Raw genomic sequence first — 111,566 nt, forward strand, 5'->3', positions numbered from 1 at the left:
TTAATTGGAAAGCCCTGACTTAACGGTCAGGGCTTTTTCCATTGGATCGCATTCTGCCAGACAGACCCGCTGATTGATCCTGCCGGAAATCACGTAGTCAGCCACCCAGAGGCACAAAGCCCGCGCGATCCTCTCATCACTCCAGCACTCTCTGCCAGCAGACACTGCGAAGATCATCGATCTCAGCTGCGCCACGTCTGCTCTGCTGTCCACTCACTGAGAAAGTCGATAAAGGCACGCACACGCTGGCTTACGCCGGTATCACTGTAGTAGACCGCATTGAACGGCATCTCGACCGGCAGACGCTGATCGGCGAGTACTTCCACCAGTTCTCCCGCTGCGAGCTCACGATCGATCATATAGTCCGACAGACAGGCGAGACCATTGCCGGTCAGGCAGAGCTGCTTGATCGTCTCTCCACTGTTTGAAGAGACAGCCCAGTTTATATCGTAGAGTTCGCCATCCGCGCGGCTGACCGGCCAGCGATTAAGGCGCGGTGAGTCATCGAAGGCCAGACAGTGATGATTGTCCAGATCCGCGACCTGTTGTGGTGTCCCATGCTCACGCAGGTAGGCGGGCGAAGCCACGATCCTGCGAAAACTGTTAAACAGCAGCCGGGCCCGCAGGGTAGAGTCGGTCAGATTACCCGCGCGGATCGCGACATCCACTTTTCGCTCGATCAGATTGATAAAACTCTCTGAGGAGATCAGCGAAAGGGTGACCCCGGGATAGCGTAGCCGGAAGGGTTTAATCATCGGCATCAGCAGATGAAGAATGACCGGTGTCGCGGCATCCACCCGCAGCAATCCTTTTGGCTCCTGCAGACTTTCGATTAAGTCGTTCTCTGCCGTCGCCATCTCCTGCAAAAAACGCTGAACGTGCCGGAAGTAGCGCTCGCCCTCCTGCGTCAGCGCCAGCTGGCGTGTCGTGCGGGTCAGCAGGGCGATACCCAGCTTGTTTTCCAGCTTTTTGATGGTCCTGCTGACGGCTGAGTTGGCCATCTGCAGTTGCTCCGCAGCACGGCTGAAACTCCCGCTTTCGACTACGCTGACAAACACCTGTAGTTCGTCAGAAGATGCCTTCATCCTTCCTCCCTGTAGTGACGTGGCCTGCACGTCCGTTTATGACCGACAATAAGATCGTAACCAGTATAGGCGTCCGTAGCACTTGCCCCCGATCTGCCCGATTTGCTTAGCAAACCTCACGAGACGGTTTTATGCTGGAAAAGGGTGATGAATTCTGACATTCACCTGCATCCATTGAAACCCCGGTCTAAAATCCCTATAACAGACAGGTGTTAACTGTAATCTGAATCCTCAGCCAGGCGGGAAAGTGCGCAAAAAAACTTATGCAATGCGATATGTAGCAGGACAACCAGTGGAACAGATCTTTCCACCTGGCGCGATGCTTCATCTCGGTCAGGCACTGCCTCCCGGCGCGCCATTGCCTGCGCATCCCACTCTCAAGGTTCTGGTATGGAATATTTTCAAGCAGCAGCGTGCAGACTGGATGTCGGTTCTGGAAGGGTTTGGTAAGGACGCTCACCTGGTGTTACTGCAGGAAGCACAGACCACACCTGAACTGGTGCAGTTTGCGACCACCAATTATCTGGCTGCCGATCAGGTACCCGCCTTTGTGCTGCCTCAGCATCCCTCTGGGGTGATGACGCTGGCCTCAGCCCATCCGGTCTACTGCTGTCCGTTACGCGAGCGTGAGCCGCTGCTGAGGCTCGCTAAGTCGGCCCTGGTCACAGCCTACCCTCTGCCAGCCGGTGAAATGCTGATGGTGGTTAACATCCACGCGGTCAACTTCAGTCTGGGCGTTGACGTCTACAGCAAACAGCTGGGGCCGATCGGCGAACAGATTATGCATCATCAGGGGCCAGTGATTATGGCCGGGGATTTCAACGCCTGGAGCCGTCAGCGCATCAACGCCCTCTACCGTTTTGCCCAGCGAATGAAGCTGGAAGAGGTGATGTTTACGGCTGACCATCGGCGTAAAGCCTTTGGCCGCCCGCTGGACTTCGTCTTCTATCGCGATCTCAGCGTCAGTGAGGCTTCTGTACTGGTGACGCGCGCATCCGACCATAATCCCTTACTGGTGGAGTTCAGTTCAGGACGCTAGCGCGGCACTGGCCGTCTGTCTGCCAGAGAAGGGAGGGGGGCTGGCGGAGGGATAAAAACAAAAAAGGCTGACATTTGTCAGCCTTTTCAACGTATCAGGTATCGGGTGTTGCGTTATTATTCACAAACAGCGTTAAGTTATCGCCGGGTTGAATATCTTTCGCACTGTCGAGCACACTGTTCCAGCGCATCACGTCTTTGATATTGACGCCGTGATGACGGGCAATACTGTCAAGAGAATCACCCTTACGAACACGGTAGGTGATGCTGTTGCCGTTATCAGCCAGTCGGGTGCCGTTCGAACCGATGGTCAGCGTCTGACCCGGTCGGATATCAGCACCGCGCAGGTTGTTATCCTGCTTCAGTGTCGAGACACTCACGCCCAGTTTTGAGGCGATGCCCGAAAGCGTATCACCCCGTCGCACCTTGTAACCGCCGCCTGCACTGGCCTTCGCCAGCTGGGTCGGCTGTACCGCTGCGATATCACCGGATGCCAGTGAGTTGCGCAGTTTCGCGACATTCGACTTCGGCACCATAATATAGTGCGGGCCGTTTGGCGCGGTGGCACCGCCTTTGTAGCCGGTATTGAAGCTCTTGAGTTTCGTGAGCGACATACCTGCCATTTCGGCAGCCTGCGTCAACTGTATCTGCTGACCCACTTCCACGCGTGCCAGCGCACGGCTTTCGTTAGGTGTCGGCAGTTTGATACCGTAACGCTTGTTGTTTTTCAGCAGTTCACTCAGCGCTAACATTTTGGGTACATACACAGTCGTTTCGCGTGGCAGCGACAGATGCCAGAAGTCAGTCGGCTTACCGCGCGCCTTATTCTGCTTAATCGCTTTGAGTACCCGTCCCTCACCACTGTTGTACGCTGCGATGGTTAATAACCAGTCACCGTCAAACATGGTGTTGAGACGCTGCATCATATCCAGCGCAACTTTTGTGGATGCCACCACATCACGTCGCCCATCGTAATACTGATTCTGTTTGAGACCATAGTTCCGACCCGTTGCAGCAACGATTTGCCAGATGCCAGCGGCATTGGCAGATGAGGTTGCCCGAGGGTCAAAAGCGCTCTCCACTATGGGTAGCAGTACCAGTTCCATCGGCATTTTACGTTTCTGTATCTGCTCGACTATCCAGTACATGTACGGCTCTGCCCGTAATGTTACATCGTGGAGATAGCTCTTATTTTTTAAAAATTTACTTTTTTGTTCGCGGATTGCCGGGTTTTCCGGAATCCCCATCTTCAACTCGTCACTAATGAAACTCCAGAGATCTGCGTCTGCTGCGAGGCCAGTTCCATCTTCCTGCCATCGCGGCGACAAAAACTTGTCTCCGTACTTTCCATTTTCACCTTGACCAGCTGAAGACAGACTCTGTGCATGCTGTTCGGGGATATTGGCATCGTTCCTGGACGCCTGACATCCCACCAGCAAGACTGAGGCGAGTAAGATCGCTTTAGCCTTCATGTGTGTGTCAATAGTTCGCTTAAAAGACGAGCAACTATACGTGACGGCTTTTCACAACACAACCCGAAAAATCAAAAAGCGTCTTTCTTCTCGCGTAGAACAGCAAATGTCTTCCATACGGGTTCATCAGTAACGTTAACGTTTAATGCCCTTAGTAAATCAACATCTTGCGTGCGGAGAAATAAATTTATTGACCGTTCGTGCGCCAGTTTTGTTGGCAGAGTGATGCCATTTTCAGCGCGTAAGTCCTTAATTTTCTGATATTCGGCCATTATCTGCGGGTCATGGGGCAGAATAGCCGCAGCAAACTTCAGGTTAGATAAAGTATATTCATGCGCGCAGCAGACTAATGTCTCACCGGGAAGCTGATTAAGCTTTTGAAATGAATCATACATCTGCTCTGCAGTACCTTCAAAAAGGCGCCCACAGCCGCCGGAAAAGAGCGTGTCGCCACAGAAAAGATAAGGTGCACTGTAATATGAGATATGTCCTAAAGTGTGTCCGGGAGTATGGATGACGTCGAACGTCAGGCCCATGACGTTAACTTTATCGCCTTCGCTGACCACCCTCGTCGTGCCTTTCTCTGCCGTCTCCGGGGGACCGTAGACCTCCAGCTGGGGGAAATGCTCACGCAGCGTTTTGACACCACCCGTATGGTCGTTGTGGTGGTGAGTCAGCAGGATCGCCACCGGCTGCCAGCCATTGGAGGCCAGTTTTTCTAACACCGGCTGCGCTTCGCCAGGGTCTGTAATCAGGCACTTACCTTCATCATCAGTCAGTGTCCAGATGTAGTTGTCCTGCAACGCAGGAATACTGTTAAGATTCATCATCACCTCTCGCAGGTCGCAGGAAAAGGAAGAGCGTAAAGCATGAAGCCCGCTAAATCACGCCAGGTTCTGAACGCACCGCTGTCGTGGCGCGATATGCCGTGGGGAGATTATTTCCGCGATGCGCTGACGCAGCAGCTTCAGCCTTACCTCGGAAAGCTCTATGGCTTTCATATGCTTAAGCTTGGCAACCTCAGCGCAGAAATCAATACGGAAAATTGCGCTATTTCACATCAGGTCAATGCAGGCCGTGAAGGTGAACTGCTTCAGGTGCTCGCCGACCCGATGCAGCTGCCGTTCGAATCGAAGTCGATCGACGCCTGCCTGATGGCTCATACCCTGGCCTGGAGCCAGGACCCGCACCGGGTATTACGCGAAGTTGACCGGGTGCTGATTGACGATGGCTGGATGATCATCAGCGGGTTTAATCCCTTCAGCCTGCTTGGCGTAAGTAAAATGGTGCCGGGATTAACGCGCAAAGCGCCCTGGAGCGGGCGAATGTTCAGCCAGATGCGGTTACTCGACTGGCTGGGACTGCTGAACTATGAGGTAGTTTACCGCACCCGGTTTCAGGTACTGCCCTGGCATCGGCAGGGTGGGAAAGTGATCAGCACCCACTTACCGGCGCTGGGCTGTCTGAACATTGTGGTGGCACGTAAACGTACTTTCCCGCTGCTGCCGACCCGGACAAAGAAGAGCCTCAGCACCAGCAAAATCCGTCAGACGGTCAACGCCACCCGCCAGTTCCGGCAGGCGGACGATCAGGATTCGGTTTTATAGCCGATATCCTCAAAGGCGGGATGCTCCGCCGCGCTGCGGGCCAGGACGTCGCAGCGCTCATTCTCCGGATGACCGGCGTGGCCTTTGACCCACTCCCACTGAATCTTGTGCGTACTGAGCGCGGCGTCGAGACGCTGCCAGAGATCGACATTCTTCACCGGTTTTTTGTCGGCCGTTTTCCAGCCGCGCTTTTTCCAGTTATGGATCCAGCTGGTGATCCCCTGACGCACATACTGACTGTCGGTACTGAGTACCACGTCGCACGGCTGGGTGAGCGCCTCCAGCGAGACGATGGCCGCCATCAGCTCCATCCGGTTATTAGTCGTGAGACGATAGCCCGCACTGAAGGTTTTTTCATGCTGGCCGTAGCGTAAAATCGCCCCATAACCGCCGGGGCCGGGATTACCCAGGCAGGATCCATCGGTGAATATTTCTACCTGTTTGCGCATCTCTGGTAGACTTCCTTCTGACAAAAACGCCAAGTCTGACATAAAACGGGTCTTATGAGCACTGCAAATAACCGCCAGATCGTTCTCGATACTGAAACCACCGGCATGAACATGATCGGGGCACATTATGAGGGGCACCGCATCATCGAAATTGGTGCGGTGGAGGTGATCAACCGTCGCCTGACCGGTAACAATTTCCATATGTACCTCAAGCCCGATCGGCTGGTGGATCCTGAAGCCTTTGGCGTTCACGGCATTGCAGATGAGTTCCTGGCCGACAAGCCCGCCTTCAGCGAGATTGCGGATGAGTTCCTGGACTATATCCGGGGGGCGGAATTGGTGATCCACAACGCCCCGTTTGATATCGGCTTTATGGACTATGAGTTTGCAAAGCTGAACCGCGGCATTGAGAAAACCGAAGACTTTTGTAAGATCACTGACAGCCTGGCCCTGGCGCGTCGCATGTTCCCCGGCAAGCGTAACAGCCTCGATGCACTCTGCTCACGCTACGAGATAGATAACAGCAAACGTACCCTGCACGGCGCACTGCTCGATGCCGAGATTCTGGCGGAAGTCTTCCTGACCATGACCGGCGGGCAGACATCGCTCTCCTTCCTGTCAGAAAGTGAAAGCGCCCGTCAGGCGCAGGGTGAAAGCATCCAGCGCATCGTGCGTCCCGCCTCTGCACTGCGGGTCGTGACGGCCAGCGAGGAAGAGGTGGTTGCCCATGAGTCCCGTCTGGATCTGGTGATGAAAAAGGGCGGCAGCTGCCTGTGGCGTGGCTGAACCCTGTGATTTTGCGGATAAAAACAGCGACAAGTTGAAAAAAACAGCAAACGATTTATTCGCCAGGAAAAAGCGTTGACGCCGTACCAGCCTCCGATTACTATGCGCCTCGTTCTCGACGGGGAACAAAGCGCGGAGCGGTAGTTCAGTTGGTTAGAATACCTGCCTGTCACGCAGGGGGTCGCGGGTTCGAGCCCCGTCCGTTCCGCCAATCTTTTAAAAAAGCCGATTCAGAAATGAATCGGCTTTTTGCTGTCTGCTATTCCACGGCGGCCTGTTTCTTCGGCGTTATGCCTTCATGATGCCAGCGCGCGTCATCTCCCGCCTCGCGCTCTTCACGGGCGATAAAGCGATAACAGCCTGCCGCCAGTCCGGCACCGATAAACCAGCTGAAGTTTGCTACCTCATGCAGGGAAGGAATAAAGCTGATCACCAGGCAGATCGCCACCGACGGCAGCAGCGCGGCGATCGCTTTGGGATTGAAGCCCCCGCGATACCAGTAGCGGCCTGACGGCGTATCGTTAAACAGATCGTCGACCGAGATACGTCCACGTTTAATCAGATAGAAATCGGTCAGCAAAATCCCGAACAGCGGCCCGATAAAGGATCCCAGCACGTCGAGGGTGTAGTGGATCAGCTCAGGTGACTGGAAGAGGTTCCACGGCGTCAGCAGCACCGAGCCTACTGCGGCGATCATGCCGCCGGTGCGGAAGCTGATTTTCTGTGGTGAACAGTTGGAGAAGTCAAACGCGGGCGAGACAAAGTTCGCCACGATATTGATGCCGATGGTGGCGGTAATCATGGTCAGTAAGCCAATCGCCACGGCCAGATCGTTGCCAACCATGCTGACCGTCTCGATGGGATCGGTAATCATCCTGCCAAACAGTGACTGCGTACCGGAGACGATGACGACCGTGACGACCGAGAAGAGCAGGAAGTTAAACGGCAGGCCCCAGCGATTGCCGCGCCGGATCTCTGACATGTTTTTGCCGTAGCGGGAGAAGTCACCGAAGTTCAGCAGCGGCCCGGAGAAGTAGGAGACGACCAGCGCCGTCGCCGTGATCATCTGCCACGTCTGTTCGCCTGGTGAAAGCGATTTGCTGGCGAGGGTAAAGGAGATCCCATCAAAACCGGTCTGGTATACAATCCAGCCCGCCAGCGCCACCATCACCACATAGACCGCCGGTCCGGCCACGTCGATAAACCGTTTAATGGCGTTCATGCCGTGCCAGAACACCATCGCCTGCAGTAACCACATCACCCCGAAACAGCACCAGCCCAGCAGCGACAGTCCCAGCCAGTGCGGCTCCGTCATTGCGTTCAGCGACGGCGCGAACTTCAGCAGCACCAGCATCAGCGCATTCGCCGCCAGATAGGTCTGGATGCCATACCAGGCAAACGCAATCAATCCACGGATCACCGCCGGGATGTTGGCGCCAAACACGCCAAATGCCTGACGACAGATCACCGCATAGGGCACGCCCGCCATCTGGCTCGGTTTCGCCACCAGATTGGCACAGATCTGCACAATGCAGATCCCGGCCAGCAGGCAGAGCAGCACCTGCCAGCTGGCGAGCCCCAGCGTAAAGAAGCTGGCGGCCACCACATAGCCGCCCATGCTGTGCACGTCCGACATCCAGAAGGAGAAAATGTTGTACCACGACCAGTTCTGATCGCGCGTGGGGGCCAGGTCCTCGTTACAGAGCCGTGGGCTGTAACGGGCACTGGTTTCAGAGGCCGTGCTGGCCACCGTGGAATGTTCTGGCATAAAACCTGCTCCTCTACCCGAGAGTGAAATGAATAATCTGGTAAAGGGGTATTGCAGGATTCAGGCCAGATTGCTTTTCCTGTATACAATATTTTCTTTTCGCGTATACGATAGGCGACAGACAGAAGGCGACCGGAGCAGGTGATGACCAATAAAACAGGCCAGCATGACGCGGCCAGACTACAGGATAAAGATGAAAGGATTTACCAGGCGCTGATGAACGCCATTGTTGAGCACCAGCTGCCGCCGGGCAGCAAGCTGCCTGAAGAGGCCCTTTCCGGCGTCTTTGGCGTCAGCCGCACCGGTATCCGCAAAGTGCTGCAACGCCTCGCGGCGGTGCAGATGGTGACTCTGACGCCCAAACGTGGTGCGCAGGTTTCCACGCCGGGTGTCGATGAGGCGCGGGAGATCTTCACCACCCGCAGCTTAATCGAGTGCGGCAATCTGCCCGCCGTGCTGGCGCATCTTCAGCCACCGCATCTGGTGGCGCTGGAGCAGCTCATCGCGCAGGAGAATCAGGCGCACGCCAGTCATGATGGCCCGGCCGCCATCCGGCTTTCGGCGGCGTTTCATATTCAATTGCAGGCGATCTCCGGCAATCAGGTGCTGACCGGCATGGTCACCAGCCTGACGCAGCGTTCATCGCTGGTGATTGCCGCGTATGGCGCGCCCTGGCAGCGGGGCTGTCGCTGCGACGACCACGCCACGCTGCTGCAACGGCTGCGTGCGCGTGCGCTCGAGCCGCTGACAGAGGCGCTGCAGCACCATTTTGACCACATCGTTTCCAGCCTGCATTTTGAGCGCAGCGGCGAAACCCTTCCCAATTTTTCCCGGCTGTTTGCCGCAGACTTCGGAGCGGCCTCATGAGCATCATTCAGGTCATCAACCCCAACACCAGCCTGGCGATGACCGAAACCATCGGTCAGGCCGCACGGGCCGTCGCCGCGCCGGGTACGGAGATTCTGGCCGTTTCACCCTCGCAGGGCGTCCCCTCCATCGAAGGACATTTCGACGAGGCGATCGCCGCCATCGGCGTGCTGGAGCAGGTTAAGCTGGGCAGGGCGCAGGGCGTCAGTGGCCACGTCATCGCCTGCTTCGGCGATCCGGGATTGCTGGCGGCACGCGAGCTGGCCAGCGGCCCGGTGATTGGCATTGCGGAAGCGGCGATGCACACCGCCACGCTGCTGGCGACCCGGTTCTCTGTCGTCACCACGCTGCCGCGCACCCTGATCATTGCGCGCCATCTGCTGCAGCAGTATGGCTTTACCCATCACTGTGCTGCACTGCATGCGATCGATTTGCCGGTGCTGGCGCTGGAGGATGGCAGCGGTCTGGCTCAGGAGAAAGTGCGGCAGCGTTGTATACAGGCGAAACGTGAAGATGGCAGCGGCGCGATCGTGCTGGGCTGCGGCGGCATGGCGACGCTGGCGGCTTCGCTGACCCGGGAACTTGATATGCCGGTGATCGATGGCGTCAGTGCGGCGGTGAAAATGGTGGAGTCACTGGTGGCGCTGGGCTTTGGCACCAGCAAACAGGGCGATCTGGCCTGGCCTTTGCAGAAACCTCTCTCAGGTGCCTTTGAGCATCTAAACTAACGGAACGTTCAGACTTAAGACAGGAAGCGAGTGATGACTGACGCTGCAGAGAAGAAAGAGTACAGTTTTAACAAAAACTATCCGCGCGATTTAATCGGTTATGGTGCTCATCCACCGCACGCCGCCTGGCCAGGCAACGCCCGCGTGGCGGTGCAGTTTGTCCTGAACTACGAAGAGGGCGCTGAAAACAGCGTGTTGCACGGCGACGCCGGTTCAGAGCAGTTCCTCTCCGACATCATCGGCGCCGCCAGCTATAGCGATCGGCACATGTCGATGGAGTCGCTGTATGAGTATGGATCCCGCGCCGGATTCTGGCGCATCCACAACGAGTTTCAGACGCGTGGCCTGCCGCTGACGGTGTTTGGCGTCGCGATGGCGCTGGCGCGTCATCCGGAGATCGTAGAGGCGATTAAGCAGGCCGATTACGATGTGGTCAGCCACGGCTGGCGCTGGATCCACTATCAGGGCATGGATGCAAAAACCGAACGTCAGCATATGCAGCAGGCGGTCGATGTGCTGGTGGATCTCTTTGGCAAAGCGCCCACCGGCTGGTACACCGGTCGCGACAGCCCGAATACCCGTCGTCTGGTGGTGGAGCAGGGGGGCTTCAGCTATGACAGCGACTACTACGGCGACGATCTGCCTTTCTGGACGCAGGTAACCTGTCAGGATGGCACGGTGAAACCACACCTGATCATCCCCTACACCCTGGAGTGCAACGACATGCGCTTTGCCACGCCGCAGGGCTTCAACACGGCCGACCAGTTCTTCACCTATCTGCGTGACAGTTTCGATGTGCTCTATGAAGAGGGCAAAACCGCGCCGAAGATGATGTCGATAGGCATGCACTGCCGCCTGCTGGGGCGACCGGGCAAATTCCGCGCGCTGCAGAAGTTTCTCGATCACATCCAGCAGCACGACGATGTCTGGATTTGTACCCGCCAGCAGATCGCCGACCACTGGATCGCGACACACCCGGCGCCCTGACGCGGCGATGACGCCTGGCCCTTTTCGGGGTCAGGCGTCAGAAGGCTCAACTCATCAGGCTGACCTGCGCCGCCACGATGCACCAGCCGTGCGGCATCCGCACCCAGGTCTGCTGCTGGCGGCCCGTTTTCTCGCTGCCGTCGCGGGTAAATTCGGTGCTGCAGACCGCATAATCCTCGCCAAAGGTGGTGATGACGGTATTTCGCAGCGTCCGGTTCAGCCCGGCTGAGGGGCGCGCGGCGCGGAACGCGCGGATCTCATCAATGCCATACAGGTTTTCACCCGCCCCCAGTCGCACGGTGCGCGCGTCATGCCAGAACAGCGCATCCAGTTCAGCGACATCATTACTGACCAGCGCCTGCTCGTAGCGATAAAACTGCGCCGTCACCTCGTTCACCACCTGCGGTAAATTAATCTCTCTGTTCATCAGGCTCCAGCCATCGTGATTTGCGGCAGGGTGATACCGCGTTGTTCCAGTGTCCAGGCAGCACGTAACACCGCCTCTTCATCAAAAGGCCGGCCGATAAGCTGTAAGCCAATCGGCAGGCCACTCCGGGTCGCCAGCGGCACGGTACAGACCGGCAGACCCAGGAAGGAGATCGGCTGCGTCAGCATGCCCATACTCGCTTTAGCCGGCAGCGACTCGCCCTGGATCGACAGCGTCTGCTGACCGATCGCGATCGCGCTGCAGGGCGTCGCCGGGGCGATCAGCACATCGAAATGGTTGAACAGCGGTAACACCTGCTGCCGGAAATGGCGACGGAAACGCTGCGCCTGCACATACCAGGCTCCCGGCATCATCGCACCGGCCAGCAGACGCTCGCGTGAGTTCGGTTCAAACTGCTCAGGCACCTGGCGCAGGGCGGGCAGATAGTGATTGCCGCCCTCTGCGGCGGTCATGATAAACGCCGCCGAGCGTGCCAGTTCCGCCTCCGGCATCAGCACCTCTTCATGCGCATCCAGCGCGGCCGCACCCGCCGCGACGGCGACGCGGGCATCCTCATCGCACCAGCGGGCAAAAAAGCCGCCGAGCACGCCGCAGCGTAAGCCTTCGCTGCCCTGAGCCAGCGAAGGCAGCGTGGCGGCCTGCGGATGATTCGCCTGAAACGCATCAGCGGGATCGGCACCCTGCAACTGGTCATAGACCAGCGCGAGGTCATCCACCCGGCGGGCCAGAGGGCCGATATGGTCCAGGCTGGCGACAAACGGATGGCTGCCGCTGCGCGAGAGGCGGCCAAAGGTGGGCTTAAGGCCAAAAATGCCGCACAGCGACGCGGGCACCCGAATCGAGCCGTTGGTGTCGGTGCCCAGCGAAAAATGCACCAGCCCGGCGGCCACGGCGGCCGCGGAGCCACCGGACGAGCCGCCCGCCACGCGGCTGAGATCGCGGGGATTGCGCGTCGCACCATAGTGGCTGTTCTCGGTGGTAAAGCCGTAGGCGTAGGCATCCATGTTCAGCATGCCCGACAGCAGTGCGCCCGCGTGCCGCAGCTTATCGACAGCAAAGGCATCGGTCTGCGCGGCCGGACGATCGCGGAACAGGCTGGCCCCGGCCAGCGTGCTGTGCCCCGCCACGTCAAACAGGTTTTTCACGGCATAGGGGATGCCCGCCAGCGGCGGCAGGGGCTCACCACGCTGCCGCTGTGCATCCACGGCGCGGGCTTCCTGCAGCATGCGCGGCCCGGTCACCGCCGTCCAGGCGTTCAGCGCCGGATTGTGCTGCTCAATCGCCTGCAGCGTGTGCTGCGCCACCTCATGCGCAGTGATCTCACCCTGCTGGATCGCCCGCTGCAGGGTCTGAATCGAAACGTCACTTAAGTTCATGCCTGATAGACTCCTGCCACGTCCAGCCGGTCATCCAGCGGAAACGCCATCAGCGGCGCCGCCATCTCTGCAATGCGCGAAAGCTGGATCAGCAGCTCGGCGCGCCGGGCCTCATCCAGTTCCAGCTGCAGGATCTGCTCCATATGGCCGATATAGCTGGCCCAGTCGTGTTGATTCATGATTCACTCCTGTTAAAAACCGGCGGCGCTGCCGTTGCTGCGCGGATCGCTGGCGCCTTCGAACATGCCGTTGCTGTGGCGCACGATGGCTCCCGCATGGCCCACGGATTCGCTGAAGTCCGGCAGCAGTTCCACCTCGTGCCCCCACTGACGCAGCCGCGAAACCGTTTCGGCATCAAAGCGGCCTTCCAGTTTCAGCGAGTCGGATGACTGTCCCCAGGTGCGGCCCAGCAGCCAGCGCGGCGCACTTACCGCCTGCTGAAGCGGCAGCCCCTGAATCACATGGCGGGTAAAGATCGCCGCCTGGGTCTGCGGCTGCCCGTCGCCGCCCATCGCGCCGTAGACCAGCGTACGGCCATCTTTCAGGCGTGCCGCGGCGGGGTTGAGGGTATGAAATGGCTGCTTACCGGGCGCCAGCGCCAGCAGATGATCCGGATCGAGGCTGAACGCGGCGCCACGGTTCTGCCAGGTGATCCCGGTGCCGGGCAGCACGACACCGCTGCCAAATTCGTGATAGATGCTCTGAATAAACGACACCGCCAGACCGCTGCTGTCCATGACGCCCATCCAGACGGTGTCGCCCGGGCCGCGTCCACGGCCCCAGTCGGCGGCTTCGCCATCCGCAATCTGGCTGGCCAGCGTGGCAAGGTGGTCGCTGTCCAGCAGCGCCTGTAAATCTTCTTTGACGTGACGCGGATCGGTGATGTGCTGATCGCGCAGTGCAAAGGCTTTTTTGGTGGCCTCCACGATGCGGTGCACCGTCTGCGCGTCATCCGCGCCGGCCATCTCCAGACGATCGGTGATGCCGAGGATCGCCAGCGACACCATGCCCTGAGTGGGCGGGGTGATATTCCAGATGTCGCCTTCGCTGTGACTGAGATGCAGCGGCGTTGTGCGGCGGGCACGATGCTGCTGAAGGTCCGCCAGCGTAACGGGCATACCCAGCGTAGCCATCTCATCGGCCATATGGTGCGCCAGCGCGCCGCGATAGAAGCTGTCGAGCCCCTGTTCGCTCAGCAGACTCAGCGTCTGCGCCAGGGCGGGCTGGGTGAAACGACTGCCTGGCTGCGGTACGTTGCCGTCGGGCATAAAAGTGGCGCTGAAGCCGGGCTGATGCTGTAACTCATGGCGAAACGTGGTGGTCGCGGCGGTCTGCGACGCCGTGACCGGAATACCGTCGGCGGCGTAGCGGATGGCATCCCGCAGCAGGCGCGCCAGCGGCAGCATCGGGCTGCCCATCTCTTCAGAGATCGCCAGCGCCTCCTGCCAGCCACTGACCGTACCGGCCACGGTCAGCGCCGCCTTCGGCCCGCGATGGGGGATCGTCGGGTGATCCGCGTAGAAATCGCAGTGGGCCAGCGCACCGGCTGCGCCACTGGCGTCGATAGCCACCGGCTCCCCGTTGGGCGGCAGAATCAGCCAGAAGCCGTCGCCGCCCAGTCCATTCATATGCGGATAGACCACGGCGATGGTCGCCGCCGCTGCCACCATCGCCTCAATGGCGTTGCCGCCATCACGCAGCACCGCCAGCGCACTCTCACTCGCCAGATGGTGCGGGGTCACCGCCATCCCCTGCGGGGCCATATTGCTCTGAATCATCGTTCACTCGTTCTTCGGGTAACAGAATCTCTGATGAAGCAAGAGCTGTTCCAGTTTTCATACCGGACAGAGATTGCGGCGGTTAACCTGGCGTAAATTGTGCTAGCTTCTGCTGAAACAAAAGTTACAGGACGGGTTATGAAACAGCTTGATGAACGACTCAGAAGTCACTATCCCCAGCTTTCGCCGCAGGAGCAGCGTATTGCCGACTTCGTTTTTGACCACTTCGACGATCTGATCAGCTACAACAGCGCCGAGCTGGCGCGGCTCAGCGGCGTGTCGAAAGCCACGGTCAGTCGGCTGTTTAAGCGTCTGGGCTATGAAAAATATAAGGATATGCGTGATGAGCTGCGCATCCTGCGTCAGAGCGGCATGCCGCTGACCGATAACCGCGATGCCGTGCAGGGCAACACGCTGCTGGCGCGCCACTACAAGCAGGAGATGGCCAACCTGACGCAGTGGGTCAACAGCCTGGATGCCCGGCAGTTCAGTGAGGTGGTCGGGCAGATGGCGCAGGCGAAGCGCGTCTTTATCATCGGCATGCGCAACGCCTATCCGGTGGCGCTGCACCTGCGTCAGCAGCTGGTGCAGGCGCGTTCCCAGGTGCATATCCTGCCGCAGCCGGGCCAGACGCTGGCTGAGGAGCTGGTGGATATCTCCCCGGAGGATATGGTGGTGGTGATGGCCTTCCGGCGGCGTCCCCGCATCATCCGGCCACTGATGCAGCAGCTGCAGGCCGCCGCGGTGCCGGTGCTGGTGCTGTGTGAGCCGCAGGCGCAGACGGTGATGGCGCTGGCGCGCTGGCAGCTCTGTACGCCGCTGGACAGCGTCTCGGCCTTCGACAGCTACAGCGGCGCCATGAGCCTGGTGAATCTGCTGGCGAATGCGCTGCTGCATGAAACCCTGGCTCAGGGACGCCAGCGCATTCATCAGATCGCGGATCTTTATCAGCAGTTTGACGAGCTGGAGCACCGTTAACAGGCACCATTCTGGTGCTTTGCCCCATTTCAGTACATCCCCGCTACGGCGTAACTGCCCCGGTTACGCCCGCTTTTCACCCCGAACCGCCGCGTTTATCCTTTTTTTTCCTGCCAGCCGGGTTGGCACATTAGTTGCAGATTCCAGTTCAAAGAATCTTTTGTTTCACGTTAATCTCACCGGGGTGCATAATGAAAAAAGTTCTGATGGCGGTTGCCGCAGCGGCGTTACTGATGGCGCAGACGGGAAGCGCGCTGGCCGATCAACTGCAGGATATTCAGAAGCGCGGCGTCATCCGCGTTGCCGTGCCGCAGGATTTCCCGCCGTTTGGTTCGGTGGGTACCGATCTGCAGCCGCAGGGGTATGACATCGATATGGCGAAATACCTGGCAAAGCAGATGAAACTTAAGTTGCAGCTGGTGCCGGTCAGCAGTGCCAACCGCGTGCCTTACCTGCAGACCGACAAGGTCGATCTGGTGATCTCCAGCATGGGTAAAAACGCCGAGCGGGAAAAAGTGATCGATTTTACCCGCGCCTATGCGCCGTTCTTCCTGGGCGTGTTCGGGCCGAAAGGCGACGAAATCAAGGCGGCAGCGGCCCTGAGCGGCAAGTCGATCGGCGTCACGCGCGGAGCGGTCGAGGATATGGTGCTGAGCGACGTGGCGCCGAAAGATGCGCAGGTGAAACGTTACGAAGATAACAACACTACGCTGTCCGCGTATCTCTCCGGTCAGGTGCAGTATGTGGCTACCGGCAACCTCGTGGTCGCCGCGATCGCGCGTCAGAATCCGGCCAAAGCGCCCGTCGCGCAGTTTATGCTGAAAGATTCGCCTTGCTATATCGGCCTGAAGAAAGATCAGCCTGCGCTGAAAGCGAAAGTAAACGAACTGATTGAGCAGGGCATTAAAGATGGCACCCTGAATAAACTCTCTGAAGAGTGGCTGAAAGCGCCGCTGCCCGCGAACCTCGGCGCCTGAGGAGCGATTCATGACCGGGCAACTTAACTTTCCCGCCCTGTGGCCATACTGGCCGGAGCTGCTCTCCGGCCTCTGGGTCACCATTCAGCTGACGGTGCTGGCGACGACCGGCGGCGTGGCGATTGGGATTGCGGGCGCGGCGCTGCGCAGCGGCAAACCGGGCTGGATGAGCCGCCTCTGGGGCATCTATGTCGAGCTGATCCGCAACACGCCGTTTGTCGTGCAGCTGTTCTTTATCGTGTTTGGTCTGCCGGCGCTGGGGCTGAAGCTTACGGCAGGTGAGGCGGCGCTGCTGGCGATGCTGATCAACCTCGGGGCTTACAGCACAGAGATTATCCGTGCCGGGATTCAGGTGACGCCGAAAGGACAGTGGGAAGCGGGGCGGGTGCTGGGTTTAACCCGCAGCCAGACCTTCCTGCGGGTGGTGCTGCCCCCGGCGCTGCAGCGCATTTATCCGGCGCTGGTGAGCCAGTGCATCATCGTCATGCTGGGCTCGTCGGTGGTGTCGCAGGTCTCCTATGAGGAGCTGACCTTTGCCGCCAACCTGATCCAGTCGCGCACCTTCTTAAGTTTTGAGGTCTATCTGGTGACCACGCTGATCTACCTGGCGTTGTCGATTGCGATGCGCCATCTGCTGCTGGCGATTGGCCGTAAATGGTTTGGAGTGCAGCCCTCATGATGACGACCTTTACCGACTGGGACATTCTGCGCAACCTGCTGCTGGCGGCGCGCTGGACCCTGTTACTGTCGCTGGTGGCCTTTGCCGGCGGCACGCTGGTGACGCTGCCGCTGCTGTTTATGCGCCTGCTGCAGCGCCGGTGGCTGACGCGCATCATTCGCGGCTACACCGCGCTGTTTCAGGGCACGCCGCTGCTGATGCAGCTCTTCCTGGCCTTTTTCGGTGTCGGCCTGTTCGGCATCGATGTCGCGCCCTGGACCGCGGCGTCGCTTGCGCTGACCTTCTACACCAGCGCGTTTCTGATCGATATCTGGTACGGCAGTATCCGCGCCCTGCCGAAGGGGCAGTGGGAAGCGTCGCGCTGCCTCGGGCTGACCTTTGGTCAGACGCTGTGGCGGGTGATTGCTCCGCAGGCGATCCGCATTGGCATCGCGCCCACGGTGGGGTTTGCCGTTCAGGTGATCAAGGGCACCGCGCTGGCGTCGATTATCGGTTTTATCGAGCTGACCAAAGCGGGCACCATTCTGAACAACGTGACCTATCAGCCGTTTAAAGTCTTCGGGCTGGTGGCGCTGGGCTACTTCCTGATGTGTTATCCGCTGTCCCGTTACAGCCAGTATCTGGAGAAAAAATTCAATGCCGCTCATCACCATTAATCAGGTGCAAAAATATTACGGCGACAACCATGTGTTGAAAGGCGTGGATCTGGATATCGACATGGGCGAGGTGATCTCAATCATCGGTCGCAGCGGGTCGGGTAAAAGCACGCTGCTGCGCTGCATGAACGGGCTGGAGGGCTACCAGGAGGGCAGCATCAAGCTCGGCGGGATGACCATTACCGATCGCGACTCGCAGGCGCGTGAAATCAGCCGCTCGGTCGGGATGGTATTTCAGAACTTCAACCTGTTTCCGCACATGACGGCGCTGGAAAACGTGATGCTGGCCCCGCGCCGGGTGCTGAAAAAGAGTGATGCCGAATGCCGGGCGCTGGCAACGCAGATGCTGGAAAAAGTCGGGCTGGGCGAGCGGCTTAACTACTATCCGGGCAGTCTCTCCGGTGGTCAGCAGCAGCGGGTGGCGATCGCCCGTGCGCTGGCGATGACGCCAAAAGTTTTACTCTGTGATGAGATCACCTCCGCGCTCGATCCCGAACTGGTAGGCGAAGTCCTTAAGGTGCTGGAGCAGCTGGCGGCAGAGGGGATGACGCTGATCCTCGTCACGCATGAAATGAACTTCGCCCGCGACGTGGGCGATCGTGTGGTCTTTATGCATCAGGGGCGCGTCTGGGAACAGGGCGACAGCAAAACAGTGTTCGCTCAGCCGCAGTCGCCGGAGCTGAAGCAGTTTATCTCTTCGGTGCGTCTCTGAGCCTCTCTAAAGGAAACGATGATGGATATTACCCAATTCCCGCAACTGAATCCGCCACAGCGTCTGCTGATGGGGCCAGGCCCGATCAATGCCGATCCTCGCGTTCTGCGCGCCATGTCGAGTCAGCTGCTGGGTCAGTACGATCCCGCCATGACCCACTACATGAACGAGGTGATGGCGCTTTATCGCGGCGTGTTCCGCACCGAAAACCGCTGGACGCTGCTGATCGATGGCACGTCACGCGCCGGTATTGAGGCGATCCTGCTCTCCGCTATCCGGCCGGGTGACAGAGTGCTGGTGCCGGTGTTTGGCCGCTTCGGTCATCTGCTGTGTGAAATCGCCCGCCGCTGTCGCGCCGAGGTTCACACTATCGAAGTGCCGTGGGGCGAGGTCTTTACGCCCGATCAGGTGGAAGAGGCGATTAAAAAAGTGCGGCCGCGTCTGCTGCTCACGGTACAGGGCGACACCTCGACCACCATGCTGCAGCCGCTGGAGCAGCTGGGAGCGATCTGCAAACGGTATGGCGTGCTGTTCTACACCGATGCCACCGCGTCGCTGGCGGGCAACCCGCTGGAAACGGACGCCTGGGGGCTGGATGCGGTGTCGGCAGGGATGCAGAAGTGTCTGGGCGGCCCCTCGGGCACCTCGCCGATCACCCTGAGCGCAGAGATGGAAGCGGTGATCCGCAAGCGCAAATGCGTGGAGCAGGGGATCCGCACGGAGGCGCACCAGGATGGCGACGAGGAGATGATCTACTCCAACTATTTCGATCTCGGCATGATCATGGATTACTGGGGGCCGGAGCGGCTTAACCATCACACGGAAGCGACCAGCGCCCTGTTTGGCGCGCGCGAGTGTGCCCGTCTGATCCTGCAGGAAGGGTTGGACAACGGCATTGCCCGTCACAAGCTGCATGGCGACGCAATGCTGAAAGGCATTCAGGGAATGGGGCTGGAAACCTTTGGCGACCTGAAACATAAAATGAATAACGTGCTGGGCGTGATGATCCCCTCCGGCGTGAATGGCGACCAGGTGCGCAAGCTGATGCTGGAGGATTTCGGCATTGAGATCGGCACTTCGTTTGGCCCGCTGCATGGCAGGGTCTGGCGCATCGGCACCATGGGCTACAACGCACGTAAAGATTGCGTGATGCAGACCCTGTCGGCGCTGGAGACGGTGCTGACCCACGTCGGCTATCGCACGCCACAGGGCGCTGGGGCCCAGGCCGCGTGGGATCACTACGGGAGTCACGCATGATGATGAGCGCCAGCGAAGCCCGGTCCGCTGCAGAGCGCGTGATGGCGCGCTGCGATGCGCTGGCGGCGATCAGCGAAACGGCAGAGGGGCTGACCCGCGTCTACCTCTCACCCGAGCATCTGCGCGCCAACGCCTGCGTCGGTGAGTGGATGCAGGCGGCAGGCATGCGGGTGTGGCAGGATGAGGTCGGCAATATCTGTGGGCGCTACGAAGCGGCTGACGCGGGCGCGCCTGCTCTGCTGCTGGGTTCGCATCTCGACACCGTGCGCAACGCGGGACGTTACGACGGGATGCTGGGCGTGCTCAGCGCCATCGAAACCGTACAGTGGCTGCACGAACATCAGTGCCGCCTGCCGCTGGCGATTGAGGTGGTCGGCTTTGGTGACGAAGAGGGCACCCGTTTCGGCATCACGCTGCTTGGCAGCCGTGGCATTACCGGCAGCTGGCCACAGAGCTGGATCACCCATCCTGACGGCAACGGCATCACGGTGGCGCAGGCGATGGCCGATGTCGGTCTCGACAGCAGTCAGATCGCCGCCGCCGCGCGTCGGGTTGAGGATATCGTCGGCTATCTTGAGCTGCATATCGAGCAGGGTCCCTGCCTGGAGCAGGCGGATCTGGCGCTGGGCGTCGTCACGGCGATCAACGGTGCGCGCCGCCTTAACTGCCGCTTTACCGGGGAGGCGGGACATGCGGGGACGGTGCCCATGACCCACCGCAAAGATGCGCTGGCTGCCGCCGCAGAGTGGATGGTCTTTATTGAGCAGACCACCCGGGAGCAGGATCCGCAGCTGGTGGCGACCGTCGGCACCCTGAACTGTGCGCCGGGCGCGGTGAACGTCATCCCTGGTGAGGTGTCGCTGTCGCTGGATGTGCGCGGCCCGCAGGATCATCCGCTGGAGACGCTGCTCTCCAGCCTGTTAACTCAGGCGGAGGCGATTGCGCTGCGGCGCGGGCTTCGTTTTGCGTCGAACGAATATTACCGCATCGGCGCCACTGCCTGCGACTCCGCGCTGCAACAGGCGCTGAGTCACGCGGTGGAAACGGTGCAGGGGCGCACGCTTTCGCTGCCGAGCGGGGCCGGACACGACGCCATCGCTATCGCCGAACGCTGGCCGGTCGGCATGCTCTTTGTGCGTAACCATCGCGGCATCAGTCACCATCCGGCGGAGTCGGTGGCGGTGGACGATGTGGCACCTGCACTGCAGGCTTATCTGCAGGCGGTCTCGCTGATTGCCGGGCGGAGCTGAAGATGGAATTAGCCACATTTAACCGGCTCGCCGCCGACGAGGCCCGGGCCGCCATCCGGCACTGCGTGGCGATCCCCCACTGGCAGCAGGCGCTGGTGGCCGCCCGGCCTTTTGCCAGCACAGAGGCGCTGCTGGCGGTGGCCGATGCGCTGGCCCGGCAGTGGCAGCAGCCTGAGTTACAGGCCGCGCTCACGGCCCATCCCCGCATCGGCGAGCGCGCGGAGGGCGCGGATAAAGAGGCGGCCCTGTCGCGTGGCGAGCAGTCCGCGATGCAGCAGGCCGGTCACGCCCTGCAGCAGGCGATGCAGCAGGGCAATCAGCGGTACGAAGCGCGTTTTGGCCGGGTGTTTCTGATCCGCGCCAGGGGGCGCAGTGGCGAAGAGATGCTGGCCGCGTTACAGCGCCGGTTGCAGAACAGCGAGGCTGATGAACAGCAGGAGACGCTGGATCAGCTGCGTGAAATTACCCTGTTACGCCTTAAGGAGACAATCCGATGAGTACCATCACCACCCACATTCTGGACACGGCGCTGGGCAAACCCGCCTGTGGCGTCGCGATTTCCCTGGAGCAGAACAGCCCCGAAGGGTGGTTTCCGGTGGCGGAGGGGACGACCGACAGCGACGGGCGGCTGAAAGATCTGACGCCCGAACCGCTGTCACCGGGTCACTACCGGTTAACTGCAGAGATCGGCGACTATTTCGCCGTCGCCGGTCGGGATGCGCTCTACGTCAGCGCGCAGATCGATTTCGTGATTGCCGAGGCGGGCAGCCATTTCCACCTGCCGTTTCTGATCTCGCCCTGGTCCTGGTCGACCTATCGCGGCAGCTGAGGCGCTGACTGCCGCGCCAGGGTTCTACAGTGAAAAACGATCCGCATCCTGCCAGGCCGGGAAGCGCTCGCGGTAGGCGTTGAGCGTCTCCAGCGACAGTTCGGCATCCAGCCGGGCGCGCTGATGCGGCTCGGCCGCGCTGAGGATCTCGCCCTGCGGGGAGATAATCTGGCTGTCGCCGCTGTAGTGATGCTGATTGCCGTCGCTGCCGACGCGGTTGCAGCCTGCCACGTAGGCCTGATTTTCAATCGCCCGCGCTAACAGCAGCGCCTGCCAGTGCCGCGCACGCGGCGCAGGCCAGTTGGCGACGTAGAGCGCCAGGTCGTAATCGTTGCGGTTGCGTGAGAAGACCGGGAAGCGCAGGTCATAACAGATCTGTGGCAGGATCCGCCAGCCGCGCCACGCAAACACCTGACGCTGCTCGCCGGGCAGATAGTGGTGATGCTCATCCGCCATCCGGAACAGGTGGCGCTTATCATACGGATGCACCGTGCCGTCGGGCGCGACCAGCAGGAAACGGTTTACCGCGCCGTTTTCGGTCTGGATCGCCGCGCTGCCGCCAATCAGGGCATCAGTGCGCCGGGCATGCTGATGCAGCCATTCAATCACCTGCGCCTCGGGCAGCGAGCTTTTCGCGGCCTCCATCGCAAAGCCGGTGGTAAACATCTCCGGCAGGATAATCAGATCGCGGCCGGTGAGACCGGCCAGCTGCGCGTCGAAATGGCGCAGATTGGCTTCGCCATCCATCCAGCTCAGTGTCTCCTGCAACAGCGTAATTTTTAAAGCTGACATAGGCGCTCCGCGGCGGCATCCAGGGTCGCCGGCTGTTTAGCAAAACAGAGGCGAATCAGTTTATGAGGAAAAGGGGCGGCGCAGAACACCGAGAGTGGGATCGCGGCGACACCCACTTCGCGGGTCAGCCACTGGCAAAAGCTGACATCATCCAGGTCAGAAATGGCACTGTAATCCACCAGCAGGAAGTAGGTGCCCTGGCAGGGCAAAACCTTAAAACGGCTGGCGGCCAGCGCCGTTGCCAGCCTGTCGCGGCGGTCGCGATAAAACGCCGGCAGCGCATAATAATGTTCCGGATGCTCACGCAGCATATCCGCCATCGCCAGCTGCGCCGGGGTATTCACTGAGAAGGTCAGGTACTGATGCACCTTGCGCAGCTCGGCGCTGATCGCCGCAGGCGCAATGCAGTAACCCACTTTCCAGCCGGTCATATGGAAAGTTTTGCCAAACGAGGAGACCGCTATGGCCCGCTGACGCAGCTCAGGATGGGCCAGCACGCTGGCGTGGCCCGCCTCATCGAAGCAGATATGCTCATAGACTTCGTCGCTCAGCACATAGATCGGCCGGGCGGCAATCGCCTCCCACAACGCGGCGAAATCCTGCTGCTGCCAGACGGTGGCAGACGGATTGTGTGGCGTGTTCAGGATCACCAATCGGGTTTTGTCACTCAGCAGGGCAGCAAAGGCTGCCCGGTCGACGCGGAAAGCGGGCGGCTGCAGCGCAATGCGTTTCATAATGCCGCCCGCCAGCGCGACCGCAGGCGCATAGCTGTCGTAGCTGGGATCGAAGCAGATCACCTCATCGCCCGGCCGCACCAGCGCGGTAATCGCCGCATAGAGCGCCTCGGTGGCGCCCGCCGTCACAGTCACCTCCGTCTCAGCATCTGGCCGGTAGTCATAAAGCCGCGCGGTTTTCTCAGCAATCGCCTCACGCAACGGCAGCACACCGGTCATCGGCGCATACTGGTTTGCCCCCTGGCTGACATGAAACGCCAGCCGCTGCTGCAGATAGTCGGGACCGCTGAAATCAGGAAAGCCCTGCGAGAGGTTGATGGCGTTGTGCTGCTGAGCCAGCGCACTCATCTGGCTGAAAATCGTGGTGCCGAGTAAAGGAAGCTTACTCTCGGGGATCAGGTTGTGCTGCGTCATGGTGTCAGGCCTTAAGCGCGAAGATTGATGCGGTGTCACCCGGGGTTTGTGCCACTATAAACAGGATGATAGTATTTGGCAATCAAGACGCTTAGACGGCTAAATGCGTCATGCTCCGCATTTCAGCGGCGCGGGCGGCAGGGGCTTACCCGGTCACTGGCGTGTATCAGCTACCGGGGAACAGGATTCTATGATTTCCTGCGCTTGCTGACTGTTTAATCGTTTTGAGTTGTTCTGTTTTGATAGCCTTTACCGCTGTTTACGCCACCCGATATCACATTTCACCGCAAGGAACCGTTATGTCGCAGACTCTTCCGTTAGATCAGCTGGTCGCTGCCTGTCACTGGATTGGGGCGAAAGGCTGGGCGCCAGCCACCGGCGGGAATATGTCCGTGCGTCGCGATGCGCATGTCTGCCTGCTGAGCGAATCGGGCAAAGACAAAGGTATGCTGACGCGGGATGATTTCATTGAGGTTGATATCGCCTCCAGCCAGTCACTGTCGGGCCGTAAGCCGTCGGCAGAAACCGGGCTGCACACGATGATCTATCGCCTCTTTCCCGAGGCGGGCGCGGTGTTGCATACCCATACGGTTAATTCGACCGTGCTGTCGCGGGTGGAGCAGGGGGCGGCGCTGCTGCTGCACGGCTATGAGATGCAAAAATCGCTAAGCGGACAGCAGACGCATCTGGATACCGTGGCGATCCCGCTGTTCGACAACAGCCAGGATATCGCGGCGCTGGCGTCGGAAATAGAAGATTACGCCGCCCGTTTTCCGCTGCGCTATGGCTTTCTGCTGCGCGGCCACGGCTTAACCTGCTGGGGCCGGGACGTCAGCGAAGCACGCCGCCATCTGGAAGGTCTGGAATTTTTATTTGAATGCGAACGTCAACGTCGCCTGCTGGAGAGAGCATGATTCACGCGATTGTCACCGATATCGAAGGCACCACCAGCGATATCCGCTTTGTACATAACATCCTGTTCCCCTTTGCGCGCCAGCATCTGCCCGCGTTTGTGCGCGACCATGCCGATCGACCTGAGGTTGCCGCGGCGCTGCAGTCGGTGCGCGATGAAGCTGGTCAGCCCGAGGCCGATCTGGCGGCGGTGACGGCGATCCTGCTGGATTTCATGGATCAGGATCGTAAATCCACCGGCCTGAAAGCCCTGCAGGGCATGATCTGGCGCGACGGCTATCTCAACGGCAGTTTTACCGGCCATCTCTATCCCGACGTCGTGCCTGCGCTGCGCCACTGGAAGGCGCAGGGTATTGAACTCTATGTATATTCCTCCGGTTCGGTGGCGGCGCAGAAATTGTTATTTGGCTACAGCGACGAAGGTGATATTACTGACCTGTTGAGCGGTTATTTTGACACCCACGTCGGGGCCAAACGTGAGGTCACCGCCTATCGGGCGATTGCTGCTGAGATCGGCCAGCCAGCGGAGCAGCTGCTGTTTCTCTCCGATATTCATCAGGAGCTGGATGCGGCTGCGGAGGCGGGCTGGCAGACGCGGCAACTGCTGCGTGGCGAGGCGGATCCTGAGAGCCGCCATCGGCAGGTCACCGATTTTTCCCAGATTAACCCGGAGTCGATTTAGGATGAGTGCACTGACTATTTTTACCGATCGTGACGCCGCGCAGCCGGTGTGGCATAGCACTGACGCAGAGGCGATCCGCGATCGCCTGAACACCAAAGGCGTCCGTTTTGAACGCTGGGAAGCGGATCGCAACCTGGGTGACAATCCGGACGCCGAAACCGTTATCCGGGCGTATCAGCACGCTATCGATCGGCTGGTAGCGGAGAAGGGCTATCAGAGCTGGGATGTCATCAGCATGCGCGCCGACAATCCGCAGAAAACGGTGTTGCGCGAGAAGTTTCTTAACGAGCATACGCACGGCGAAGATGAGGTGCGCTTCTTTGTCGAAGGGGCCGGACTCTTCTGTCTGCATCTGGATGGCGAGATCCTGCAGATCCTCTGTGAAAAGAACGATCTGATCTCGGTGCCAGCGGGCACGCCCCACTGGTTTGACATGGGCTCGTCACCGCACTTTACCGCGATCCGTATCTTCGATAATCAGGAAGGCTGGGTGGCGAACTTCACCGGCGATAAGATAGCGGATGCCTATCCGCGTCTGGCGTAACCGGTCACTCTGCGCGTGAGGCGTCGGGCCGCGCAGCCCGCGCCTCACAGCGCATTATCGTGGCTGAAAGTGGCCATCCCGCACCTGATCGGGCGTCACCACGCCGGTGTCCAGTATCCAGCCGCTGATCAGGGCGGCAGGCGTGACATCAAACGCCGGGTTGAAAACCTTCGCCGCCTCCGGCGCCCACTGAACGCTGCCAAAGCTGCCCGCAACGCCCGTGACTTCGCTGGCGGCCCGCTGCTCGATCGGAATGGAGGCGCCATCAGGACAGTGGCGATCCAGCGTGGTATGCGGAGCCGCGACGTAGAACGGGATCTGATGATAGTGGGCCAGCACCGCCAGGCTATAGGTGCCAATTTTGTTCGCCACATCGCCGTTGGCGGCAATGCGGTCCGCGCCGACCCAGACCGCATCCACCTCGCCGCGCGCCATCAGGCTGGCGGCCATGGCGTCGGTAATCAGGGTGTAGGGCACCCCCAGTTCACCCAGCTCCCAGGCGGTCAGACGCCCTCCCTGAAGCAGGGGACGGGTCTCATCCACCCAGACATTTATTACCCGACCCTGCTGATGCGCCCGTGCGATAACACCCAGCGCAGTACCGACACCCGCCGTCGCCAGTCCGCCGGTATTGCAGTGAGTCAGAAGCTGGCTGCCGGGTTTCACCAGCGTGCAGCCCGCCTCTGCGATGGCGTCACACAACTGCTTATCTTCCTGCACCAGCCGCCAGGCCTCCTCCGCCAGCGCGGAGGCAAAGTCCGGCTGCGCCAGTGCCACTTTCATTCGATCCAGATTATTCATCAGATTGACCGCGGTAGGACGGGCGGCGCGCAGGGTCTCCAGCGCCTGCGCCAGTGCAGCGCGTGTCTCGCCCTGACCGGCCAGCAGCGCCAGCAGCAGCGAGGCGGAAAGCCCAATCAGCGGCGCACCGCGCACCCGCAACGCATGAATATGCTCAATCAACTGCGGCACGCTGTGTGCTGGCAGCCAGTTTTTCTTCTGCGGCAGCGCCTGCTGGTCGAGGATCCAGAGCTGATTGTCACGAACCTGTAAACTGGTAGTTTTAAGTGTCTGCATTGTGGGTGAAATCCATGTTGCGTTAATGACAGGTATTGTGCCAACATGCTGAACGGATGTATAGACGTCTGAACGGCTTATTATCCCTGGTCATCCCCCTTCGATTGATGAGGAAAAGGCAATGTCGCAATACCATACCTTTACTGCTGCTGATGCTGTGGACTATGCCCGGCAATTTGGCGGTGTGGACAATCCTGCTGCACTGAGCCGGGCAGAAGAGATTGGTGATGGCAACCTCAACCTGGTGTTTAAGATCTATGACGACCAGGGTACCAGCCGGGTGGTGGTCAAGCAGGCGCTGCCTTACGTGCGCTGCGTGGGTGAGTCGTGGCCGCTGACGCTGGACAGGGCGCGGCTGGAAGCGCAGACGCTGGTCGAGCATTACAAATATTGTCCGCAGCACACGGTGCAGATAACCCATTACGATGCGAATCTGGCGGTGATGGTGATGGAGGATCTCTCCAGCCATCGCATCTGGCGCGGCGAGCTGGTGAAGGGGGTTTACTACCCGGAAGCGGCCCGGCAGTTAGGCGTCTATCTGGCAGAAACCCTGTTTCACACCTCCGATTTCATCCTGCATCCGCACCAGAAAAAAGCGGAAGTGGCGCGGTTCATCAATCCGGAAATGTGTGAAATCACCGAAGATCTCTTTTTTAACGATCCCTACACCGGTCATGAGCGCAACAGCTATCCCGCCGCGCTGGAGCCACTCGTCGCCAGCCTGCGCGACGACGCTGCGCTGCGCATTGCGGTGGGCGGCCTGAAACATCGCTTCTTTGCCCATGCCGAAGCACTGCTGCACGGGGATATCCACAGCGGCTCGATCTTTGTGGCGGACGGCAGCCTCAAGGCGATTGATGCGGAATTTGGCTATTTTGGCCCTATCGGTTTTGACGTCGGTACCGCTATCGGGAACCTGCTGATTAACTACTGCGGCCTGCCAGGGCTGCTGGCGCCGCGCGAGGCGGCCGATGCACGCGAACAGCGCCTCAGCGATATACATACGCTCTGGACGACCTTTGCCGCACGCTTCATGGCGCTGGCAGAAGAGAAAACCCGCGATCAGGCGCTGGCCTGGCCGGGCTACGCGGCCGCGTTTCTGCGCAAAGTCTGGGCAGACACCATTGGTTACTGCGGAACCGAACTGATTCGCCGCACGGTGGGGATGTCCCACGTCGCCGATATGAAGCTGATTGCCGATCCGGCGATGCGCACCGACTGCATCCGCAATGCGATTAACCTGGGCCGCACGCTGATTCTGGCGGCGGATCATGTAGAAGATGCGGATGCGCTGATTGCCCGCATCCGTCAGGCGGGATAAAAAAAGGCCGACGGGAAGTCGGCCTCTGAAAACAGTTCTGGCTCCGGGCGCACAGGGTCACTACCCGGAGCCGGCATCACATCGGCTCCCGATTCTAGGCCGCCTCACTCGCCCGTGACGCAGGCTGAGGCGCTTTCTCAGGCACCGCCACCGCCAGTGCGTCCGGCTCAAACTCATCGACGTTAATCGACCGCAGACGGCTCACTTCGGCACGCTGCAGGATCTCAGCCTCTTTCGCATCGATCCAGCCCTGCTCCAGCCCGCGCTTCGCCAGCGCATCCAGCCGGGTAAAGGAGAGAGGCTGTTTCGTCTGTTTGCACAGCCGGTCATGAATCACCTCGGCCGCCATGACATCCTGCAGCGCCTGTTCCAGCTGACCGGCAGGGTTATGTTCGCTCGGCGTCAGGTACATGCCACGGCCCAGGCGGCTGCGGGTCGCGGAGGGCTGCTGCAGCATTTTCGCCAGCTGATGATCCAGACGGTCAGACGGTGCAGGGCAGTGGTGTCCGCCCGCGAACAGCGTCATCCGCAGGGCGCCCGCCACCAGCCGGTTCGGGAAGTTACGCAGCAGATCGTCCATCGCCTCTTCGGCCTGGTGCAGCGCATCCTGCACACCCCAGTGCACCAGCGGCAGATCGGCTTCATTGCGGCCCTCATCGTCATAACGTTTCAGCGTCGCCGAGGCAAGATAGAGCTGGCTCAGCACATCACCCAGACGCGCCGAGATGCGCTCACGCCGCTTCAGGCTGCCGCCCAGCACGGCCATCGACACATCAGAGAGCAACGCCAGGTTCGCGCTGATGCGGTTCAGGTGCTGATAGTAACGGCGGGTGCTGTCGCGGGTCGGGCTGGCGCTGGTCCGTCCGGCGGTGATCCCCAGCCACAGGCTGCGCATGGCGCTGCTGCCGACATGGCCGATGTGGCTGAACAGCGCCCGGTCAAACGCGTTAACGTCGTTGCTGGCGGCCGCCGCCATCTCCTGCAGAACATAGGGATGGCAGCGGATAGCACCCTGACCGAAGATAATCATGCTGCGGGTCAGGATGTTCGCGCCTTCCACCGTAATAGCGATAGGCGCACCCTGATAGGCGCGAGCCAGGAAGTTGCTGTTGCCGAGCATAATGCCTTTACCCCCGGCAATATCCATGGCGTCGATAATGGCGCGCTGACCGCGATGGGTGCAGTGATATTTCACAATCGCCGACAGCACCGCCGGTTTTTCGCCCTGCATAATCCCGGCGGTAATCAGCGTGGCCGCGGCGTCCATTACGTAAGCGTTACCGGCGATGCGCGCCAGAGGCTCCTCGATCCCTTCCATCTTGCCGATAGAGAGACGGAACTGACGACGGATGTGGGCGTAGGCGCCGGTTGCCAGCGCCACCGTTTTAAGGCTGCCGGTTGAGTTTGAGGGCAGCGTAATGCCGCGACCCACTGACAGACACTCGACCAGCATCCGCCAGCCCTGACCGGCCATTTCCGGCCCGCCGATAATGTAGTCAATCGGCACAAAGATATCTTTGCCGCGGGTCGGGCCGTTCTGGAAGGGCACGTTCAGCGGGAAGTGGCGGTGACCAATCTCCACGCCAGGCGTATGCGTCGGGATCAGCGCACAGGTGATGCCCGGGTTTTCGTTGTCGCTGAGCAGATGATCCGGGTCAGACAGTTTGAAGGCCAGGCCCAGCACGGTCGCAATCGGCGCCAGCGTAATGTAGCGCTTGTTCCAGGTCAGGCGCATACCCAGCACCTGTTTGCCCTGCCATTCGCCCATGCAGACCACGCCGGTGTCGGGGATCGCCCCGGCATCAGAACCCGCTTCCGGGCTGGTCAGTGCAAAGCAGGGGATCTCGTCACCGCGCGCCAGGCGTGGTAAGTAGTGATTTTTCTGCTCGTCGGTGCCGTAGTGCTGCAGCAGTTCGCCCGGGCCGAGTGAGTTAGGCACGCCGACGGTGATCGCCAGAATGCCGGAGACGCCCGCCAGTTTTTGCAGCACGCAGGCCTGCGCATAGGCGGAGAACTCGAGGCCGCCATACTCTTTCTTGATGATCATCGCGAAGAAACGATGCTCTTTCAGATAGGCCCAGAGTTCCGGCGGCATATCGGCCAGCTCATGGGTGATCTGGAAATCGTTGGCCATACGGCACGCTTCTTCAACCGGGCCGTCGAGAAACGCCTGCTCCTCGGCGGTCAGACGCGGCTGCGGATAATTGTGCAGCTTCTGCCAGTCCGGTTTGCCCTGGAACAGGTCGCCTTCCCACCAGGTGGTGCCCGCATCGATCGCCTCTTTTTCGGTGCGCGACATCGGCGGCATCACCTTACGGAAACGCTGAAAGATCGGCGCTGAAAACAGGCTGCGACGCAGCGACGGCAGGTTAAACGGCAACAGAATGATCGCCAGCGGCAGCAGCAGCCACGGCGTCCAGAGGTGAGCGACAGCCATCGCGGCGGTCCAGAGCAGCAGGATCGCGCTGCTCAGCCGTAACGACAGGCGGTGATAGAACAGGGCGCCGATTAGCGCCACCGTGGCAAGTATCGAAACAACCATCATAGTGAACCGCTCCAAGTAGTAAGAGGTCTGACCTGTTATGTAGAGAGGTTTAGAGCAGTTGGCCCGATTTATCAATTTGTTTACATCGCAATTACAACCTGCCTCACAAAATCCCCGCTCTGTCTGTTTTTTCATCAGTAGCGGCGGTCAGAATCACCGCCACGGCCCGGCATGACGCTTTGCGCTGACGGGCCATTCCGTTAAACTTGCTGCGATTAACCTCTCCTACAAAAGGACACCCCTATGTACCAGGACATCATCCGCGCTGAGCTTAATGAAGCTGCTGACACGCTGAACACATTCCTCAGTGACGATGCCAATATCCATGCGATCCAGCGTGCTGCGGTGCTGCTGGCTGACAGCTTCAAAGCGGGCGGCAAGGTGCTTTCCTGCGGTAACGGCGGCTCCCATTGCGATGCGATGCATTTCGCCGAAGAGCTGACCGGCCGTTACCGTGAAAACCGTCCTGGTTATCCGGCGATTGCCATCTCCGACGTCAGCCATCTCTCCTGCGTCAGTAACGACTTTGGCTACGACTACGTCTTTTCACGCTACGTGGAAGCGGTAGGGCGGCCGGGCGATGTGCTGCTGGGTCTTTCCACCTCCGGTAACTCTGCCAACATCATTAAGGCAATTGAGGCGGCGCGTGCGCAGGGGATGAAAGTGATCACCCTGACCGGTAAAGATGGCGGTAAGATGGCGGGCAGTGCCGATATTGAAATCCGGGTGCCGCACTTTGGTTATGCCGATCGCATCCAGGAGATCCACATCAAAGTCATCCATATCCTGATGCTGCTGATCGAAAAAGAGATGGTGAAGTAATTGCGCCGGCTTCCCGCTCGCGGGGGGCCGCTTAATCTAAGGCGGTGGCTATGTGCGAATTGCTCGGGATGAGCGCCAATGTTCCCACGGATATCTGTTTCAGCTTTACCGGACTGGTTCAGCGTGGCGGTGGAACCGGACCTCACAAAGATGGCTGGGGCATTACTTTTTACGAAGATAAAGGCTGCCGTACGTTTAAAGATCCGCTGCCGAGCTTTAACTCGCCGATTGCGCGCCTGGTGCAGGAGTACCCCATCAAATCGCATTCGGTGGTGGCGCATATCCGCCAGGCGAACCGCGGCCAGGTGTCGCTGGAAAATACGCACCCGTTTACCCGCGAACTGTGGGGCCGCAACTGGACCTATGCGCACAACGGTCAGCTCAAAGGCTATCGTCAGCTGGAAACCGGCACCTTCCGGCCGGTTGGCGAAACGGACAGTGAAAAAGCGTTCTGCTGGATCCTGCATCAGCTGGCCACGCGCTACCCGCGTACGCCGGGCAACTGGCCTGCGGTGTTTCGTTTTATCGGGGAGCTGGCGGGAACGTTGCGGCAGAAGGGCGTGTTTAACATGCTGCTGTCAGATGGCCGTTATCTGATGGCCTTCTGTTCGACCAATCTCTTCTGGATCACCCGCCGCGCGCCCTTTGGCCGGGCGCAGCTGCTGGATCAGGATGTGGAGGTTGATTTTCAGCAGCACACCACGCCGCATGACGTGGTGACGGTGATCGCAACGCAGCCGCTGACGGCCAATGAAACTTGGCAGCGGATTGCGCCAGGTGAATGGGCCTTATTCTGCCTTGGAGAGCGCCAGGAAGGAGCGTGAAGCGGCTTCGGGACTGGCTAAAACCGGTGCCGGGCTGCTCATCACATATTTGCCGCTGGCGACACTCACCACCGGCGGCTGGTGATACTTCGCAAACCAGGCGTATCCCGGCTGCAGCTGCTGCCAGAAACTGGCGTAGGCGGAGTAGCGGTGACGCTGCATGTTGCTGTCGGTCATGCGGAACGGATAAATGCTGATGCTGACATCCTGCTGGCCGTTACGCAGCGCGGCATTCACATAGGTAAAAATCTCATCCATATAGGCGTTGGTCATGGCATAGCAGCCGATTGACTTGCAGTCGCCATGGATCATCAGATAGTTGCCGCTGTAGCCCTGATTGCGGTCATACTGATTCGGGAAGCCGATGTTGATCGCGCGATAAAACCGGCTGTCCGGCTTCAGCTGATTCAGCCTCACGTTGTAAAAACCTTCCGGGCTTTTGAAATCGCCTTCGCGGCGTTTCGGGCCGAGGCCACCCGAAAAGTTACAGATGCGGTAGGTATCCAGCAGGCGGTATTCGTTACCGATTTTGCCGTAAAGTTCGAGTGTGCGTTCTTCCTTGAAGATCTGGATATAAACCGGGGTGCCAAGTAACTGTTTCTTTAACTCTTTGCTGACCGGTGCCGCTGTCTGAACGGGTTCGGGAGTCATTGCCATGCTGAGGGCTGGCAGTAAAATCATCGCAAACAGGAGTGCGATTTTGCCCATGCTGTGTGTACCTTGAGGTGAAGAGAACATGACGCAAATTGTGCGTCTCTGCTTGCATTATCGGAACTGTCCGCTACCGCAGCGCAACATTAAACATTGTCTGTTTTTTTAGCAAGACGGTCTCAGTCAAATTCGCGAATTACTGGCAGTTATTCGGTCAGAAATTTGTAAACTTTAATCCTCAACGCGACAGCGATTGCAGTTACGTCCGCCAGCTGTATACTTATCCAGTGCCGGAGGGGGGTATGCGTAAAATCATTCATGTCGATATGGACTGCTTCTATGCCGCGGTGGAGATGCGTGACAATCCCCAGCTGCGCGATATCCCGATCGCCATTGGTGGCAGCCGCGAACGTCGCGGCGTGATCAGCACCGCCAACTATCCGGCCCGCAAATATGGCGTGCGCAGTGCGATGCCCACCGGCATGGCGCTTAAACTCTGCCCGCATCTGCGTCTGCTGCCGGGCCGCTTTGACGCCTATAAAGAAGCCTCTGCGCAGATCCGTGAGATCTTTACCCGCTACACCTCACTGATTGAACCGCTCTCGCTGGATGAAGCCTATCTGGATGTGACCGACAGCCCGCACTGTCACGGCTCGGCGACGCTGATGGCCCAGGCGATCCGCGCCACCATTTTTCGTGAAACCGGACTTACCGCCTCGGCCGGGATCGCCCCGATTAAGTTTCTGGCGAAGATCGCCTCTGACCTCAACAAGCCGGACGGCCAGTATGTGATCACACCGCCGGAGATGGCCGGTTTTCTGCTGACCCTGCCGCTGGCGAAAATTCCCGGCGTCGGCAAAGTGTCGGCTAAAAAGCTGGAGGAGATGGGGCTGGCCACCTGCGGCGACGTGCAGAAAGCGGACCTGGCGCTGCTGCTGAAGCGTTTTGGTAAGTTTGGCCGGGTGCTGTGGGAGCGCAGTCACGGCATCGATGAGCGGGGCGTGATTGTGGAGCGCGAGCGTAAATCGCTGGGCGTTGAGCGCACGCTGGCGGAAGATATCAGCGACTGGGAGGCGTGCCTGGAGATTATCGATTTTCTCTATGCCGAGCTGGATCGCCGTCTGACCCGGATCCGACCCGATAAGCAGGTGGCGCGTCAGGGCGTCAAACTGAAGTTCAGCGACTTTCAGCAGACGACCCAGGAGCATATCTGGCCGGTGCTGAATAAAGAGGACATGATAGCCATCGCCCGCAAGACCTGGGATGAGCGTCGTGCCGGGCGAGGCGTGCGGCTGGTGGGGTTACATGTGACGATGGTCGATCCCCAGCTTGAGCGTCAGCTACTGCTGGGGCTGTAACGGCCCGCCTTTTACTTGCTGTTTTTCGCCGCCAGGGTGGCGAACCACGGCGCAACGAAATCCTGATTATCGCCCCAGCCCGGAATGATTTTGTTCAGCGAGGCGACGTTGACCGCGCCCGGCTGGCTGCTCAGCTGCTGCTGCGAAATCGACGCGGCTTTGAACTGGTATGTGGCTGGCGTCTCTTCACCGGCAATCTTCTTCGCCACCAGACGCATATTCACCGCGCCGATGGTTTTCGGATCGACCGCCACCGTCTGCACCCACGGGCTGTTTTTCTCGCGCATCAGTTGCAGATCCTGGTTTGACACGTCGATGCTGTAGAGCTTGATCTCGGTGCGGCCATTCTCCTGCAACGCTTTATATGCGCCCTGACTGAAGGCATCCCACGCCCCCCAGATGGCGTCGATCTGACCTTTCGGGTATTTCGCCAGAATCGCGCCGATCTTATTCGCCGTGTCACCCTGGACGTCGGTTGAGACCGCACCAATCGACTCAAGCTGCCGGATGCCCGGATTCTCTTTCAGCAGCTTTTCATACACGACCTGACGGCGTTCCATCGGCGGGAAGCCGGCGACCCACAGTTTGACGATCTTCGCCTTGCCGTGGAAATCACTGATGAGCTGGCCCAGCGACAGCTGCGCCAGCGAGGCGTCATCCTGGGCAGTCACGGTGACGCCCGGAACCGGGCTGTCTACCGGCGTATCGAACACCGATAGCTTAATGCCCGCATCGGCGATCCGCTTCACCAGACCACTGGCGTAGGGCGCTTTACCGTGTGACAGCACGATGCCGTCATACTTCTGGCTGATCGCCTGATTCACGAAATCCTGAAAGCGCGCGTCATCGCCGTTGCTCAGGAAGGTACTGACCTTAAAGCCCAGCTGACGGCCCTGCTGGATCGCGCCAGCCACAAACTGGGTGGTGTTGTCATCGGAACCGAGGTTGCGGATCACGGCGATACGAATCGGGCCGTCATGGCTGGCGATAGCGGCAGGCACCGGCGTAACGGCGTCCGCGAAGGCGGCGCTGGCGTTCAGCAGGCTCAGGGCCAGCAGCGAGAGTGTGATTTTTTGCATTGTTATTAACTCCGGTAAATGCGCCTCAGCGGCGCTGGATATAGGTGATCGCCAGCGCTAAGGCCAGCACCAGTCCTTTAATAATGTCCATGGCATAGTAAGGAACGGAGAGCATCACCAGCCCGTTCTGCAGCACGCCGAGGATCACCGCGCCGACCAGCGTGCCGAGCGCATTCGGCTTGCCGGAACCCGCCAGCGAGAAGCCGATCCACGCCGCCGCGACCGCATCCATCAGGTAGCCGCTTCCGGCGTTGACCTGAGAAGAGCCGATACGCGAGGCGAGCAGGATGCCGCCCAGACCCGCCAGCAGCGAGGCGATTACATACGCCAGCACCCGATAGCGGGTGGTGCGGATGCCCGACAGATGTGCCGCTTCCGGGTTGCCGCCCAGCGCATACATCCGGCGGCCATGTTTGGTCAGCGACAGCGCCAGCTGCGCCGCAACGGTCACCACCAGCATGATAATCACGATGGTCGGCACCTGGCCGAGCAGGCCAAAGGCCGCCGGAATGGTGCCTTCGGCCATATCGCCGCTCGGCAGTACCATGTTCTCGGTGATTGAGCCGCCAAAACTGTAGGTCATCGCCACACCCTGAATCACAAACAGGGTGGCCAGCGTCGCCAGCATGTCGGGGATACGCAGGATAACAATCAGAAAGGCGTTGAACAGCCCGACCAGCGTGCAGAGCGCCAGGGTGATCAGGATCGCGCTGGTGGTGCCAAAGCCGTACCAGACAAAGAGGGAGATCACCAGCGCATTCGCCAGCGAGGCGGTTGACCCCACCGAGAGATCAAAGCCGCCCACGGTCAGCGAAATCGAGACGCCGATCGCAATCACCGTCACGATGGCAATCGAGCGCAGGATATTGATGATGTTGTTGGGTTCCAGGAAACTGTCGGAAGCCAGGCCAAAGGCGGCGATCAGGATCACCACCGTCAGCAACATCCCCCATTTATAGAGGAAGTCGAACAGCTGGTGACGCCACGGTGTGGCGGTCAGGTTCAGATGGGTCTCTTTACTGCTCACGCTGGGGTTCCTCCGGTGGAATAGAGCAAAAGCGTCTCTTCGGTGACGTTCTCTGCGGCCAGTTCGGCCACAATACGTCCATCCCAGAGCACGCAAATCCGGTCGCACAGGCCGACCAGTTCAGAAAATTCACCTGACGCGTAGATAATGCCTTTGCCTTCCCGCGCCAGGCTGTCGATCAGGGTAAAGAGTTCGGTTTTCGCTTTGATATCGACGCCCTTGGTCGGCTCGTCAAAAATCAGCACGTCTGCGTTGTTGCGCAGCCATTTGCCAATCGCCACCTTCTGCTGATTACCGCCGGAAAGACGGCGCAGCGTCTGAGCCGGGCCGGTGGTGCGGATCCGGAGCTGGCGGATAACCTGCTCCGCCCAGCGCCACGCCTGGCGATGACCAAACAGGCTCCAGCGTGAAAAACTGTCGTCCGCGCTGACGCTGAGGTTCATCGCGACCGACTCATCAATGAAGATCCCCTCTTTGCGCCGCTCCTCCGGCACCAGCGCCATGCGGCGGCTGACCGAGTCGTGCGGAGAGCGGGGCTTCCACGGCTGACCATGCAGTTCGCCCCGGTCGATGCGGCTTTTGCTGGCACCAAACAGCGCCTTGCAGAGCTCGGTTTTACCGGCACCGGCCAGTCCTGCGATGCCGAGGATCTCGCCTTTGTGCAGCCGCAGCGAGATAGCCTGCAGCCGCTCATCATCGTGCAATCCTTCCACCGCCAGCAGCAGCGGCTGCGCCGCCTGTGGCCGGCGGGGCGGAAAGATATCGGTGAGCTGATGTCCCAGCATCTTCTCGACGATCTGCTCGCCGCTGAGCGCGGCCATCGGACCGGTTTCCACCAGGCGGCCATCGCGCAGCACCGTCAGCTGGTCGCAGATCGCTTTCAGCTCATGGATGCGGTGAGAGATAAAGACCACGCCGATGCCGCTGCGCTGCAGACGACGCACCACGGCAAACAGCCGTTCGCTCTCGTGCTGATCCAGCGGGGCGGTGGGTTCATCCAGAATCAGGAAGCGGCAGTGGTGGGAGAGCGCCCGTGCCAGCAAAATTTGCTGTTTTTCCGCCAGGGTGCAGCGCCCGACCAGCCGGTTGACGTCCAGCGTCACGTCGAGCTCTGCCAGCAGCGCCCGCGCCTGACGGCGGACCTCCCCCCAGCGATAGCGGTGTCCGGGTTCAGCCAGCCGATCCAGCAGGATGTTTTCCGCCACGCTGAGCTGCGGCACCAGCGCCACATCCACTTCCTGCTGAACCAGGTGGATCCCCCGCTGCCTGGCTTCACGGGGCGAGCGGATAGAGACCGGCTCGCCATCCAGCAGGATCTCACCGCTGTAGTGGCGGTGCGCACCGGAGAGGATCGCCATCAGCGTGGATTTCCCGGCGCCATTCGCGCCGGTCAGCGCGTGTACCGAATGGCCTTCGCTGCGGAAATCCACCGACGATAGCGCGGCAAACCCGCCAAAAGCGATGGAGATGTTACGCATCTCAAGGCAGTTTAACCCTGGCATGTCATTACTCTCCTGAAGAATCACTGGCCGCATTTTTTCCTGAACGGAGGATGGGCGGCAACAGCCGAAAGCGCATAAGCTAGCACGAAATCTTATTAGCCATCCAGACATCTGGACATAATGGCGTCTATAACCAGCGAAGCGCGGGAACGTGGCGGAATAGCGGGGAGAAGCGCGAAAAAGGTAGCGAATTATGCTGGTGAAAAGGGGCAGGCATAAAAAAACCAGGCCGGAGCCTGGTTTACTTTTTTGCGGCAGAATTACTTTTTCGGGACCACGTTCAGCAGGGTGGTCAGCAGTTTCCAGTAGAGGCCCACGCTTTCGATGTGAACCTGCTCATCCGGCGAGTGTGGCCCGGTGATGGTAGGCCCAATCGACACCATATCCATGTCCGGATACGGTTTTTTGAACAGACCGCACTCCAGACCCGCGTGAATAACCTGGATGTTCGGGGTCTTATCAAACAGCGCGATATAGGTCTCACGGGTCAGCGCCATGATGGCGGAGTCCGCATCGGGCTGCCAGCCCGGATAGCCGCCTTTCGCTTTGGTCTGTGCGCCCGCCAGCTGGCCCAGCGAGGTCAGCATCTGCACCACGTAATCACGGCCCGTATCGATCAGGGAACGAATCAGGCAGTTGATTTCGGCGTGGTCATCTTCCATCGTGACCACACCGATGTTCAGTGAGGTTTCCACCACGCCTTTTGCCACGTCTGAATTGCGGATCACACCGTTAGGCGTGCTGTTCAGCAGGTTAAGGAAGCGATCGCGGCTGTCACGGCTCAGGGCGTCACCCTGATGCGCCAGCGGCTCGCTGACCAGCGCGATGTTCGGCTCTTTTGTGCCATGCTCGTTCTTAATGGCGCTCAGGAACTGCGCCGCCGCCGATTTCAGCGCGTCGGCTTTATGGCTTTCAACGGCCACGGTCGCGAAGGCTTCACGCGGAATCGCATTGCGCAGCGTGCCGCCGCTGAAGGCCAGCAGACGCAGATCCAGTTCGGCCGCGTGTGCCGCCAGGAAGCGCGCCAGCAGTTTGTTGGCGTTGCCAAGACCCATATGGATATCGGCGCCGGAGTGACCGCCGCGCAGCCCTTTCAGCGTCAGCTTCAGGGTCTGGAAGTCAGCCGGAACGGCTTCACGGGTCAGGGGCAGGGTGGAGACGAAGTCGATACCGCCCGCACAGCCCATGTAGATCTCACCCTCTTCTTCCGAGTCGGTGTTGATCAGAATTTCGGCCTGCAGCCAGTTGGGTTGCAGTCCGAACGCGCCATCCATGCCGGTCTCTTCGGTCATGGTCAGCAGCACTTCCAGCGGGCCATGCGTCAGGCTGCTGTCCGCCAGCACCGCCAGCGCCGAGGCCATACCGATGCCGTTGTCCGCGCCCAGGGTGGTACCGCGCGCTTTGACCCACTCGCCATCGATCCACGGCTGAATCGGATCTTTGGTGAAGTCATGCACGGTGTCGTTATTTTTCTGCGGCACCATATCCAGATGCGCCTGCAGCGCGACCGGCTTGCGGTTTTCCATGCCCGGGGTGGCGGGTTTACGGATCAGGATGTTGCCGACCTGATCGCGCTCACACCAGAAGCCCTGCTCTTTCGCCCAGCCCATGATGTAGCCAGCCAGCGCTTCTTCGTGAAAGGAGGGGTGAGGAATGGAGCAGATCTTAGCGAAAATATCCCACAGTGGCTGTGGAGAGAGTTGAGACAATTCAGACACGACAGGTCTCCTGTATCCGTGTACCGGCGGGGCCGGACATCGCGAGTTTCCAGTGAAAAATCGCCGTCAGAAAATCTGACGAGCCAGGCCCGAGAATATCACTGTTTTTCACCGGGTGCGCTCTCCGGCGCGCTAAAAAGCCGCAACCAGCGTGCGGGTGCTGGTTTTTAGCGCGTCAACTCCTTATAATCTCGCGCAACCTTTTCCCCGTTGCACATTTTTAAGCCACTTCGGTTGGCTGGGATTTCTATTCTATGAGCGAAAAATACGTCGTTACCTGGGACATGCTTCAGATCCATGCCCGCAAACTGGCCCAGCGCCTGCTGCCTGTTGAACAGTGGAAAGGCATCATCGCGGTGAGCCGCGGCGGTCTGGTACCGGCTTCGCTGCTGGCCCGTGAACTGGGTATCCGTTACGTTGATACCGTCTGCATCTCCAGCTACGACCACGATCATCAGCGCGAAATGAAAGTGCTGAAGCGCGCAGAAGGCGACGGCGAAGGGTTTATCGTGATCGATGACCTGGTGGACACCGGCGGTACCGCCCAGGCGATCCGCGAGATGTACCCGAAAGCCCGTTTCTGCACCATTTTCGCTAAACCGGCCGGTCGCGCACTGGTTGATGATTACATCGTGGATATTCCGCAGGATACCTGGATCGAGCAGCCGTGGGATATGGGCGTGGTCTACATTCCGCCGATTGTAAAAAACTGATTGATACACATCAGACAACGCCCGGTTTTCCGGGCGTTGTGCTTTCTGAGCCTCGCACGCTGAATAGCCGTACAGTACACTTAGCCCACGCCGTTCTGATGCAGGAGAAGTGAGTATGTCGAGCAAAAATCTCAGCGAGGAGCTGTTCAAGCCGCGCTTCAAACATCCTGAAACCTCTTCCCTGGTTCGCCGCCAGCATCACGCCACCCCGGATGTCCACTCCGCCCTGGATGGTGACAGCCAGCGTGGCTGGTATCGTATGCTCAACAAACTGATGTGGGCATGGCGTGGTCTGACGCCGCAGGAGATCAGCGAAGTGCTGGCGCGAATCGCCATCAGCCGGGCTGAACACACCGATGAGGCACTGCTCGACACGGTCATCGGGTTTCGCGGCGGCAACTGGCCCTTTGAATGGTGCCGACAGGCGGGATTCTGGCAGCAGAAGGCGCTTGAGACCCGCGACGACAGCGAGGCGGGCAACCACTGGCTGCATGCGGCGCATCTCTACAGCGTCGCCGCCTATCCCTATATCAAAGGGGATGAGCTGGCCGATCAGGCGCAGACCCTGGCGAATCGCGCCTATGAAGAGGCGACGCAGCGGCTGCCCGGCGAACTGAAAATCCTCACCTTCGCCATCCCGAACGGCAGCCCGGTCAGCGGCTTTCTGCACATGCCGCCGGGTGTGGACGCCCCTTATCCCACCGTGCTGTTCTGCGGCGCGCTCGACTCCCTGCAGAGCGATCACTATCGTCTTTTCCACGACTATCTTGCCCCGCGCGGCATCGCGATGCTGACCATCGATATGCCGTCGGTCGGTAACTCGGTGAAATGGACGCTGAATCAGGACACCAGCTTCCTCCATCAGCAGGTTCTGCGCGATCTGGCAAACGTACCGTGGATCGATCATCAGCGGGTGGCGGCGTTTGGCTACCGCTTCGGGGCCAACGTGGCCGTGCGACTGGCCTATCTGGAGTCGCAGCGGCTGCGCGGTGTCGCCTGTCTGGGGCCAATCGTCAACGCTCTGCTGACCCAGAGAGCGTTGCAGGATGCGATCCCGGATATGTATATGGATATGCTGGCCAGCCGGCTGGGCATGGCCACCGCCTCCGACAGCGCGCTGCGCACCGAACTGAATCGCTACTCACTTAAAACCCAGGGGTTACTGGGCCGCCGCACGCCGACGCCGATGCTGTCGGGCTACTGGCAGAACGATCTCTTCAGCCCGGAAGAGGAGAGCAGGCTGATTGCGAACTCCTCGTCAGACGGCAAAGCGCTGCTGATCCCGGTTAAGCCGATGATAGCCAGTTTCGACAGGGCGCTGAATGAAATTTGCGACTGGCTGGAGAAGCGTCTAAAAAGGTAACTGGCAAAATTCACACTGTTTGCTACAACTAGTAGCGAAATTGTTCCGGGCTGTCTGTCTTACGCCAGGGTGTGAGCAGAGTGCCAGGAAAAACAGGGCTGTATAGCGGTCAAACCTACGGAGAATCAGCATGACGTTACCAAGTGGTCACCCCCGCAGTCGCCTGCTTAAGCGCTTTACGGAGCTGGGGCCCTATATTCGCGAGGGAAAATGTGGCGAAACCCGGTTCTTCTTTGACTGCCTGGCTGCCTGCGTCAATGTGAAACCGGCACCGGAGCTGCGTGAATTCTGGGGCTGGTGGATGGAGCTGGAAGCGCAGGCTGACCACTTTACCTATGTCTACCATATCGGTCTGTTCGATAAAGAGGGCGACTGGTCGGTAGCCACAATCAAAGGCAAAGAGAACACGGCGCGCGTGGAAGAGACGTTACGGAATTTCCACACCCGCCTGAAAGCGATGCTGAAGGAGCAGGAACTGGACCTTATTCCGGCCAGCGACTTCGATGAGAAACCGGTGAAGCTGAGCGCCTGATTAGGGTTCAGCATAAAAAGGGCGAGTTAAAAAACTCGCCCTTTTTTTATGGCTGTTCTGGCGCGCCTGCCCGCAGGCAGGCCTCTGCAATCAGAACTGGTAGGTCACACCCATCGCCACCACGTCGTCGTTGTTGAGTGACAGCGCGTTATCATCATCCAGCTGGTTGATTTTGTAATCCACGAAGGCGGACATGTTTTTGTTGAAGTAGTAGGTCGCGCCCACGTCGATATATTTCACCAGATCCGCATCGCCGATACCGTTTTCAATATCTTTGCCTTTGGTCTGCACATAACCGACAGAAGGACGCAGGCCGAAATCAAACTGATACTGCGCCACCAGTTCGATGTTCTGCGCTTTGTTGGCTGCGCCCGCGACGGCAGCGCCGGTGTTGCGGTTGGTGCCGCTGATAGGCGTCATGTTGCGGGTGTCGGTGTAGATCGCGGCCAGGTAAACGCTGTTGGCATCATACTTCACGCCTGCACCCCATGAATCCGCACGGTCACCACGGCCATAGGCGCGCGCCTGCTGCTGGGTGGTGCGATCAGAGGAGGTGATGGCACTCATCAGGCTCACGCCGGAATCGCCCAGCGCATAGCCCAGAGAGGCGCCGTAGCCGTCGCCGTTCTGACGGTTGATGTCAGTACGGCTGTTGGCGCTGCTGGCGTCGTTTTTGCCCTGATACTGCAGCGCAAATTTCAGCCCATCCACCAGGCCAAAGAAGTTGTTGTTACGGTAGGTCGCCACGCCGGTTGCGCGCTGCGTCATGAAGTTATCGGAGCGGGCCGTGCCGTCGCCGCCAAACTCAGGGAAGACGTCGGTCCAGGATTCCACGTCATACAGCACACCATAGTTGCGGCCATAATCCACCGAACCATACTGCGAGAACTTCAGACCGGCAAAGCCAAGGCGGGTTTTGTTGCCGTTGTTCGCATCGCTGCCTTCGGAGTTGTTAACGTTATACTGATATTCCCACTGACCATAACCGGTCATCAGGTCGTTAATCTGCGTCTGACCCTTGAAGCCGATACGGGTATAGGACTTGTCACCGTTTGCGCTGGCATTATCGCTGATGTAGTGCTCTGCCTTGACCTTGCCGTATAAGTCCAGCTTATTGCCGTCTTTGTTATAGATTTCGGCAGCCTGCGCGGCAGAAGCCAGCGTCAGTGAGGAGAGGATCAGGGCCAGTGTGCTTTTCTTCATTTGCTATCAATCCCAATGTGAACGCCGTAAAAAAATGAAAGTTTTTGTAAAGCACCGACTTTTTACCCGTCACTGATGAACTTTTTATGACACTTTTCCTGATTTCTTGTTAATGCTGAACTTTTGGTCTACCGCCTTGTTCGCGTAATTTCGTGCTTTTCCCCCGCTGGCTGTTGGCATCCGTATCGACTCCTGTTAAAACGTCCTTTCGTAAAAATTTTTCACTACGGCAGGAAATATGAGTGGCAGTCAGACCCTCGTGGTCAAGTTGGGTACCAGCGTTCTTACCGGCGGCTCCCGCCGGTTAAATCGGGCGCACATGGTGGAACTGGTTCGTCAGTGTGCGCAGCAGCACGCCGCAGGCCACCGCATTGTGATCGTCACCTCTGGCGCGATGGCCGCCGGACGCGAACATCTGGGCTATCCCGAACTGCCACCGACCATCGCCTCAAAGCAGCTGCTGGCTGCGGTGGGGCAGAGCCGTCTCATTCAGCTGTGGGAACAGCTGTTTTCCATTTACGGCATCCATATTGGTCAGATGCTGCTGACCCGCGCCGACATGGAAGATCGCGAACGTTTCCTGAATGCCCGCGACACGCTGCGTGCGCTGCTGGATAACCACATTGTGCCGGTCATCAATGAGAATGACGCCGTCGCTACGGCGGAGATCAAAGTCGGCGACAACGACAACCTTTCCGCGCTGGCCGCGATGCTGGGCGGAGCCGACAAGCTGCTGCTGCTGACCGATCAGCAGGGGCTGTTTACCGCCGATCCGCGCAATAATCCCGACGCGGAGCTGATCAGCGACGTCCATATTATCGATGATGCGCTGCGCGCTCTGGCGGGTGACAGCGTCTCCGGGCTGGGGACCGGCGGCATGTCCACCAAGCTTCAGGCGGCCGATGTCGCCTGCCGTGCGGGTATCGATGTGATCATCGCCTCCGGCAGCCGCAGCGGCGTGATCAGCGATGTGATCGACGGCAAACCGGTCGGCACACGCTTTCACGCGCAGCAGTCGCCGCTGGAGAATCGCAAACGCTGGATCTTTGGTGCGCCACCGGCCGGTGAACTCACCGTCGATGACGGGGCGCTGGCGGCCATTATCGAACGCGGCAGCTCGCTGCTGCCCAAGGGCATCCGCGCTATCCAGGGAAACTTCTCGCGCGGTGAGGTGATCCGTATCCGTAGCCTGCAGGGGCGCGATATCGCCCATGGCGTGTCGCGCTACAACAGCGACGCTATGCGGATGATCGCCGGTCACCACAGCCAGCAGATCAGTGAAATCCTGGGATATGAATATGGCCCGGTGGCGGTTCACCGCGACGATATGATCGTCAGTTAAGGAGCGGATAATGCTTGAAGAGATGGGAAAAGCGGCACGCGCCGCAGCTTACACCGTGGCCGATCTGTCAGCGGCCGAAAAGAATCAGGTGCTGATGACGATTGCCGACCGCCTGGAGGCGGAGAGCGCCGATATTCTGGCGGCCAATGAGCTGGATTTAGCCGATGCGCGTCAGAACGGCATGAGTGCCGCGCTGCTGGATCGGCTGACGCTCAACCCGCAGCGGCTCAGCAGCATCGCCAGCGATGTCCGTCAGGTCTGCCAGCTGGCCGATCCGGTCGGCCAGTTAATGGATGGTGGCCTGCTCGACAGCGGGCTGCGGATTGAACGCCGTCGTGTGCCGCTGGGCGTGATCGCGGTGATTTACGAGGCGCGCCCCAACGTCACGATCGATGTCGCCAGCCTCTGCCTGAAAACCGGCAATGCCGCCATTCTGCGCGGCGGAAAAGAGACCTGGCGCACCAATGCGGCCACGGTGCGCGTCATCCAGAATGCACTGCAGCAGCACGGTTTGCCGACGGCCATTATCCAGGCGATTGAAAACCCCGACCGCGAGCTGGTGAATCAGCTGCTGAAGCTGGATCGCTACGTCGATATGCTGATCCCGCGCGGCGGAGCCGGTCTGCACAAACTGTGCCGGGAAAATTCGACCATTCCGGTGATCACCGGCGGCATCGGCGTCTGTCACATCTATATCGATGAGACGATGGAGATCGAACCGGCACTTGATCTGATCGTCAACGCCAAAAAACAGCGTCCCAGCGCCTGTAACTCCCTGGAGACGCTGCTGGTGGATCAGGCGATGGCCGATCGTTTCCTGCCCGCCTTCAGCGCGCGTATGGCGCAGGAAGGGATCGCGCTGCACGCCGACAGCAATGTGCTGGCGCAGCTGCAGCAGGGGCCAGCCACGGTCACGCAGGTGACTCCTGAACAGTACAACGATGAGTGGCTGTCGCTGGATCTTAACGTCCGACTGGTGGCGGATATGGATGAGGCGATCGAGCATATTCGCACCCACGGCACGCAGCACTCTGATGCCATTCTGACCCGCAACACCCGCAACGCCGCGCGCTTTGTGCGGCAGGTCGACTCATCGGCAGTCTATGTGAACGCCAGCACCCGCTTTACCGACGGCGGGCAGTTTGGACTGGGCGCAGAAGTGGCGGTCAGCACACAGAAGCTGCATGCCCGCGGGCCGATGGGGCTAGAGGCGCTGACCACCTATAAATGGATAGTCTGGGGCGACGACACGCTCCGATCCTGACCACACTAATTTTTAACAAAACGGGAGTCTTTCACAGACTCCCGTTTTTTTTAGCGCATTTTTTCGGGCCAGTGAAAGATAGAATTTTTTGTGAATCAGATCTCTTTTCGCGCTGGCTTTGTCACCGCTGTCCGCTATGCTGGCTGAATTTTACGCAATTTTTTACGGAACATTCCTGAAAGCCCAGGCTCTATGCGGCCTGAGGCAATATTTTTTGTTCAGCGGCAGGCTGAAGCGGATAATGATAATCAGAAATGCTTGATAAAGCGGTTAGGTAGTAAATGAGCGGTAATATAAAATGAACTGGTAGCAATAATGAAAATAACATCCAGTATCTCTTCTATGGCTGATTATTAACTAATGGTTAAAAAAGAAAGTACAAGACAGGCTTTCACTGCCAGGCTGATAGCGGCCTGTGAGAGTGCCGGCATTGTCGGACATGGACGAAACAAACAGGTTGCCAGGGCCCTGCAGCAGCAAGGCTGTAAGATTTCAACGCCAGGAGTGTGGAAGTGGTTTAATGCGCAGTCCGTCCCCGATGGCGGTAATCTGCTGGCGCTCAGTCAGCTGCTGGGCGTCAGGGTAGAGTGGCTGCAATACGGAATGGAGCAGCCCGCAGAACCGGTCACGCTGAACACCTTCACTGCCCACAAAAGTGTGTATCGGGTCGACAGTCTCGACATCGGGCAGCGCAGCGCGGCGGGCTTGCCCGCGCGCGATGAGTTTGTAGAGACCATCCAGGCCATTGAGTATGGTCTGGATGAGGCGCGGGTGCTGTTTAATGGCCGTCCGGCAGAGAACATCCGGCTTATCGCTATCAACAGCGACTCCATGGCGGACACCTTTGCGCCACGCGATCAGCTGTTTGTGGACATCAGCGTGCGGATGTTCGACGGCGACGGCATCTATATCTTTACGCTTGACGAGCAGCTCTACCTCAAACGCTTACAGCTGCAGCATAAGAAAATTGCTGTAATTTCAGATAATAAACGTTATGAAACCTGGTATCTGAATCATGAGGATGTCACCAGCCTGAAGGTGCTGGCGAAAGTGATCATGAGCCAGGCACGTCACTATCAAATCCTCGGCTAAGCCCGTTTTTGTCGCTTTCCTCGGGGGGCTGCAAAAAAATAATCGGCTTAAATTCATAAATTTAACCAGCGGTAAATAAAAAATTAACCAACAGTGTTTGATAATGCATAAGAACCTGTTAATAATTTGAACATGGACGAACGAAGCAGTTCTTTCAGGGATGAGCCGCTCTTAAACAATTGAGGCGCTGCACAAGCGCGAATCATACCACCCAAAAGTCAGTGAACTTTGGGATGGGGTGGATGCGCAAAATGCAGCGTCGTCAGATGCCGTTATTTCCCTTCGCTTACTTTCCACCTGGCTGCTTACGCAGCCGGGCGGCAGGCGTGCGATCGCAATAAACGACATTCGGGCCCGTTCGGATCACCGAAAGCTCGCGCCTGCCACCCCATCGCCAAAGACTCATTCACAGGAGGAGTTATGGCGATAATTCACTATGGCAAAAGCGTTTTTGTGGGCAACGCACGTACTCGCCGCCATCGGCGGCGCCAACCCCTCAGCAGCCTGAAACAGAGCATCGATCAGGCGCTGAACTTCCCGACTGAAACACTACCCCTGCGACGTGCAGAGCAAATCTGCCAGCGTCAGGTTACTCCGCGTGTTGAACGCGCAATCACCGCTCCCCGTATTACCAGTCAGGAAACACCCAGTTTCGACAACTGCTGCCTGCCGCACGTCCATCTCTACGCCGTGGGCTGACAGGCAGAGAAAAGGGCGGTTTCCGTTCCGATCAAAGCTCCGCGAACTCCAGCTCCGGCTGGACGCAATCTGCTGAAATACTGTTCAGTTTTGCTGGATGGTCAGCAGAGCATTCTGCTGCGCGGCGCAGGGTAATGATCAGCGGGCGTTATGTATTTCTTTTCACAGGGCTGTATGGAATTCACCCGTTATTGAGGAGTTGTTATGAGCCAGATCATCGCAGTACTGAATTTTGAAGAGGGATATGTGGACACGCCTTATCTCGACACGCTGGGCTTCCCCACCGTGGCGGGCGGTATCCGCATCGGACCGAAAGGCGCGTCGCTGAGTAACTACGTCTTTCGCGTGCCACGACGGGTCGGCGACGTCTGGAAGCAGTGCATTCTTGAAAACAAAATTCAGGAGATGCAGGGCAGGGAGCCGCTGCGTAACGCGCTGGCAAAGTGCAACGACGCCCGGACCGACGTCCTGCTCAGCATGGCTTACCAGCTTGGCGTTGAGGGGGTAATGCAGTTCAAAAACATGCTCAGCGCCATCGCCGCAGAGCAGTTTAATGAGGCGGCCGACGCGATGATGAACAGCCTCTGGGCGCGTCAGACGCCGGGCCGCGCCAGGCGTCACGCGGAGATGATGCGCAGCGGAACCTATGCGGTTTACAGGGGGTTGCTATGAGATGGCTTATGTTCCTCGTCGCCGTATTAACGGCAATCATCATTCTGCTGCTGCTGCAGCGCTTCACCACCCTGCAGTTTGTCTCTCATGCCCGCCTCTTGTTTAAAACCTGGTCTGTCTGGCTGGCGTCACTCGGCTCGATGCTCAGCGCCTGGGCACAGTCCTTTCCTGCCGCCGCCGTCGATGCCTGGAGCGTTCTGCCGGAAGATGTGAAAGCGATTCTGCCGCACAACTACCTGGGGCTGGTGGGCGCGTTCATGGTGGCGATGGGGGTGATTGCCCAGTTTGTCCGGCAGAAAAATCTGCTTAACGCGAAGGATCAACCCGGAGGCGCGAAATCATGACGCTGATTACTTCTCTGCTGGGCGGCAGCTGGCACTGGCTTGCGGCGCTGGCTGGCATCGTCGCGGCGCTGGGTGCCAGCTATTTCGGCGGCAAAAAAGTCGGAAAAGTGCAGCAAAAAGCACGATCTGACGTCGATAACGCGCGTCAGGAGGCGTCCCGCGTTACGGCGGTGGCACAACAGCAACAACAGCATCGCGAGGAGGCTAACCGTGTGGCGACCGACAATAACAGCCTTGATGACGCTGCTGCTCGCGACAAGCTGCAGCAGTCGAAATACCACAAACCCTGAGCCAGTGGCGATCACCGACTCTGCCTGTGTGCTTTTTTCCCCTCTTTATACCTACGGCGATGATGCGCAAAAGATGGACATCCGGACGGTGCGCGCCATCAACACCCACAACGACATGTGGGACACCCTTTGCGGCCATCCGGCCGCGGCAAAGTAGTGCGTTGATAACCGGCGCACTATCTCAATGATCCTGAGGAGGATTCTATGATCGAAGTTAACTCTTTTGCTGAACTGCGTACCACAGTCCCACCGAAATCAGGTGAAGTGGCGAGCCTGAAACGCTATTACGACAAAGACTCCAGCTTCCGCGGCGGCGCTGACTTTGTGGGATTCCTCAGCACCACGCCGCTGAAAGATGATGGCGGTACGGTGGCAGTGGGTAACGGTTTCTACTGGAAGCGCACCATCAACGATCCTGCCGAAGTGAATATCCTGCACTTTGGTGCGAAGGGGGATGGCGTTACCGATGATACCGATGCCTTTAAACGGATGCTGGCATGGACCCAGAGTTACAACACCTATGCCAAAGCGATCCCGGTGCGTTTTCCGGGCGGCCGTTTCCTGATCTCACCGATCGATCTCACCAACACAGAGCTGCCGTTTTTTGGTCTGATTGGGGATGACATCGAACAGGGCTCGTCGCCGCGCACCACCATCGTCTCCGACAAGAGCGATAACCCGGTGTTTAAGGTGATGGCGCGTAAAATCGCCATTAAAGGCATCGCCTGGCACGGGCAGGCCAGTGCCGATATCGCCCTGAAATCCACCGTGAGTCCTGAGCAGTGCAGCAACAAACAGCCGTTTTTTGAAAATACAATTACCGGCGGCCAGATCGTCAGCCTCTTCTGCTTTAAAGCGCAGAGTACGGGGGGCACGGTCTTTAAGCTGCAGGATACGCTCGACAGTAAGTTCGACCAGATCTACACCTCCAGCACCTTTTCCCGGGTGTTCGATGTGGGCTGGTCAAACGCACCGAAGGGTAACTGGGATCACTCAACGGCTATCGAGTTGTGTAATGCCAATTTCCAGTCGGGCTACGGCGATGCCACGCTCTATATGCCGCGCGTGACCCAGGGGATCATGCGTAACGTCTGGATCGAGCATACGGCGAACCCGGGCGATCTGTCGGACGGGGGCTGGACCATCGATACGCTCAACATTGAGGATTGTGTAACGCCGCTCAATCTCAACAATGCCCGCGTAGTGATGCGTCACATTAACCTGCAGGCCGGTGCGAAAATCACCAATGATGTGGCCGGCAACAAATGGTTATCCACCTTTGAATATGGCTATCGCCGGGATGAGAACTACGGCAGTTTCCTGACCGGTTCGCTGCGCGCTGGCTATTACAGCGGCTACAAGGTGGTGAACAACACCGATACCGATAACTGGTATCGGCTGGGGCAGCTCTATTTCCCGGCGCCTAATCAGCAATGGGTGATGGAGCTGATCGGGAAAGCGGATGCCACCACGCCGTCCGGCACCGCCGGTTCACCAGTCAATGTGCCCGGCACCGGTAAAACCCTGATCAACCTGCAGCGACTGGAGACGGTCTGGGCCGATGCTTACCACATGGGACAACCTTCCGTGCTGGATATTCGCTATGGCCGGGTCGGCACCACCTATGCCGTCGTGTGGGTCAAGCTGAAAGCCAACAGCGGCGAAACCATGTTCAACCTGAAAACCACCGGTCCGACGCGTTTCGATACCGGTGCCTGCTCGCTGTTCCAGGCTGATATGTCGGTGGTTACGGATATCACCAAACTCAGTAACCTGAAACCCGCAGCACGCTTCGGCATGCATAACGGGCTGGCAGGTGTCGGGGCGAATGAAAAAGGGGTTGTCACGCTGGCCACCGCAGCGGGTACACCGACCAACAAGACCGCACCAACCGGTTTTGTGCTGATCAATATCAACGGCGTTGACCGCAAGGTCCCTTACTACGATTGATGATCGGCATTTTTTGGGCGAGGCTCCGGCCTCGCCCTTTTTTGATCTGGCGGGCTGATCGTGTTTAATCTGTCAGGCAACGATAAAGCCGATATTGTCCTGCTTAATGCAGCTGATACGCGTGATAAATAAGGAGAGGTCATGAAAAAAGGGTTTATGGCGGCCGCACTGGCGATGGTTCCGATGTTTGTGAGTGCGGCAACGCCGCCTTATCTGTTTGATTTTATACAGAACAGGCAGACAGGTCAGGCTTATCAGCGGCTGATCGCCGGGCATAATTTTCCTGCCTGGGTGAAGCAGGGCGGCACCAGTACGCCTGCTGAAACCCTGACGCTGAAGGGCGTGACCTGGCAGGTGCTCTCCGGCTGTAAACCGCACAACTGCCCGGCGCAGTCTGTTGCCATTCTTTACTCACCGGAAAAAGGAGAGATCCATGGCGTTTACTCCGATTACGATCAGACGCACGATCGCCAGACGCTGACCTGGCTTAACCTCGATCCTCTGAACGATGCCGGGCTGCGAAATATCCTGTTCAGAGAGCTGAATGGCGGGCCCGCTGAGTAAGCTTTTTGCCTGCGGAGCCGCGCAGAATAAGGGCTCCGCAACACAATCCGCGCCAGCACTTCTTGCGGGCAGGGCGATTTGAGTTTAATTTCAAATGCAGGTTGCGTCCCCGGAAGAAGTATGGCTTAATGAATCGTCGGTTTGATTAACAGACACTATCAAAGCTAAGTAACCAAAGCAGTTCTCATCTCTAAGTTTGTCGCGAGACATCCCTTCTTTTTGAGTCTTCTCTTACGTTCTGATTAAAATCTGTTCTCAGGCCATTACGCCGGAAGGCTCGATAATTAAGGATTTAAGCATGTCTAACAAAATTCGCGGTACCGTTAAATGGTTTAACGCAGAGAAAGGCTTCGGTTTCATCTCTCCTCAGGACGGCAGCAAAGATGTATTCGTACACTTCTCTGCAATCCAGGGCACCGATTTCCGTTCATTAGACGAAGGTCAGCAAGTTGAATTCACAGTAGAAAATGGCGCTAAAGGCCCGGCTGCTGCGAACGTTGTTGGTCTCTAAGGACTGAAGATTACTTTTAAGTGTCCTCACTGTAATGGCTCACAGTTTCGTACATCACATTTTGATGTGACAAGAGCCAATCCGCATGGAGCGAAATGCATTTTCTGCAAATCTGTTGTTGTTCAGGTGAACGCAACGAGGATTGCAACTCAGAGCGCGCCTCGTGCTCTCTGATAAAGGCTTGTGAGCTTTATAGCGTTGTTGCATTTACAGTAATAAAAGGCTGCCCCGGGCAGCCTTTTTTGTTTCTGCTGTTTCTCTTCTTCAACCTCAACCCTGTCAACCTATCCTGCCTGAAGATCCTGCTTTCCCGACAAAGAAACGCGCTATGCCGTCCTGTCGGCTCTGCACAGCAACAGGCCTGCCGCAGCAGGCCGTGGTAAGATTAAGGCTGTACGGGCTGCAGTGAGAGCTTGACGGTATTGAACACGCTCATCGCCTGCGCCATCCGTTCAGCCTGATCCTGCAGCGCCTGGGAGGCGGCGGACGCTTCCTGTACCAGCGCGGCGTTCTGCTGCGTCACCGCTTCCATCTGCGTAATCGCCTGATTGATCTCATTGATGCCGCTGCTCTGTTCGCTGCTGGCAATGGTGATTTCGCTCATGATGTTCGCCACGCTCTGCACGCTGTTCACCACGTCGCCAATGGTGGAACCCGCATGGGTCACCAGTTTACTGCCTTCATCGACTTTCGCGACAGAGTCTTCAATCAGCACTTTGATCTCTTTCGCCGCAGAGGCCGAGCGCTGCGCCAGATTGCGCACCTCACTGGCCACCACCGCAAAGCCACGACCCTGTTCGCCCGCGCGCGCCGCTTCGACCGCCGCGTTCAGCGACAGAATGTTCGTCTGGAAAGCGATGGAGTCGATGACGCTGATGATATCGACGATTTTACGAGAGGAGAGGGCGATCGCTTCCATTTTCTCGATCACCTGCTCCATTACGACGCCCCCTTCGCGTGCCACGGTCGAGGTGGTTGCAACCAACTGGTTAGCTTCGCGGGCATTGTCGGCGTTATGTTTCACGGTAGAGGTCATCTGCTCCATTGCTGAGGCGGTCTCTTCCAGCGAACTGGCCTGCTGTTCGGTGCGGGTCGAAAGATCGAGGTTACCGCTGGAGATCTGATTGGATGCGACGGCGATGGTATCTGAGCCGGTGCGCACTTCGGTCACAATCGACAGCAGATTGTCATTCATCCGCTGCAGAGCCTGCATCAGCACGCCGGTTTCGTCGCGTGAGGTGACCTTGATCTGAGAACTCAGGTCACCTGAGGCAACGCGCTCTGCGACATCAACGGCGCTCACCAGCGGACGGACAATCGAGCGGGTCAGCAGATAGCCGAGCAGGATAGAAGCCAGAATCGCCAGGCCCGAGAAGAGCAGCGTGATAAAGATGGCGGACTGACCATTTTCCACAATGCCCTGACCTTCACTGCGCAGCTGCGAATCCTGAGAGTTAGCGAAATTTACCGCATCCTGCAGAAACTTATTCTGGGTGGCGGTCATCGATTTGAGCACATAGACGCTGGCCGCATCAAAATTCCCCGACTTTACCAGCGCGATCAGCTCCGCCTTCACTTTCTCAAAGGCCAGAGACGACGCCAGCAGGTTGGCGATCTTTTTCTTGCCGATCGGCGTGACCTGAATCTCTTCGATCTTTTTCATGGCCATATTGGTTCGCCGGGTGGCTTCATCCAGCTGACCATAACGTTTCACGTTCATTTCCGGTCGTGTGGTGTCGATCACCATGCCGCGCAGGTATTTGATCTGATCGTTGACGCCATCGCGCACATCAAACGCCAGTCGTACTTTTACATAACGATCGTCAACGATCGACGCGATCGCCGTATTAATATTGTTAATCCTGGTAATGGATGTCACACCAATCACTATCAGTAACGTCACAATAATACCGAAGGCTGCAGCAAGCCGCATTCCCACCTTCATATTCCTGATGCTGACCATGTTCTCTTCCCCGCTTTATTATTAATCAATTTGTTAGCCACATTCAGAGCTTATGCTGTTGTGCGCAGTGCCGCGTTGAGGTCTGTGGTCACTGCCACAGGCAAAATGTGATCCCGCGCATACTGTTATCGGAGCACGCCGTTGTACCTTTAACAATTTTTAAGTAATAACGGTGCGTAAATAAATCGGCGGCAGGAAACATCAGAGGGGCTAAGCAGATAACCTAAAGGCAAATCAGCAGGGCAAAAAAAAGGCTGTCAGCAGCGGTGCTGACAGCCCTATCCAGACAAACAAGAATGGATTCAGAAAATTAAGAAGTAGAGGCCTACCCAGAAAACCAGACTCAGGGTTACCGCGGTGATCCAGGCCAGCTGGCGTAAACGGCCGCGCAGCACGTTCTGACGGGACGGTGTATCTGTTAGCGTTTCGATGTGCATAGTGCGTTCCTGGTCAGGCCAGCCTTTCCGCTGGCGAAGAGTAAAAGTGTGACGGGCCTGTCAGGCGGCCCGCACGGGTCTAGCGGGCTGCGTCGAGAACGTTGAAAATGACGTCTGACAGCTCATTTAACTCAAACTTCGCTACATAGCCGTCGGCACCGACTTTGCGAACGTGATCTTCGTTGGCGCTGCCTGAGAGAGAAGAGTGAATGACCACCGGCAGCGTTTTAAGCGTCGGATCGCGCTTGATGTTGCGGGTCAGCGTAAAGCCATCCATCTCCGGCATCTCCAGGTCGGTCAGCACCAGCGCAATTTTGTCGCGAATCGATTCGCCCGCGGCCTGCGCTTCCTGGTTCATCAGTTTGATTTTTTCCCAGGCATCCAGACCGGTGTTAAACATCAGTGCCGGAATGCCCATGCTTTTCAGGCCCTGTTCCAGCAGCTGTCGTGCCACTTTGGAGTCTTCTGCCACGATAGCGACCGCACCGGGGCGATAGGGGAAGGCACGCGGCAGGGCCGCTTCTGGTTCAACGCCACGCACCGAAGGAATGATGTCATACAGGATCTGCTCAACGTCCAGCACCATCGCCAGCTCGTTGCTCTGCTTGTCGCTGTCCAGACAGGCAATACTGGTGATATTGCGGCCGCCAATACCGGCTTCCGCGGTGTGGACCTGGCTCCAGTCGAGACGCACGATGTTCTCTACCGACTCCACGGCAAAAGCCTGGGTGTTTCGCGCATATTCGGTAACCAGCAGCAGGTTAAGACCGGTTTCCGGAACACAGCCCGTCACGGCAGGCAGGTCGATGACCGGGATAAACTGACCCCGGATGCTCGCCATACCCAACAGCGGTGAACGCATGCCGGCCGCTTTGGTGATGGGGGGCATCGGCACGATTTCACGCAGCTTGAAGACGTTAATGCCAAAGAGCTCCGACTTGCCTTTGAGCTGGTCGGAACCTAAGCGAAACAGCAGCAGTTCAAACTTGTTTGATAACGCGAGGTTCGCTCTTTCATCGATCTCTTTTTGAAAATTATCCATGGTTGCCTCTGCATTAACGCAGCTGGTGAAATAGGGTGTGAACAGGTTATCGGCAGCAAACGGAAAAAAGTGAGAAGAGAAGGGTGAAATAAAACGGACGCCCATTATTGTGCCAGGCTTAATGCTGAAGGTTCAGCATGGACACCTTTCCAATAAAGGAGTGTGAAATGAAAAAAGTGATTTTAGCGTCATTGCTGGTGTTGATGAGTGCAGGGGTATCGGCCGAAGAGGGTGGATTCAAAGCCGGTGATACGCCACCGCCGCAGCATAAGCAGGATGCGGGTTATAAAGGTTCAGAAGATACCGGTCAGACGCATATCAATCAGATCCGCGATTTCCGTCAGGGCGGCTATGTGACGCTGGAAGGGTATATCGTGAAGAAAGAGCAGGGTGAGCGGTATCAGTTCCGCGATAACACCGGCACGTTGCCGATTATCGCCTCGAAAAAGACATTCGGGGGCAAAACCTACACCGCCGATGACAAAGTGCGCGTGAGCGGCAAGGTGCACGGCAAAGGTGATAAAACAACTCTGCATGTGACACAGATCGACGAGCCATAATAGCGCGGGCGAGGGTAATCCTCGCCCGTTTTTCCTTAATCCTTCAGCAGAATCGCCCGGCAGGTTTTGCCCTTGATTTTACCCTGCCTGAGCTTCACCAGCGCCGCTTTGGCCTGGTTCGCCTCAATCGCCACGTAGGCGTGGGTCGGCGTCAGAACGATTTTCCCTATCTGCTCGGCGCGGAAACCGGCTTCACCTGTCAGTGCGCCCAGAATATCCCCCGGACGAATTTTGGCCTTGCGGCCGCCATCGATACAGAGCGTCATCATCGCGGCAGGCAGCGGCTTGCTGCTGCCCTTTTTCAGCGTGCTGGCTGACACCCACGGCAGCTTCTGCTGCAGGAAATCCTCCAGCGCATGCGCGCGCGCCATTTCATCGGCGGCGACCAGGCTGACCGCAACGCCATGTTCACCTGCGCGAGCCGTACGGCCAATGCGGTGCAGGTGGACTTCCGGGTCCCAGGCGAGCTGATAGTTGACGACCATCGCCAGGGATTTGATGTCGAGCCCGCGCGCGGCGACATCGGTCGCCACCAGGACGCGACCGCTGCCGTTAGCGAAGCGGATCAGGACACGCTCGCGGTCGCGCTGCTCCAGATCGCCATGCAGTGGCAGGGCGCTGATATCGCGCGCGTTAAGCGCCTCAGCGACGTCGTCACATTCACGTTTGGTGTTGCAGAAGACCACGCAGGAGGAGGGTTGCTGGTCGCCCAGCAGGGCGATAAGCAGCCCCAGCTTCTCATTGTGGCTGGCTTCAAAGAACTGCTGGTCGATGTGAGGCAGTTCGCTGACATCTTCCGTGACCACGCTCAGTGCATCGCGCTGGAAGCGGGTGCTGATGGCCGAGATGGCATCGGGCCAGGTGGCAGAGAAGAGCAGTGTCTGGCGCGAGTCGGGTGTGGCTTTGATGATCGTTTCCATGTCGTTCAGGAAACCCATCTCCAGCATACGATCCGCCTCATCCAGCACCAGGGTGTTGAGCTGGTCCAGCTTGAGGTTTTCGCGGTTAATATGATCGAGGATGCGGCCCGGCGTGCCGACGACGATATGTGGCGGATGCACCAGTGAGTCGCGCTGTGCGCTCATCGGCTGCCCACCGCAAAGTGTCAGGACCTTGATGTTACGGGTGTAGCGCGCCAGCTGGCGCAGCACATTGCCTACCTGATCTGCCAGTTCACGGGTCGGGCAGAGGATCAACGCCTGGGTCTGGAAGCGGGTGCTGTCGATATGGTGCAGCAGACCAATGCCAAAGGCAGCCGTTTTGCCGCTGCCGGTTTTCGCCTGCGCGCGCACGTCGCGTCCCTGCAGGATGGCAGGCAGCGTAGCCGCCTGCACGGGCGTCATGCTGGTATAGCCCATCTCGCGCAGGTTATCGAGCTGGCTGTCGGGAAGCGAATTGAGGGTAGAAAAAGCGGTCACGGGCGCGGCCTCTGAGGCTGAAGGTGTCGGGCATTATTGCGCCGCAAGTCTGGCAGAAAGCACGCCTGACAGCAACGGGAACCTCGATGGTAAGCGTGATGAAACTATCGTCATCAGAGAGCTTAAGAATTGACTGAACTTTACAGAAAAAGGTGGTTTATTTTTATCAATCACACGGGCGAAAGGAGAGCGGGTTGATGTCAGATCCGATTTGAGGCCAGTTATCGCTTTATAAGTGGCCGTTTTTGAAAATTTATTTCATTGTTAATCAGATAACTCCCTAACTAAGCCTCCAGTAATAGAATTAATCATTAAAAAATATCGGTGCTCGTGCCGATAAAAATCCTGAGCTAATTGCTTTATATTTAGCGCGCCATATTCCTGGTACAACGACCGGTAGAGGGTATTTTCATTGAGTAATAGCATCCAGGGACCACATGAGAATGTGCTTAAAATAGTAGGCCGCGCCGTACTGACACTGCATGTTCATGGAGAGAGTTTATCTGCGGATAAGATCGCCTCCATGATCGGCTGTTATGCGGAAGATGAGCCCTGTGATCAGGAAGATCGTCGCCTATACGCGCTGGCAATGGAATTGATGTCAAAGGATAAATGGGCCAAAAGCGCGTAATCCTTACTGCGCTCAGGTAAATGCAGAGCCTCCCATCGGGAGGCTTTGTTGTTTCTGGCTGCAGGTGATTTGTGCTGCGTTGGCGGCAGGGCCGGAGTCTGACAGGAGATTGCCGCTGTGGAAGGGGTGGCTCCCCTTCCTGTACGCAGGGGAGCTGTTTGCGGCGTTTCAGACCGGGGTCAGCGCAAACACCGGTTTACCGCGCGAGAAGGTTGCAACCACCGGCGAAATGCGCGCCACCGCTTCGGCCGAACAGCTGGCAGAGACCAGCATCATGCTTGCCTCATCACCTGGCGCGGGCCACTGGCGTTCTCCCTGCGCCGACAGCGGCAGCCGGTCGTCCGTCGCGATGGCCAGCGCCCGCGACAGCGAAAACTCATCCGATCCACGGTAGAGCTGCGCATAGAGATTTGCCTTTTCCAGCATGCTGCCGGTTCCGAATGGCGACCAGTGATCGATCACGCTGTCGGTGCCGGTCATCACCTTCACCCCGGCCGCCTGCAGTTGCGGAATCGGCATCGTGAGTTTGCCGATGGGCAGCGTCGAGGCGACGCTGAACTGCTGTTCCGCCAGCCCCTCAATCATCTTATCCAGCGCCGCGCCGTCCAGGGTCGCCAGAGCAAAACCGTGGCTCAGCGTGACCCGGCCTTTCAGCTGCGGATTTTTCGCCACGGTGTCGATCATGTAATGAATCGCCGCCACGCCCGCTGGAGAGGTTTCATGCAGATGGATGTCGACGCCGCGCTGGTAGTCGAGCGCAATCTGAAACATCGCATCCAGCGACTTCTCCATCGCGCCATCGACGTTAGTCGGGTCCAGCCCGCCGACATACCCGACGCCATGCTGCATCGCCTCGCGCATCAGCCCGTCAACCTGAGAGTGCAGCAGGCCGTGCTGCGGAAACGCCACAATCTCGCAGGGAAAGTCGGGATGCCGGGCCAGGGCCGCCTGCAGATGTTCCAGGCTCTTCAGGCCGCTGACCGGGTCGATGTTGCAGTGGCTGCGGGCGCGGGTGGATCCTCTGGCGTGCAGCAGGGCGATCAGGGCTTCGGCGCGCGCCTGAGAATGGGGCAGCAGTTGCGGGATCAGCACCTGTTCGCGTGCGATCATATCCATAATGGTTTTGCCCTGACGCGGACGCGGCGCCTGCCACGGACCGCCATAGAAGGTCTTATCCAGATGGATGTGCATATCCTGGGTTGCCGGCAGCAGCAGCGCATTCTGCGCATCCCAGGAGGGCAGCGAAGCGTCGCCCTGGCCTGCGGCGGTCAGCTGGTCAATGTTGCCGTCGCGGACGCTGATGTCGTAAAGCCCGGTCCGGGTTGCCACAATCTCATCATCCTCGCGGATAAAGCCCTCCTCCAGCCGCACGTTGCGCAGCAGATAGTGATCCTGATGGGGCAGGGCGGCAGCGGGTCGATCGGGTCCGGTGGCGGGCGACGAGGAGGCGGTCGCGGCGCTGGCCTGGCCGAGACCGGCTGCCAGCAGGCCGCCTGCGGCGGTCCAGCGAACGCTTTGTCCAAGGAAATCACGGCGGCTGGGTGAAGAGGTAATCGGCATCAGAGGCTCCTGCAAAGTGAACAAGGTTTTAATCTGACAAACGGCGGTTAACTCTGCTGCGCTATTTTCCACTGACGGCTATTCGATCTCTCACTGCCAGCGTAACTGCCCGAACGCCGCCAGCGACTCTGCCAGCTCACGCTGCAGCGGATCCTGAGGATGACGGCAGAAGAGGGCCAGCTCGAAGGTATCGATCACCGGCAGCCCCTGTTCACTGCCCAGCACCCGATGCTGCGGCAGGCGACAGCTGGCAGGCAGTAGGGTCAGGCCCAGCCCCTGCGCACTGGCCGCGGCCAGCGCAACCAGGCTGGCGCTGCTGTAGCCAATGCGCCAGCTGCGCCCCAGGGCGTCGAGCGTCTGACAGACCTCATCGCGGTAAAGCCCCTGCTGCGGAAACAGCACCAGCGGCACGGGTGTCTGCTCGAAGCAGGGCCAGGCTGCGCTGTCGAGCCACAGCAGCGGCTCGGGACGCGACGCCAGCGGCCGCTCACCGTAGGGCTGTTTGATCAGCATGATATCCAGCTCTTCCCGCTGCCAGGCGCGGCGCAGTTCCACCTGCATTCCGCTCATCACATCCAGCCGCAGCTGCGGGTGGGCGCGACTGAAGTGCGCCAGCAGGTCGGCGGTGGGCGCGGCGAAATCTTCCGGCACCCCGAGCCGCAGTACGCCGTCGCGCCACTGGTCACTGAGCACGTCATGCGCCTCCCCGTTCAGGGCGATAATCCGGCGGGCGTAGCCCAGCAGCTTTTCGCCCTCTTCGGTGATCTGCACCTGATGCGAGGAGCGAACCAGCAGTGCTTTACCGACCATCTCCTCCAGCCTTCGCACCTGCTGGCTGACGGTGGACTGCGACAGATGGACCCGGTCGGCGGCGCGGGTAAAACTGGCGGTTTCACACACCGCTACAAAGCTGAGCAGCTGCTGAGGCGTAAACATCGGATGACGATTCATTTTTCCACTACCTGGCAGAGTAATATTTCATTTCCAGATAGTAGCGACTGCTGTCAGGCTGGCAACTTTAAACTGTGTGGATCTCAGATGAACAGAGAGAACAACCTGCTGCTGGCGGCGCTGGTTCTGGCGGGGCTGAATATGCGGCCGCTGATGACCTCAGTCAGCCCGCTGCTGGATCTGCTGCGGCAGAGCATCGGCCTGTCCCCCCTGGCGGCCTCGCTGCTGCCCGCGCTGCCGATGATGATGATGGGCGTGATTGCGCTGGTCAGTGCGCCGCTGATGCAGCGATTCAGCGTGCGTAAACTGCTGACGGGCGGGTTAGGGCTGCTGCTGCTGGCGCTGGTGAGTCGCGGATTACTCAGCGACGAATATGGGCTGGTGTTGAGTACTGTTCCGGGTGGGGCGGGAATCGGCATCGTGCAGATGGCGATGCCGGGATGGATTCGCCAGCGTTTTGGCCGTCGCAGCGCCGGTGTCACCGGACTCTGGGCCGCCGCGCTGATGGGCGGCGGTGGCATAGGGGCGGCCCTTTCGCCGTGGCTGAATAGCCTGCTTGGCTGGCAGGGCGCGCTGAGCAGCTGGGCCGTGCCGGTGATGCTGGCGATCCTGCTCTGGCTGTTTATCCCCTCTGCACCGGTCGCCCGGACTGAAGAGGTCACGCTGCCGGCGCTGTGGCGCAAAACCCGGGCCTGGACGCTGGCGCTGAGCTTTGGGCTGGTCAACGGCGGTTATGCCATCTGCGTGGCCTGGCTGCCCGATTTTTATCATCAGCTCGGCTGGAGCGCCCAGGCGGGCGGGTCCCTGCTCGGTATGATGATCGGCTGTCAGGTGAGCGGCGCGTTGCTGCTGCCCCTGCTGGTGCGAGGGCGCGATCGCCGTCCGCTGTTGCTGCTGACGCTGGCGATGCAGTTCGGCGGGATGCTCGGCTTCCTGTTTGCGCCGCAGCTTGCGCCCTGGCTCTGGGCGGGTGTGGCAGGTTTCGGATTAGGCGGCGCGTTTCCGCTGGCGCTGGTGCTGGCGCTGGACCATCTGGAACAGCCGCAGGCGGGCGCACGGCTGGTGGCGTTCATGCAGGGTGTCGGGTTTATTATCGCGGGCAGCATGCCCTTTATTGCCGGGCAGCTTCATGCGCTCACCGGCGCCTTCTCCAGCGTCTGGCTGCTGCAGGCGGCGGTGACGCTGCTGCTGATTGCGCTGAACCTGCGTTTCCATCCGCGCAGCTATCAGCCCGCCTTTCCGGAGGTGAATCGCTGATTTTGGTCGGACCAATCATGACGATATTTTTCTCTGGTTCACACAACCGGAAAATAGGCGCAACTTCTGTTGCCACAGATTAACAATACATTAACTATCTGTTGCCATAAGCCCCGCAAATGCAGTTTTGGTCTGACCAATCTGCCGGGGCCGGGGCATGCAGCGCCTGCGGCTGCGTTCCACGTCACCTCTCTTCCTCTGGAGATAATGGCATGCAGATCTGGCAACAAAACTACGATCCGCTGGGTAATATCTGGCTCTCAAGCCTGATCGCGCTAATCCCGATTCTCTTTTTCTTCTTTGCGCTGATTAAGCTCAAAATGAAAGGCTACCTGGCCGCCACCACGACCGTGGTGCTGGCGCTGCTGGTGGCCCTGTTTCTCTATCAGATGCCTGCGGCACAGGCGCTGGCCGCCGTGGTCTATGGTTTTCTCTATGGGCTGTGGCCGATTGCCTGGATTATTATCGCCGCAGTCTTCGTCTACAAAATCTCGGTGAAAACCGGCCAGTTCGATATTATCCGCGCCTCTATCCTGTCGATTACGCCCGATCAGCGTCTGCAGATGCTGATTGTTGGCTTCTCGTTTGGGACCTTTCTGGAAGGGGCGGCAGGCTTTGGTGCGCCGGTGGCGATTACCGCCGCGCTGCTGGTCGGGCTCGGTTTTAACCCGCTCTACGCCGCCGGTCTCTGTCTGATTGTGAACACCGCGCCGGTCGCCTTTGGCGCGATGGGCATCCCGATTATTGTGGCGGGGCAGGTCACCGGGCTGGACAGTTTTGCTATCGGCCAGATGGCCGGACGGCAGCTGCCGCTGCTGACCCTGATTGTGCTGTTCTGGATTATGGCGATTATGGATGGCTGGCGCGGTGTGAAAGAGACGTGGCCTGCGGTGATGGTCGCCGGCGGCTCCTTCGCCATCGCCCAGTTCCTCAGCTCTAACTTCCTCGGCCCGGAACTGCCCGACATTATCTCGTCGCTCGCCTCGCTGATTTCGCTGACGCTGTTCCTGAGGGTCTGGAAGCCGGTGCGCATTTTCCGCTTCGCAGACGCAGAGGCGAAGCCGGATGCGGCTCTGCAGCCGGTGAAGAAGTACCGGCCGGGAGAGGTGATCCGCGCCTGGATGCCGTTCCTGTTTCTGACCGCCACCGTGACGCTCTGGAGCATTCCGCCCTTTAAGGCGCTGTTCGCCAAAGGCGGCGCGCTCTATGACTGGGTGCTGGCGGTGCCGGTGCCGATGCTGAATGAGCTGGTAGCGCGGATGCCGCCGGTCGTCGGCAGCGCCACCCCCTATCCGGCCATCTATAAACTGGATCTGGTTTCCGCCACCGGCACCGCCATCCTGATTGCGGCGGTTATGGCGATGATCTTCCTGCGCATGAAGCCCAGGGCGGCCCTGCAGACTTTCGGCGAGACGCTGAAAGAGCTGGCGCTGCCTGTTTACTCTATTGGCATGGTGCTGGCCTTTGCGTTTATCTCTAACTACTCCGGCCTGTCGGCCACGCTGGCACTGGCGCTGGCGCATACCGGCCACGCCTTTACCTTCTTCTCGCCGTTCCTGGGCTGGCTGGGCGTTTTCCTGACCGGATCGGACACCTCATCGAATGCGCTGTTCGCCGCGCTGCAGGCCACCACGGCGCAGCAGATCGGGGTGCACGATGTGCTGCTGGTGGCGGCCAACACCACCGGTGGCGTGACCGGGAAGATGATCTCGCCGCAGTCCATCGCCATCGCCTGTGCGGCGGTCGGGCTGGTGGGTAAGGAGTCGGACCTGTTCCGCTTCACCGTGAAACACAGCCTGATTTTCACCTGCATGGTCGGGGTGATTACCACGCTGCAGGCCTACGTTTTCCCGTGGATGATCCCATGACCGGCGCCGACACGCTCGTAAAGCGCCTGCGCGCTTACATTACCGAACATCAGCTTGAGCCGGGCATGCGCCTGCCCGCCGAGCGGCAGCTCTCTGCCGAGCTGGGGGTGGCGCGATCCTCGCTGCGGGAAGCGATACAGCAGCTGATCAGCAGCGGGATGCTGGTCAGCCGACGCGGTGGCGGCACCTGGATCCGTCAGCAGCTGACGCCCTGGTCGGAACAGCGCATCGTTGAGCCGATTCGTCAGCTGCTGCAGGACGATCCCGACTACCGCTATGACATTCTGGAGGCGCGCCACGCCATCGAGGCCAGCACCGCCTGGCACGCGGCACTGCGCGCCACTGAAGCGGATAAAGAGAAGCTGCAGTACGCGTTTGACGCCACCCTGAAGCTTAAAGAGAGTGACGATCCCGATCTCGCCGCCCAGGCGGATGTCCGCTTCCATCTGGCGATTGCCGAGGCGTCGCACAATGTGGTGCTGCTGCAGACGATGCGGGGCTTTTTTGAACTGCTGCAGTCGTCGGTGATGCAGAGCCGTCAGCGCATGTATACCCAGCCTGCGATTTTCGCCCGCCTCACGGAGCAGCATCAGGCGCTGCTCGATGCCATCCTCGCGGGCGATGCCGATGCGGCCCGCCAGGCGGCGATGCAGCATCTGGGGTTTGTGCACACCACCCTGAAAAGTCTGCATGAGGATGAAGCACGCCAGGCGCGCATCACCCGCCTGCCCGATAACGATACACGTAATCCAGAGGAATCTGACCGATGATTATCTCCGCTGCCAGTGACTATCGCGCTGCCGCGCAACGTATCCTGCCGCCGTTCCTGTTTCACTATCTGGATGGCGGTGCCTATGCCGAGCATACCCTGCGCCGCAACGTGGAGGATCTTTCGGATGTGGCGCTGCGCCAGCGTATTCTGAAAAACATGTCGGAGCTGAGCCTGGAAACCAGGCTCTTCAACGAAACGCTGTCGATGCCGGTTGCGCTGGCGCCGGTCGGCCTGTGCGGCATGTATGCCCGCCGCGGTGAAGTACAGGCGGCGCGTGCGGCCGATCGCAAAGGCATTCCTTTCACCCTGTCGACGGTTTCGGTCTGCCCGATTGAAGAGGTCGCGCCGCAGATCTCGCGGCCGATGTGGTTTCAGCTCTATGTGCTGCGTGACCGGGGTTTTATGCGCAATGCGCTGGAGCGCGCCAAAGCCGCCGGTTGCTCGACGCTGGTGTTTACCGTCGATATGCCGACGCCGGGCGCGCGTTACCGCGATGCCCACTCCGGGATGAGCGGTCAGCACGCGGCGCTGCGGCGTTACTGGCAGGCGGTGACGCATCCACAGTGGGCGCTGGATGTCGGGCTGCAGGGGCGTCCTCACGATCTGGGGAACATCTCCACTTATCTCGGCAAGCCCACCGGGCTGGAAGATTATATCGGCTGGCTGGCAAACAACTTCGATCCCTCTATCTCCTGGCGCGATCTGGAGTGGATACGCGAGTTCTGGGAAGGGCCGATGGTGATCAAAGGCATTCTCGACCCGGAAGATGCGCGGGATGCGGTGCGGTTCGGCGCCGATGGCATCGTGGTTTCGAACCACGGCGGACGCCAGCTGGACGGGGTGCTCTCTTCGGCGCGTGCGCTGCCGGCGATTGCCGACGCGGTCAAAGGTGATATCACGATTCTGGCGGACAGCGGCATCCGCAACGGACTTGATGTGGTGCGGATGATCGCGCTGGGTGCGGACAGCGTGCTGCTGGGACGGGCCTTTATCTATGCGCTGGCGACCCACGGTCAGCGCGGCGTGGAGAACCTGCTGAACCTGATTGAGAAGGAGATGCGTGTCGCCATGACGCTTACCGGTGCCAAATCGATCGGCGAAATCACCCGCGACTCGCTGGTGCAGGCGGAGGCTTTGCTGAGCCCGCAGCTCGCGCCCTCCCGTCCCCGCGCCGTGAGTTGAGCCTGCGAAAGCGAATGTATTGTCTATACTTACCACCTTAACCAACAGGAGGAATGACATGACCATTCATAAGAAAGGCTCGGCGCATTGGGAAGGCGACATCAAAGGTAAAGGCACGGTCAGCACCGAGAGCGGTGTGCTGAGCCAGCAACCCTATGGTTTCAACACCCGTTTCGAAGGTGGCAAAGGCACCAACCCGGAAGAGCTGATCGGTGCAGCGCATGCGGCCTGCTTCTCAATGGCCCTGTCGCTGATGCTGGGTAATGAAGGCCACACGCCGCAGAGCATCGACACCACGGCTGACGTGTCACTGGATAAGAAAGGCGACGGCTTTGCCATCACTAAAGTGGCGCTGACCAGTACCGTCTCTCTGCCCGGTATTGATGAGTCCGCCTTTGATGAGATCATCAATAAAGCCAAAGCGGGCTGCCCGGTTTCTCAGTTGCTGAACGCGGAAATTACGCTGGATTACACTCTGAACAACTGATGAGTGCCGCGGGTCGCCGCAGGGCGGCCCGGGCGTGATACTCTGCACCTTCGGTCCTGTCGGGACCAGAACCGATGCGCCCTCTGGCGCATTTTTCATTTTCTGACAGTCTGACAGCGAGGAAACCAGGGTGACGGGGAAGCGGGGGGCAGATGAGCACAATAAAAGCGTTTGGCCGGGCCTCTTTTGGGCGTTGCTGCGGCTATGCCGGGCAGCCACTCTCCGGGCCTGAACCATGAAAGGCATGGACCGTCATACGCTGGGGCTGCTACTGATGCTGATTATCGTGCTGGAGGCCGTCCACTTTCTGCTTACGGCCTCGTGGCTGCCGTGGGGATAGCCGGTTACGCCCAGGCATCTTCTCGCCGTCGGGTGCGTACGTCGCTGCGCGCAATCTTATAAGCTTTGCGTGGATCGCCCACCACAAACTCAAAGGTTGGCGTGTAGTAAAAGGGTAACCAGCCGCCATAGCTGCTCTCCCACTCCCATCGGACGGGGCAGGGCCACAGAATGCCATCATATAAAAGATAATAAACCCAGCGTCCACCAGGACGACGGGGGCGTGATGTTTTCATGGGATTCACAACGGTAGTGGTTCACAACAGCTTATATTTTGTACGCTAAAGCGCCAGCTTGCAACGTTGCCGCCAGCTTTATTGACGCTGGTCCTGAATCAGCGATGAACTTCACCACAGAGCAGGACCACATTGGGTCTGACTTTATGGATACGATTGGCCATCGTTTCGCAGTCAACTTTGGTCGGATAGATGCGCTCCGAGACCGGCAGCGCCTCACAGGCATCGTAACCGCACGCGCTCACTAACAACACAAATCCTATTAACATGGTTCCTCTCCTTAACACGGTCTGGTGGTCCGGACTGTGGCGCTTTTTATCCTTTTTTAACATCCAGTATAGACAAACGTGACGGGGCGGCATGAACAGTGTGGGCGGAAGCCCGCCTGGCCCGGAGACAGCGGGGATGTTCAGGCGCCGCAGAAAAGGGGACGCCAGAGGTTAACCGGCAAAATACCAGGCGGGCAGCAGCGCGATCAGGTTATTCAGCGTGTGCAGGAAAATAGGCAGCGCCAGACTGTTACTCCGCAGCCGGGCATAGCAGAGCAGCAGCGAAAAGAGCGTCAGGGCAAGCAGCGTCTGCCAGTGCACATACTGGGTATGCATCACCGCAAACAGCAGGGAGGTCAGCAGCATACAGGCGAAGCGGCTGCGGGGGGCCCACAGCAGGAAACCCTGCAACAGAAAACCGCGAAACAGGACCTCTTCAAACACCGGGGCCAGCAGCACGGCAGTCAGCAGCAGGATCAGTAGCGAATTACGACCCTGCTGGGCCTGCATCACCAGCCACCCTTCCGGCTGCATGAACTGCATCTGTGCCGCCATCAGAACAAACAGCGCACCCGTAAACAGCAACGTTTGCAGCGTGCAGAGCTCACCCAGCGGCAAATCGGAGCGGCGCTGGCAGTAGAAGCGATAGAGCGGATAAATGACCGCAAATTCAAACAGGCAGAGTACCGGCACCAGCAGGCCGTCATTACGCAGCACGCTGTAGTTGGGGAACAGCGTGATCAGCATGGTAACCAGGTAATAGACCACAAAGCTGCCGACGTAGAACAGCGTCAGGGTCACTCTGTCGGAATTGGTGTTCATAGGCGACTCAGCCAGCGAAGGTTAGCGCATAGTAGCAACGCCCCCGATCGCTGTCGAGTCAGCCGGTAACAATCTTAAAGCGCTAAATTTTAACCGCAGACTAAACACCCGACCAGGCCAGCCGATAACTGAGAAAACTTATTGGTTCAGCAGCCATGTTGTCCTGCAGGCCACCCGTTTCAAACCCTGAATGTGTAGTGAGCACTTTTGATGACTTTTAATCCTCCGGCGCCGCCGTCAGCGCCATTCAGCCATGCTACAGAAGATCGCACTGTCCGCTTTACGCGGCGCAGCCTGCGCACGCTTTCGCTGCTGCTGTTTGGCGTGCTGGTGCTCTCAATGCTGATGGTGCTGACAATTGCGCAGCGGCAGAACAGTGTCTCGGTGGAGCATGACCGGCTGCTGATGCAGCAGGCGTGGAAAACCCGGCAGGAGGCGATGGTCACCGACATCCGGGATTATGCGTTCTGGGGCGAAGCCTGGCGCAATCTGCATGTCAGGGTCAACAAAGTCTGGGCGTATGATGAAGAGAACTTTGGCCCCGGACTCTACGAAGAGTACCACTATGAGGGCGTGTTTGTGGTCGATGGCCAGGGCCGTACCACGTACACCGTGATCGATGGCAGGCTCACCGAGACGCCACTGGAGGCCTGGCTGGGTAAAGAGGCGCAGTCGCTGATTGCGGACAGCCGTCGGCTCAACAACAAGGCGATAACACGGGATGTGCTGGTCAACCACACGCCCGCCATCGTGGTAGCTGCCCCGATCAGCAGTGGCAAAATAGCCAATGTGCCGCCAGTGGCAGGACCGCCATCCGTGATGGTCTTTGTGAATCTGTTCACGCCGGAAAAACTTCAGGCGCTGGGGGCGACGCTGGATGTGCGCGACCTGCGTCTGCCGGCTGGTGAAGAGGATGCGATGCATGAACCCCGTATGGTGCTGACGCCGCCAGGCGGCGAGTCGATTGTGCTGCGCTGGACGTCAAAAATGCCGGGCCTGGGCCTGCTCTGTTTTCTGCTGCCGCTGCTGATACTGATGGCGATCATCATCGGCATGATTACCCGGCGCGTCAGCCGCCACGCGCTCTCCAACGCCATTCTCTCTGACCGGCGCTTTGCGCTGCTGGCGATCAGTCAGCAGGAGCTGGCCAACAGTGAAGCGCGCTTTCGCGACCTCGCTGAAGCGGCATCAGACTGGATCTGGGAAACTGATGAAGAGGGCCGGCTGGTCTATCTCTCGGCGCGCTTTCACACCGTGACCGGCCACGACATCACACACTGGCTGGGACGTCATATCGATCAGCTGCTGACACATCCCAGCCATTCGCTGGTCGCCTGGCTGCGGCGTCAGGAGCAGGACGGGCAGACGATGCCGCTGCGCTGCCAGTTTATGTCTGCGCAGGGGCATCGGCGCATCGGCCAGCTGGTCGCGAAAACGATCTGGCGTGACGCGCAACGCATCGGCTTTCGCGGCACGGTATCGGACATCACCCAGGGCATGGAAGCGGAGGCGCGCATTCAGTTTCTGTCGCGTCACGATGTCTTAACCGGCCTGTCGAACCGCATCCAGCTGCAGGAGTTTCTGGCGCTGCACCTTGAGCAGCCCGAAAACAGGGTGCCGCTGACGCTGATTACCCTGGATCTCGATCAGTTCAGGCCGATCAACGAAACCTGGGGCCACGCGACGGGCGATGAGGTACTGAGTCAGGTCGCGCAGCGCCTGAAGCGTTGTATCGGCCCGCAGGAGCTGGTTGCGCGGTTAAGTGGTGATGAGTTTGTGCTGGTGCTGCGTGACACGAACCGTGAGCGGGTTGACCAGCGGTGCGCGCATCTGGTTCACGAGATCCAGCAGCCGATCAGCACGGGCCAGCATGTTCACTATCTCACCATCAGCATGGGGATCGCCTGCGTTCCGCAGGATGCTACCCATGCCGAAGTGCTGCTGCGCATGGCGGATATCGCACTGAACGAGGCGCGCGAAGCGGGGCGCAATCAGTGGGTCTGGTATGCCAATGAGATGGCCAGCCAGCGGGAAGATAAGCGTGAGATGGCGCGCCGGATTGAAAAGGCGCTGAAGAACAATGAGTTTCGCCTGCACTATCAGCCCCGTTACCAGCTGCTTACCGGACAGCTGGCAGGGGCGGAGGCGCTGATTCGCTGGCAGATTGCCCCGGATCAGTGGATTACGCCCGACCATTTTATTCCGCTGGCGGAAGAGAACGGCCTGATCGCCAGCATCAGCGACTGGGTGCTGATGCGCGCCTGTGAAGACGCACTGGGCTGGGGTGGCGATCGCTACGTTTCCGTCAATATTTCACCGATGGAGTTCCGCACCAGCGATCTGGTGCAGCGGGTCGCGAATGCGCTGGCAAAAAGTGGTCTGCCGGCGACCTGTCTGGAGCTGGAGATCACCGAGAACGTCACCCTGGAGCATCCGCAACATGCGCTGGAGGTGATGCAGGGATTACGCTCACTGGGGGTGAGGCTGACGGTGGATGATTTTGGAACGGGCTATGCGGCGCTGGGCTATCTGAAGACGTTTCCGTTTAACGGTCTGAAGATCGATCGCTCCTGGATGAAAGACTTCCCGGAATCGCAGCAGGCGCAGTCGGTGGTGGCCGGGATTATTGCGCTGGCGCGCGCTTTTGCCCTGACAATTACCGCCGAGGGCATTGAGACAGAAGCGCAGCTGAATCAGCTAAAACAGCTCTCGTGCGAAGAGGGGCAAGGCTACTTCCTCGGTCGGCCGATGCCGCTGGCAGCATTCAGTACGCTTCTGGAAAGGACCGCGCAGAATCCGGCTGAAATCCATTAACGGACTTTGACCGCGACGGCGGTCATCAGCATTGCGCAGACAATAAAGATTACCAGTTCCATCATGACCTCCTTAAGGCTAAGAACATTCCTATATAGTCTGGCGCCATCTCACCCCTTTTTTTAGGCACGGCGTGCGATTAATCTTAAAAAATCGCGCTGTGGGCCAGCCGGTTTCACGTGGGCTGTCATAACTTTATCTTTCCGGGCTTCAGACCGGCGGGCACGTTTTGCTACGCTTAGGGGAAAGTTTTACCCGTCCAACAGGAGAATGAACGTGAAATTTTATGGAAAAGGGCTGCTGGTAACTGGCCTGTTTGCACTCACCGCCTGTCAGTCTGCCTCTCAGCCCGACACCGCGCGCGTGGCTCAGGATCCCGAAACGGACCGCTGCGGCGCGTCTCAGTTTCAGAACTACGTTGGCAAACCCTTAACGGCGTTACAGGGGCAGCACTTCGATCAGCAGGTACGTCCTATTCCGTATAACGCGGCGGTCACGATGGACTTCAACCTCAGCCGGCTTAATTTTCTGGCCGACAAAAATGGCACGATCAGCTCGGTTTATTGTGGCTAACGGCAGCGATGTCATAGGGTTGTCATAATGACAGGCGAGGATAGCAGCGCGTCAGAGAGACGTCCTCGTCACACAATAAATAGTGCTCGTCTTGTTTATTCCCGCCCCGGCGGGAATTTTTTTAGCGCCTTCGGGCCGGAACAGGAGCAGAGAAATGAAACGCATCGTGGCACTCATGCCCGCACTGTTACTCAGCAGCATGCTGGCGCAGGCATCCAGCGCGGAAGCCTGGAAAAAGAGTCATGAAACGATGGTGCAGGCGTGCATTAACGCCAGCCACCTGAGCAAAGTCCGGGTGCTGGGTGACGCCATTGAGTATGACGATACTACCGGCTACAGCGTCCTGCTGCTGGAGGGACGCTATCCGCAGCGCCACATGCAGAACCAGCGGGGGCGGGAGTTGTGCCTGTTTCAGCGCAGCAGCGGGCGGGCCAGCGTCAGCGAAGCGGATAAACTGCGCTGGGTGAAATAGCGGGCGCGTTATTCCTCAGGCTGCGTCCCGATAAGCTGAGTCAGCAGGGCGCCGTAGCGTTGCAGCTGCATCTCGTCGCCCTCGACTTTCAGCTTATCAATCACCCGCGCAATAATAGCTTTATTGGTGGCGGGCTCTCCCGCTTCCATTAATTCACGCAGAATCACTGCCAGCAGGTCAGATTCAGGCGGCGTGCGCCAGTTCGGGCTGCTGAAATAGTCTCTGATTGCACGGCTGGCGCTGTCTGGTGCTGTACGCATTCCCCACCTCCGCTAAAACAGTGCCCGTTCTTATGGCGGGCATGCGCATGTCAGTCTATGAAGCTGATTCGCCTCAGCGTCGTCGGACGGTACCGTTTTTTTTGCGGAGGGCGTCGCGCCGATCAGAGAGATCGCCACACCGCCGTGACTGGCGGTTTTTTAAACATAGAAGCACCGCAGAATGTTGTCAGTAACAGAATGACCTATTTTTCCATATTGATGGGGGCGGGCAGAGAAACCGGGCGTCAGGCAGGCAGTGTCAGTCATCTGGCGGAAAAATGGGGTGGCGAATTGCGCGGCATCAACGGCGACCCGGCTTTTTGCCGCTGCTGTTTGTCGCCCTCTCTTTTGTGACCCGTACGACGCAGCCGGGCGAGCTGCGTTTTCTGCCGGGCTTCGCCGATGGCGCGATGATGCCTGCGGTGCGTCGACACAAACACTGGCCGGATCTTCGGTTATCACCCCCTCTTTTATGTTTCCTGGCTACTGCCGGGGGCGGCGGTGTTGGCGGCGGCAGGTTTTCGCCGGGTCTCCTGTCCACCGCCCTGGTGGTGCGGGTTAATGTGATGCGTCTGACGCGTTTTTACCGGCGTCCGGTGACCGCGCGACCGGCAGGCGAATCCTCAGCTCAGCCTGCCAGCGCTGCTGGGTCAGCAAAAATTCAGGACTGACGCTGGGACTCCAGGAGTCATCGCCGCCGACGCCCATGTGGCAGGCATCCAGATGCAGCCAGCAGCCCGCTTCCGGGCGCAACAGGTGGCGATGCGAGGTTTCACGCAGCTGCTCCAGGCTGAAGCGACTCAGTGAGAACGCAAAATCGCCGCTGACCTGCCAGCTGCCGCTGTCCAGTTCACGGGTGCCGCCACGCAGCCCGTTCTCGCCCGGGAACACGTAGGGCGTGAAAAGCTGCTCCAGCGGTTGCTGCCAGCGGGAAAACTGCGCGGCCAGCTGACGATCGGGGTAGTTTTCATGCGGCCCCAGACCAAGCCAGCTTACCTGCTCCGGGATCTGCGCCAGCTGACAGCGCACGCCGATGCGCGCGGGCGGCGGCAGGCCGCGCGACTGTTCAACCGCAAGCTGCAGCTGTAACTCGCCCTGGTCGTTGATCAGGTAACGTTTACGGCTGATAAAGGCGAGCCGATCGCAGGCGTACCAGCCATGCTGCGTTTCGATCAGCACCGACTGCGGCAGCGCATGGGCGGTCAGGGCGATCAGGCGGCTGTGCATCCGGTCATAACCGGCGGCTTTCCAGCGTTCGACCCAGGCATGCGGATCGACCCGCTCCGCTTCACTGGTGCCAATATCGTTGTCCAGCGGCGCCCGGATAAAGCAGTCCTGAAGGGGAGAGAGCAGCGTCGGCTGCTCATCCACCATCCACTGCGTCAGTTCACCGCTCTGGCGTGAAAAGTGCCAGCGCTGCTGCGGGTGGCTGACCACGATCTCATCGGCCGCCTCATGCAGAACCGGCGCCTCACCCGCTTCCGGCAGCGGCAGTAGCGCCATCGTCGAGGGCAGCGCCCACTGATCCCAGGCGACACGCCAGTCGGCGGGGCTCCACGCTGTCGGCTGGACCTGATAAACCGCGACATTAAGCCAGCAGTCGCCCTGCAGCGCGGGCGGTTCTGGCAGCGTGATGCGCTGCTGGCCCTGCGCGGCAATATCCAGCGGCACCTCCCCCTGCGCCACCACGTTGCCCGCCTGTTCGATGCACCAGCGCAGGATCTCGTTGTCGCTGTGGCGGAACAGGAAGTCGCTGCTGACCGTAAAGCTCAGCGGATTATCGGGATCGGCGGTAAACAGATAGAACTGCTGCGCACGCTGCGCTTCATAGAGTGCCGGATGCGGCGAGCGATCGGCAAACACCAGCCCGTTCATACAGAACTGACGATCGTTCGGCTTGTCGCCAAAGTCACCGCCGTAGGCCTGCCACGGATTGCCCCGATCGTCATAGCGGGTCAGGCTCTGATCGACCCAGTCCCAGACAAAGCCGCCCTGCAGGCGCGGAAACGACCGGAACGCCTGCCAGTACTTCGCGAACCCGCCAAAGCTGTTGCCCATGGCATGCGCATATTCACAGAGGATCAGCGGACGGGTTTCGCCCGGCAGGCCGATCCACTTCTTCAGCGACCATTTTGGCACGGCCGGGAACGGCTGATCCTCATCCACCCTGGCGTACATCGGACAGATAATATCGGTGGCGGCGGTATCGGCACCGCCGCCTTCATACTGAACCGGGCGGGTGGGATCGCTGCTTTTCACCCAGCGATACAGCGCATCGTGAGTCGCGCCATGCCCCGACTCATTGCCCAGCGACCAGATAATAATGCTGCAGTGGTTACGATCGCGCTGCACCATGCGCGTCACCCGTTCGCTATAGGCGGCGAACCAGCGTGGATCGTCGGAGAGCCGGTTCATCGGCTGCATCCCGTGCGTTTCGATATTCGCTTCATCCACCACATAGAGCCCATACTGATCGCAGAGCCGGTACCAGAGCGGATGGTTAGGGTAGTGCGAACAGCGCACCGCATTGAAATTGTGCTGTTTCATCAGGGCGATGTCGCGGCGCATGTCCGCTTCAGTCACCACCTGACCCCGCTCCGGGTGATGTTCATGACGGTTAGTGCCGCGGATCAGCAGCGGTTTGCCATTCAGACAGAGCAGGCCGTTATCGATGGTGACCTGACGGAAGCCCACGTCATACGCTTCCACCTCCACTACCTGCTGATCCGCATCCAGCAGCGCCAGCGTGGCGCGATAGAGATGGGGTGTTTCGGCGCTCCAGAGCGCGGGCTGCGGCACCGGCAGGGTGAGCAGTGCGCGTTCGGGGTAGTGACCCCGCTCATCGATAATGGCGCTGCCCAGCGGCTGCTGACACTGTGCAATCTGCTGCTCACCGCGCCACAGCGTAAGGCGCAGCTGGCAGGCTGAGGTGGCCGCTGCGGGCAGGGCAACGCGAACCCGGGCGCGCAGGTCAGCATGGGAAAATTCCGGGCTGAGCCGGGTTTCCAGCTGAACATCCGCCAGATGCACCTGAGGTTTGTGCAGCAGCGTGACGTCGCGGAAAATACCGCTCATCCGCCACATATCCTGATCTTCCAGATAGCTGCCGTCGCTCCAGCGCAGCACCATCACCGCCAGCCGGTTCTGGCCGGCCTGCAGCGCGTCGCTCAGGTCAAATTCCGCCGGCAGACGACTATCCTGCGAGTAACCGATCCAGTGGCCATTGCACCAGAGGTGAAAGGCGGAGTTGACCCCGTCAAAGATGATGCGGGTCTGTCCGGAAGCGAGCCACTCCGCGTCCGGCGTAAATGTGAGCGAGTAACATCCAGTGGGGTTGTCTGCCGGGACAAACGGCGGATTGACCGGAATCGGATACTGCACGTTGGTGTAGATGGGCGCATCAAAGCCGTGCATCTGCCAGTTGGCCGGGACAGGCAGGGTCGTAGCGTCCGGCAGATCCTGCAGCAGCCAGCTGGCGGGCACCGCCTCAGGTTGTGCAAAGTAACTGAATCCCCACTCTCCGTTGAGGCTGCGCAGTGAGGCGGAAGGGCGGTCATCGCGGGCGGCCATTTCATCGCGCCAGCTGGCGAACGGCGGATGTGCATCCAGCCGATGCAATGAGGTCACCACCGGGTTTTCCCAGTCGCGCCGGGAGAGAATATCGCTAAGAGCTGCCTGAGAGAGTGTCATGTGGGTATCCTGTAAATGTAATGCGCTCACAATGCGCAAAATTGCGCAGGCTGTAAAGAGTCCGCCGTCCCGATTCAGACAAATAATGTTGCCGCAAAACCTGGCGGAATGTTGTGATTGTGCCGCCTTACTGCGGGTAAACCGTTAAGTCTGGTCAGCAAAAATGAATAGCGGCCGGTTGCGGAGGAATCTCACTTGTCGCCATGCGGGGAGCTTCATACACTCAGCCCGATTTTTTTCACTCTGAGGTTATTATGATTCGAATCCTTAAGCTGGCGGCCATCCTGGCATTGGTCACAACGTTAAGCGGATGCCTCTTCCCGCCGCCGGGCGGCGGTGGCGGATGGGGCGGCCACGGTGGCGGGCCGGGCCGCGGATTTATCGATCCCCGTTAAGCGGAGTACGCGGCGGGCGAAACCGTTAACCGCCGCGCGGTCAGCCCGCAAAACGTTTCGCCCGCCAGAGTCAGCCGGTACCGGCGAAGAAAAGCGCCGGGATGCGGGCTAACTCACTGAAAAAAAGGCTGTTGCCCTCTGTTTTTTTAGCCAGCGTGGTGATAATTTCAGCGTTCCATCCTCGCTGAGGCAACAGTATGAAAAACCTGATTGCTGAGTTACTGGTTAAGCTGGCTGAAAAAGAGGCGACAGTGAAAGAGCAGGTGGCGCAGATCGAGGCGCTGGAAATTGTCGTCACCGCACTGATTCGCAAACTGGATCCGCAGCACCATCGCGAGATCATGACCACCATTGATAGCGCCATGGCCCATGTAGCCGATGACGATGATGATGCGCAACTGCTGCGCGACCACATCGACAGGCTGCTGCGGCATCCCCGCCACTGAGCCTTCCGCCCCCGCCGGGAATGGGATCTTCACATCACTTTGACCTGAAACATTTTCCGCTTTACTTATTCGCTGCCAGAATAACAGGGAACAATCCACACTGGAGATAACAGGATGAAAGTCGGTTTAATGGCAATGATGATGGCCGGTCTGCTGGTGAGTGGCGTGGCCGGTGCGGCAGAAAAAACCCCGCAGCAGGAGAAGATGACCGTCTGTAACCAGCATGCTAAATCGCAGGATCTCAAAGGGGATGCGCGCAAAACCTTTATGAGCGAATGCCTGAAGAAAGAGAGCAAGCTCTCACAGATGTCGCCGCAACAGATGAAGATGAAAAACTGTAACGGCGAGGCTGGCGAGAAAAAGTTAACGGGTGATGCGCGTAAAACCTTTATGAGCCAGTGCCTGAAAAAGAGCTGACCGCTTCTCCGGCCACTGCGGTGGCCGTTTCTTCCCGCCTCACTGTCCCGATTAAATTACCTGTTTAAACAACAGGTTAAATTTCTGATAAATATTCCTCCTCAGGCTTCCCGCTTCCTTTGCCACACTTACTGTTTGTGAGGATTTACGCAGAACGCTGTTCTGCTACGTCGCCCCCATCAGAAGCGCTAAAGGAGCCATGCCGTGAATTATCAATTTATCGTCGACCTGAACGATCTGCCCCAGCGACAGCCGGTTAAAAAAACGCTTGGCGAAACAGACCTGTTATTGATCCGTGACGGGGAACATGTCCGCGCTTACCAGGCGAAATGCCCTCACGCGGGTGCGCCGCTGGAGCAGGGCGCGATCTGCGGCGACCGGCTGGTCTGTCCGTGGCACAAAGCCGCCTTTGATCTGGCCGATGGCAAAATGTGTGAACCGCTGGCGCTGGCCGATCTTAAACAGTACCCGCTGCGCATCGAAGAGGGGCGGGTGCTGGTGAACCCGAAAGCGATGTCGCCTGCCGCACCGATTGGCAGCGGGGCGGCCGCACCGGTTTATGTGGTACTCGGCGGAGGGGCGGCAGGGAGCGCCGCGCTGTGGCGTCTGCGTCACGACGGCTTTAAAGGCCGGCTCATCCTGGTGGAACGCGAAGCGGACGCACCCTACGATCGCACCGCACTGACCAAATTTGTCCCCTCCGGCAAAATGGCGATCGACGAGGTGCCGCAGCTGCTGAAAGCCGATGTCATGGACCATGTTGAGCGTATTCAGGCCCGGGTAAGCCGTCTCGATGCGCAGCAAAAACGGCTGATCTTCGATGATGGCGAAACGCTGAATTTTGACAGGCTGCTGATCGCCAGCGGCGCCGCGCCGGTGCTGCCTGAACTTCCGGGCCGTGACCTGGAGGGCGTCCACCTGCTGCGCAGTAAAGCGCAGACGGATGCGCTGCTGAAGGCGGTGGATGCCACTCATAAGATTGTGATTATCGGCAACAGTTTTATCGGCACCGAACTGGCCTCTGCGCTGCGTAACCGTGATATCGATGTCACCGTGGTTGCCCGTCAGGCGCTGCCTTTTGCGAAACGGTTCGGCGAGCAGATTGGCCGCTATTTTTATCAGCTGCATGCGCAAAACGGCGTGAAGTGGGTGCAGGGCGAGATCGAAGCCCTGGAGGGGGAGCAGCAGGTCAGCGGCGTCCGGCTCAAAGGCGGGCAGCAGGTCTCGGCCAGCGTAGTGCTGTTTGCCACCGGCGTCAAACCGGTCACCGACTTTATCCACGATCTGCCGCTGGCTGAAGATGGCAGCCTGCAGACGGATGAACAGTTGCGGGTCGCGGACGCAATCTGGGCGGCCGGTGATATCGCTACCTATCCGTCAGCCCAGGGGCCGCTGCGCATTGAGCACTATCGTGTCGCCCATCAGCAGGGACAGACCGCCGCCTGGAATATGCTGGATCGGGCCGTCGCCTATGATCGTGTGCCGTTCTTCTGGACAGCCCAGTACGGCACCCGTTACGAGTATCTGGGTCATGCCGAAGAGTGGGACAATTTTCAGCTGCTCGGTTCGCTGGAGGAGAAGAAGTTTATGGCGTTTTATGGACAGCAGGGGAACGTGGCCGCGATCTGCTCATGCGGCCTCTACACGCTGACCGCTGAACTGATTGAACGGATGCAGCAGCCGATGACGCTGGAGGAGGCGGTGGCGCTCTGCCAGCCACACCTCGGTTAATGCGGGCGCAGGGCGACGGCGTGAGCCGGTTCGTCCTGCGTTTTCATGCCACCGTCAGCTGCGGCTCAGCGCCTCTGATTTCGCCATGCAGTGCTGCATCGCCTCAATCACCGCCGACCGCATCCCTTTCTGCTCCAGCACCCTGACCGCTTCGATGGTGGTGCCGCCAGGTGAACAGACCATATCTTTGAGTTCGGCAGGATGTTTGCCGGTGGTCAGCACCATCTCCGCTGCGCCTTTCACCGCCTGCGCCGCAAACTGGTAAGCCTGGGCGCGTGGCATGCCGCCAGAAACGGCCGCATCCGCCATCGCTTCGATAAACATAAACACATAGGCCGGTGCAGAGCCGCTGACGCCGACGACAGAGTGAATCAGATATTCATCCACCACCGCCGCGTTGCCAAAGCTCTCAAAGATCGCCACGACCTCGTCGATTTCAGCCTGCTCAACCAGCACATTTGGCGTCACCGAGGTCATACCCTGGCTCACCAGCGAAGGGGTATTCGGCATCGCCCGGACAATTTTGCGATCGTAACCCAGCACCGATGAGAGCGAGTCGAGCGTGACACCCGCTGCAATCGACACCACCATCGCCTCTTTTTTCAGGCTGCCCGACAGCTCTTTCAGGACTTTCAGGATGACATTCGGCTTCACCGCGCCGAAGAGAATGTCCACCTCGCGCGCCAGCGCCTCTGCGCTCTCTGCTGCACGAATGCCATACTCCTCCGCCATCGCCCGATTCGTTTCGGCTTTGCGGTCGTAGACGAAAATATCTGATGGAGTGACTTTTCCACTCTTTACCAGTCCGCCGACGATGGCTTTCGCCATGTTTCCGCCGCCAATAAACCCGATTTTTTTTGTCAGCACCGCTCTCTCCTCAGGACAGTCGTCATTTTGTTATCAGGCAGCTTACTTCAGCCAGCCTGAATAACAAGTCATCGTCACTGCCGGACAGCGCAGCGCAAATAAAATTTGCCATTTAAACGGAACCCGGCAAGATCGAGCCTTCTCTGACTGTAAGGAATTAAGATGTCTATCTGGGTCGATGCGGATGCCTGTCCGAATGTGATTAAAGAGGTGCTTTATCGTGCGGCGGACCGCACCGCGACCACGGTCACTTTTGTGGCGAATCAGTTTCTGCGCGTACCGCCATCGCCTTATCTGCGCACGTTGCAGGTACCTGCCGGGTTTGATGTCGCGGACAACGAGATCGTCAGACGTGTGCAGCCTGGCGATCTGGTGATCACTGCGGATATTCCGCTGGCGGCGGAGGTGATTGAGAAGGGAGCGGCGGCGCTTAACCCGCGCGGCGAACGTTACTCACCGGCGACGATTCGTGAGCGCCTGACCATGCGCGATTTTATGGACACCCTGCGCTCAAGTGGCGTGCAGACCGGCGGCCCCGCGACCATGAGTCCGCGTGACCGCCAGCAGTTTGCCAATGAGCTGGATAGCTGGCTCACTCAGCAGAAGCGTGGCAATTAAACGAAGCTGTCGTCATCGTCGAAATCGCTGCCGCCAAAATCGTTAAGATCGCCATTGTTGGCATAATCCGTGTCCCAGCCGCTATTCTGATCCAGGAAGCTGCTGTCGTTGCCGCCGTTAAAGCTATCAGCCTGATCGTCGCCACCGTTAAAGGTGTTGAGGTTATCGTTGATCTCAGGCAGCGGCGGTTCGTTGATAATGTTAACGATCTCCTCCGGCTGCGAGTGATGGAACATGCTGGTCAGCATATCCGCCATCACCACGCCGCCTGCGACGCCCACGGCCGTCTGCAGTGCGCCGCCCAGGAAGCCGGTGCCGCGCGGTGCCGCGGCCTGCGCGGGTGCATACTGCTGCTGAGCCGGTTGCTGTGGCGCACTGTTCCACGGCGACTGCTGCTGCTGAACAGGCTGCTGCTGGCGCGAACCGCTGCCAAACAGCCCTGACAGAAAGCCGCCGCTGCTCTGCGCGGGCTGCTGCTGTTGCTGCTGTTGCAACTGAGTAACCTGGCTTTCCAGCGCCGATATCTTCTCATTCAGTTTTTTCAGCGCCGCTTCCTGAATCAGGATCGCCTGCGCCATATAGTAGGGGGCGCCAGGCTGGGTCTGAAGATGCTGGTTTATCAGTTGTTCGGCTGCGGCATCCCGAGCCACGGTCTGGCTTTCAGCCTGTTTCAGACGGCTGAACAGCCCTTCGATTAGTTGTTGTTCTTCGCGTTGCATGATGACTCTCCTGTGGCGATGGTTAACAGTATATGTGGGCGCCAGCGGGAAAAGTAAAATCGGGGCGGTAAGCAAATATTGCCAGCCGCGATTATCCCCGGTTTTGCGCAATATTTACCGCCCTGTCTGGCCGCTGATGCACAAAGTGTGCATGGGTTTGGCCTTGAAAAGATAGAGATTATCGCCGTTAAGGAGACGAAAATGCGTAAATCGTGCCTGACGGGTGGAGGCCATAATAATTTCCAGTTATCATGCGTCGCATTAATCAGCACACCATGCAGCCGCATCGCGCGGTCAGGCGGAGGAACGGCCCTGATGTCACTACCCATCTTTTTGATTGGCGCTCGCGGTTGCGGCAAAACCACGGTCGGCGAGGCGTTGTCGCAGGCGCTGGGCTATGCCTTTACGGATACCGATCACCATCTGCAGCTCACTACGCAGCGCAGCGTGGCCGAGATTGTGGCAGAGGAGGGCTGGGAGGGGTTCCGCGCCCGTGAAGCGCAGTCGCTGCGGGCCGTCACCGCACCCTGCACCGTCATCGCCACCGGCGGCGGAATGGTTCTGGCTGAAGAGAACTGCCGTTACATGCAGGAGCAGGGACAGGTCATCTGGCTCAGTGCATCGCCGGAGGTTCTGGCAGAGCGGCTGGAAAGTGAACCCGAAGCGGCTCAGCGTCCGACCCTGACCGGGCGGCCCATCGCAGACGAGATGAGTGATGTGCTGCGCGAGCGCGCGCATCTCTATCAGGCCGCAGCGCACCATCAGGTGGATGCCATGCAGTCACCTGAGCGGGTGGTGGAGGCGATCCTGCTTTCGCTCTCCCTGGCGCGCGCCAGCTGACCTCAGATTTTTCCCGCTTCCGGCCCGCTTCAGACTCCATTGTCTATACTGATCCCATGGCAGGCAGCAGCCTGTCCTGTGGAATGTTATTCAGACAAGAGGGACACCGTATGCCGACCAGACCACCCTATCCGCGTGAAGCGAAAATCGTGCCTGTTGAGAAGGGCCCTGAAGGAAAGAAAGTCACGTATTATGAACTGCGTGCCGATCATCCCAAACCCAATTCGTTAATCAGTGAGCATGAGACGGAAGAAGAAGCGCGTGATGCCAAAGCGCGCTACGAAGACGTCGAAAAAGAGTAAATGCTGATGCTGGCAGGGAAGCCGGCCTGTTTGCCTGCGGCGTTTTGCCCGCAGAGGCGGATCTCACAGCCACCTGACATTGCGTCTGTGTCCTTTCTCCGCTTATTCCCTCCTTTCCCCCTCGTATCAGGGCGATTTCCGGCTCCGTGCCCGGCCCGGCTGAAGAGATCACAAACGGCCATGATTTCGCGTGACAGATCAGCAGGTTCCCTTCTACACTGCCAGACACACACATGTGCTCTGGAGAACGGTTATGCTCAACATCAGTGAGTATTTTGACGGAAAAGTTAAGTCTATCGGTTTTGATAGTGCGAGCACGGGCCGTGCCAGCGTGGGCGTGATGGCAAAAGGGGAATATACCTTCGGAACCGGCCAGCCGGAAGAGATGACCGTGGTCAGCGGTTCGCTTAAGGTGCTGCTGCCAGGCGAAACCGAATGGAAATGGTTTGAAGCGGGTTCAGTGTTTAACGTGCCCGGCCACAGCGAATTTCATCTGCAGGTCGGCGAACCCAGCTCCTATCTCTGCCGTTACCTGAAAGGTTAAATAAAGGGCCGCTCAGCGGCCCTTTTAGTTTGCGGCGAACCGCGCACCGGGTGATTCAGGCAGCAATAAACATGCGTTACGCCCCGGTAACAGGTCCAGACCAGGAACGTCCCGCCCCGGATGACATTTTACGTCCCGCCGATCTGAGCGTGTTTCAGCCCTGACCGGATCTTACCGCCAATGCGGGCAGACCGTGCCTGAATGATGCCGCCGGGTGACTTAACGCTGAGCTTCGCCGCCGAGTGCTTCCACCAGATTGCTGGTCAGGGCGGCCAGTTCGCTGGTCATCAGGATAAAGTCCGCATCGAAGCGCTGGGCAAAATCTTCGCGGTCGATGTCGTCATTCTGGTCGCGCAGCGTATCGCTGAACTTCAGGCGCTTCACTGAACCATCGTCGGCCAGCACGAACTGAATACGCTCCTGCCAGTCGAGGGCCAGTTTGGTTACGACTTTGCCCGCTTCGATATGGTTGGCGATCTCATCGCATACCAGATCCTGTTTTTTGCAGCGGATCACGCCGCCATCTTCCAGCAGGGCTTTCAGCTCCGCTTCGTCCATCAGCGCAAAACCGGCGGGCAGATCGCCCGAACGCACCCATTCGGTCAGGGTCAGCTCAATCGGGTTTTCCAGCGTCAGGGGCACCACCGGCAGGGAACCCAGACTTTTGCGCAGCAGCGCCAGCGTATCTTCCGCTTTTTTCGCGCTGGCACAGTCCACCATAATCAGGTTGTTGACCGTGTCGATCCACATAAAGGTCTGGCTGAAACGGCTGAAGGCGCGCGGCAGCAGGCTGTGCAGCACTTCATCTTTCAGCGAATCTTTTTCGGTCTTCTTCAGCTTACGGCTCTGCTCTGCTTCCAGCTTGTCGATTTTCGCTTCCAGCGCCTGTTTCACCACCGGCGAAGGCAGAATTTTCTCTTCTTTGCGGGCGCAGATTACGATCTGACCCTTATTTTCATGGGTCAGGGCGTCGCTGCGGTTGCCCATCGGCGGGACCCAGCCCGTCTTGCTCATATCCTGACTGCCACAGGGCGAAAACGTGAAAGCGTCGAGCTGTTTTTCCATCTCATCTGCGGACAACGGAATGTCACGATTCAGACGATAAACCATCATATTTTTAAACCACAACATCGGGATTCCTTACCGTAGCGCGATCGGGCGCACAAGTCTGCGAGAGTCAGCGCGCATGATAACGAAACATGGGCGTGGTTTCATTGCCTTTCCGGCAGAGCCCTTTTACTGTATTTCTCACCTGACTCATCAACGAGGAATTCACCTTGCGTATAGGCATCGATCTCGGCGGCACCAAGACAGAAGTCATCGCGTTGTCAGATAAGGGAGAGGCGCTGTTCCGACAGCGGGTGAATACCCCGCGTGATGATTATCAGGCAACCGTGCAGACGATTGTCGATCTGGTTTTCCTGGCCGAGCAGAAAACCGGCGAAACCGGCACGGTCGGCATCGGGATCCCTGGCTCACTTTCGCCCTACACAAAGCGGGTAAAAAATGCCAACTCGACCTGGCTGAACGGTCAGCCGCTGGACAAGGATCTGGCCAGGATGCTGAACCGGGAGGTGCGTATCGCCAACGACGCCAACTGCCTGGCGGTGTCGGAAGCGATCGACGGGGCCGGGGCCGGTCGATCGGTCGTCTTCGCCGTGATCATCGGCACCGGATCGGGCGCGGGCGTGGCGATCAACGGAGAATCACGCATCGGGGGCAACGGCAACGCCGGTGAGTGGGGCCACAATCCGCTGCCGTGGATGGATGAGGATGAACTGCGTTATCGTGAGGAGGTCCCCTGTTACTGCGGTCAGAAGGGCTGCATAGAGACCTTTGTGTCCGGCACCGGCTTTGGCATCGACTACCAGCGGCTGAGCGGGGTTCATCGCAAAGGGGCGGAGATCGTCTCGCTGCTGGCGCAGAAGGATCCGATCGCCGGGCTGGCGATGAGCCGCTATGAGATCCGGCTGGCGAAATCGCTGGCGCATGTGGTGAACCTGATCGATCCCGATATCATCGTGCTGGGCGGCGGCATGAGCAATGTGGATCGTCTCTACCAGACCGTGCCGCTGCTGATGAAGACGTGGGTGTTTGGCGGCGAGTGCGAAACGCCGGTTTGCAAGGCGCAGCATGGCGACTCCAGCGGCGTGCGCGGTGCCGCGTGGCTCTGGCCGCTGCACGGCTGATGCCGGGATCTTCGCTGGCGATTCAGCGCCCGTTGTCAGGCGCTGAATCGTTCATCACTGTTGCGCGACTGAGCCGCCGCTATTCGCCCACCAGCATACTGTCCTGCGGAGCCTGCGCGCGCTGCGTTTTGGTCGCCAGAAAATAGAGCCAGCCTGCCAGCATAATGGCAACAAACAGCGCGCCAATCACCGGGTTGAACCAGAGCATCGCCAGCAGGCAGACCACCGACAGCAGCAGGGCGATGCCAGGCACCACCGGATAGCCAGGCGCCCGGAAACTGCGCGCCATCTCCGGCGCGCTGCGCCGCAGTTTAAACAGGCTCAGCATGCTCATGATATACATCACAATTGCGCCAAACACCGCCAGCGTAATCATCGCCGCCGTCAGCGTCATTCCCTGCAGATTAATCACGCCGTCGCTGTAGATCGCTGCAATACCCACGACGCCGCCGAGAATAATGGCCCGATGCGGCGTATGGAAACGCGACAGTTTTGCCAGAGAGGGTGGCAGATAGCCCGCGCGAGCCAGGGCGAAAAACTGGCGGGAATAGCCGAGGATAATGCCGTGGAAGCTGGCAATCAGGCCAAACAGCCCGATCCAGACCAGCATATGCATCCAGGTCGAATGTTCGCCGACAATCATTTTCATCGCCTGCGGCAGCGGGTCATTGATATCGGAGAGTTTCCGCCAGTCGCCTGCGCCGCCCGCGAGCAGCATCACACCAATCGCCAGCACCACCAGCGTCAGAATCCCGCTGATGTAGGCGCGGGGAATGGTTCGCTTCGGATCTTTCGCCTCTTCAGCCGCCATCGCCGCGCCCTCGATGGCGAGAAAAAACCAGATGGCAAAAGGAATCGCGGCGAAAATGCCGGAGAAGGCGGGCAGACCGAAACTGTCGCTGCCCGCCCAGCCGTGTGCGGTAAAGTTAGCCAGGCTGAAGCCGGGTGAGACGACGCCCATAAATACCAGCAGCTCCAGCACCGCCAGTACGGTCACCACCAGCTCAAACATCGCCGCCAGCTTCACGCCGAGAATATTCAGCGTCATAAACAGCAGATAGGCGCCCACCGCCGCAGTTTTCGGGTTAAGAGCGGGATACTGCACGTTGAGATAGGCTCCGATCGCCATGGCAATTGCCGGGGGCGCAAAAACAAACTCAATCAGCGTCGCCAGACCGGCGATCAGCCCGCCGGTTTCGCCAAAGGCGCGGCGGCTGTAGGCAAAGGGGCCGCCCGCATGGGGGATCGCGGTGGTCAGTTCGGTGAAGCTGAAAATAAAGCAGGTATAGAGCGTGGCGATCAGCGCGGTGGTCACCAGAAATCCCAGCGTGCCCGCCACGGCCCAGCCATAGCTCCAGCCAAAGTATTCGCCTGAGATCACCAGGCCAACCGCAATTCCCCACAGATGCAGCGTGCCCAGCGTGGGCTTGAGTCTGTCTGTCATACCGTTATCCCCGTCGTTGTTGGTCTCACGCGGCGTTACACCGCCATGACGCTAAAGCAGTGATAATGCCGAAGCCCGGCGCGGCGCGACTTGACGCAGGCGCAGTGATTTCTGTCCTCCGCGGTCAACTCAGCGGCAGCAACCGGGCTGGCTGCACGCTGCGGTCAACTTTGTCTCTTCTGAGGTCAAGCAGCGCCGCAGCCGGCGACGCATGCTGAGTTCACGCAAGTGACCAGGAGCCGGAGTGATGAGCGCTAAACAATATGACAATCTGAATGATTCCCAACTGACCCTGATGGCCCGGCAGGCGCTGGCCTGTTATCCCGCCGCGCTGCAGGGCACGCTCAGCCTGCTGTGCCGATCTGAGAACGCCACCTTTCTGCTGCAGGCCGCTGGCCGCCGTTATGCGCTGAGGCTGCACCGTGGCGATTATCATCAGAAGGCAGACATCGCCAGCGAACTGCTGTGGCTCGATGCGCTGCGCGAAACCGGCATCATGGTGCCGGAAGCGGTGCCGGATAAGACGGGCGAAAAGGTCCTGACGCTGCGGCTGCCGGATGGCGGAGAGCGTTACGCCGTGCTGTTTCACTGGATCGAGGGGGAGATGCCCACGACCGAGGTCGATCCCCGCGCTTTTCAGCAGCTCGGCCAGATTACCGCGCGGCTGCATCAGCACAGCAAACAGTGGCAGCCGCCTGCGGGTTTTCGCCGCATTATCTGGGATCACGACACCATGACCAGCGCCCGCAGTCACTGGGGACGCTGGCAGGATGCGCCCAATCTCCCTGCCGCCGATCACGGCGTGGTAGAGCAGGCGATCGCGCAGGTGGGATCGGCACTGGCGCAGTTTGGCAAGGGATCGGATCGCTATGGCCTGATCCATGCCGATCTGCGGCTGACCAACCTGCTGCTGCACAAAGGGGAGACGCGGGTGATCGACTTTGACGACTGCGGGCTGGGCTGGTATCTGCACGATCTGGCGGCGGCGATCAGTTTTGTGGAGCACCATCCGCGCGCGCCAGAGTGGATCGAACACTGGATCCGCGGTTATGAGCAGGTGGCGCATATCAGTGATGCAGAGATAGCCGTGCTGCCCGCGCTGCTGATCCAGCGCCGTATCCAGCTCACCGCCTGGGTGGGATCGCATGCGGAAACGGAAATGGCGCGCAGCCTCGGGCCGGAATGGGCCAGCCACTCGGTGCGCCTCTGCCGCCGTTATCTGGCGGGCAGTGCGCTGCCGGTCGGCGCCTGATGCACCAGCGGCGGGCGTCCCTGCGCCGCCGCAGTGCCGGTTAACAGGTTTCTGCGCCTACCGGGCCGCCCGCAGGCCGCATTCAGGGTTGCGGGGACCTGGTATGGAACTTGCTCAGAGTTCGGTGAGGGTGATCCACCTGAATCTGACAGAGGCGACCATGAATCCGACACTGATAAAACCCGATGCGTTTGCTGCCTGCTCTGCCGCGACAGGGGCAGGCAATCACGGCGTGCTGGCTGCGGCAGCGACCGGATTAAGCGAGTTTATCTATACGCAGGGCGGCGATGCCGATCGCATCTTCGGCATCAGCGGCATCGATCCGGAACGGCTGGCCAGCCCGACGCTGAGCCTGGGGCTGGTGAACTACTGTCGGGTGCTGGAAGAGGCGGCGCGCCACTCCGGATCTGATAACTTCGGTTTGCACTACGGCAGGCAGTTTAAACCGCAGTCATTAGGCCTGATCGGCTACATTGGCCTCTGCTCCGACACCCTGGAGCAGGCGCTGCAAAACGTGGTAGCCGCGTTTCCCTGGCATCAGCACGATACGCTGACCCGTCTGGTGGATAAGGGCGAGTGCTGGCGGCTTGACTATCAGGTGCGGCACGGTGCCATCCTCTCTCGCCGCCAGGATGCCGAGCTGACGCTGGGCATGTTTATGAACCTGATCCGCCACGTCGCGGGCCGCCACTGGGCTCCGCGTGAGGTGCACTTTGAGCATCCGCGTCCCGGCCAGTGGCACGATCACTGCAAAGTGTTCGATGCGCCGGTCTGGTTCGATCAGCCATTTAACTCGCTGGTGATCCCGAAGCGCGATCTGCTGCGTGCGATGCCGGAAAGCGATCCGATCCTGTTGATGGTGATGCAGGATGCGATCCGGCGGCTCAACCGGGGCACGTCGCAGCAGAGCATGATCGAGCTGGCCCGTTCGCAGGTTAACTTATCGCTGATGCAGGGCGAACCGGTGCTGGAGGAGGTGGCCGATAAACTCGGCCTGTCGAGCTGGTCACTGCAGCGGCGGCTGCGTGAAGAGGGCTGCAGCTTCAGCGCGCTGGTGGATCAGGTGCGCTGCGAAATGGCCACACACTATCTGCAGCAGAAACAGCTGCCTATCTCGGAGATGGCCCTGTTGCTGGGCTACTCCGAAGTCAGTGCATTCTCACGCGCCTTTCGCCGCTGGTTTGGCATCAGTCCGCGTCAGTGGCGGCAGGAGGGGCTGGCCAGCTAACGCTAAGGTGCAAAGCCAAACCACGCTGGCTGATCCGGTTCCGGCGGAGGCGGCAGATCGCGGCTCTGTGCCACCAGTTGCCAGGCGCGCAGGCAGAGCGCCTCATTGCCTTCGGTCTGCGTTACCGCATACCGTCCACTCGGCTGCCACTCCATCCGCACCAGACATTGCTGACCCGCGTAACGCGACGCATCGCTGAACTGCTGGTTCAGGACTGGCTGCATTTGATTAGTCCAGTGACAGGCTTTGCTGTCAGGGTCCCGTGCGATATCACAGAGATTTGCCACGCTATTCTTTTGCTTTACAGGCGTTTGCTGACAGGCGCTGAGTGAAATTGCAATAATTACCCCAGGCAATACTCCCTTCATTACATTAATTAAATTCATTTAAATGGCTAATTTCCCTGAAAGATCTGGCGGTCTGCTGCCGACAGTTTACAGCGCGGCCTGATGAATGCTATGGCATTCCTCTGACTGTCGGCAGAACCAGAATTTACCGCCCCTGAGCGGATGACCTCTTCTTTAACTCATGGATTAGAAATGAAGAGAAAATATGCCTTTGCGGCACGCTTTCTGGTAACCGCGTCGCTGACCAGCGATCGTCTGCTGGCGCACAACGCGGACCACGTTACAGACTCGCCAGCGTCCGCTGATCAGACTCTGACGGGCGCTCTGGCGCCCGTTACTCAGAACGCATTATTTCTGATGCGGAAGGAGCGGGTGATGCGGTCCCATATCTCTACCAGTTCTGCTTCACTGTAAGCCGGGGGAGGCAGGGCGTGATTGCTGAGCGTCAGGTCAAGATTGGGATGCCTGAAGTCTGCTGTTTTCTCATTGGCTATGGCAGTAAACAGTAACTGTGCTGTCGGATTATCCGGAGATTGTTCTGAAGGCGCAGTGGCAAGCCATTCGCTGGCCGCAAAGTCAGCAATCTGTGTCTTTTCCTTACGCAGCGTTCTGGCGTTAATTCCTGAAAGATAAGACTGGATTTCACCGCTTCGCTCCATCATGTCGGTACTCTCTTTTAAGGCATTATTGCTCCAGACGACGAAAGAAAAGATTGGATTATGGGGGTAAATAAAAGTGATATCTTCCTGTGGCGTCCCCTTACCGTCGCGGATAAATCCCTGTGAAATGCAGGTGCCGGGCTGAGCCGGTATTTCATCATCTTTACGCCCGCTCAGGCGCGACATTAAATCCTGCAGCTCAGCCAGCTTCCGGGATTTAGTGTTAAGAGAATCTGTATTTACACCAGCCCTGATTAAGCTTTCTTTACTTTCCTGATATTTAGGATCTGACAAATCGTTGATTTCTTGAGTGAGAATAAATGCTACCCCGTCAGCGTACAGGTGCCCCCTCCAGAATGCGGCCAAAGCCAGCCTCACTCTCATTTGTATTGCGATCAAATATCACCGCGTTTTCACTCATCCGGTACACCTGTTTAAGAAAAGGCTGATCCACTTTTCTCACTGTGTGCCCGTTCTGCAGCTCCTGCTCCCGCAGCCGGATACGCTGTGCAAACGCCGGCGGGTAGAGCCGCCTGCTGCTGATGCTGACTTCATTGATCTGAGCGCGGTCCGTGAGGGTATTTTCAAACGAGGCCGGAACCTCAAATACATAGCGCCCCACACACTGGGCTCTGGTGGTGGCAAACAGGGTATCGACCCTACGTTTCTCCTTGTCCGTTAACGCCGGTGGCGTATGCACAAACGTCACGTAGTTGTGAATAGAGAACCCTGCCGCCAGCAGGACTATCGCCAGCGGGAAAAGCAGCTGAAGAGGGAGCTTTCTCATGGTGCGGGCACCTGCTGCGCGATTTTTATTATGGAGCGGACCGTGAATACCAGGGCGTCCGACAGGTCGCTGTATACTGACCGGGAGCGATCCACGGGAGCCGTTGCACGGGCATCTTCTTCTTTGGGGTAACAGATGAGTTCGAAGTGAAACCGCCCGTGGTCATTCCAGGCCGGGCGATGATAAGAGCGGTTTTCTTTTTTCCTGTCTTCCATGCGTCGGCTTCCTGCTCCCTGCGTCGGAAACCGGATTATCTGCATAAACATCCGGCCCTGAATTGATCGGGAAGGGGAATGCGTTAATTAAAACGCGCTGAAGGCACAGAGTGATGAGGCGTGGGGCAGGTTCTGTCTGTTTAGCAGGATTAGTCCGCAGGCCTGCCTTAACATCGAATCATCTCTGTCGTCTGTCGTCTGTCGTCTGTCGTCTGACACAGTGCGGATTTCGAGTCCTGCCCGGGTTAGCTATTTTATCGCCTGAGAGGACCCGAAATTCCCTGTGATGTTTATGCCATGCGATCGATGAGCAGGGCAGGCATTTTAGTGATACGTGCCCGTTATCCCTGCGGCAGTTCCAGCTGGCTGTAACCTAATCCATTCATTTTTCGTACTTTAATCTGCACCGGAATGCGCTCTTTCATTGCCTCTACGTGGCTGATCACCCCAATCGTTTTACCGCTGGCGTTGAGCGCATCCAGCGCATCCAGCGCGGTGTCGAGCGTCCGGGCATCCAGCGTGCCAAACCCCTCATCCAGGAACAGCGATTCGATGCGTGTTTTATGGCTGACCAGATCGGACAGCGCCAGCGCCAGCGCCAGGCTGACCAGGAAGCTCTCACCACCCGACAGCGTGCGGGTATCACGCGCAGCGTCGGCCTGCCAGGTATCAACCACATCCAGCTCAAGCTGATCCTGGGCACGGCGCTGCAGCAGATAGCGGCCATGCAGCCGGTCAAGCTGGCGGTTCGCCAGCGCCACCAGGTGATCCAGCGTTAATCCCTGAGCGAAACGCCGGAACTTATCGCCGCTGGCGGAGCCGATCAGATCGTTGAGCAGGCTCCACTGCGCCAGCGCCACGCTATCCTGTTCGATCTGCGTCATCAGGCTCTGCTGCCGGGCGCGCAGGCTGGCATCGCTGTTGAGCTGCTGCTGAATCTGCCCCTGCTGACTGGCGTTGTCACGCAGTGCCAGCCGTAACTGTTCCAGCTGCTCTGCCAGCGCAGTGGCCGATTCCGGCATCGCGGCGGGCCTGGCCTGCTGATGGGCCGCCAGTCGCTGCGCCAGATCCGCCAGACGAGCCTGCTGCTGCTGACATTGCTGATCAAGCTGCTGTAGCTGCTGGCGCAGTTGCACGGCTGTCTGCTCATCCAGCAGCGCCGCGCGCAGGTGCTCTTCATCCGCAAAGCCGGCGTGCTCCAGGGCCTGGCGCAGGGCCGTTTCCGCCTCCGCCCGTTTGTGGCAGAGACTCTGACGCTGAGCTTCCAGCGCCGAGCACTCACCCTGCAGGCGACTGACCTCCGCCTGCACCTGCTGCAGGGCGGTCAGCTGCTGCGTCAGTTGTTCATCGCACTGCTGAACACGCGCCTGCATCTGCTGACGGGCGTGTGCAACATCGCGATCGCCAAACAGCGCCTGGCGCTGCTGCCGCATTTCGCTGAGCTGCGTCTGGCTCTGCTGCTGCTGTTGCAGACGGGCGGCGAGCTGCTGCTGTTCCTGCTCCGCCTGCTGCTGCAGGGCAGTGAGCTGAGTTTCCCCTTTAAGCAGCTGAGGCTGAAGGTTAGTGAGCAGTTGCTCACTTTTCTGCCACTGCTGCCAGCGCGTCTGCTGTGTCGCCAGCCAGGTTTCACGATCGGCGGCGGCAGGGAGAGTCAGATCGTGAGCGCTGAACTGCTGTGCCAGACGGCTCTGTAGCATCTGCCACGCCTGCTGCTCCTGCTGTTGACGCAGTTGCAGCGCCTCCAGCGACTGCTGCAGGCTGGTGAGCGACTGCTGAGCGAGCTGTTCAGCCTGCTGATGCTGCTGCCAGGCCTGCGACTGCTGAAGGTAGTGATCTTTCGCGGCCTGACGCGCCTGTTCTGCGGCTTCCTGCGCCTGGCGCTGCTGCTCAAGCTGACTTTCACGTTCGCTTTGCTGCTGCTGCCATGCGGCTAACGCCTCGCTATCGGCAATCGGGAAGGTGAGTGCCAGCTTACTGCTCAGCGCCTGCCATTGCTTTTCAAGCTGATCGAGCTGCTGCTGCGTCTGCGCGATCTCCTCACGCAGGCTCTGTTGCTGCAGCGCGGATTGTTTCAGCTGCTCTCCTCTGGCTGTGCCCGCTTCACGCAGAGCCTCTGTCTGCTGCTGCAGCGCAGCCCTACGCTGCTGGTTAGCACTTACTTCCAGCGAACTGTAGGCCTCCACAGCGGGATGCGTACAGGAGCCGCAGAGCGGGCAGGGCTGATCGGCGGTGAGACGCGCGCGGTAATCGCTGAGATCGACGATCTGCTGCTCCAGCGCACAGATTTTTTCGACATCGTCCAGCTGCTGCTTTTCGCGTTTCCACGTCTCGCGCAGGGTCTGCAGTTCCGCCTCGCTCTGCTGATGCGCTTTTTCCAGCGCGCTCAGTCGCTGCTGGCGCTGACCGAGCTGCAGGTGCAGCGGCTGCCACTGCGTGGCGAGCAGCAGCAGTTGCTGCCGGGCCGGACGGCTCTGCTGCAACTGGCTCTGCGCCTCACGCAGCGCCGCTGGCGGATGCTGCTCCTGGAGCGAAGTCAGCACTTGCTCCGCCTGCGACAGCGCCGCGCGTGCCTGTTGTTCCGCCTGCTGACGCGGCAGCGCCTGTTGTGCCTGCTGCTGTAGCTGCGCCTGCTGCGCGGCGATCTGCTGTTGCTGCTGTTCAGCCTGCTGTGCCAGGCCAGCCAGCGTTGCCTCACGCTGAGCCAGCAGCGCAAAGTTCTCCTGCCAGACGGGCAGAGCGGCACCCCACTGTGCCACATCGGCCAGCTGCTGACGTAACTGATGCTGTTCTGCCATCGCCTGCTGCCAGGCGGCGACCTGACGCGTCTGCGCTGTCAGGGTGAGCTGCGTCTGGTCCAGATGCTGCTGCTGCCGGCTGTTCTCCTGCTGCTGTTCCTGGAGCGACTGCTGCAGCGTTGCGATTTGCTGATCCAGCGGCAGCACCTGGTCAGTCAGCAAACTCTCCTGCTGCTGCTGTTCCTGCAGCACCTGCTGGCGGGCGGTCTGGGTGACGCCGTAGTGCTGCTGATGCAGCTGTTGCTGCTGCTGTGCCTGCTCTGCGTCCGCCGTGCGTTGCTGACAGCGGCTCGCCATCTGCTGCTGATCGGTGCGCAGCGTGTCGCGCTGCTGCAGGATGCTGCGCAGTTTTTCTGCCGGTTCGCTGCGGGCCAGCCGCTGACGGTCATCCTCTGCCGCCAGTGAGGCTGCCTGTGCCTGCTGAACTGCGGCCTCCGCCTGTTCATGTTCCAGCTGAAGCTGCTGCGTCTGCTGCTGCCACTGCTGCTGCTGCTGAGCCTGCTGATAGTGTGTGCTGAGCCGCTGTTCCGCCTCGGTGAGATCGGCGAGCTGCTGTTGCAGCGCCGCACGCGCCGCGTCATCCAGCAGGGCCATCGCGCCCGCCTGACTGCGCAGCAGATCCAGCTGGGTCTTCGCCTCTTTGTGGCGCTCATAGATCGCGGTGGAGATCAGGCCGTAGATCTCCGTGCCGGTCAGCTCCTCCAGCAGTTCGGCGCGTTCGCTGGCCTTCGCGTTGAGAAAGGCGGCGAACTGCCCCTGAGAGAGCATCATTGAGCGGGTAAAACGCTCGAAATCGAGCCCGGAGAGGGTTTCGATCAGCTTTAGCTTGTCGCCGACCTTATCGGCGACAATGACGTTGTCGGCGCAGCGCGCCAGCTCCACGCGCGGCGCCTGCAGCTTGCCGTCGGCGGTACCGCGTGCGCGGTTCTGGCTCCAGAAGGCGCGCCAGGCTTCCCCTTTGATCTCAAACTCTACTTCGGCGAGACATTCCGCGCAGTCGCGGGTCATCAGCGCATTCTGGCTCTGGGATATCGCTCCCAGGCGCGGCGTCTGGTGATAGAGCGCCAGGCAGATGGCGTCGAGCAGGGTGGTTTTACCGGCCCCGGTGGCACCGGTAATGGCGAACAGGCCGTTGCTGGCAAAAGGTTCGGCACGGAAGTCGATGAACCATTCACCGCGCAGGGCATTGAGGTTTTTAAACCGGAGCGTGAGGATCTTCATTGCGTCTCTTCCATGGCGGCCAGCGTCTGGCGGAACAGGGTGGTCATCTCGTCAATCTGCGTCTCATCCAGCGCCTCATCCAGCGCCAGGCGGCGGGCGAAAACCTCCTCCACCTTCAGCTCATTCAGGGTTTCATTGTCGAGCCGCGCCAGGCTCTGCTGCCGCTGTTCACGGCTGCGGCGAAGCAGCAGGACCTCTACCGGCAGCGCGGCGGTCAGGCTCTCGACCTGCCGCTGCAGGTCACTGAGGTACTCCTGGGTGGTGACTTCGATGTCGAGCCAGGTGGGCTTCGCCTGCTGAACTGCGCTGAAGGCGTTGAGCTGCTCGGCGATCTGCGCCAGCGATCCTTTCAGCATCCGCATCGGCTGCGTCTGCGGCACCACCAGTGGCGTGACGGATTGCAGACCACTGGCCGCCAGCTCGAGCAGAAAAACGCTTTTTTCGCTGCTCAGCTCGTCAAAACTCAGTGGAATCGGCGAGCCGCTGTAGCGGATATGCTCGCTGCCCGCAACGCGCTGAGCGCGATGGATATGGCCCAGCGCGATATAATCAGCCGCCGGGAAGGCGCTGGCGGGGAAGGCGTCCAGCGTGCCGATATAGATGTCGCGCACCGAATCGCTCTGGCTGACGCCGACGGTGGTGAGATGGCCGGTCGCGATGATCGGCAGCGCATGGCCCAGCGCCTGCGCGGCGGCGTAACGCTGCTGATAGTGATCGGCGATCGCCTGCAGCAGCGAGGTCTGCTTGTCACGTCCCGACTGGCCCGCCCGGCTGCGCAGGATATCGCGCGGACGCAGATAGGGAATGGCGCAGAGCAGTGCGCCCGGCTCGCCCTGGCGGGTCCTGAGCAGCAGCACGTCGTCATTCTCCTGCGGCGTGGCGATCACCCGGGTATTGAGACAGGCGAGCAGTTCACGCGACTCATTCAGCGTGGCAACGGAGTCGTGGTTGCCCGCCATCACGACCAGCTGGCAGCCCGTCGGCTGCAGTGCGACTACAAAGCGGTTAAACATCTCGCGGGCATAGCTGGGCGGCGTCCCGGTGTCGAAGAGATCGCCCGCGATAATCAGCGCATCCACCTGATGCTGTTCTATCTGGATCAGCAGCCAGTCGAGAAACGCCTGATGTTCCGCCGCCCGGCTTTTGTTGTAGAAGAACTGCCCCAGATGCCAGTCCGCAGTGTGAATAATGCGCATGATGAGTCCCTGCCGTTGTGATTCGCCCGGCGATTATACGGGCTCTGCGGCCAAAGCAAAAAAATGTCGTGGCCCTGTCATAAATGATTACCCACGAGGTTACAGGCAGGTTATGTTTTTCATAAAAGTGTCACAAATCTGACGCATAATGGCGCCGCGAATCTCAGTGACAGCCGTCATAATCTGCAGGAGTAATAATGGCTAAGCGCATTCTGGTTGTGGAGGATGAAGCCCCCATCCGCGAAATGTTGTGTTTTGTTCTGGAGCAGAACGACTATCAGCCGATTGAGGCGGAAGATTATGACAGCGCCGTGGGCAAGCTGATTGAACCCTGGCCCGACCTGATTTTACTGGACTGGATGTTACCCGGCGGCAGCGGCATTCAGTTTATCAAACACCTGAAACGCGAAGCGATGACGCGCGATATTCCGGTGATGATGCTCACCGCGCGCGGTGAAGAGGAAGATCGGGTGCGCGGGCTGGAAGTCGGCGCCGATGATTACATCACCAAGCCCTTTTCGCCGAAAGAGCTGATGGCGCGGATCAAGGCGGTGATGCGGCGTATTTCGCCGATGGCCGTGGAAGAGGTGATTGAGATGCAGGGGCTGAGTCTGGATCCCTCCTCACATCGCGTGATGTCCGAAACCACGCCGCTGGAAATGGGCCCTACCGAATATAAACTGCTGCACTTCTTTATGACCCACCCGGAACGGGTTTACAGCCGCGAACAGCTGCTCAACCACGTCTGGGGCACCAATGTCTATGTGGAAGATCGTACGGTTGATGTCCACATTCGCCGTTTGCGTAAAGCGCTGGAACTCTCCGGCCACGATCGCATGGTACAAACCGTTCGTGGAACAGGGTATCGTTTCTCTGCCCGCTACTAAACGGAGCTTTTACCGTGCTGGAACGCCTCTCCTGGAAGAGATTACTTGCAGAACTGCTGCTGGCCTGCCTGCCGGGGCTGCTGCTGGGCCTGCTGACCGGCGGCCTGGCCTGGTGGCTGCTGCTGAGCGTACTGGCGGTGCTGTTGTGGCACTTTCACAATCTGATGCGGCTGTCGCACTGGCTGTGGCTTGACCGCACCATGACGCCGCCCGCCGGGCGTGCCAGCTGGGAACCGCTGTTTTATGGCCTCTATCAGATGCAGCTGCGAAACCGGCGGCGGCGGCGCGAACTGGGTAATCTGATCAAGCGTTTCCGCAGCGGGGCGGAGTCGCTGCCGGATGCGGTGATCCTGACGACGGAAGAGGGAACGATTTTCTGGTGCAACGGGCTGGCGCAGCAGCATCTTGGCCTGCGGTGGCCGGAAGATAATGGCCAGAATATCCTCAATCTCCTGCGTTATCCTGAGTTTTCCCGCTATCTCCGTCAGCGCGATTTTGACAAGCCGCTGACGCTGGTGCTCAACAACAAACTGCACATGGAGTTTCGCGTGATGCCCTACAGCGAAGGGCAGTGGCTGCTGGTGGCGCGTGATGTCACGCAGATGCACCAGCTGGAGGGCGCGCGCCGCAACTTCTTTGCCAACGTCAGCCATGAGCTGCGCACACCACTCACGGTGCTGCAGGGTTATCTGGAGATGATGAACGACGCGGTGATGAGTGAACCTTCGCGCAGTAAAGCGCTGCACACCATGTCAGAGCAGACGCGGCGGATGGACAGTCTGGTTAAGCAACTGCTGACGCTGTCGCGCATTGAGGCCGCGCCGGCCATCGATCTGAAAGAGAAGGTGGACGTACCGGTGATGCTGAAACTGCTGCAGCATGAGGCGGCGACGCTGAGCGGTGGCCGCCACGAGATCCATTTCCACACCGATCCCCATCTTAAGGTGTTCGGCAACGACGAGCAGTTGCGCAGCGCCATCTCCAATCTGGTTTACAACGCCGTCAATCACACGCCTGCGGGCACGCGGATCGATATCAGCTGGCTGCGCAGCAAACAGGGCGCGACCCTGCGGGTGTGCGATAACGGGCCGGGTATTGCGGCAGAGCATATTCCGCGGCTGACCGAGCGTTTCTATCGCGTCGATAAAGCGCGCTCCCGGGCCACCGGCGGCAGCGGGCTGGGGCTGGCGATTGTGAAACATGCGCTGAGCCACCACAACGCGCGGCTCGACATTACCAGCGTGCCATACAGCGAGACCTGTTTTACCTTTACGCTGCCGGCAAGGTTGATTGTCAGCGGCATGATGCAGGAGAATGCCGTTCATTAATCGCTGCCGGATCTCCCTGATGCGCCTCCTTCTTTTACTGATTGTGACTCTGCTGCCGGGCCTGGCGTTTGCCCAGCCCGGTGCGCTTTCCGGCAACCTCAGCAGCGTGGGCTCTGATACGCTCGGCTATCTGATGACGCTGTGGAGCGAAGATTTCAGCCGTCAGGTGCCGGGCGTTAACGTACAGGTGCAGGCCTCGGGTTCTTCTACTGCCCCGACCGCGCTGGCTGCGGGAGCGGCGCAGCTCGGTCCGATGAGCCGCCCGATGCAGGCCGATGAACGTCAGGCCTTTGAAACGCGTTACGGCTATCCTCCGCTGGCCGTACCGGTGGCGATGGATGCGCTGGTGGTGGTGGTCAATCAGCGCAACCCGCTGCAGCAGATCGCACCCCGCCAGCTCGACGCCATCTTTTCGGTGACCCGCCTGTGTGGCGCCCGCGATGTGCCGCTGCGCTGGGGCGATCTCGGCTTAACCGGGGCGCAGTGGCGCAGCCGTCCGATTCAGCGCTATGGCCGTAACTCCGCCTCCGGCACCTGGGGATTCTTCAAGCAGCAGGCGCTGTGCCGGGGCGATTTTCGCAGCGACGTCGCGGAGTTTCCCGGCTCGGCGGCGGTGGTGCAGGCCGTCGCCGGAAATTCACGCAGCATCGGCTACGCCAGTTTCGGCTTTCACCTCAGCGGGGTAAAAATGCTGGCAGTGACCAACGATCAGGGGCAGGCCATCGTCCCGGATGCGGACGCCATCCGCAGTGGCCGCTACCCCTGGGCGCGTCCGCTCTACCTTTACGTCAATAAAGCGCCCGGTAAACCGCTGCCGCCACTGGTGGCCGCCTTCCTGCAGCAGGTACTCTCGGCGCAGGGACAGCGGCGCGTCAGCGAGGCTGGCTATCTGCCGCTGTCGGAAAGCCAGATCGCCCAGGCGCGGGCCTCCCTGCAATAGCCCAACATGAATTAATTTCATCATCGCTGAATTTTCTTCAGTTGCAGCCGCGCCGCGTGCGTGACACTCTGTGTTCAGACATTTAGCCATCCAGATGGCTATTTATATCAGAATGCAACTATTTCCTGCCGTCATTACCGGCAGGCGAGAAAGGAGTGATCATGCAAAGAGAAACCGCCCCGTTCCGTGCCGACACCGTCGGCAGTTTCCTGCGACCTGCCGCCATCAAACAGGCGCGCGAACAGTTTGCCGCCGGTGAGATCGCTGCCGCTGCGTTGCGTAAGGTCGAAGATGAGGCGATTCGTGATGTGGTCGCGAAACAGCGTGAAAATGGCCTGAAGGTGGTCACGGATGGGGAGTTTCGTCGCGGCTGGTGGCACTTCGATTTCTTCTATGGCCTCCAGGGCGTTGAGCGTTATGAGGCGGAGCAGGGCATTCAGTTTAATGGCGTGCAGACCAAAGCGCAGGGCGTGAAAGTGGTCGGCAAACTGGGCTTCCCGGCCGATCACCCGATGCTCGACCATTTCCGCTTCCTGCAGAGCATTGCCGGCGATGCGGTGCCGAAGATGACCATTCCCAGCCCCAGCGTGCTGCACTTCCGTGGCGGCCGCAAAGTCATTGACGCGGAGGTTTACCCGGATCTGGCCGATTACTTCAGCGATCTGGCGCAGACCTACAAGGCGGCTATCCGGGCGTTTTATGACGCGGGCTGCCGCTATCTGCAGCTGGATGACACCGTCTGGGCCTATCTCTGTTCTGAGGATCAGAAGCGCGACATCCGGGCGCGCGGCGACGATCCGGAGCAGCTGGCGCAGATTTATGCTCAGGTACTGAATAGCGCACTGGACGATAAACCTGCCGATCTGACCGTGGGCCTGCATGTCTGTCGCGGCAATTTCCGCTCCACCTGGATTTCAGAGGGCGGTTACGGGCCGGTAGCGGAGATCCTGTTCGGCAGCGTAAATGTGGATGCGTTTTTCCTGGAGTATGACAACGCCCGCTCTGGTGGCTTCGAGCCACTGCGGTTTGTTAAGCCCGGCCATCAGCAGGTGGTGCTGGGGCTGATCACCACCAAACTGGGTGATCTGGAAGATCCGGCGCAGGTGAAAATCCGGCTGGAGGAGGCGGCGCAGTATGTCAGTCTGGATCAGATCTGCCTCAGCCCGCAGTGTGGTTTTGCCTCGACGGAAGAGGGTAACAGCCTGAGCGAAGCCGAGCAGTGGCAGAAGATCCGTTTAGTGGTCGATATCGCCAGAGAGGTCTGGTAGTGCTGTAACGTTGTGCAGACAGGCGCGTAAAACGCGCCTTTTGTGTATCTGAACGGTCGTTTATGCGGGGATTTCTCACGGCCTGACGACTTTTCAGGCACATCATCTTGTGTGCCTGCTGAAAAAATCAACGCTATCCTCTGCCTTTTGGAAAAAAGGCGGGATAACCTTCTGGTTTTCCGATCCCGTATTGCCTTTCACCGCTATAAACGTTTTACTTAGCGCCGTTGTCGATCCACCCCTCTGTAAACAGAATAACAGCAGATTAAACCACCTGCGCGCCAGCCCGAAGCGGACACCGTGCTCTGACAGTGTACGTCGTCGCGGTTCAGACGCAGCGAGGGGGACAACACGAACTCAACTTCCACCGCAACATCAGTGACAGGCCGTATGACACATCGTTTAACTTCGAAGGACATTCTCGCGCTGGGCTTTATGACATTTGCCCTGTTCGTTGGCGCGGGTAACATCATTTTCCCGCCCATGGTTGGTATTCAGTCTGGTGAACACGTCTGGACTGCCGCAATAGGCTTTCTGATCACGGCTGTCGGCCTGCCCGTCATGACCGTGATCGCGCTGGCTCGTGTGGGCGGCGGCGTGGATGCGCTCAGCACCCCGATTGGCAAAGTGGCGGGCATCGTGCTGGCGACCGTCTGCTATCTGGCTGTCGGCCCGCTGTTTGCCACCCCGCGCACCGCAACGGTCTCGTTTGAGATGGGGATCGCCCCGCTGACCGGTGAAGGCTGGCTGCCGCTGTTTATCTACAGCCTGATCTACTTCGTGCTGGTCATTGGCGTGTCGCTCTATCCCGGCAAACTGCTGGATACCGTGGGCCACTTCCTGGCGCCACTGAAAATTATCGCCCTGACCGTGCTCGGCGTGGCTGCGCTGCTCTGGCCGGCAGGCGGAACCATTACGGCGACCGCCGACTATCAGCGTGCGGCCTTCTCCAGCGGTTTCGTTAATGGTTATCTGACCATGGATACCCTGGGCGCCCTGGTCTTCGGCATCGTGATTGTGAACGCGGCCCGCTCCCGTGGCGTGGAAAATGCGGCGCTGCTGACCCGCTATACCGTGCTGGCGGGCCTGATCGCCGGTCTGGGCCTGACGCTGGTCTACCTCTGCCTGTTCAAACTGGGCGCAGGCAGTGGCGCGCTGGTGGATCAAAACGCCAACGGCGCCGCGATCCTGCATGCCTATGTTCAGCACACCTTTGGCGATATGGGCAGCTTCTTCCTGGCCGCGCTGATCTTCGTCGCCTGTATGGTGACCGCCGTGGGCCTGACCTGTGCCTGTGCGGAATTTTTTGCGCAATACCTGCCATTGTCGTATAAAACGCTGGTATTTATTCTGGGTCTGTTCTCAATGGTGGTGTCGAACCTCGGCCTGAGCCACCTGATTCAGATCTCCATCCCGGTACTGACGGCGATCTATCCGCCCTGTATCGTGCTGGTCGTGCTGAGTTTCACCCTGAACTGGTGGAACAAAAGCAGCCGGATTATCGCACCGGCGATGGTGGTCAGCCTGCTGTTTGGCATTGTTGATGCGATTAAAACCACCGGGTTTAAAGATATGCTGCCCGCTTTCAGTCAGCATCTGCCGCTGGCCGACCAGGGTCTCGCCTGGCTGCCGCCGTCGCTGGTGATGCTGCTGATTGCCGCTGTTGTCGACCGGGTGAAGGGTCCTGAACAGGTTGCCGTTCACTCGTAACAGAGAGCGCTGATTCTTCTTTAACCACGGGCTTGCCCGTGGTTTTTTCATTTCACAGGTACAGGTTGTTATGCAAGAAACCAACAAGCTCAAACGCGGACTGAGCACGCGCCATATCCGCTTTATGGCACTGGGATCGGCGATTGGCACCGGGCTGTTTTACGGTTCCGCTGATGCGATAAAAATGGCCGGACCGAGCGTGCTGCTCGCCTATATCATCGGCGGAGCCGTGGCTTACATCATCATGCGCGCACTGGGTGAGATGTCAGTGAACAACCCCCAAGCCAGCTCCTTTTCCCGCTACGCGCAGGACTACCTGGGGCCGATGGCGGGCTACATCACCGGCTGGACATACTGTTTCGAAATCCTGATTGTGGCGATCGCGGATGTCACCGCCTTCGGCATCTATATGGGCGTCTGGTTCCCTGAGGTGCCGCACTGGATTTGGGTGCTGAGCGTGGTGCTGATCATCGGCGCGGTCAACCTGATGAGCGTCAGGGTGTTCGGCGAGGTGGAGTTCTGGTTCTCCTTCTTCAAGGTCGCCACCATTATCGTGATGATTCTGGCCGGTTTTGGCATGATTATCTGGGGGATCGGCAATGGCGGTCAGCCGACCGGCATCCACAATCTTTGGAGTAACGGCGGCTTCTTCGCGCACGGCGTGGTGGGGATGCTGCTGTCGCTGCAGATGGTGATGTTTGCCTATGGCGGCATTGAGATTATCGGCATCACCGCCGGTGAAGCGAAGGATCCGGAGAAGTCCATTCCGCGTGCGATCAACTCCGTACCCTGGCGCATCCTGGTGTTCTACGTCGGCACGCTGTTTGTGATTATGTCGATCTATCCGTGGAATCAGGTTGGCACTGCGGGCAGCCCGTTTGTCCTGACCTTCCAGCATCTGGGGATCGCGGCGGCGGCTTCCATCCTCAACTTCGTGGTGCTGACGGCCTCGCTCTCGGCCATTAACAGCGATGTGTTTGGCGTGGGCCGTATGCTGCACGGTATGGCACAGCAGGGCCATGCGCCGAAGATCTTTATGAAAGTCTCTTCGCGCGGCATTCCGTGGGTGACGGTGGTGGTAATGATGTTCGCCATGCTGATCGCGGTCTACCTTAACTACCTGATGCCGGAGAAAGTGTTCCTGGTGATCGCCTCCCTGGCGACCTTTGCCACGGTGTGGGTCTGGATCATGATTCTGCTGTCGCAGATAGCGTTTCGTCGCAAAATCGGCAAAGAGGCGGCCAGCAAACTGCACTTTGCCCTGCCTGGCGGCAGCTGGACGGCTGGCGCTGGCGTCGCTTTCCTCTGCTTTATTATCGCGCTGATTGGCTACTTCCCCGATACCCGCGTTTCGCTCTATGTCGGTATGGTGTGGATCGTGCTGCTGCTAGCAGGCTACAAACTGGTGCGTAAGCCTCGTTGATCTTCTGTTCTGCTCTCCCGATGCCGGGGGAGCAGATCCGGTTATTTCCCGCTTCTGTTTTATCCTCCGTTATTTGTGTGATCCGCTGCACAGCCTTCCGTTTTTCAACCGCTGCGACATTGCGCAGAAATAGTATGGCGTGGTGTTAAGCAGTTTATTTTTCCGACGACGTGTGGAACGGTTTAATTAATGACCTGATTAGCATCACAGATGCTTAAGCCGGATAGCCGGACAGGCGTCATCGCGCGGCAGGGCGCGGCGGGCGGGAGTTGAACAGCAGGCGTGGGGATGAAGAAAATAAAAAACGGCGAAACCAGTCGCCGAAAGAATCAAAGAATTACAGGAAAAAATAATTATAAAGGGATGATTGACGTAACTATCGTAAAACAAAAAAGAGGGGGCTGATAGCCAGCCAGTTTTAAATAAGAAAAGGTCGGAATGGCGCTAATTAACAGCGGTTAACATTATTCAGGCCGCCGGAAAGCGGCGGTCTGAATTTCATTAGCCACAGACTCAGGGCACTATAACCGAAACCGGCAGCGTAGCGCTGTTATCCAGGTTTTTACGCAGCCGATTCAGTGTGGATTGATAAGGGCAGAGCAGACCCACCTTTGTGACTCTGCAGTCGGGCTGATGCCACTCCTGACGTAACAGCGGATGTTTTTCATCAACCGGCTGCAGCTGGCGTATCCCATCCAGACTCTGTGCCTGAAAATAGAGGCGCAAAAACCGTTCGCCGCTGTGGATGTCGCGCCAGCGCTCCAGCACCAGACTGCTGCCGGGCGGGATGTTGCCGCGTGCATAACCGGGTAGCTGCCAGCTGAAACCCATCAGGGTGCGCACCATCGCAATATTGGTGTCGTGCGCGACCAGAATAAACCAGCGGGCAGGCGAACGCGCATCGTCGATCGTCTCCAGCAGGGCGTTGAGCAGGATTGAGCCGCGCCGCTGAGCCAGGTAGAGAAGATCGTTACTGAGATCGTAGTTGGCGGTCAGCAGGGGCAGCAGCGTGGTGATCTGCGCGGCGGAAGTGATATGTCCCCAGGCGAGCTGATCGAACGGCAGATTTTCGCTGTAACCCAGCCGCAGCGTCTCCACCATGCTCGCCATCGCGCTCAGCCCGTAGACGTAACTGCCGCCGCTGCGGGTCTGCCGGATCGACCAGGGCTGGTCGAAGAAGGTGCAGGCAACGGCGGGCGGACAGACGGCGGCTTTCAGCTGCTGAATCGCCGGTTGCAGCTGCTGTTGCAGCTGCGCCAGATCGCCCGCTTTCTGCTGTTTAGCGGCCAGCTCCTGAGCCGGGTCGCCCCGGACGATCGCCAGTTTTTCGCTCTGAAACAGCGGGTCAGCGTCACCCGCCACGGAATGCACCGGCACGCCGCAGCCGGGAAAGGCCCCGTCAGTCAGCGCCGCGCCGGTGGCGCGGGTGCGCTGCAGCGGGCTGGCGCGCACGTAGACCTGGGTCGCATCAGGGCAGCCAGCCTTCAGCAAACCGAGCTGGCGATAGTGATCGCCCTCCCAGCGCCCTTTATTGACCACCGCGCTGTAGCCATGACCGGTCAGCTCGCCATCGGCCGTGCTCCACTGTGTCCAGGGCTGCTGACTGGCGGCCTCGATCTCTTTACGGTTGCCCGGCGTTGGCGGGCGGACACCATGACGGCTCAGTTCAACCACTTTCTCCAGCTGATACTCCGCGGCCTGTGTCGCCGGGCTTGCCAGCCAGAGAGACGTGAGGATCAGCGCGCAGCGGCACAGGATGGGCAGCCTCATCTATTCATCCAGCGCACTGTTACCGGTCAGCGCTTTGATCTGTGGATAGAGCGTTGCATTAGCCAGCAGCACCGGATTGCCGTTTTTCAGCCCCTCGTTGCGCAGATAATCGTTGGTGACACCGCCCGCTTCGCGCATCAGAACAATGCCCGGCAGACTGTCCCAGGGATGCATATGCGCTTCGTAATAACCAATCAGGCGTCCCGCTGCCGCCCAGGCACTGGTCAGCGCGCCGGAACCAACACGGATAAACATGCCGCCCTGGGCGATCAGCCCGTTAATCAGATGCGAAACGCTTTCGCCCGGCGTCCGGCTGGAGTTGCTGATGCCGAGCAGACCCTCATTAAGCGCTGTTGCGCCATGAGCCTGTATCGGACGTTCATTGAGCCAGGCACCCTGACCGGCGCGGGCGTGAAACAGCTCCTGATGATTAGGATCGCAGATCACGCCGATAACGGGTTCACCCTCACACACCACCGCCAGCGAGACGCACCAGTTTGGCAGTCCGTTGACGAAGCAGGCGGTGCCATCAATCGGATCGACAACCCAGATAAAAGGGGCACCCTGAACCTCGCCGCCGCTCTCCTCACCATAGACGGCATCCTCCGGAAACCGTTCGGCGATTAAGGTCTTGATCAAGGCCTCCACATTGCGATCGGCCTCGCTGACCACGTCCTGCAAATCCCTTTTGTGTTCCACCACCAGTGTCTGACGCTGCTGATACCAGGATAAGGCCCGGCTGGCCGCCGCACGGGCGATGTCGCAGGCGTAACGGTAACGCGCGTCAATTTCAGAATGCGAAGCGGATGACATCTTTTCCTCTTATGCTTTTTTGCCCTATCGAACGGAAGGCGCGCCTGAACAGGCGGTCTGGCTGTGATGTTAACTTAACTACTGTTAAGAAAGGCTTCATTAAGCCGCAGATGGCGTGTAATGGCAAGATGGGGCGAAACCGGGCGACGGTTTTTCAGCGGGCAGGAATGGATTGCCGCCAGCCCGGTAGCAGAGGATCGGGTTTTACAGGGTTCTGTTGGTCGCCAGCGTCATTAAACGCGGATAAAAATCAAAAAACAGCGCTTCCAGCTGATCGTAATGCCGGGTGAAATCGTGGTAAGAGTCGCGCAGCGCCGCCAGGCGGGGACGACGGCTGGCCATACCGTGCAGCACCCGCTCCAGCCGTGCGGGCTGGGCATAGTGTTCAAACCAGTGCTCGCGCCACATTACCGCGTTAAGGTGCTGAAATTCAGGGGGGGTGTCGCGCAGCTGCGGCACGATCTCCTGCTCGGCGGCGGCAGAAAATTGCGCCAGCGTCTGGTCAGGCGTGAACTGCTGCCAGTGGCGGGCCAGAAAATGGTCCCAGATGACATCCAAAGTGATGGGGGCCACGCGATACGTTTCCGCCCGGAAAAGCTGGCGGGCGGTGCGCACCTCTGGCAGCGCATCGGTCATGACGTCGAGACGACGGTGCATGAGAATGCCGTCTGCGACAGGCGAAGACCAGTGCTGGTGCGGATTACCCCGCACAAAATCGGCCATTAAGTTACCGAGCAGGGAGCTGTTGGCCAGCTGAGCCAGATGGAGATGAGCGAGAAAGTTCATGACGCATTATAGGCTGAACTGCCTTTGCGCAGCCAGTTGTTCAGAATTGGTCGATTTTCCGCTAAACTGTGCCGCCTGTTTTTGCCTGAGAAAGAACATTTCAATGCGTGTCGCCGATTTTGCTTTTGAATTGCCCGAATCCCTGATTGCTCACTATCCCCAGGCGCAGCGCAGCGGCTGTCGACTGCTGACGCTTGAGGGTCCCAGCGGTAACCTGTCGCATGGTGTGTTCACCGATGTGCTGGATAAGCTCAATCCAGGCGACCTGCTGGTGTTCAACAATACCCGGGTGATCCCGGCACGCGTCTTTGGCCGTAAAGCCAGCGGCGGCAAAATCGAGATGCTGGTTGAGCGCATGCTGGACGACAAGCGCGTGCTGGCCCATGTGCGCGCCTCGAAAGCGCCAAAGCCGGGTGCTGAGCTGCTGCTGGGCGAGGATGAGAGCGTGAAAGCAACCATGGTGGCACGCCACGATGCGCTGTTTGAGATCGCGTTTGATGACGAGCGCGCCGTGCTCGACATCCTCAACAGCGTCGGCCATATGCCGCTGCCGCCCTATATCGATCGCCCGGATGAAGAAGCTGACCGCGAGCTTTATCAGACCGTCTACAGCGCCCGTCCGGGGGCTGTGGCGGCGCCCACTGCCGGGCTGCACTTTGACGAACCGCTGCTGCAGGCGCTGAAAGAGAAGGGCGTCGAAATGGCCTTTGTGACGCTGCACGTTGGCGCGGGCACCTTCCAGCCGGTGCGCGTCGAGACTATCGAAGAGCATCACATGCATGCCGAATATGCCGAAGTGCCGCAGGACGTGGTTGATGCGGTGCTGGCCTGCAAAGCGCGGGGCAACCGGGTGGTGGCTGTCGGCACCACCTCCGTGCGTTCCCTGGAGAGCGCCGCCAGAGCGAGTCAGGATGCCCTGATCGCGCCGTTCTTCGACGATACCCAGATTTTTATCTATCCGGGCTATGAGTATCAGGTGATCGATGCACTCATCACCAATTTCCACCTGCCCGAATCGACCCTGATTATGCTGGTGTCGGCCTTTGCCGGTTATCAGCACACCATGGCCGCGTACCGCGCAGCCGTGGCTGAGCAGTATCGCTTCTTCAGTTATGGAGACGCGATGTTTATCAGCAAAAATCCGCAGGCGCCGCTGGAAAAAGTGGGCGACTGATTTATTAACCGATGGCCGGACTCGCCCGTTACGCGACGAAGGCTATCTGCATCGGACTGTTTCTCCGATGGAGGCTTTGTGAAATTTGAACTTGATACCACTGACGGGCGCGCGCGCCGTGGCCGTCTGATTTTCGATCGTGGCGTGGTGGAAACCCCGGCGTTTATGCCCGTGGGCACCTACGGCACCGTGAAAGGCATGACGCCGGAAGAGGTGCAGGAGACGGGCGCACAGATCATTCTGGGCAACACCTTCCACCTCTGGCTGCGTCCGGGCCAGGAGATCATGAAACTGCACGGCGACCTGCATGACTTTATGCAGTGGAAAGGGCCGATCCTGACCGATTCCGGCGGTTTCCAGGTCTTCAGCCTGGGCGATATCCGTAAGATCACCGAAGCGGGCGTTCACTTCCGTAACCCGATCAACGGCGATCCGATCTTCCTCGATCCGGAAAAATCGATGGAGATCCAGTATGACCTCGGTTCCGACATCGTGATGATCTTCGACGAATGTACGCCTTATCCGGCGGACTGGGACTACGCCAAACGCTCGATGGAGATGTCGCTGCGCTGGGCGAAACGCAGCCGCGACCGTTTCGACAGCCTGGGCAACAAAAATGCCCTGTTTGGCATTATCCAGGGCTCGGTTTACGAAGATTTACGAGATGTCTCGGTGAAAGGTCTGGTAGAGATTGGCTTTGATGGGTACGCTGTGGGCGGCCTGGCGGTGGGTGAGCCTAAGCAGGACATGCACCGTATTCTTGAGCACGTCTGTCCGCAGCTGCCGCAGGATAAACCGCGTTATCTGATGGGTGTCGGTAAGCCGGAGGATCTGGTTGAAGGCGTCCGTCGCGGTGTCGATATGTTTGACTGCGTGATGCCCACCCGCAATGCCCGAAACGGCCATCTGTTTGTGACGGAAGGCGTGGTGAAAATCCGCAACGCCCGCTACAAAGATGACACTGCGCCGCTGGATGCCGAGTGTGATTGTTACACCTGTCGCAATTACAGTCGTGCCTACTTGTATCATCTCGACCGTTGTAACGAAATACTGGGCGCGCGCCTGAATACTATCCACAATTTGCGCTACTACCAGCGTCTGATGGCAGGTTTACGCCAGGCCATTGAAGAGGGTAAATTAGAGCGCTTTGTAACTGAGTTTTACCAACGGACGGGCAAAGAAGTTCCGCCATTAACGTCTGACAATTCATCAATGAGGGAAATTTAATGAGCTTATTCATTTCTGACGCCGTGGCCGCAGCAGGCGCACCGTCTCAGGGAAGTCCGTATTCTCTGGTGATCATGCTGGTGGTATTTGGTCTGATTTTCTATTTCATGATCCTGCGTCCACAGCAGAAACGTGCGAAAGAGCACAAGAAGCTGATGGACTCTATTTCCAAGGGTGATGAAGTGCTGACCAGCGGTGGCCTGGTAGGTCGCGTAACAAAAGTCTCTGACACGGGCTACGTAGCGATTGCGCTGAATGACACCAACGAAGTAGTCATTAAACGTGATTTCGTCGCCGCCGTGCTGCCTAAAGGCACTATCAAGGCGCTGTAATTCTTTCTTCCCTAAGGGAACTGCCGTGTTAAATCGTTATCCTTTGTGGAAGTACGTGATGCTGGTCGTCGTGATTCTCGTCGGCCTGCTCTATGCGCTTCCCAACCTGTATGGTGAGGATCCGGCCGTTCAAATCACTGGTGCGCGCGGAAGCGCCGCCAGTGAGCAGACGTTGGATCAAATTCAGTCCGCATTAAAACAAGATAATATCCAGAGCAAATCCGTTGCGCTGGAAAACGGGGCGATCACCGCACGCTTCGCCAATACGGATGTGCAGTTGCGCGCCCGTGAAGCGATCATGAAAGCGCTGGGTGAAAACTACGTTGTCGCGCTGAACCTCGCACCCGCGACGCCGCGCTGGCTGACTCTGCTGTCAGCAGAACCGATGAAACTCGGTCTCGATCTGCGGGGCGGTGTGCACTTCCTGATGGAAGTGGACATGGATACGGCGCTCAGTAAGCTGCAGGAGCAGAATGCTGACACGCTGCGTAGCGACCTGCGCGCCAAAAACATCCCTTACACCAACGTCAATAAAATCGCGAACTACGGCGTGGAAATTCGTTTCCGTGACGCTGCCAGCCGCGATGCGGCGATCGCCTGGCTGAGCTCACGTCACCAGGATCTGGTGATCAACAGCAGCGGCAGCGATGCCCTGCGTGCCACCATGAGCGATGCCCGCCTGAGCGAAGCGCGTGAATATGCGGTTCAGCAGAACATTACCATTCTGCGTAACCGTGTGAACCAGCTGGGTGTGGCGGAACCGCTGGTGCAGCGTCAGGGCTCTGACCGCATCGTCGTTGAGCTGCCGGGGATTCAGGATACGGCGCGCGCCAAAGAGATTCTGGGCGCAACCGCAACGCTGGAATTCCGTCTGGTTAACACCAGCGTGGATCCGGGTGCGGCGGCCAGTGGCCGTGTACCGGGTGACTCGGAAGTGAAGCAGATGCGTGATGGTCAGCCGGTCGTGCTCTACAAGCGGGTGATCCTGACCGGTGATCACATCACCGATTCAACCTCCAGCATGGATGAGTACAACCAGCCACAGGTGAACATCTCACTGGATGGCGCGGGCGGTAACATCATGTCGAACTTCACCAAGGACAACATCGGCAAGCCGATGGCGACCCTGTTTGTGGAGTATAAAGACAGCGGTAAAAAAGATGCCAACGGCCGTTCCGTGCTGGTGAAACAGGAGGAGGTGATTAACGTCGCTAATATCCAGTCTCGCCTGGGTAACAGCTTCCGCATCACCGGTATCAGCAATCCGAACGAAGCACGCCAGCTCTCGCTGCTGCTGCGCGCCGGTGCGCTGATTGCGCCTATCCAGATTGTGGAAGAGCGCACTATCGGACCGACCATGGGTCAGCAGAACATTACCCAGGGTCTGGAAGCCTGCCTGTGGGGTCTGCTCGCATCGATCCTGTTTATGGTGGTGTTCTATAAGAAGTTTGGTCTGATTGCGACCAGCGCACTGCTGGTCAACCTGGTGCTGATTGTCGGCATTATGTCTCTGCTGCCAGGCGCGACCCTGACCATGCCAGGTATTGCCGGTATCGTGTTAACGCTGGCGGTAGCGGTGGATGCTAACGTACTGATTAACGAACGTATTAAAGAAGAGCTGCGTAACGGGCGCTCGGTTCAGCAGGCAATTCATGAGGGCTACAAAGGCGCTTTCTCCAGTATTGTCGATGCGAACGTCACAACCCTGATCAAAGTTATCATTCTTTACGCGGTCGGCACCGGTTCGATCAAAGGTTTTGCGATTACCACCGCAATTGGTATCGCGACCTCAATGTTCACCGCGATTATCGGTACCCGTGCCATT

Annotated in this window: 111 protein-coding genes and 1 tRNA gene (1 of these 112 running past the window's edge); 69 read left to right on the forward strand and 43 right to left on the reverse strand. The window is 59.1% G+C overall.

All coding sequences use genetic code 11. The features are described 5' to 3' along the window. Positions 1 to 182: 182 nt before the first annotated feature. Positions 183 to 1,085, reverse strand: coding sequence for a DNA-binding transcriptional regulator YafC (gene yafC / locus ACNY69_RS00005; protein WP_111140116.1), 903 nt, complete (start codon positions 1,083 to 1,085; stop codon positions 183 to 185). A gap of 247 nt (positions 1,086 to 1,332) precedes the next feature. Here yafC and ACNY69_RS00010 point away from each other — a divergent pair, with 247 nt between their 5' ends. Further along, positions 1,333 to 2,124 carry an endonuclease/exonuclease/phosphatase family protein gene (locus ACNY69_RS00010; protein WP_111140117.1) on the forward strand — a complete coding sequence of 264 codons (792 nt, stop codon included), beginning with the start codon at positions 1,333 to 1,335 and terminating at the stop codon, positions 2,122 to 2,124. A 94-nt stretch (positions 2,125 to 2,218) separates the two neighbouring features. On the opposite strand, the gene mltD is transcribed toward ACNY69_RS00010, so the two are convergent. Both mltD and gloB read right to left on the reverse strand, forming a co-directional pair. Then, positions 2,219 to 3,595, reverse strand: a complete 1,377-nt coding sequence (gene mltD, locus ACNY69_RS00015; protein ID WP_111140118.1) for a murein transglycosylase D — start codon at positions 3,593 to 3,595, stop codon at positions 2,219 to 2,221. Between the two features lie 71 nt (positions 3,596 to 3,666). Next, positions 3,667 to 4,422, reverse strand: coding sequence for a hydroxyacylglutathione hydrolase (gloB, locus tag ACNY69_RS00020; RefSeq protein ID WP_418797354.1), 756 nt, complete (start codon positions 4,420 to 4,422; stop codon positions 3,667 to 3,669). Positions 4,423 to 4,464: 42 nt separating this feature from the next. Here gloB and ACNY69_RS00025 point away from each other — a divergent pair, with 42 nt between their 5' ends. Further along, positions 4,465 to 5,202: a class I SAM-dependent methyltransferase gene (locus ACNY69_RS00025; protein WP_111140119.1), complete on the forward strand. Its 738-nt coding sequence runs from the start codon at positions 4,465 to 4,467 to the stop codon at positions 5,200 to 5,202. Here the strand turns inward: ACNY69_RS00025 and rnhA are convergent. After that, positions 5,184 to 5,651, reverse strand: a complete 468-nt coding sequence (gene rnhA, locus ACNY69_RS00030) for a ribonuclease HI (RefSeq protein WP_111140120.1) — start codon at positions 5,649 to 5,651, stop codon at positions 5,184 to 5,186. The two genes, ACNY69_RS00025 and rnhA, sit on opposite strands and share 19 nt — an antisense overlap. A 54-nt stretch (positions 5,652 to 5,705) precedes the next feature. On the opposite strand from rnhA, the gene dnaQ reads away from it, so the two are divergent. Together dnaQ and ACNY69_RS00040 are read left to right on the forward strand one after the other, a co-directional pair. Further along, positions 5,706 to 6,437: a DNA polymerase III subunit epsilon gene (gene dnaQ / locus ACNY69_RS00035; RefSeq protein ID WP_293770993.1), complete on the forward strand. Its 732-nt coding sequence runs from the start codon at positions 5,706 to 5,708 to the stop codon at positions 6,435 to 6,437. A gap of 134 nt (positions 6,438 to 6,571) precedes the next feature. Then, a tRNA-Asp gene (locus ACNY69_RS00040) sits at positions 6,572 to 6,648 on the forward strand. Between the two features lie 48 nt (positions 6,649 to 6,696). On the opposite strand, the gene ACNY69_RS00045 is transcribed toward ACNY69_RS00040, so the two are convergent. Further along, on the reverse strand, positions 6,697 to 8,205 hold the full coding sequence (locus ACNY69_RS00045) for an NCS1 family nucleobase:cation symporter-1 (RefSeq protein WP_418797098.1): 1,509 nt from the start codon (positions 8,203 to 8,205) through the stop codon (positions 6,697 to 6,699). 144 nt (positions 8,206 to 8,349) lie between these two features. Here ACNY69_RS00045 and ACNY69_RS00050 point away from each other — a divergent pair, with 144 nt between their 5' ends. From ACNY69_RS00050 to puuE, 3 genes are read left to right on the forward strand one after another with little or no spacing between them, the layout of a single operon-like run. Next, complete coding sequence (locus ACNY69_RS00050) at positions 8,350 to 9,072, forward strand: GntR family transcriptional regulator (RefSeq protein WP_418797099.1); 723 nt, start codon at positions 8,350 to 8,352, stop codon at positions 9,070 to 9,072. Next, entirely contained in the window at positions 9,069 to 9,800 is a 732-nt protein-coding gene (hpxA, locus tag ACNY69_RS00055; protein WP_293770988.1) for an allantoin racemase, read from the forward strand. Before ACNY69_RS00050 ends, hpxA begins: the two co-directional genes overlap by 4 nt. Before the next feature lie 33 nt (positions 9,801 to 9,833). After that, on the forward strand, positions 9,834 to 10,787 hold the full coding sequence (puuE, locus tag ACNY69_RS00060; RefSeq protein WP_111140125.1) for an allantoinase PuuE: 954 nt from the start codon (positions 9,834 to 9,836) through the stop codon (positions 10,785 to 10,787). A gap of 46 nt (positions 10,788 to 10,833) precedes the next feature. On the opposite strand, the gene hpxZ is transcribed toward puuE, so the two are convergent. Genes hpxZ through ACNY69_RS00080 form a run of 4 tightly spaced genes read right to left on the reverse strand, consistent with a single transcriptional unit; the run spans position 10,834 to position 14,389 of the window. Further along, positions 10,834 to 11,214, reverse strand: coding sequence for an oxalurate catabolism protein HpxZ (gene hpxZ, locus ACNY69_RS00065; protein WP_111140126.1), 381 nt, complete (start codon positions 11,212 to 11,214; stop codon positions 10,834 to 10,836). Next, on the reverse strand, positions 11,214 to 12,611 hold the full coding sequence (locus ACNY69_RS00070; RefSeq protein WP_418797100.1) for an AtzE family amidohydrolase: 1,398 nt from the start codon (positions 12,609 to 12,611) through the stop codon (positions 11,214 to 11,216). Before ACNY69_RS00070 ends, hpxZ begins: the two co-directional genes overlap by 1 nt. Beyond that, positions 12,608 to 12,790 carry an oxalurate catabolism protein HpxX gene (hpxX, locus tag ACNY69_RS00075; protein ID WP_111140128.1) on the reverse strand — a complete coding sequence of 61 codons (183 nt, stop codon included), beginning with the start codon at positions 12,788 to 12,790 and terminating at the stop codon, positions 12,608 to 12,610. The genes ACNY69_RS00070 and hpxX overlap by 4 nt, the downstream gene beginning before the upstream one ends. 12 nt (positions 12,791 to 12,802) lie before the next feature. Next, a complete protein-coding gene (locus tag ACNY69_RS00080) occupies positions 12,803 to 14,389 on the reverse strand; it encodes a gamma-glutamyltransferase family protein (protein ID WP_111140129.1) in 1,587 nt (528 codons plus the stop codon). A gap of 138 nt (positions 14,390 to 14,527) precedes the next feature. On the opposite strand from ACNY69_RS00080, the gene hpxU reads away from it, so the two are divergent. The 9 genes from hpxU (at position 14,528) to uraH (ending at position 21,727) form a co-directional block, all read left to right on the forward strand. After that, positions 14,528 to 15,367, forward strand: coding sequence for a MurR/RpiR family transcriptional regulator HpxU (hpxU, locus tag ACNY69_RS00085; RefSeq protein ID WP_418797101.1), 840 nt, complete (start codon positions 14,528 to 14,530; stop codon positions 15,365 to 15,367). Positions 15,368 to 15,558: 191 nt separating this feature from the next. Then, positions 15,559 to 16,344 carry a transporter substrate-binding domain-containing protein gene (locus ACNY69_RS00090; RefSeq protein WP_367396106.1) on the forward strand — a complete coding sequence of 262 codons (786 nt, stop codon included), beginning with the start codon at positions 15,559 to 15,561 and terminating at the stop codon, positions 16,342 to 16,344. Positions 16,345 to 16,354: 10 nt separating this feature from the next. Then, the gene (locus tag ACNY69_RS00095; protein WP_128086599.1) at positions 16,355 to 17,023 is read left to right on the forward strand and encodes an amino acid ABC transporter permease; all 669 of its coding nucleotides are present in this window, start codon (positions 16,355 to 16,357) and stop codon (positions 17,021 to 17,023) included. Beyond that, positions 17,023 to 17,679, forward strand: a complete 657-nt coding sequence (locus ACNY69_RS00100) for an amino acid ABC transporter permease (RefSeq protein ID WP_367396322.1) — start codon at positions 17,023 to 17,025, stop codon at positions 17,677 to 17,679. The genes ACNY69_RS00095 and ACNY69_RS00100 overlap by 1 nt, the downstream gene beginning before the upstream one ends. Further along, positions 17,660 to 18,391, forward strand: coding sequence for an amino acid ABC transporter ATP-binding protein (locus ACNY69_RS00105; RefSeq protein WP_111140134.1), 732 nt, complete (start codon positions 17,660 to 17,662; stop codon positions 18,389 to 18,391). Before ACNY69_RS00100 ends, ACNY69_RS00105 begins: the two co-directional genes overlap by 20 nt. 21 nt (positions 18,392 to 18,412) lie before the next feature. Further along, a complete protein-coding gene (locus ACNY69_RS00110) occupies positions 18,413 to 19,648 on the forward strand; it encodes a pyridoxal-phosphate-dependent aminotransferase family protein (protein WP_111140135.1) in 1,236 nt (411 codons plus the stop codon). After that, entirely contained in the window at positions 19,645 to 20,898 is a 1,254-nt protein-coding gene (hpxK, locus tag ACNY69_RS00115) for an allantoate amidohydrolase (RefSeq protein ID WP_418797102.1), read from the forward strand. Before ACNY69_RS00110 ends, hpxK begins: the two co-directional genes overlap by 4 nt. Before the next feature lie 2 nt (positions 20,899 to 20,900). Further along, a complete protein-coding gene (gene uraD, locus ACNY69_RS00120; RefSeq protein ID WP_111140137.1) occupies positions 20,901 to 21,395 on the forward strand; it encodes a 2-oxo-4-hydroxy-4-carboxy-5-ureidoimidazoline decarboxylase in 495 nt (164 codons plus the stop codon). Next, positions 21,392 to 21,727 (forward strand): hydroxyisourate hydrolase, encoded by a 336-nt coding sequence (gene uraH / locus ACNY69_RS00125; RefSeq protein WP_111140138.1) that lies wholly within the window; start codon positions 21,392 to 21,394, stop codon positions 21,725 to 21,727. The genes uraD and uraH overlap by 4 nt, the downstream gene beginning before the upstream one ends. Positions 21,728 to 21,751: 24 nt before the next feature. Here uraH and ACNY69_RS00130 read toward each other — a convergent pair whose 3' ends face one another. Beyond that, the gene (locus ACNY69_RS00130) at positions 21,752 to 22,519 is read right to left on the reverse strand and encodes an amidohydrolase (protein ID WP_418797103.1); all 768 of its coding nucleotides are present in this window, start codon (positions 22,517 to 22,519) and stop codon (positions 21,752 to 21,754) included. Further along, the gene (locus ACNY69_RS00135; RefSeq protein WP_111140140.1) at positions 22,507 to 23,667 is read right to left on the reverse strand and encodes a pyridoxal phosphate-dependent aminotransferase; all 1,161 of its coding nucleotides are present in this window, start codon (positions 23,665 to 23,667) and stop codon (positions 22,507 to 22,509) included. The genes ACNY69_RS00130 and ACNY69_RS00135 overlap by 13 nt, the downstream gene beginning before the upstream one ends. 299 nt (positions 23,668 to 23,966) lie before the next feature. Between ACNY69_RS00135 and ACNY69_RS00140 the strand changes: the two genes are divergently transcribed. Genes ACNY69_RS00140 through ACNY69_RS00150 form a run of 3 tightly spaced genes read left to right on the forward strand, consistent with a single transcriptional unit; the run spans position 23,967 to position 25,805 of the window. Beyond that, positions 23,967 to 24,581, forward strand: coding sequence for a methylthioribulose 1-phosphate dehydratase (locus ACNY69_RS00140; RefSeq protein ID WP_111140141.1), 615 nt, complete (start codon positions 23,967 to 23,969; stop codon positions 24,579 to 24,581). Then, the gene (mtnC, locus tag ACNY69_RS00145; protein WP_418797104.1) at positions 24,578 to 25,261 is read left to right on the forward strand and encodes an acireductone synthase; all 684 of its coding nucleotides are present in this window, start codon (positions 24,578 to 24,580) and stop codon (positions 25,259 to 25,261) included. Before ACNY69_RS00140 ends, mtnC begins: the two co-directional genes overlap by 4 nt. Before the next feature lies 1 nt (position 25,262). Then, positions 25,263 to 25,805, forward strand: a complete 543-nt coding sequence (locus tag ACNY69_RS00150) for a 1,2-dihydroxy-3-keto-5-methylthiopentene dioxygenase (RefSeq protein WP_111140143.1) — start codon at positions 25,263 to 25,265, stop codon at positions 25,803 to 25,805. Between the two features lie 54 nt (positions 25,806 to 25,859). Here the strand turns inward: ACNY69_RS00150 and mtnA are convergent, their stop codons facing one another. Next, the gene (gene mtnA, locus ACNY69_RS00155; RefSeq protein WP_418797105.1) at positions 25,860 to 26,882 is read right to left on the reverse strand and encodes an S-methyl-5-thioribose-1-phosphate isomerase; all 1,023 of its coding nucleotides are present in this window, start codon (positions 26,880 to 26,882) and stop codon (positions 25,860 to 25,862) included. A 121-nt stretch (positions 26,883 to 27,003) separates the two neighbouring features. Between mtnA and mtnK the strand changes: the two genes are divergently transcribed. Next, on the forward strand, positions 27,004 to 28,203 hold the full coding sequence (mtnK, locus tag ACNY69_RS00160; protein ID WP_111140145.1) for an S-methyl-5-thioribose kinase: 1,200 nt from the start codon (positions 27,004 to 27,006) through the stop codon (positions 28,201 to 28,203). 94 nt (positions 28,204 to 28,297) lie between these two features. Here the strand turns inward: mtnK and fadE are convergent, their stop codons facing one another. After that, positions 28,298 to 30,748 carry an acyl-CoA dehydrogenase FadE gene (gene fadE / locus ACNY69_RS00165; RefSeq protein ID WP_111140146.1) on the reverse strand — a complete coding sequence of 817 codons (2,451 nt, stop codon included), beginning with the start codon at positions 30,746 to 30,748 and terminating at the stop codon, positions 28,298 to 28,300. A gap of 243 nt (positions 30,749 to 30,991) precedes the next feature. Between fadE and lpcA the strand changes: the two genes are divergently transcribed. Together lpcA and ACNY69_RS00175 are read left to right on the forward strand one after the other, a co-directional pair. Then, positions 30,992 to 31,570 (forward strand): D-sedoheptulose 7-phosphate isomerase, encoded by a 579-nt coding sequence (lpcA, locus tag ACNY69_RS00170; RefSeq protein ID WP_111140147.1) that lies wholly within the window; start codon positions 30,992 to 30,994, stop codon positions 31,568 to 31,570. Positions 31,571 to 31,620: 50 nt separating this feature from the next. After that, the gene (locus tag ACNY69_RS00175) at positions 31,621 to 32,394 is read left to right on the forward strand and encodes a class II glutamine amidotransferase (protein ID WP_111140148.1); all 774 of its coding nucleotides are present in this window, start codon (positions 31,621 to 31,623) and stop codon (positions 32,392 to 32,394) included. Here the strand turns inward: ACNY69_RS00175 and dpaA are convergent. Continuing rightward, positions 32,359 to 33,102 (reverse strand): peptidoglycan meso-diaminopimelic acid protein amidase, encoded by a 744-nt coding sequence (gene dpaA, locus ACNY69_RS00180; protein ID WP_111140149.1) that lies wholly within the window; start codon positions 33,100 to 33,102, stop codon positions 32,359 to 32,361. The two genes, ACNY69_RS00175 and dpaA, sit on opposite strands and share 36 nt — an antisense overlap. A gap of 245 nt (positions 33,103 to 33,347) precedes the next feature. Here dpaA and dinB point away from each other — a divergent pair, with 245 nt between their 5' ends. Further along, positions 33,348 to 34,403, forward strand: coding sequence for a DNA polymerase IV (dinB, locus tag ACNY69_RS00185; RefSeq protein ID WP_111140150.1), 1,056 nt, complete (start codon positions 33,348 to 33,350; stop codon positions 34,401 to 34,403). Positions 34,404 to 34,414: 11 nt separating this feature from the next. On the opposite strand, the gene ACNY69_RS00190 is transcribed toward dinB, so the two are convergent. From ACNY69_RS00190 to pepD, 4 genes are all read right to left on the reverse strand, one after another. After that, the gene (locus ACNY69_RS00190) at positions 34,415 to 35,482 is read right to left on the reverse strand and encodes a sugar ABC transporter substrate-binding protein (protein ID WP_111140151.1); all 1,068 of its coding nucleotides are present in this window, start codon (positions 35,480 to 35,482) and stop codon (positions 34,415 to 34,417) included. A 25-nt stretch (positions 35,483 to 35,507) separates the two neighbouring features. After that, a complete protein-coding gene (locus tag ACNY69_RS00195) occupies positions 35,508 to 36,509 on the reverse strand; it encodes an ABC transporter permease (protein WP_111140152.1) in 1,002 nt (333 codons plus the stop codon). Continuing rightward, a complete protein-coding gene (locus ACNY69_RS00200; protein WP_418797106.1) occupies positions 36,506 to 38,011 on the reverse strand; it encodes a sugar ABC transporter ATP-binding protein in 1,506 nt (501 codons plus the stop codon). Before ACNY69_RS00200 ends, ACNY69_RS00195 begins: the two co-directional genes overlap by 4 nt. A gap of 260 nt (positions 38,012 to 38,271) precedes the next feature. Next, positions 38,272 to 39,729: a beta-Ala-His dipeptidase gene (gene pepD / locus ACNY69_RS00205; RefSeq protein WP_293770956.1), complete on the reverse strand. Its 1,458-nt coding sequence runs from the start codon at positions 39,727 to 39,729 to the stop codon at positions 38,272 to 38,274. 254 nt (positions 39,730 to 39,983) lie between these two features. Here pepD and gpt point away from each other — a divergent pair, with 254 nt between their 5' ends. The 3 genes from gpt (at position 39,984) to crl (ending at position 42,337) form a co-directional block, all read left to right on the forward strand. Further along, positions 39,984 to 40,442, forward strand: coding sequence for a xanthine phosphoribosyltransferase (gpt, locus tag ACNY69_RS00210; RefSeq protein ID WP_111142236.1), 459 nt, complete (start codon positions 39,984 to 39,986; stop codon positions 40,440 to 40,442). 115 nt (positions 40,443 to 40,557) lie between these two features. After that, the gene (gene frsA, locus ACNY69_RS00215) at positions 40,558 to 41,805 is read left to right on the forward strand and encodes an esterase FrsA (protein ID WP_111142235.1); all 1,248 of its coding nucleotides are present in this window, start codon (positions 40,558 to 40,560) and stop codon (positions 41,803 to 41,805) included. Positions 41,806 to 41,935: 130 nt separating this feature from the next. Next, positions 41,936 to 42,337 (forward strand): sigma factor-binding protein Crl, encoded by a 402-nt coding sequence (crl, locus tag ACNY69_RS00220; protein ID WP_111142234.1) that lies wholly within the window; start codon positions 41,936 to 41,938, stop codon positions 42,335 to 42,337. 90 nt (positions 42,338 to 42,427) lie between these two features. Here crl and ompC read toward each other — a convergent pair whose 3' ends face one another. Beyond that, a complete protein-coding gene (gene ompC / locus ACNY69_RS00225; RefSeq protein WP_111142277.1) occupies positions 42,428 to 43,540 on the reverse strand; it encodes a porin OmpC in 1,113 nt (370 codons plus the stop codon). A 238-nt stretch (positions 43,541 to 43,778) separates the two neighbouring features. Here ompC and proB point away from each other — a divergent pair, with 238 nt between their 5' ends. The 12 genes from proB (at position 43,779) to ymcF (ending at position 52,442) form a co-directional block, all read left to right on the forward strand. Then, the gene (gene proB / locus ACNY69_RS00230; protein WP_293770951.1) at positions 43,779 to 44,882 is read left to right on the forward strand and encodes a glutamate 5-kinase; all 1,104 of its coding nucleotides are present in this window, start codon (positions 43,779 to 43,781) and stop codon (positions 44,880 to 44,882) included. A 10-nt stretch (positions 44,883 to 44,892) separates the two neighbouring features. Further along, positions 44,893 to 46,146 carry a glutamate-5-semialdehyde dehydrogenase gene (proA, locus tag ACNY69_RS00235; protein WP_418797108.1) on the forward strand — a complete coding sequence of 418 codons (1,254 nt, stop codon included), beginning with the start codon at positions 44,893 to 44,895 and terminating at the stop codon, positions 46,144 to 46,146. 360 nt (positions 46,147 to 46,506) lie between these two features. Continuing rightward, on the forward strand, positions 46,507 to 47,238 hold the full coding sequence (locus ACNY69_RS00240) for a S24 family peptidase (RefSeq protein WP_111141859.1): 732 nt from the start codon (positions 46,507 to 46,509) through the stop codon (positions 47,236 to 47,238). A 420-nt stretch (positions 47,239 to 47,658) separates the two neighbouring features. Continuing rightward, positions 47,659 to 47,937 carry a transcriptional antitermination N peptide gene (locus tag ACNY69_RS00245; RefSeq protein ID WP_111141857.1) on the forward strand — a complete coding sequence of 93 codons (279 nt, stop codon included), beginning with the start codon at positions 47,659 to 47,661 and terminating at the stop codon, positions 47,935 to 47,937. Between the two features lie 204 nt (positions 47,938 to 48,141). Beyond that, positions 48,142 to 48,609 carry a glycoside hydrolase family protein gene (locus ACNY69_RS00250; RefSeq protein WP_111141855.1) on the forward strand — a complete coding sequence of 156 codons (468 nt, stop codon included), beginning with the start codon at positions 48,142 to 48,144 and terminating at the stop codon, positions 48,607 to 48,609. Next, entirely contained in the window at positions 48,606 to 48,953 is a 348-nt protein-coding gene (locus ACNY69_RS00255; RefSeq protein WP_111141853.1) for a DUF7940 domain-containing protein, read from the forward strand. Before ACNY69_RS00250 ends, ACNY69_RS00255 begins: the two co-directional genes overlap by 4 nt. After that, entirely contained in the window at positions 48,950 to 49,243 is a 294-nt protein-coding gene (locus tag ACNY69_RS00260) for a hypothetical protein (protein WP_111141851.1), read from the forward strand. Before ACNY69_RS00255 ends, ACNY69_RS00260 begins: the two co-directional genes overlap by 4 nt. Before the next feature lie 4 nt (positions 49,244 to 49,247). Further along, on the forward strand, positions 49,248 to 49,400 hold the full coding sequence (locus tag ACNY69_RS00265) for a hypothetical protein (protein WP_158527498.1): 153 nt from the start codon (positions 49,248 to 49,250) through the stop codon (positions 49,398 to 49,400). 47 nt (positions 49,401 to 49,447) lie between these two features. After that, positions 49,448 to 51,193: a glycosyl hydrolase family 28-related protein gene (locus ACNY69_RS00270; protein ID WP_111141849.1), complete on the forward strand. Its 1,746-nt coding sequence runs from the start codon at positions 49,448 to 49,450 to the stop codon at positions 51,191 to 51,193. A gap of 141 nt (positions 51,194 to 51,334) precedes the next feature. Next, positions 51,335 to 51,757 carry an Ivy family c-type lysozyme inhibitor gene (locus ACNY69_RS00275; protein WP_293770943.1) on the forward strand — a complete coding sequence of 141 codons (423 nt, stop codon included), beginning with the start codon at positions 51,335 to 51,337 and terminating at the stop codon, positions 51,755 to 51,757. A 298-nt stretch (positions 51,758 to 52,055) separates the two neighbouring features. Further along, positions 52,056 to 52,268 (forward strand): transcription antiterminator/RNA stability regulator CspE, encoded by a 213-nt coding sequence (gene cspE, locus ACNY69_RS00280; RefSeq protein ID WP_009091867.1) that lies wholly within the window; start codon positions 52,056 to 52,058, stop codon positions 52,266 to 52,268. A 3-nt stretch (positions 52,269 to 52,271) separates the two neighbouring features. Then, on the forward strand, positions 52,272 to 52,442 hold the full coding sequence (gene ymcF, locus ACNY69_RS00285; RefSeq protein ID WP_111141845.1) for a cold shock small protein YmcF: 171 nt from the start codon (positions 52,272 to 52,274) through the stop codon (positions 52,440 to 52,442). 211 nt (positions 52,443 to 52,653) lie between these two features. Here ymcF and ACNY69_RS00290 read toward each other — a convergent pair whose 3' ends face one another. The 3 genes from ACNY69_RS00290 to ACNY69_RS00300 form a co-directional block, all read right to left on the reverse strand. Continuing rightward, on the reverse strand, positions 52,654 to 54,231 hold the full coding sequence (locus ACNY69_RS00290) for a methyl-accepting chemotaxis protein (protein WP_293770940.1): 1,578 nt from the start codon (positions 54,229 to 54,231) through the stop codon (positions 52,654 to 52,656). 302 nt (positions 54,232 to 54,533) lie between these two features. Continuing rightward, a complete protein-coding gene (locus ACNY69_RS00295; protein ID WP_255562796.1) occupies positions 54,534 to 54,668 on the reverse strand; it encodes a hypothetical protein in 135 nt (44 codons plus the stop codon). A gap of 79 nt (positions 54,669 to 54,747) precedes the next feature. Then, positions 54,748 to 55,710, reverse strand: a complete 963-nt coding sequence (locus tag ACNY69_RS00300; RefSeq protein WP_111141863.1) for a chemotaxis protein — start codon at positions 55,708 to 55,710, stop codon at positions 54,748 to 54,750. A gap of 167 nt (positions 55,711 to 55,877) precedes the next feature. Here ACNY69_RS00300 and ACNY69_RS00305 point away from each other — a divergent pair, with 167 nt between their 5' ends. After that, positions 55,878 to 56,270 (forward strand): YgiW/YdeI family stress tolerance OB fold protein, encoded by a 393-nt coding sequence (locus tag ACNY69_RS00305; RefSeq protein WP_111141841.1) that lies wholly within the window; start codon positions 55,878 to 55,880, stop codon positions 56,268 to 56,270. Between the two features lie 35 nt (positions 56,271 to 56,305). On the opposite strand, the gene dbpA is transcribed toward ACNY69_RS00305, so the two are convergent. The 3 genes from dbpA to ACNY69_RS00320 all read right to left on the reverse strand — a co-directional run bounded on the left by dbpA (position 56,306) and on the right by ACNY69_RS00320 (position 60,830). After that, positions 56,306 to 57,688: an ATP-dependent RNA helicase DbpA gene (gene dbpA, locus ACNY69_RS00310; RefSeq protein WP_293770934.1), complete on the reverse strand. Its 1,383-nt coding sequence runs from the start codon at positions 57,686 to 57,688 to the stop codon at positions 56,306 to 56,308. 799 nt (positions 57,689 to 58,487) lie between these two features. Next, a complete protein-coding gene (locus ACNY69_RS00315; protein WP_418797109.1) occupies positions 58,488 to 59,879 on the reverse strand; it encodes an amidohydrolase family protein in 1,392 nt (463 codons plus the stop codon). 90 nt (positions 59,880 to 59,969) lie between these two features. After that, positions 59,970 to 60,830 (reverse strand): LysR family transcriptional regulator, encoded by an 861-nt coding sequence (locus ACNY69_RS00320; RefSeq protein ID WP_293770930.1) that lies wholly within the window; start codon positions 60,828 to 60,830, stop codon positions 59,970 to 59,972. Positions 60,831 to 60,917: 87 nt separating this feature from the next. Here ACNY69_RS00320 and ACNY69_RS00325 point away from each other — a divergent pair, with 87 nt between their 5' ends. The 5 genes from ACNY69_RS00325 (at position 60,918) to ACNY69_RS00345 (ending at position 66,396) form a co-directional block, all read left to right on the forward strand. Then, a complete protein-coding gene (locus ACNY69_RS00325; RefSeq protein ID WP_418797110.1) occupies positions 60,918 to 62,087 on the forward strand; it encodes a cyanate transporter in 1,170 nt (389 codons plus the stop codon). Positions 62,088 to 62,299: 212 nt separating this feature from the next. Beyond that, a complete protein-coding gene (gene lldP, locus ACNY69_RS00330; protein WP_418797111.1) occupies positions 62,300 to 63,955 on the forward strand; it encodes an L-lactate permease in 1,656 nt (551 codons plus the stop codon). Beyond that, positions 63,952 to 64,725: a transcriptional regulator LldR gene (gene lldR / locus ACNY69_RS00335; protein ID WP_293770925.1), complete on the forward strand. Its 774-nt coding sequence runs from the start codon at positions 63,952 to 63,954 to the stop codon at positions 64,723 to 64,725. Before lldP ends, lldR begins: the two co-directional genes overlap by 4 nt. After that, a complete protein-coding gene (lldD, locus tag ACNY69_RS00340; protein WP_111140903.1) occupies positions 64,722 to 65,909 on the forward strand; it encodes an FMN-dependent L-lactate dehydrogenase LldD in 1,188 nt (395 codons plus the stop codon). Before lldR ends, lldD begins: the two co-directional genes overlap by 4 nt. 58 nt (positions 65,910 to 65,967) lie before the next feature. Then, entirely contained in the window at positions 65,968 to 66,396 is a 429-nt protein-coding gene (locus ACNY69_RS00345) for an OsmC family protein (protein ID WP_111140902.1), read from the forward strand. A gap of 344 nt (positions 66,397 to 66,740) precedes the next feature. Here ACNY69_RS00345 and ACNY69_RS00350 read toward each other — a convergent pair whose 3' ends face one another. From ACNY69_RS00350 to ACNY69_RS00360, 3 genes are all read right to left on the reverse strand, one after another. Next, on the reverse strand, positions 66,741 to 66,971 hold the full coding sequence (locus ACNY69_RS00350) for a hypothetical protein (RefSeq protein ID WP_111140901.1): 231 nt from the start codon (positions 66,969 to 66,971) through the stop codon (positions 66,741 to 66,743). Positions 66,972 to 67,069: 98 nt separating this feature from the next. Further along, the gene (locus ACNY69_RS00355) at positions 67,070 to 67,240 is read right to left on the reverse strand and encodes a hypothetical protein (RefSeq protein WP_003850083.1); all 171 of its coding nucleotides are present in this window, start codon (positions 67,238 to 67,240) and stop codon (positions 67,070 to 67,072) included. 171 nt (positions 67,241 to 67,411) lie between these two features. Then, complete coding sequence (locus tag ACNY69_RS00360) at positions 67,412 to 68,062, reverse strand: CPBP family intramembrane glutamic endopeptidase (RefSeq protein WP_111140900.1); 651 nt, start codon at positions 68,060 to 68,062, stop codon at positions 67,412 to 67,414. A 210-nt stretch (positions 68,063 to 68,272) separates the two neighbouring features. Here ACNY69_RS00360 and ACNY69_RS00365 point away from each other — a divergent pair, with 210 nt between their 5' ends. The 3 genes from ACNY69_RS00365 (at position 68,273) to ACNY69_RS00375 (ending at position 71,921) form a co-directional block, all read left to right on the forward strand. Beyond that, positions 68,273 to 70,876: a bifunctional diguanylate cyclase/phosphodiesterase gene (locus ACNY69_RS00365; protein WP_111140899.1), complete on the forward strand. Its 2,604-nt coding sequence runs from the start codon at positions 68,273 to 68,275 to the stop codon at positions 70,874 to 70,876. Positions 70,877 to 71,152: 276 nt separating this feature from the next. Further along, complete coding sequence (locus ACNY69_RS00370) at positions 71,153 to 71,449, forward strand: I78 family peptidase inhibitor (protein ID WP_111140910.1); 297 nt, start codon at positions 71,153 to 71,155, stop codon at positions 71,447 to 71,449. Positions 71,450 to 71,603: 154 nt separating this feature from the next. Beyond that, the gene (locus ACNY69_RS00375) at positions 71,604 to 71,921 is read left to right on the forward strand and encodes a hypothetical protein (RefSeq protein WP_111140898.1); all 318 of its coding nucleotides are present in this window, start codon (positions 71,604 to 71,606) and stop codon (positions 71,919 to 71,921) included. Between the two features lie 8 nt (positions 71,922 to 71,929). On the opposite strand, the gene ACNY69_RS00380 is transcribed toward ACNY69_RS00375, so the two are convergent. Further along, positions 71,930 to 72,181, reverse strand: coding sequence for a biofilm development regulator YmgB/AriR family protein (locus tag ACNY69_RS00380; RefSeq protein ID WP_111140897.1), 252 nt, complete (start codon positions 72,179 to 72,181; stop codon positions 71,930 to 71,932). A 57-nt stretch (positions 72,182 to 72,238) separates the two neighbouring features. On the opposite strand from ACNY69_RS00380, the gene ACNY69_RS00385 reads away from it, so the two are divergent. Next, positions 72,239 to 72,535, forward strand: coding sequence for a hypothetical protein (locus ACNY69_RS00385; RefSeq protein WP_146240865.1), 297 nt, complete (start codon positions 72,239 to 72,241; stop codon positions 72,533 to 72,535). A gap of 204 nt (positions 72,536 to 72,739) precedes the next feature. Here the strand turns inward: ACNY69_RS00385 and ACNY69_RS00390 are convergent, their stop codons facing one another. Next, positions 72,740 to 75,871, reverse strand: a complete 3,132-nt coding sequence (locus ACNY69_RS00390) for a beta-galactosidase (protein WP_418797112.1) — start codon at positions 75,869 to 75,871, stop codon at positions 72,740 to 72,742. Between the two features lie 254 nt (positions 75,872 to 76,125). On the opposite strand from ACNY69_RS00390, the gene ACNY69_RS00395 reads away from it, so the two are divergent. From ACNY69_RS00395 to ACNY69_RS00410, 4 genes are all read left to right on the forward strand, one after another. After that, entirely contained in the window at positions 76,126 to 76,266 is a 141-nt protein-coding gene (locus ACNY69_RS00395; protein ID WP_199560026.1) for a hypothetical protein, read from the forward strand. A gap of 197 nt (positions 76,267 to 76,463) precedes the next feature. Beyond that, on the forward strand, positions 76,464 to 76,712 hold the full coding sequence (iraP, locus tag ACNY69_RS00400; RefSeq protein WP_293770914.1) for an anti-adapter protein IraP: 249 nt from the start codon (positions 76,464 to 76,466) through the stop codon (positions 76,710 to 76,712). A gap of 114 nt (positions 76,713 to 76,826) precedes the next feature. Further along, complete coding sequence (locus tag ACNY69_RS00405) at positions 76,827 to 77,129, forward strand: PsiF family protein (protein ID WP_111140893.1); 303 nt, start codon at positions 76,827 to 76,829, stop codon at positions 77,127 to 77,129. A 204-nt stretch (positions 77,130 to 77,333) separates the two neighbouring features. Next, positions 77,334 to 78,860, forward strand: a complete 1,527-nt coding sequence (locus ACNY69_RS00410) for an FAD-dependent oxidoreductase (RefSeq protein ID WP_418797114.1) — start codon at positions 77,334 to 77,336, stop codon at positions 78,858 to 78,860. Between the two features lie 54 nt (positions 78,861 to 78,914). Here the strand turns inward: ACNY69_RS00410 and proC are convergent, their stop codons facing one another. After that, positions 78,915 to 79,727 carry a pyrroline-5-carboxylate reductase gene (gene proC / locus ACNY69_RS00415; protein ID WP_418797115.1) on the reverse strand — a complete coding sequence of 271 codons (813 nt, stop codon included), beginning with the start codon at positions 79,725 to 79,727 and terminating at the stop codon, positions 78,915 to 78,917. Positions 79,728 to 79,889: 162 nt separating this feature from the next. Between proC and ACNY69_RS00420 the strand changes: the two genes are divergently transcribed. Beyond that, the gene (locus ACNY69_RS00420) at positions 79,890 to 80,345 is read left to right on the forward strand and encodes a YaiI/YqxD family protein (protein ID WP_111140890.1); all 456 of its coding nucleotides are present in this window, start codon (positions 79,890 to 79,892) and stop codon (positions 80,343 to 80,345) included. On the opposite strand, the gene ACNY69_RS00425 is transcribed toward ACNY69_RS00420, so the two are convergent. Further along, on the reverse strand, positions 80,342 to 81,064 hold the full coding sequence (locus ACNY69_RS00425) for a DUF2076 domain-containing protein (protein ID WP_111140889.1): 723 nt from the start codon (positions 81,062 to 81,064) through the stop codon (positions 80,342 to 80,344). The genes ACNY69_RS00420 and ACNY69_RS00425 overlap by 4 nt on opposite strands. Before the next feature lie 315 nt (positions 81,065 to 81,379). Here ACNY69_RS00425 and aroL point away from each other — a divergent pair, with 315 nt between their 5' ends. The 3 genes from aroL (at position 81,380) to ppnP (ending at position 82,750) form a co-directional block, all read left to right on the forward strand. Then, the gene (aroL, locus tag ACNY69_RS00430) at positions 81,380 to 81,904 is read left to right on the forward strand and encodes a shikimate kinase AroL (RefSeq protein WP_111140888.1); all 525 of its coding nucleotides are present in this window, start codon (positions 81,380 to 81,382) and stop codon (positions 81,902 to 81,904) included. Positions 81,905 to 82,014: 110 nt separating this feature from the next. Continuing rightward, positions 82,015 to 82,206: a YaiA family protein gene (locus ACNY69_RS00435; protein WP_111140887.1), complete on the forward strand. Its 192-nt coding sequence runs from the start codon at positions 82,015 to 82,017 to the stop codon at positions 82,204 to 82,206. Positions 82,207 to 82,459: 253 nt separating this feature from the next. Beyond that, on the forward strand, positions 82,460 to 82,750 hold the full coding sequence (ppnP, locus tag ACNY69_RS00440; protein ID WP_418797116.1) for a pyrimidine/purine nucleoside phosphorylase: 291 nt from the start codon (positions 82,460 to 82,462) through the stop codon (positions 82,748 to 82,750). Between the two features lie 219 nt (positions 82,751 to 82,969). On the opposite strand, the gene rdgC is transcribed toward ppnP, so the two are convergent. Continuing rightward, positions 82,970 to 83,881 (reverse strand): recombination-associated protein RdgC, encoded by a 912-nt coding sequence (gene rdgC, locus ACNY69_RS00445; RefSeq protein WP_111140885.1) that lies wholly within the window; start codon positions 83,879 to 83,881, stop codon positions 82,970 to 82,972. A gap of 146 nt (positions 83,882 to 84,027) precedes the next feature. Here rdgC and mak point away from each other — a divergent pair, with 146 nt between their 5' ends. After that, positions 84,028 to 84,939 (forward strand): fructokinase, encoded by a 912-nt coding sequence (mak, locus tag ACNY69_RS00450; protein ID WP_293770906.1) that lies wholly within the window; start codon positions 84,028 to 84,030, stop codon positions 84,937 to 84,939. A gap of 79 nt (positions 84,940 to 85,018) precedes the next feature. On the opposite strand, the gene eat is transcribed toward mak, so the two are convergent. Further along, on the reverse strand, positions 85,019 to 86,383 hold the full coding sequence (gene eat, locus ACNY69_RS00455; RefSeq protein WP_293770905.1) for an ethanolamine permease: 1,365 nt from the start codon (positions 86,381 to 86,383) through the stop codon (positions 85,019 to 85,021). A gap of 247 nt (positions 86,384 to 86,630) precedes the next feature. Here eat and ACNY69_RS00460 point away from each other — a divergent pair, with 247 nt between their 5' ends. Together ACNY69_RS00460 and qhpR are read left to right on the forward strand one after the other, a co-directional pair. Beyond that, the gene (locus tag ACNY69_RS00460; protein ID WP_367396122.1) at positions 86,631 to 87,635 is read left to right on the forward strand and encodes a phosphotransferase enzyme family protein; all 1,005 of its coding nucleotides are present in this window, start codon (positions 86,631 to 86,633) and stop codon (positions 87,633 to 87,635) included. A gap of 160 nt (positions 87,636 to 87,795) precedes the next feature. Beyond that, positions 87,796 to 88,863 carry an AraC-like transcriptional regulator QhpR gene (gene qhpR, locus ACNY69_RS00465; RefSeq protein WP_418797355.1) on the forward strand — a complete coding sequence of 356 codons (1,068 nt, stop codon included), beginning with the start codon at positions 87,796 to 87,798 and terminating at the stop codon, positions 88,861 to 88,863. Between the two features lie 2 nt (positions 88,864 to 88,865). Here the strand turns inward: qhpR and ACNY69_RS00470 are convergent, their stop codons facing one another. The 6 genes from ACNY69_RS00470 to sbcD all read right to left on the reverse strand — a co-directional run bounded on the left by ACNY69_RS00470 (position 88,866) and on the right by sbcD (position 96,083). Next, entirely contained in the window at positions 88,866 to 89,087 is a 222-nt protein-coding gene (locus ACNY69_RS00470; RefSeq protein ID WP_233498984.1) for a cell envelope integrity TolA C-terminal domain-containing protein, read from the reverse strand. Positions 89,088 to 89,548: 461 nt separating this feature from the next. Beyond that, positions 89,549 to 90,235 (reverse strand): T6SS immunity protein Tli4 family protein, encoded by a 687-nt coding sequence (locus tag ACNY69_RS00475; RefSeq protein WP_418797117.1) that lies wholly within the window; start codon positions 90,233 to 90,235, stop codon positions 89,549 to 89,551. Then, the gene (locus ACNY69_RS00480; protein ID WP_418797118.1) at positions 90,201 to 90,656 is read right to left on the reverse strand and encodes a hypothetical protein; all 456 of its coding nucleotides are present in this window, start codon (positions 90,654 to 90,656) and stop codon (positions 90,201 to 90,203) included. Before ACNY69_RS00480 ends, ACNY69_RS00475 begins: the two co-directional genes overlap by 35 nt. After that, positions 90,653 to 90,871, reverse strand: a complete 219-nt coding sequence (locus ACNY69_RS00485; RefSeq protein WP_418797120.1) for a hypothetical protein — start codon at positions 90,869 to 90,871, stop codon at positions 90,653 to 90,655. The genes ACNY69_RS00480 and ACNY69_RS00485 overlap by 4 nt, the downstream gene beginning before the upstream one ends. Positions 90,872 to 91,212: 341 nt before the next feature. Then, on the reverse strand, positions 91,213 to 94,887 hold the full coding sequence (locus ACNY69_RS00490) for an AAA family ATPase (RefSeq protein ID WP_418797122.1): 3,675 nt from the start codon (positions 94,885 to 94,887) through the stop codon (positions 91,213 to 91,215). After that, positions 94,884 to 96,083, reverse strand: a complete 1,200-nt coding sequence (gene sbcD, locus ACNY69_RS00495; RefSeq protein WP_418797124.1) for an exonuclease subunit SbcD — start codon at positions 96,081 to 96,083, stop codon at positions 94,884 to 94,886. The genes ACNY69_RS00490 and sbcD overlap by 4 nt, the downstream gene beginning before the upstream one ends. Positions 96,084 to 96,280: 197 nt before the next feature. On the opposite strand from sbcD, the gene phoB reads away from it, so the two are divergent. From phoB to proY, 6 genes are all read left to right on the forward strand, one after another. Beyond that, positions 96,281 to 96,970, forward strand: a complete 690-nt coding sequence (gene phoB / locus ACNY69_RS00500) for a phosphate response regulator transcription factor PhoB (RefSeq protein WP_111140019.1) — start codon at positions 96,281 to 96,283, stop codon at positions 96,968 to 96,970. A gap of 14 nt (positions 96,971 to 96,984) precedes the next feature. Beyond that, the gene (gene phoR, locus ACNY69_RS00505; RefSeq protein WP_111140018.1) at positions 96,985 to 98,298 is read left to right on the forward strand and encodes a phosphate regulon sensor histidine kinase PhoR; all 1,314 of its coding nucleotides are present in this window, start codon (positions 96,985 to 96,987) and stop codon (positions 98,296 to 98,298) included. A gap of 19 nt (positions 98,299 to 98,317) precedes the next feature. Continuing rightward, positions 98,318 to 99,238 (forward strand): PstS family phosphate ABC transporter substrate-binding protein, encoded by a 921-nt coding sequence (locus tag ACNY69_RS00510; protein WP_111140028.1) that lies wholly within the window; start codon positions 98,318 to 98,320, stop codon positions 99,236 to 99,238. Positions 99,239 to 99,399: 161 nt separating this feature from the next. After that, complete coding sequence (locus ACNY69_RS00515; protein WP_367396129.1) at positions 99,400 to 100,506, forward strand: cobalamin-independent methionine synthase II family protein; 1,107 nt, start codon at positions 99,400 to 99,402, stop codon at positions 100,504 to 100,506. A 390-nt stretch (positions 100,507 to 100,896) separates the two neighbouring features. Beyond that, positions 100,897 to 102,216: a branched-chain amino acid transporter carrier protein BrnQ gene (brnQ, locus tag ACNY69_RS00520; protein WP_418797126.1), complete on the forward strand. Its 1,320-nt coding sequence runs from the start codon at positions 100,897 to 100,899 to the stop codon at positions 102,214 to 102,216. 70 nt (positions 102,217 to 102,286) lie between these two features. Then, positions 102,287 to 103,639 (forward strand): proline-specific permease ProY, encoded by a 1,353-nt coding sequence (gene proY, locus ACNY69_RS00525; RefSeq protein ID WP_111140015.1) that lies wholly within the window; start codon positions 102,287 to 102,289, stop codon positions 103,637 to 103,639. A 513-nt stretch (positions 103,640 to 104,152) separates the two neighbouring features. Here proY and ACNY69_RS00530 read toward each other — a convergent pair. From ACNY69_RS00530 to ACNY69_RS00540, 3 genes are all read right to left on the reverse strand, one after another. Then, entirely contained in the window at positions 104,153 to 105,409 is a 1,257-nt protein-coding gene (locus tag ACNY69_RS00530; protein ID WP_418797127.1) for a histidine-type phosphatase, read from the reverse strand. Further along, positions 105,410 to 106,222: an inositol monophosphatase family protein gene (locus ACNY69_RS00535; RefSeq protein WP_111140013.1), complete on the reverse strand. Its 813-nt coding sequence runs from the start codon at positions 106,220 to 106,222 to the stop codon at positions 105,410 to 105,412. Positions 106,223 to 106,426: 204 nt separating this feature from the next. Then, complete coding sequence (locus tag ACNY69_RS00540; RefSeq protein WP_367396130.1) at positions 106,427 to 107,008, reverse strand: ACP phosphodiesterase; 582 nt, start codon at positions 107,006 to 107,008, stop codon at positions 106,427 to 106,429. Positions 107,009 to 107,111: 103 nt separating this feature from the next. On the opposite strand from ACNY69_RS00540, the gene queA reads away from it, so the two are divergent. From queA to secD, 4 genes are all read left to right on the forward strand, one after another. Beyond that, positions 107,112 to 108,182 (forward strand): tRNA preQ1(34) S-adenosylmethionine ribosyltransferase-isomerase QueA, encoded by a 1,071-nt coding sequence (queA, locus tag ACNY69_RS00545; protein WP_111140011.1) that lies wholly within the window; start codon positions 107,112 to 107,114, stop codon positions 108,180 to 108,182. 78 nt (positions 108,183 to 108,260) lie between these two features. After that, complete coding sequence (gene tgt, locus ACNY69_RS00550; protein WP_111140010.1) at positions 108,261 to 109,409, forward strand: tRNA guanosine(34) transglycosylase Tgt; 1,149 nt, start codon at positions 108,261 to 108,263, stop codon at positions 109,407 to 109,409. Continuing rightward, a complete protein-coding gene (gene yajC / locus ACNY69_RS00555; protein ID WP_009091760.1) occupies positions 109,409 to 109,741 on the forward strand; it encodes a preprotein translocase subunit YajC in 333 nt (110 codons plus the stop codon). Before tgt ends, yajC begins: the two co-directional genes overlap by 1 nt. A gap of 25 nt (positions 109,742 to 109,766) precedes the next feature. Further along, positions 109,767 to 111,566 carry the 5' portion of a protein translocase subunit SecD gene (gene secD, locus ACNY69_RS00560; protein ID WP_111140009.1) on the forward strand. The gene runs 48 nt beyond the window's last position, so 1,800 of the gene's 1,848 nt are visible here — the first part of the coding sequence; its start codon is at positions 109,767 to 109,769; its stop codon lies beyond the right edge, outside the window.

This window comes from Pantoea graminicola (assembly GCF_048452665.1).
Taxonomy (GTDB): domain Bacteria; phylum Pseudomonadota; class Gammaproteobacteria; order Enterobacterales; family Enterobacteriaceae; genus Pantoea.

Excerpts from the sequence above, each read along its gene's own strand:
- yafC (WP_111140116.1), bottom strand. The coding sequence starts at position 1,085 with ATGAAGGCATCTTCTGACGAACTACAGGTGTTTGTCAGCGTAGTCGAA.
- mltD (WP_111140118.1), bottom strand. The coding sequence starts at position 3,595 with ATGAAGGCTAAAGCGATCTTACTCGCCTCAGTCTTGCTGGTGGGATGT.
- gloB (WP_418797354.1), bottom strand. The coding sequence starts at position 4,422 with ATGAATCTTAACAGTATTCCTGCGTTGCAGGACAACTACATCTGGACA.
- ACNY69_RS00025 (WP_111140119.1), top strand. The coding sequence starts at position 4,465 with ATGAAGCCCGCTAAATCACGCCAGGTTCTGAACGCACCGCTGTCGTGG.
- rnhA (WP_111140120.1), bottom strand. The coding sequence starts at position 5,651 with ATGCGCAAACAGGTAGAAATATTCACCGATGGATCCTGCCTGGGTAAT.
- dnaQ (WP_293770993.1), top strand. The coding sequence starts at position 5,706 with ATGAGCACTGCAAATAACCGCCAGATCGTTCTCGATACTGAAACCACC.
- ACNY69_RS00045 (WP_418797098.1), bottom strand. The coding sequence starts at position 8,205 with ATGCCAGAACATTCCACGGTGGCCAGCACGGCCTCTGAAACCAGTGCC.
- ACNY69_RS00050 (WP_418797099.1), top strand. The coding sequence starts at position 8,350 with ATGACCAATAAAACAGGCCAGCATGACGCGGCCAGACTACAGGATAAA.
- hpxA (WP_293770988.1), top strand. The coding sequence starts at position 9,069 with ATGAGCATCATTCAGGTCATCAACCCCAACACCAGCCTGGCGATGACC.
- puuE (WP_111140125.1), top strand. The coding sequence starts at position 9,834 with ATGACTGACGCTGCAGAGAAGAAAGAGTACAGTTTTAACAAAAACTAT.
- hpxZ (WP_111140126.1), bottom strand. The coding sequence starts at position 11,214 with ATGAACAGAGAGATTAATTTACCGCAGGTGGTGAACGAGGTGACGGCG.
- ACNY69_RS00070 (WP_418797100.1), bottom strand. The coding sequence starts at position 12,611 with ATGAACTTAAGTGACGTTTCGATTCAGACCCTGCAGCGGGCGATCCAG.
- hpxX (WP_111140128.1), bottom strand. The coding sequence starts at position 12,790 with ATGAATCAACACGACTGGGCCAGCTATATCGGCCATATGGAGCAGATC.
- ACNY69_RS00080 (WP_111140129.1), bottom strand. The coding sequence starts at position 14,389 with ATGATTCAGAGCAATATGGCCCCGCAGGGGATGGCGGTGACCCCGCAC.
- hpxU (WP_418797101.1), top strand. The coding sequence starts at position 14,528 with ATGAAACAGCTTGATGAACGACTCAGAAGTCACTATCCCCAGCTTTCG.
- ACNY69_RS00090 (WP_367396106.1), top strand. The coding sequence starts at position 15,559 with ATGAAAAAAGTTCTGATGGCGGTTGCCGCAGCGGCGTTACTGATGGCG.
- ACNY69_RS00095 (WP_128086599.1), top strand. The coding sequence starts at position 16,355 with ATGACCGGGCAACTTAACTTTCCCGCCCTGTGGCCATACTGGCCGGAG.
- ACNY69_RS00100 (WP_367396322.1), top strand. The coding sequence starts at position 17,023 with ATGACGACCTTTACCGACTGGGACATTCTGCGCAACCTGCTGCTGGCG.
- ACNY69_RS00105 (WP_111140134.1), top strand. The coding sequence starts at position 17,660 with ATGCCGCTCATCACCATTAATCAGGTGCAAAAATATTACGGCGACAAC.
- ACNY69_RS00110 (WP_111140135.1), top strand. The coding sequence starts at position 18,413 with ATGGATATTACCCAATTCCCGCAACTGAATCCGCCACAGCGTCTGCTG.
- hpxK (WP_418797102.1), top strand. The coding sequence starts at position 19,645 with ATGATGATGAGCGCCAGCGAAGCCCGGTCCGCTGCAGAGCGCGTGATG.
- uraD (WP_111140137.1), top strand. The coding sequence starts at position 20,901 with ATGGAATTAGCCACATTTAACCGGCTCGCCGCCGACGAGGCCCGGGCC.
- uraH (WP_111140138.1), top strand. The coding sequence starts at position 21,392 with ATGAGTACCATCACCACCCACATTCTGGACACGGCGCTGGGCAAACCC.
- ACNY69_RS00130 (WP_418797103.1), bottom strand. The coding sequence starts at position 22,519 with ATGTCAGCTTTAAAAATTACGCTGTTGCAGGAGACACTGAGCTGGATG.
- ACNY69_RS00135 (WP_111140140.1), bottom strand. The coding sequence starts at position 23,667 with ATGACGCAGCACAACCTGATCCCCGAGAGTAAGCTTCCTTTACTCGGC.
- ACNY69_RS00140 (WP_111140141.1), top strand. The coding sequence starts at position 23,967 with ATGTCGCAGACTCTTCCGTTAGATCAGCTGGTCGCTGCCTGTCACTGG.
- mtnC (WP_418797104.1), top strand. The coding sequence starts at position 24,578 with ATGATTCACGCGATTGTCACCGATATCGAAGGCACCACCAGCGATATC.
- ACNY69_RS00150 (WP_111140143.1), top strand. The coding sequence starts at position 25,263 with ATGAGTGCACTGACTATTTTTACCGATCGTGACGCCGCGCAGCCGGTG.
- mtnA (WP_418797105.1), bottom strand. The coding sequence starts at position 26,882 with ATGCAGACACTTAAAACTACCAGTTTACAGGTTCGTGACAATCAGCTC.
- mtnK (WP_111140145.1), top strand. The coding sequence starts at position 27,004 with ATGTCGCAATACCATACCTTTACTGCTGCTGATGCTGTGGACTATGCC.
- fadE (WP_111140146.1), bottom strand. The coding sequence starts at position 30,748 with ATGATGGTTGTTTCGATACTTGCCACGGTGGCGCTAATCGGCGCCCTG.
- lpcA (WP_111140147.1), top strand. The coding sequence starts at position 30,992 with ATGTACCAGGACATCATCCGCGCTGAGCTTAATGAAGCTGCTGACACG.
- ACNY69_RS00175 (WP_111140148.1), top strand. The coding sequence starts at position 31,621 with ATGTGCGAATTGCTCGGGATGAGCGCCAATGTTCCCACGGATATCTGT.
- dpaA (WP_111140149.1), bottom strand. The coding sequence starts at position 33,102 with ATGGGCAAAATCGCACTCCTGTTTGCGATGATTTTACTGCCAGCCCTC.
- dinB (WP_111140150.1), top strand. The coding sequence starts at position 33,348 with ATGCGTAAAATCATTCATGTCGATATGGACTGCTTCTATGCCGCGGTG.
- ACNY69_RS00190 (WP_111140151.1), bottom strand. The coding sequence starts at position 35,482 with ATGCAAAAAATCACACTCTCGCTGCTGGCCCTGAGCCTGCTGAACGCC.
- ACNY69_RS00200 (WP_418797106.1), bottom strand. The coding sequence starts at position 38,011 with ATGCCAGGGTTAAACTGCCTTGAGATGCGTAACATCTCCATCGCTTTT.
- gpt (WP_111142236.1), top strand. The coding sequence starts at position 39,984 with ATGAGCGAAAAATACGTCGTTACCTGGGACATGCTTCAGATCCATGCC.
- frsA (WP_111142235.1), top strand. The coding sequence starts at position 40,558 with ATGTCGAGCAAAAATCTCAGCGAGGAGCTGTTCAAGCCGCGCTTCAAA.
- crl (WP_111142234.1), top strand. The coding sequence starts at position 41,936 with ATGACGTTACCAAGTGGTCACCCCCGCAGTCGCCTGCTTAAGCGCTTT.
- ompC (WP_111142277.1), bottom strand. The coding sequence starts at position 43,540 with ATGAAGAAAAGCACACTGGCCCTGATCCTCTCCTCACTGACGCTGGCT.
- proB (WP_293770951.1), top strand. The coding sequence starts at position 43,779 with ATGAGTGGCAGTCAGACCCTCGTGGTCAAGTTGGGTACCAGCGTTCTT.
- proA (WP_418797108.1), top strand. The coding sequence starts at position 44,893 with ATGCTTGAAGAGATGGGAAAAGCGGCACGCGCCGCAGCTTACACCGTG.
- ACNY69_RS00240 (WP_111141859.1), top strand. The coding sequence starts at position 46,507 with ATGGTTAAAAAAGAAAGTACAAGACAGGCTTTCACTGCCAGGCTGATA.
- ACNY69_RS00245 (WP_111141857.1), top strand. The coding sequence starts at position 47,659 with ATGGCGATAATTCACTATGGCAAAAGCGTTTTTGTGGGCAACGCACGT.
- ACNY69_RS00250 (WP_111141855.1), top strand. The coding sequence starts at position 48,142 with ATGAGCCAGATCATCGCAGTACTGAATTTTGAAGAGGGATATGTGGAC.
- ACNY69_RS00255 (WP_111141853.1), top strand. The coding sequence starts at position 48,606 with ATGAGATGGCTTATGTTCCTCGTCGCCGTATTAACGGCAATCATCATT.
- ACNY69_RS00260 (WP_111141851.1), top strand. The coding sequence starts at position 48,950 with ATGACGCTGATTACTTCTCTGCTGGGCGGCAGCTGGCACTGGCTTGCG.
- ACNY69_RS00270 (WP_111141849.1), top strand. The coding sequence starts at position 49,448 with ATGATCGAAGTTAACTCTTTTGCTGAACTGCGTACCACAGTCCCACCG.
- ACNY69_RS00275 (WP_293770943.1), top strand. The coding sequence starts at position 51,335 with ATGAAAAAAGGGTTTATGGCGGCCGCACTGGCGATGGTTCCGATGTTT.
- cspE (WP_009091867.1), top strand. The coding sequence starts at position 52,056 with ATGTCTAACAAAATTCGCGGTACCGTTAAATGGTTTAACGCAGAGAAA.
- ACNY69_RS00290 (WP_293770940.1), bottom strand. The coding sequence starts at position 54,231 with ATGGTCAGCATCAGGAATATGAAGGTGGGAATGCGGCTTGCTGCAGCC.
- ACNY69_RS00295 (WP_255562796.1), bottom strand. The coding sequence starts at position 54,668 with ATGCACATCGAAACGCTAACAGATACACCGTCCCGTCAGAACGTGCTG.
- ACNY69_RS00300 (WP_111141863.1), bottom strand. The coding sequence starts at position 55,710 with ATGGATAATTTTCAAAAAGAGATCGATGAAAGAGCGAACCTCGCGTTA.
- ACNY69_RS00305 (WP_111141841.1), top strand. The coding sequence starts at position 55,878 with ATGAAAAAAGTGATTTTAGCGTCATTGCTGGTGTTGATGAGTGCAGGG.
- ACNY69_RS00315 (WP_418797109.1), bottom strand. The coding sequence starts at position 59,879 with ATGCCGATTACCTCTTCACCCAGCCGCCGTGATTTCCTTGGACAAAGC.
- ACNY69_RS00320 (WP_293770930.1), bottom strand. The coding sequence starts at position 60,830 with ATGAATCGTCATCCGATGTTTACGCCTCAGCAGCTGCTCAGCTTTGTA.
- ACNY69_RS00325 (WP_418797110.1), top strand. The coding sequence starts at position 60,918 with ATGAACAGAGAGAACAACCTGCTGCTGGCGGCGCTGGTTCTGGCGGGG.
- lldP (WP_418797111.1), top strand. The coding sequence starts at position 62,300 with ATGCAGATCTGGCAACAAAACTACGATCCGCTGGGTAATATCTGGCTC.
- lldR (WP_293770925.1), top strand. The coding sequence starts at position 63,952 with ATGACCGGCGCCGACACGCTCGTAAAGCGCCTGCGCGCTTACATTACC.
- lldD (WP_111140903.1), top strand. The coding sequence starts at position 64,722 with ATGATTATCTCCGCTGCCAGTGACTATCGCGCTGCCGCGCAACGTATC.
- ACNY69_RS00345 (WP_111140902.1), top strand. The coding sequence starts at position 65,968 with ATGACCATTCATAAGAAAGGCTCGGCGCATTGGGAAGGCGACATCAAA.
- ACNY69_RS00350 (WP_111140901.1), bottom strand. The coding sequence starts at position 66,971 with ATGAAAACATCACGCCCCCGTCGTCCTGGTGGACGCTGGGTTTATTAT.
- ACNY69_RS00355 (WP_003850083.1), bottom strand. The coding sequence starts at position 67,240 with ATGTTAATAGGATTTGTGTTGTTAGTGAGCGCGTGCGGTTACGATGCC.
- ACNY69_RS00360 (WP_111140900.1), bottom strand. The coding sequence starts at position 68,062 with ATGAACACCAATTCCGACAGAGTGACCCTGACGCTGTTCTACGTCGGC.
- ACNY69_RS00365 (WP_111140899.1), top strand. The coding sequence starts at position 68,273 with ATGACTTTTAATCCTCCGGCGCCGCCGTCAGCGCCATTCAGCCATGCT.
- ACNY69_RS00375 (WP_111140898.1), top strand. The coding sequence starts at position 71,604 with ATGAAACGCATCGTGGCACTCATGCCCGCACTGTTACTCAGCAGCATG.
- ACNY69_RS00380 (WP_111140897.1), bottom strand. The coding sequence starts at position 72,181 with ATGCGTACAGCACCAGACAGCGCCAGCCGTGCAATCAGAGACTATTTC.
- ACNY69_RS00385 (WP_146240865.1), top strand. The coding sequence starts at position 72,239 with ATGAAGCTGATTCGCCTCAGCGTCGTCGGACGGTACCGTTTTTTTTGC.
- ACNY69_RS00390 (WP_418797112.1), bottom strand. The coding sequence starts at position 75,871 with ATGACACTCTCTCAGGCAGCTCTTAGCGATATTCTCTCCCGGCGCGAC.
- ACNY69_RS00395 (WP_199560026.1), top strand. The coding sequence starts at position 76,126 with ATGATTCGAATCCTTAAGCTGGCGGCCATCCTGGCATTGGTCACAACG.
- iraP (WP_293770914.1), top strand. The coding sequence starts at position 76,464 with ATGAAAAACCTGATTGCTGAGTTACTGGTTAAGCTGGCTGAAAAAGAG.
- ACNY69_RS00405 (WP_111140893.1), top strand. The coding sequence starts at position 76,827 with ATGAAAGTCGGTTTAATGGCAATGATGATGGCCGGTCTGCTGGTGAGT.
- ACNY69_RS00420 (WP_111140890.1), top strand. The coding sequence starts at position 79,890 with ATGTCTATCTGGGTCGATGCGGATGCCTGTCCGAATGTGATTAAAGAG.
- ACNY69_RS00425 (WP_111140889.1), bottom strand. The coding sequence starts at position 81,064 with ATGCAACGCGAAGAACAACAACTAATCGAAGGGCTGTTCAGCCGTCTG.
- aroL (WP_111140888.1), top strand. The coding sequence starts at position 81,380 with ATGTCACTACCCATCTTTTTGATTGGCGCTCGCGGTTGCGGCAAAACC.
- ACNY69_RS00435 (WP_111140887.1), top strand. The coding sequence starts at position 82,015 with ATGCCGACCAGACCACCCTATCCGCGTGAAGCGAAAATCGTGCCTGTT.
- ppnP (WP_418797116.1), top strand. The coding sequence starts at position 82,460 with ATGCTCAACATCAGTGAGTATTTTGACGGAAAAGTTAAGTCTATCGGT.
- rdgC (WP_111140885.1), bottom strand. The coding sequence starts at position 83,881 with ATGTTGTGGTTTAAAAATATGATGGTTTATCGTCTGAATCGTGACATT.
- eat (WP_293770905.1), bottom strand. The coding sequence starts at position 86,383 with ATGACAGACAGACTCAAGCCCACGCTGGGCACGCTGCATCTGTGGGGA.
- ACNY69_RS00460 (WP_367396122.1), top strand. The coding sequence starts at position 86,631 with ATGAGCGCTAAACAATATGACAATCTGAATGATTCCCAACTGACCCTG.
- qhpR (WP_418797355.1), top strand. The coding sequence starts at position 87,796 with ATGAATCCGACACTGATAAAACCCGATGCGTTTGCTGCCTGCTCTGCC.
- ACNY69_RS00470 (WP_233498984.1), bottom strand. The coding sequence starts at position 89,087 with ATGCAGCCAGTCCTGAACCAGCAGTTCAGCGATGCGTCGCGTTACGCG.
- ACNY69_RS00480 (WP_418797118.1), bottom strand. The coding sequence starts at position 90,656 with ATGAGAAAGCTCCCTCTTCAGCTGCTTTTCCCGCTGGCGATAGTCCTG.
- ACNY69_RS00485 (WP_418797120.1), bottom strand. The coding sequence starts at position 90,871 with ATGGAAGACAGGAAAAAAGAAAACCGCTCTTATCATCGCCCGGCCTGG.
- ACNY69_RS00490 (WP_418797122.1), bottom strand. The coding sequence starts at position 94,887 with ATGAAGATCCTCACGCTCCGGTTTAAAAACCTCAATGCCCTGCGCGGT.
- sbcD (WP_418797124.1), bottom strand. The coding sequence starts at position 96,083 with ATGCGCATTATTCACACTGCGGACTGGCATCTGGGGCAGTTCTTCTAC.
- phoB (WP_111140019.1), top strand. The coding sequence starts at position 96,281 with ATGGCTAAGCGCATTCTGGTTGTGGAGGATGAAGCCCCCATCCGCGAA.
- ACNY69_RS00510 (WP_111140028.1), top strand. The coding sequence starts at position 98,318 with ATGCGCCTCCTTCTTTTACTGATTGTGACTCTGCTGCCGGGCCTGGCG.
- ACNY69_RS00515 (WP_367396129.1), top strand. The coding sequence starts at position 99,400 with ATGCAAAGAGAAACCGCCCCGTTCCGTGCCGACACCGTCGGCAGTTTC.
- brnQ (WP_418797126.1), top strand. The coding sequence starts at position 100,897 with ATGACACATCGTTTAACTTCGAAGGACATTCTCGCGCTGGGCTTTATG.
- proY (WP_111140015.1), top strand. The coding sequence starts at position 102,287 with ATGCAAGAAACCAACAAGCTCAAACGCGGACTGAGCACGCGCCATATC.
- ACNY69_RS00530 (WP_418797127.1), bottom strand. The coding sequence starts at position 105,409 with ATGAGGCTGCCCATCCTGTGCCGCTGCGCGCTGATCCTCACGTCTCTC.
- ACNY69_RS00535 (WP_111140013.1), bottom strand. The coding sequence starts at position 106,222 with ATGTCATCCGCTTCGCATTCTGAAATTGACGCGCGTTACCGTTACGCC.
- ACNY69_RS00540 (WP_367396130.1), bottom strand. The coding sequence starts at position 107,008 with ATGAACTTTCTCGCTCATCTCCATCTGGCTCAGCTGGCCAACAGCTCC.
- queA (WP_111140011.1), top strand. The coding sequence starts at position 107,112 with ATGCGTGTCGCCGATTTTGCTTTTGAATTGCCCGAATCCCTGATTGCT.
- yajC (WP_009091760.1), top strand. The coding sequence starts at position 109,409 with ATGAGCTTATTCATTTCTGACGCCGTGGCCGCAGCAGGCGCACCGTCT.